A 115,097-nucleotide genomic window follows, 5' to 3' on the forward strand; every position below is an offset into this window, starting at 1 on the left:
GTCAAATAGTAAGACTGAGCCTTGGTCCAGGGATCGCCATCAAACATCTTGTCCCATTCCAGCAGGTCGCGCTGCAGCGGCGATCCGACGCCGCCACTTCGGGTCCAGACCGCCGACACACAGGTCGAAACACGCGCGACGCGCACGATCAACCGCCCATTGAGAAACGCTTTTCCATCAAGCTCCTCGTTGAACATCGTATTGCCGTTGTAAGACTGCTCCTCTAGGGACTCCGGCTTGGCACCCGCGTGTGCAGTGCCGCCGATACAAATGGCACACATCAGGCTCAGGAGAGCACGGATCATCAATATCGTCCTTCCAGCAGAAGCATGGCCTCGTCGTGCCGTCTCCGGACCAGGCCACGCAAGACCTTGCCTTTCGAACGCACCTGCTCCTCAATAATCCTGGCGGCCTTGCGTTTGTCGCCGCTGTTGATAGCAGCACGGACACCCCGCCAACCTCTTCCCGGATTATAGACGAACGAGACGAGGGCGTTGAACTCATTTTGTGTCAGGTAGACATGGATGCCCCGACGAACGATCGCGCATGTCATAACCAGGCCCGAGCGTTACCTCGGACGCCCCGCCCGGCCAGTGCAGACGGTTGCTGACGCCCCTCATCTCTTCGTGGCGTTCGATGAAGTTGCGTCCATGAACCGACGTCCTGATCATGTTGGGAGCACGTGACGATTCTGGCGGCGACGGAGTGTGAGACGGATTATAGGAACGGTTTGATCCAGACATGCTTCCTCATTCCCTGTGGCTTGAGGCCACAGATAAGCTAAAAAGTTAATCAGCACGTAGCCAGAGAGAGATGCCGTGGCCCTGGTCATTTCCGCAGCCCCGAAGCCGATCGTAGCCAGACCTTCAGCTCAGTTAAGGGTTTTCTGGCTTGGCAGATAGAGTCTGACAACGCTGATAAGTTGGTGTTCGCTCATGACATCAGACACAAAAAAGCCCGCCGGGTCAGGGTGGGCTTTGTGTGTCGCTCGAGTGATCCGTGCCGTGGCCTATGCCATAGAGCTTTTTGGGAGGATCATGATTTTATGGGAAAATCCGGGTCAGTGAATATCACTATCCGAACTATATTTGATATGCAGTAAAGACTGCGCGTGGATGCCAGATGGAAATAGGCTGGTCCGAACTCCACCAATGTCCGGTTTTGCGAAATTTTTAGCCATCCGCAAATGTCCGACATGAGGGCGTAAGCGACCACTATCTTTTTGTTTCTATTGAATATTTTCAAGGAAAATGGTGGAGGGAGTTGGATTCGAACCAACGTAGGCGTACGCCAGCGGATTTACAGTCCGCCCCCTTTAGCCACTCGGGCATCCCTCCGATGTGTTGAGCCGTGATCTAAAGGGTTGGAGATGTGTTGTCAATGCTTTGAAAGGCATTCTTTTTCTTTTTGTGGTTTTGCTTTGTTTCTGGCCGTGGCAGGGCTGGACAGCCGGGAGGGATGCAGGAAAGCTGCCTCCACTTTTTGATCCATGATGCAGAACTGAAACAAGGAGAGTATGTGCATGAGCAGGCATCAAACAGTCAGGCGGCACACACCGCGGTCTTTGGCGGCGCTGGATGCTCCTATTGTGTCTCTTACTGCCTATACGGCTCCTATGGCCCGCTTGCTGGATGCCCATTGTGATCTGCTGCTGGTAGGAGATTCTTTGGGCATGGTGGTGTACGGCATGGATTCCACCTTGGCTGTTACGCCAGAAATGATGATAGCGCATGGCCAGGCCGTTGTGCGTGGCAGCCAGCGGGCCTGTGTGGCGGTGGATATGCCTTTTGGCAGTTATCAGGAAAGCCCACAGCAGGCGTTTCGCGTTGCTGCGCACATTATGGCGCAAACAGGGGCTGGATGCGTAAAGCTGGAAGGTGGGCAGGAAATGGCCGAGACCATTCAGTTTTTGGTGCAGCGGGGCATTCCGGTTGTGGGGCATATCGGGCTTAAGCCGCAGGCAGTGCACGCGCATGGAGGCTTCCGCACCGTTGGCCGGGGGGAAGAAGCCGAACAGATTTTGGTGGATGCACGGGCTGTGCAGGATGCAGGCGCATGGGCGGTTGTGATTGAAAGCACAATGGAGCCGCTTTCCCGCAAGATCAGCGAGATCCTGCATATTCCCACCATTGGCATTGGCGCTTCCCCTGCATGTGGTGGGCAGGTTTTGGTAACAGAAGATATGCTTGGGCTGTTTCCAGACTTCACACCCAAGTTTGTGAGAAAATTTGCTGATCTGGGCAAGGAGGTTGAACAGGCCGCCGCCGCTTATGCGCAGGCTGTACGTAACCGCAGTTTTCCCGGCCCGGCAGAGTGTGTGGGCATGCCAGAGAAGAAATAGGCACGTAAATAATATGTTCCGGGCACCTGTTGATCGGGCCCGGAACGGCAAAAATACTGTTTACTTTACTGATAACGTGCCAGCCACCAGCCGTAAGAAGGCGGCAGAACTTTTCCTGCATCTTTAATGTGCAAAGCACGCGCGGCTTCATAGGGCCAATGCGGGTTAGCAAGAAAAGGCCGCCCAAGCGTTGCCAGATCCAGCGCACCTGTGCGGATAAGCGCATCGGCCTGCCGCCCTTCGCTGATATACCATGAGGTTGTGACAGGCAGCCCGGCTTCCTGTTTTACGCGCTGCGCATACGGTGCCATAAATCCGGCACCCCAAGGAATATTGGCTGCAGGTGTGGAAAACCCAATACTGACATCCAGAAAATCCAAACCAGCCCCTTTCATTTTTTGAACAAGGACAATGGATTCCGCTAATGTTTTCTCATCCTGCCCATCAAATTCAATCACACCAAAGCGGGCGGAAAGAGGCAGGTTTTCGGGCCATACAGCGCGCACGGCTTCCAGCGTTTCCAACAGAAAACGCCCACGGCTTTCAGCAGATCCCCCATATTGATCTGTGCGTTTGTTGGAGTGTGTGGACCAGAAACTTTGTGCCAAATAACCGTGGGCAAAATGCAGCATCAGCCATTTAAACCCGGCATCTCGCGCACGTTCTGCGGCGCGTACAAAATCGGCTTTTACACGGGCAATGTCATCCAGTGTCATTTCCGTGGGCACGCGGGGCAGATTGGCCCCAAATGCTACGGGAGAGGGCGCAATAGGTTGCCAGCCTGCGGGGTCTGATTCCGGAATATGATCATCACCTTCCCACGGCACATGTGCGCTGGCTTTGCGCCCAGCATGTGCAAGCTGGATACCCGGCACGGCTCCAGCCTTGCTAATAGCCGCTGTAATAGGGGCAAAGGCTGCGGCTTGCTCATCATTCCATAAGCCAAGGCAGTTAGGGGTAATACGCCCTTCGGGGGAAACGGCTGTGGCTTCCACCACAACAAGAGCCGCACCGCCGCGTGCCAGTGTGGGGTAGTGTACGGTATGCCAATCATTGGGTATGCCATCGCGCGCGGTATATTGGCACATGGGGCCCACCACAATGCGGTTGCGTAAGGTAATATCTTTCAGGGTATAGGTATCAAACAATGTCGGCATGCGTAGTCTCCATGACGGATCTGGTCTGCACGATCCATAGTTCGAATATAATCGAACTAATTCCGAGGGCAAGAGACAAGGGCACAAGCGTTATCCATGAAGCAGTATGATCATCCTGCCCCTGAAGACTTTACGCTGGCGGGTATTCTGCACGCCTTGGCAGACCCTTTTCGGCTTTCTGTTGTACGTAAACTCATGCAGCATCAGCCGCAGGCCTGTACGCCATTGCAGGGTGGGCGGCCAAAATCTTCCATTTCCCACCATTTTATGGTGTTGCGTAAATCTGGCCTTCTCCGCACAGAAGTTGTGGGCGTTACCCATATGAACAGCCTGCGTTTGCAGGATATGGAAGCGCGCTTTCCCGGTTTGTTGGCCGCTGTTCTGGCCGCTGCGGAGCAGGAGGAAATGCCTGCTCCGCAACCCGTTGCATAAGGTGGAGAGGTGTTAGGGCACCAGCACGGCGGCACCATCAAACCGGCCATGCCGTAAATCATCCAGCGCCTTGTTGGCGTCTTTCAGCGCATATGTGGTTGTGGTGGTGTGGATACCAATTTTGGGCGCGATGGACAGAAAATCCAACCCATCCTGCCGTGTGAGATTGGCAACGGAAACAATTTCACGCTCTTCCCACAAAATATCGTAGGAAAAGGCAGGTATTTCACTCATATGAATACCAGCACACACCACGCGGCCGCCTTTACGCAGGGTTTTAAGGGCTGCTGGCACCAAGGCTCCTACAGGTGCAAAAATAATGGCGGCATCTAGCTGCTCTGGTGGCAGTTCATCAGATCCCCCAGCCCATGTTGCCCCCAGTTCGCGCGCAAAAGCCTGAGTTTTGACATCACCGGGGCGAGTGAAGGCGTAAACCTGCTTTTTCTGCCATACCAGCACCTGTGCAATAATGTGGGCCGCCGCGCCAAATCCATACAACCCAACTTTTTGCGCATTGCCTGTTTTTACAAGGGAGCGCCAGCCAATAAGCCCGGCACATAAAAGAGGTGCCACTTCCACGGCAGAGCCTTCTTCCCCCAGTGGAAAGGCAAAGCGGGCATCTGCCACGGCCATTGTGGCGTAACCGCCATCTCGCGTGTATCCGGTAAATACGGGATGATCACACAGGTTTTCATGATGATCACTGCAATAAAAACAGTGGCCGCATGTATGCCCCAGCCACGGAATACCCACCCGTTGCCCAACAGACAGAGAGGATACGCCTGAGCCCACCATATCAATGCGTCCGACAATTTCATGGCCGGGAATAATGGGCAGTTTGGGGTGCGTAAGGTCTCCATCCACCACATGCAAATCTGTGCGGCAGACACCACAGGCCAGCACTTTGACCCGAATTTCACCGGGGCCGGGCATTGGGTCTGGCACTTCCTCCCATTGCAGGGGTGTTTTAGGTTGGTGCAGACGCATGGCAAACATGGGGGTTTCCTTCCTGCGGTATCAAACCTTGGTCATTCTACCAGAAAGAAGCCACCCTGCGCAGACTGGAGTGGGATGTCTTTGATCTGCCGCAGTTTATGGCAGGGTTTTTATGGATTTTGGCTTAAAAGTGGCACAGCGCGTCCGCCAGCCCCTTTGGTGAAGGCCTGTACCTGCACACCAATAACATGCCATCCGGCCTGATTATGAAACAAGAGAGGTGCACCACTGCTGCCATGTGTGCCTGCACAATCATGCACCAAAAGGGGGTTTCCGCCTTCATCTTGCGTAATATTTAAAAAATGGCAGTTCTGATCGGCTGTAATAATATCCGGTTGGTTTTGTTCATACCCGCCCAATACAACAGACATGCCCGGCGTAAGGGCCTGTATGGGGGTATCAATATGGAAAACCTCATCCGGTTTGGCGATGGCATGGTCCAGAATAAGCGTGGCATGGTCCAACCCACCACTATTGCTTTCCTGATCCGTTCTGTAACCGGGGGGCACAATAATCTGCACGGCACGGGCATGGGCCATATAGTGGTCACCCGTATAGGCACGTAAAAAATGCACGCTCTGGGGTTGTATAAACCCACGCACATGGCTGAGCCACAGGCAATGCCCTGCGGTTTCCACCACGTTAGGCGCAATTAAAAAACCTGTACATCTGCTACCCAGCTCTGTTTGCACGCGCCCTATGGCAGACCACGGAGGCTGCGTGGCATCTACTCTCTGGCGCGGATCATCTTGGCCCACGCCAGCCAGATGCGAGAGATAGGCCGGGCCTTCCGCCAGAGCGGGGTGGACCATAAAAGTGGCCTGCATGGCGGCAGCCAGGGCCACCATGCAGGAAAAAAGAAGATTACGCGCCATAACCCTGCGGATGGTTTTTGCGCCAGTTGAAGGCGGTTTCCACAATCCGGTCAATATCCGTAAATTCTGGCGCCCAGCCTGTTGCTTCCATCAGGCGGGCAGGGCTGGCAACCAGGCTTGCCGGATCTCCTGCACGGCGTGGGCCGGCCTTCCAAGGCACTTCCAGATTGCTAACACGCCCAACGGCATCAATAATTTCGCGGTTGGAATTACCGCGGCCCGTGCCCACGTTAAACACCACGCTTTTGTCATTCAGCAGCGGTAATACGGCCAGATGAGCCCGTGCCAGATCTGTAACGTGCACATAGTCACGAATACAGGTGCCATCTGGTGTGGGGTAATCCTCACCAAACAGGGTAAGAGCCGGGCGGCGCTTGAGGGCAGCATCAATCACCAACGGGATCAGATGCGTTTCTGGGCGATGATCTTCCCCCGCACGGCCAGCCGGATCAGCCCCGGCAGCATTGAAGTAGCGCAGGCATGCGCTTTTCAGGCCATGAATTTTATCCGCCCAGTAAAGGGCACGTTCCACCATATATTTGCTCTCGCCGTAAGGAGAGCCGGGGTTGATGGGGGCATCCTCATTGATCGGGCCTTCCCCCGCAGAACCAAACAGGTTTGCGGTGGAGGAAAACACAAAACGCTTTACCCCGTGGCGTACGCAGGCATCAATCAGCCCAAAGCCGTAGCCTGCGTTTGCTGTCATGTACATCATGGGGTTTTGCATGCTTTCCCCCACAAGGGAGAGTGCTGCAAAATGCAGGATGCCATCCCACGGGCCGGAAGAAAGCACCTTATCCAGGCAAGCAGTATCTGAAATATCACCCTGCACGAAGGTTGCCTGTTCTGGCACGGCGGCACGGTGGCCTGTACGCAGGTTGTCCAACACAACAACATCATGCCCATCATCTAGCAGGGCGAGAACAACGTGGCTGCCAACATATCCGGCACCACCGGTTACCAAAAAACGTGCCATACTCTCTTTTCGCTTTGTGTTAGGTGAACAGAATGTTCGATGATCAGTTTATAAACCAGTTGTAATGTTTTGCTCAAATGACGTTTCAAAACGGTTTGAGCAAACGGTCAAGGTAATCCAGTTCCTGCTGTGGGCGCGTGCGGTCTGAATCGCGCCGCCTGAGTTCTTGCTCAATTTCTCTGGCACGCTGGCGGGCCACATTATCTGGAATATGGGTAGAATCATCCTCGGCCTGATCCTTGCCTTCGCCCAGCTTACGCCCAAGCGGATCACGCTTGCCGCCCTGTTTGTCTTCCTCCTCCTGATTTTCCGAGGAATCAGAGGGGGTGCCAGAGCCGTTCTGGCCATCTGATGCACTGCCAGACCCGGAGGACCCATCAGACGGGCTGCCAAGGGCCGGCAAAAAGCTGGGGATACTGTTTTTGCCGTTGCCTTTGGTGGCATCCTGCATTTGCTGGCGGGTTTTGCGCAGGGCTTCCAGCGTTTTTTCCTCCGCATTGGCGGCGGCGGCATCATCTCCATCGGCCAGCGCCTTGCGGGCATCCTGCATGCTTTTGCGTGCTTCATCAAAAGCGCCGGGAGTTTTGCCGGTCAGGTCTTTAAATTCGTCTTTCAGTTCATCCAGCGCATGTTCCAGTGCGTGCTGCATGGCGCGTTCACTGCGGCGGGCAGCAGCCTGAGCCTCGGCTTTGGCCGGATCAGGCATGGCGGGCGGGGCTTCGGGGTGCGCGGGCGGAGGGGGGGGAGGTGATGTGCCTTCCGAACCCGGAGGCATGGGCAGGCCAAGGCGGCGCAACAGTTCGGCTGTAGGCATGTTGGCGTAATCGGCCTCACCATCGCCATCATCTGCCAGATCACTTTGTTTCTGAGCCTGTGCCTTCAGGTTTTCATCAAGGCGAGATTGCGCATGGTCTAGCAAGGTGGTCTGTTTGCTGGTGAGATCATGCAGGGCGGCCACCTGTTCACGCATTTTCTGCTGCGCCATCATCTGCTGGGCAAGATTGGCCATATCCTGCGGCGTGGCGTTGCGCATGCGCTCGGTGGCGTTTTCCATATCCTGCAAACGCTTGAGCGCTTCATCCGCATGGCCATTGCTGGCATCGGACTGAAGTTGACGCATCAGGCGAGAAAAAGCCTGATTGCCCGCACTGGTAAAGCCCGGAAGATCGGGAATAACCGTGTGGTCCTTCATGGCCTGATCAGCCAGTGCCTGCATTTTGCGGCTGATGGCGCTTTGCAGGGTTTTCAGCCTATCTTCCAGCTCCTGCTGGGCCTGTTGCCCCTGCTGCCCATCCTGGCGCATGTGCTGGAGCTGCTGGGCCACAGCAGCCTGCGCAGCCCGCACATCAATAGAGGCCTGCGCACTGGCATCATCCCCCTTGCGGCGGTCTTCTATATCCAATGCCAGATCCCACAGCAGATTGGTGGCGCCTGCGCGGGCCGTGGCTGTATCTGTCAGGTTGTTTTCCAGCATGGCCACCACGCTGCTGAGTGCCAGCAGCATGCTGGTATGTTCACGCACAGGGCCGGGCGCATCGGCCAGAGCTTCCAGATCTGCGGCGGTATCCTGCCGGCTTTCCTGCCCCAGCGCAAAGCGCTTACGCACATCCAAAAGGGCACGGGCAATGGGGGAATGAAAAGTGCGTGCCCCCATACGGAATGTGGCCGGTGCGCTTTTGCCCTCATGCCCGCTGACAGATGTTGCAATTACCCGGCCGGTTACGGTTTCACCCGCCCATGGGTCTTCTGACAGATCGGGGCTGATAGCGCCTTTTATAGATTTGGGATGGCCGACAAGCGGGAGGGGAATGCTCAGCGTGCGTTCCGGCCCCCGTTTGGCGTGCGCCAGATGCAGTTCCACCTTAAGGGATGCCAAACCGTAAGCGTGGCTGGCCTCATACGGCAAAAGTGTGCGCCATTCTTCCTTGCGGGGAGAGCCGGGGTTTGGGCCCCATTGCACGGTCGGGTCTGCATCTGGCAGCACGGTTACGGGCCATTGCGCCAATGTGCGGCCGCGGCCCGTCAGGCGCACGGTGCCGGAATGATCAAGCACCACATCCAGTTTCCAGCTATGGGCATCCAGCTTGTGGCGTGCGGCATCATGCAGCACCATGCCGCCCTGTTCCCGCAAGGTGGGGTGGGATGCCAGACCGGTGACAATAACGGTAAGGTGTGCCCCTTGTGGTGTTTGGGGCGGTGTTTTGAGATTGCCCAGAAAAACTGGGACATCTGGCGCATAAGTGGGCGGGGTTATCCATGCCTCTACATGCGGGAAGGGCACATCGGGGTCATCCCGCCCCGGAATAAATCCGGCAAGGATACGCCCCGGCGCGGAGGACCCTGCAATCCCGGCTGTGCTAGCAAGGGCCGCCACCAGCACCCATGTTCCAATCTGCCGCATGCGGCCTTTGGGCCAAAGGTGCGGAAGCCCCACCCGCAATGTGCCAAGTGAGGCCAGAATGCGCTGCTGGTGCGCCTGCCATAAGGTGGTGGAGCTTTGTGAGGCTGCGCCCGCAGGGTGATCTGTCAGCGTAGCAAGGGGGCGATTATGCAGGCCAGATGCCTGTTCAATCCGCCGGTCCACCTCGTTTGGGGTGGGGGGTGCAAGGGTTTCAATATCTTTGTGCAGCCGCCAGCCACATAGGCTCAGCCACCCGGCTACCAGTAGCAGCCGAACGCCATCTGGCAAATGCTGGGGAATACGCAGCAATGCGGCTACACAGTAAATACCCAGCAGGGCAAGAGTGGGCTGAAGCGCAGGCCACAGCCGTTCTATCCGCAAAACAATGGCGGCGTGGCGGCGTGCGGTGGCAAGGCGTTCCGCCAGCGCTCCATCCTCAGCGGTGGAGGCGGTCAGGGATTGGTGCAGACCGCCTTTGTTCATGTGGCTTTGGCAAGGTGGAGGGGCACAGTTTCATCCTGCCACAGTTCTTCAACACTCTGTCTTTGGCGTATCACCTGCCACTGGCCATCTTCAACCAGAACTTCTGCTGCCAGTGGGCGACTATTGTAAGTGGAGCTCATAACCGCACCATACGCGCCTGTGTCCAGCAGGGCTATACGTGCATTGCGTGCCAAGGGGGGTAAAAGCCTGTCCCGCGCAAATGTATCTCCACTTTCGCACACTGGGCCAACCACATGAGTTAGAGAAACAGGTTGGCTGAACGCCTGCGGTGCCAGCGGCAGAATACCATGCCATGCATCATACATGCTGGGGCGCAGTAGTTCGTTCATGGCCGTATCCAGCACAAGGAAAGGCACATCCATACCCTGTGCCTTGCGCAGGATCACGCTGCTGAGCAGTACGCCCGCCGGTCCAATGGGCCAACGCCCAGGCTCAATGGCCAGCTTTACGCCCAGATTACCCAGTTCTGCCTTAATGGCGCCAGCAAGGGCTTCGGGCTGGCCTTCTGTTTCATTGCGGTAGCAAATGCCAAGGCCACCACCACAATCCACCACACTTACGGCATTGCCCGCAGCACGCACAGTACGCACCAACTCCGCCACGCGGGCATAGGCCGCACGATAAGGGGCAGTGGTTAAAATCTGGCTGCCAATATGGGTGGCAAACCCAACAGGCTGCACACCGGGGAGGGTGAATGCATGAGCATACAGCGCTGCGGCATCCTGAAACGGAATGCCAAATTTGTTGGCTGCCAAACCGGTTGTAATTTTGGCGTGAGTTTTGGCATCCACATCTGGGTTTACGCGCAGGGTGATGGTGGCCTGCTTGCCCAACCTGGTGGCAATGGCGGAAATGGCTTCCAGCTCTTCCGCGCTTTCCACGTTAATCTGGCCAATGCCGTGGCTAATGGCCTGTTGCAGTTCGGCATCTGTTTTGCCAACGCCAGAAAACACAATGCGCTTGGCCGGAATGCCGGCCTTTAACGCCCGTGCCAGTTCACCACCGCTGACAATATCGGCCCCAAACCCTTCCTGACCAATCAGGGTCAGGATCGCCAGATGGTCATTGGCTTTCACGGCATAGTGGATGGAAACATCCAGCCCGGCATTGCGCATGGCTGTGTGCATACGCCGCATACGCGCGCGCAAGGTGCCAGCACCCAACACCCAGCAAGGCGTGCCAACAGAATCTGCTATGGCGTTCAGGGCCACGCCTTCCAGCATCAGCCCGCAGGTAGGGTCAACCGTAAGCTGTGGGTGTGTTTGTAACAGTTCTGCCAGTGTGGGGTCGGCATCAGTATAAACAGGTGTTTCGGCCATGAGGCGTAAGGGCTCTGATTGCAAAGGAGGAGCAGGAGACCATACCGGCAAAGCTGCAGGTATGGTTGGTTACGCGGTGCAGTCTTAAACCAATAAAGTGTGCACTCTGGTTTTATTCATCCGGTGGATACATGCGCGGATAGGTGATCTTGTTTTGTGGGCCGGGTTGGTGCGGTGTGCCTTTTTTGCCGCAGGCCGCTAGCGGCAAAAACAGAACAGTGGCCAGTGCAAGGCCAAAAATCAGGCGGTAATTCATGGCTTTACTGCCCCGCTGCGGTGGGTTCTGCGCCCAGAACTTTCAGCCAGCGCTGAGCCTGTGCGCTCACGTTGCCCGGTGCGGTGCCGCCTTCGCTGGTGCGTGAGGCGATGGAGGCATCTACGCTGAGAACAGAGTAAATGTCATCCGTAATGCCCGGTTCTTCAGCCTGCATGTCCTGCAATGTCAGATCTGCCAGCCCCACGCCTTTTTCCTCGGCCTTGGCAACCAGACGACCAGTGACGTGGTGGGCAGTGCGGAAGGGCACTTTCAGCACCCGTACCAGCCAATCCGCAATATCTGTTGCGGTGGAATAGCCGGAACCTGCCAGTGCGCGCATCTGGGCGGTGTTGGCCGTCATGTCCCGCACCATGCCATCACACGCAGCAAGGGAGAGGGCGGCAGCATCCGTGGCTTCAAACACGGGTTCCTTATCTTCCTGCATATCCTTGGCATAGGCCAAAGGCAGGCCCTTCATCACCGTTAGCAGGCTGACAAGGCTGCCGGTAATGCGGCCAGTTTTGGCGCGTACCAGTTCCGCAGCATCCGGGTTGCGCTTTTGCGGCATGATGGAGGAGCCAGTGGTGAACGCATCTGAAAGCCGGATGAAAGAGAAAGGTGAGGAACACCAGATCACAATTTCTTCCGCCATGCGGGAGAGGTGCATGGCCATGATGGACAGCGCAGACAGATATTCCAGCGCAAAATCACGGTCGGAGACAGAATCCAGAGAATTGGCGGTGGGGCGGTCAAAATGCAGCAGTTCAGCGGTCATCTTCCGGTCAATGGGGAAGGATGTCCCCGCCAACGCGGCAGAGCCCAGCGGGCATTCGTTCAGGCGTTTGCGTGTGTCTGCCAAACGGCCCCGGTCACGTGCCAGCATTTCCACATATGCCATCAGGTGGTGGCCGAATGTTACGGGCTGTGCGGTTTGCAGATGGGTAAAGCCGGGCATGGGGGTGGCGGCGTGTTCCTCTGCCCGGCGGGCGAGGGAGCGCATAAGGGCGGCAACCTGCTGGTTCAGCCCATCAATGGCATCACGCACCCACAGGCGGAAATCTGTTGCCACCTGATCATTGCGGGAGCGGGCGGTGTGCAGGCGCTTGCCAGGCTCACCAATCCGGTCAGACAGACGGGCCTCGATATTCATGTGAATATCTTCCAGTGCTTCGGAAAAGGGGAAGTTGCCAGCCGCAATTTCCTGCCCGATTTCTGTCAGCCCCTTGCGGATGGTGGCTTCATCCTCCTTGGAGATAATGCCCACATGCGCCAGCATGGCAGCATGGGCCAAGGATCCGGCAATATCCTGCTTCCACATCACCTTATCAAAGCTGATGGAGGCATTAATGGCCTGCATGATCTCAGAAGGGCCACCGGCAAACCGCCCGCCCCACTGGACATTGGCGTTTTTTGGGTTTTCCGTTTCCGTGCTGTTCTGGCTGTTCAGAGACATGTTAGGCCCTAATTCCGTCCTGCTGCGTAAAATGTGCTCAGGCGTTGGCTTATACTGCCGCGGCGCGGATGCAAAGATGCCACAGTAATGGCGCGCGCCTTGTGGCGCAAATGCCGGTTTTGGCAACAGGCACGGCAGGGCCGAGCGTGTGGCGGGGCTGTTCTGTGTATTGTGGTGCGGGAAAGGGCTGTGCCCCGCAGCATTTCTCTGCTTAAAAGCAAGTGAATTTCAGGGAGTTCATGAACATGACAACACCACATAAGCTGACAACCTTTGCCGTGATCGACCCCGGCCCGAATGTGCTTTTGGAAGTTATTCGCGCAGAAAGCCCCGTTGTGGCAGTTGAGCGTCTGGAAGGTAAAATGCGTGGGCCGGAATACGTGGCCACCCGCAGCTACGATGTTGGCGGTGAAGAATCGCTCGATGGCGCAGACCCGGCCTATCTGGTATACGAACTGGACGATAGCGGGCTGGACGCAGAAGGTCTGACCGGGGAAGATGCAGGGCAGGTGCGCGCGCAGGCCGATCTGGCTGCGGTTGTGGTATCTTCCGCCAAATAAGTTTTCAAAACCCGAACGAGAGTGTTCTGCGGCATGGCGGAAAAGGGTGCTGATACGCGCATTTTTTCCGCCAACGCTGTACAATATCAGGAGGTGGAAAGGCATGTCTGTTGATCAGGTGCTGATGGCAGAAAGTTTTGTGGTGCATGGCCGGGATGAAGGTGGCCCCTTTGTACTGGTAAGTGACCATGCAGGCCGTGCCATTCCGCCTGAACTGGGTGATCTGGGGCTAAGTGCGCAGGAACGCGCGCGCCATATCGGCTGGGATATCGGCATAGATGGCGTGGGCCGCAAACTGGCAGACCTGCTGCCTGCTGTGTTGATTGAGCAGGTCTATTCCCGCTTGGTCATAGATTGTAACCGTGCCCCCGGCCACCCAACCTCCATCGTGCAGGTAAGTGATGGCACAACAGTGCCGCGTAACCAGAATATCTCGGCGCAGGATCGGGCATGGCGGGAGCAGACAATTCTGCACCCCTATCACGCCCGTATTCGGCAGGAACTGGATGCCCATGTGGCCGCTGGCCGCCAGACAGTGGTTGTGGCGCTACACAGTTTTACGCCATTCATGCACGGTAAACAGCGCCCGTGGCATGCCGGACTTTTGCATAATCATGATTCCCGGCTGGCCCGTATCATGATCGCTCTTTTGCAAAAGGATGGCTTGGTGGTGGGGGATAACGAACCCTACGCCCTTACAGATACATCATACTACACTATTCCCCAGCATGGTGAGCAGCGTGAACTGCCACATATTGAAATTGAAATCCGGCAGGATCTGATAGCCGATGATGCCGGGCAGACCGAATGGGCAAACCGTCTGGCCCGTTTGCTGCCACAGGCATGGCAGCAGTTTTGTGAACAGTATGGAGAAAACGCATGACCGCCACAGGTATAGCCAAGCCACAGGTTATTACGGGCAAGGCCAAGCTGGCGGGTGTTCTGGGCTGGCCTGTTGCCCATTCGCGCTCTCCCGTGCTGCACAATTACTGGTTGCGGCGGTACGGTGTGGATGGTGCTTATGTGCCGCTGCCGGTTGAGCCAGATGCGTTTGTGGCAGCTGTTCTGGGCTTACAGGCTGCGGGTTTTCGGGGCGCGAATGTGACCATTCCGCACAAGGAAGCTGCTTTTAAAATTGCGGATATGCTGGACCATTCCGCCCAGCGTGCAGGGGCCGTGAACACGCTTGTGTTTGAAGATGACGGCAAAATCCACGGTTACTCCACCGATGGCGCAGGGTTTGTGGCCAGCATGGAAGCCGCAGGCTTAAACCCACCAAAGCAGGCGCAGGCACTGCTACTGGGTGCGGGCGGTGCTGCGCGATCCGTGGCTGCTGCTTTGCAGGATTGTGGCCTGCGTGTTGCCGTGACCAACCGCACCCAAGGGCGCGCAGAAGAACTGGCAAAAGCCCTGCCGGGGCTGGATGTGGTGCCGTGGAATGCGTGGGAAGAACGCCTTGGTGCGTTCAGTCTGCTGGTCAACACCACCTCTTTGGGAATGGAAGGTGGGCCGGATGCCAGTTTTCGGCCATCCTTGGCGCATGCGGCCAAGGAACTGGTGGTGGCAGATATTGTATATGTGCCCCGCGTAACACCTTTGTTGGCCGAGGCTCAGTCCGCTGGTCTGCGCACTTTGGGTGGGCTTGGCATGCTATTGCATCAGGCACGGCTGGGTTTTCAAAAATGGTATGGCGTAAACCCGGAAGTGGATGCCGCAACGGAAGCTTTTGTGCAGGAAAGTTTCTAAGGGTTACAGCAAGGGCATGAAAATTCTGGGCCTTACCGGTGGTATGGGCATGGGCAAAAGCACCGTGGCCACTCTATTGCAGCGTGCGGGCTTACCGGTGTTTGATGCCGATGCCGAAGTGCGCCGCCTGCAGGCAGATCATGGGGCCGCTTTGCCCGCCATAGCCCAACTGGTGCCGCATGCGGTGCAAAACGGGCATTTGGATAGAGCCGTATTGCGGCAGGCTGTGATAAAACAACCGGCGTTGCTGAAAAAACTGGAACACATTATTCACCCCATGGTGCGGGCTGCGCGTACACGGTTTTTACGCACGCAACGCTTGCAGGGCGCACAATGCGTAGTGCTGGATATTCCACTGCTGTATGAAACAGGCGCCCAGCGTGAATGTGATGATGTGCTGGTGGTGTCTGCTCCACATTGGGTGCAGGCGCGACGCGTAGCCAAAAGGCGGGGCATGCCACCGGCGGAGGCGCGCAAGCTGATAGCCCGGCAAATGCCAGATGCCCAACGCGTGCGTCAGGCTAGCAAGGTTATCCGCACCGGCGGCAGTATGCGAGAAACAGAGCGGCAGGTGCGCCAGTTCATCAGGAGCCTGAGGGCATGAAAAGATCCATTCTGTTTGATACGGAAACCACGGGGCTGGACCCGGCAACGGGGGACCGCGTGATTGAAATTGCAGCCCTTGAACTGGTGGGAGATCTGCCAACAGGGCGAAGCTTTCACACGTTGATAGACCCGGAGCGCGATGTGCCAGAGGAAGCATCTCGCGTACATGGCTTCACGCGGGCGGATCTGGAAGGCAAACCCAAATTTGCCGAAATTGCAGATGAGTTTCTGGCCTTTGTGGGGGATGACCCACTTATTGCGCACAATGCCCGGTTTGACTTTGGCTTTATGAATGCGGAGCTGAAACGCGCAGGCAAAGAAACGCTGGATATGGAGCGTATGGTGGATACGCTGGATATGGCGCGCGAGCGCTTTCCCGGTATGCCTAACAGTCTGGATGCCTTGTGCCGCCGCTTTGGCGTGGATCTTTCTGCCCGAACCACCCATAACGCGCTGCTGGACTGCAAGCTTTTGGCCGATGTGTATGTGGAGCTGATGGGCGGCCGCCAGCACGGTCTTGGGCTGATGGCGGAAGATGGGCAACTGTCCTCTGTAATGTATGAAGGCCCCGTGAACCGTAAGGTTGTGCGCGTGCAGCCAACACCACAGGAACTGGCTGCCCATGCGGCTTTTGTTGCAGGTTTAAAGGAGCCTGTCTGGGAGCACTGACCGCACATTCAAACCGTGTCGTGAATTCTTGCGAAAAGGGCTTTGCAGGGGCGGGTGGGTATGCCATCCTTGATTCTATAAAAACGTGACAGAATTTACAAAAATGTTTTGTCAGCCGTTTCCACCGTATTTTACGCTACGGAAAAGGTAAGTTGTTTCAATGAATTCAGGGAGCCCTTTGATGCGTTCTGCATCCCGCCATTTTGCTGCTGCGCTGGCGCTATGCGGGGCATGGTTTATGCCTGCGGGCGCTGAAACCATGCTTGGCCCGGTTACGGCAACAGTTACATTCAATACCCATTCGGCGGATCTGGGCGTGGGATATACGTGGGGCCGTGGTGTGCTCACTTATGGAGACCGCCAGTATCCGTTTGAAATCAAGGGAGCCTCTGCAATCGCTGTTGGGTATTCTTCGGGCCATAGTGTCGGCAAGGTGTACAATCTTCAGCGGATTGAAGATTTTGAAGGCACATTCTGGGCCCTTTCAGGCGAGGCCACGGTGGGGCGCGGCATTGGCGGCCTGCTGATGGAAAATAATGATGGTGTGCGTATCCGTTTGGATCAAAGCCGAGCAGGTGGACGTTTTGCGGCGTCTCCTTCCCGTTTGACCATCCATTTGCTGGATAAAACAGGCACGCCCGTGCCAACGGCATCTGCGGCTTCAAACACAACGCATTAAGCTGCTTACATCCGGCCTGATACGCTTATTGTGTCAGCAGGCGGGTGGTGATTTGTAGAATTGTTTTTTCATCAAAAAGGCGCAGGGCGCGTTTTCGTCCTGCCTCTCCCATACGCTGGCGTAATACGGGGTTTTGAACCAGCGTTGTAAGGGCTTCTGCCAGTTCTGCTGTGGTACCGGGTGGCACAAGCAACCCGGTTTCATGCGGTACAACTTGTTCACGCGGGCCACGGATATTGGTGGCCACCACCGGCAACCCACATAACATGGCCTCAATAATGGACATGGGCAGACCTTCAAAATGGCTGGGCAGAACAAAAATATCTGCTGCTGCCAGTAAAGCCGGAATATCTGCCCGATAGCCAAGGCACTTCAGGCGTGGGCCAAGGGCCTCGCGGGCGTGTGCAAGGTATGCCTCCATATTGGCACCGTGATCTGATGCCAGCCTTTCCCCCACAATCCATAATTCTGCATCTGGCACATACTGCATGGCGGCCAGAAGCTCCGGATGCCCTTTGTGGCGCACAAGGCGGGAGACAACAATAATCACCGGTGTGTGTGCAGAGGTGCCCAGTTCTGCCCGAATACGCGTTCTGGCCTGTGCATCGGGGTGAAAGCGGGCTGGATTGCGGCCATTGCCAATGGCAATGGGGTGAGGGTGAATGTGCAGGCGTTTGGCATCCTGCGCTTCTTCCCGGCTAACGGTGAGATAAATATTCGTTATGTGGCCACAAAGCACTTCCAGCACCAAGGCCAATCCACGGCGCAGGCGGGATCCGGGTTGATTGAACAAAAAGCCATGGCACGTATAGGCAATGCGCGGCACACCACATAGCTTGGCCGCCACACGTGCCAGAATACCGCTAATGGGCATGTGCGCGTGCACCAGATCTGGCTTTTCTCGCTTTATCAGCCGCACCAGCGCCCAAAAGGCCCGCAGTTGCGCCGGCACGGAAAAAGAACGTGCAAAGGGCAGTGTTTCAACCCGAAACCCCGCGTTTCTGGGGTGTTGCAGCAAAGGGCCATCTGCACAAACGCCCACCACTTCGTGCCCTTCTGCCCGTAATTCCTGCATAAGGGGCAGTAGAAAATGGGTGAGTGAAAAATCGACGTTTGTGATTTCCAGAATTTTCACGTCAGCCCATCATGCGCTTTTAAGGGAAAGCGACCAGCGAATAGGGGGCTTACTTGGGGCCTGAGGCACTGGCGGCGGCGGCAACAGCGTGTTTTCCGTACTGCCAATATGTGGGGCGGAAGGATCTGTTAACAGGCCAGAACCCACTTCTGGCACTTCAGGGGTAAGAGCTTCTGCTGGTGGGTCAGCTTCCTGTGGTTGTTCTGTTTCTTCTGCGGGATGTACGTGTGCGGCAGCAGGAGATGGATCTTCTGCCGTTTGTTCCGTGGTGGCCGGGGTTAGCACCAACTGCCGTGTGGCCTCACGCTTTCCTTGCCCCAGATAAACGCTTTCTTCTATTTCGATATGCCCGTCAGACCAGAAAAACCATGTTTCTTCCGGTGTGTGCAGCAGGTAGCCATCCTCTTCCTGCTCTATGCTGACATCAGGATGCAGATGAAAGCGGATGCAAAGGGGTACAGGAATACTGACATCTTCCAGTTTCTCAATACCCTGCAATACGATGCCATCTTTATCCAGATAGATTTTGCGGGAATACACGCCTCCGCCCTGGGGCTTGTAGCCATCATGCGTCATGCTCAGGCAATGTACGCCATCTTGCACGGAGATCTGGCGTGTAACCTGTGGTTTTTGAGAAACGCCGCCATCGGCATCAAAGCGCATGGGGCTGAGGTCTGCCAGTTCCAGCACAGAATGTGCAGCCGGATAACGCAAGGCATCTGCCCAGACATGTAGGGAACTGGTGCCACAGTTAACAATCAGCCGTTGCCTGCCAGATGAAAATTCAAACGACAACATACCCGCATGGGCGCTGCCATCATACCCGGCAGGCGCGGCGGATGCGGCATCGGCAATCAGCAGGGCGCGGCCATTGTTCAGGCGCGCAAAACCAGAGTCCGGCAGGCCCGCTGCGACAACCCGTGTGCGGGATGCGCGGTTGAGCACCTGCTCAATAAACTGGGGATTTTGTTCACTGCTGCCATTAAACAGTGCCAGCCCGCCATCTCCATGCCGCATGGCGCGAAGGGCCGGGGCACTGCGGTTGGCGGCATCTAGCACACTGGTGGGGAGCGGCACGCGGGCAACCTGTAGAATATACAGCATTTCCGCCAGTTCGCGCACACATTGCAGCAAATCTTCCGGGCAGCGGGTAATATGGCCCCCATCGGGCAGAATCTGCTGGCTTATGGCCGTATCAATCAGGCGCAGATAGCGGGTAAGGAACTCGGGATAATCAGGCAGGGAAACAGCAACAGCCAATAATCCCTTAAGGGCCGTGAGCGCATGCCAGCCTTTGGCTTCCTCTGGCATCAGCGCCATTATGGAGCGGGCTTCCATAATCAGCGATGCCATAAGCTGCTGGCGGAAGGAATCATCTGCCGATGCCGCAAAAAACTCGTAACACCCCAGCCACGCCGCCAGACGGGCCCCAGTTATGGACGGGGCTGAAATAGGCCGCTCAGCCGGGGTTTGCTCCATCCACTGCGCTACCAGTGTGCGGGCCTTGATCCGTGCGGATTCTGCTCCAAGCTCTCGCAGGTCCTGCAACCATGTAAACCCCTGCAACCAGCGGCGATAGGCTTCCGGCCATTGGGGGTTATCCCATTCCCCTTCATGCAGGGGGCGTTGTGTGCCTTCAAAAAGTGTCTGGTTACGTACAAGTTGTTCACCGCCAGCGGCATTTCCAGACCACAGATCCCGCAAGGCAACAGCAGGGGCAGCCGGCACGCGGGCAAACCCTCCCAAAGGGTTGCGCATGGCATAGGCAAGACGGGCTCCGCGAGTCCAGCGACGCAGGGGCATTAGAAGTTCAAAACTCCATCAAGGCAGGTGCTAAAAGGATAATGGTCGGATTGTGATAGACTACGCATCTGAGACAAGGGCTTATTTGCCTGATGTGGCTTTATTTTGACTAGGCAATAGTCCCGCGCAATGCGGCAATGGCGGCAGCATAATCTGTTTTGCCATATACAGCGCTGCCGGCAATGAGCACATCGGCCCCGGCCTCTATGGCCAGAGGCGCGGTTGAGGCATCTATGCCACCATCAACAGCCAGCCGAATATCCCGTCCGCTTTGGGCGATCATGTCCCGAATACGCCGAATTTTTGGAAGTTGGCTGGACAGAAACTTCTGCCCCCCAAAGCCGGGGTTGACTGTCATGACCAGAATAATATCCACCAGATCCAGCACTTCACTAATGGCTTCCGGTGGCGTTGCGGGGCACAGCACAATACCCGGCTTGGCGCCCAGGTCCCGAATGCGCTGTAGGGAGCGGTGCGTATGCGGACCGGCTTCAATGTGGATCAGAATCTGATCAGCCCCGGCTTGTGCAAAGGCTTCCAGATACGGATCGACCGGTGCAATCATCAGGTGCACATCAAATGGCAGGTCAGAGCACGGGCGCAGCGCCTTGACCACCGCAGGCCCGAACGAAATGTTGGGCACAAAATGCCCATCCATGACATCCAGATGCACCCAGTCTGCCCCAGCCTGTTTGAGTGCTGAAACTTCCTCTCCCAACCGTGTAAAATCGGCAGCGAGAACACTTGGGGCGATAAGGGGATAAGATACAGGGTGCATACCCTGTTTATCGGCAATCCTACGCTTGTGCGCAACCGTATGTTTGGTCTTTTTTCAAACAGTTTTGCAAATGTTATGGGCGGATAAAGCGGGCGGCAAAAAATCCATCCATACCGCCTTTGTCTGCCCACATTCCGGGGTGGGTGCGCAGCCAGCCCTCGGCGGTTCTGGCTTCTGGCAGAAAGGCCAGTTCTTCTGGCGTAAACGGGTCTGGCACCAGCCCCATGGCCTCTGCGGCACGGGCGCGGTCTGGCCCTTCTTCCTGCTGCAAGGAGCATACGGCGTAAACCAGCCGACCACTGGGGCGCAGCATGTTTTTAGCAGCTTCCAGCAAACGGTCCTGCCCGGCGGTGAGTGCCGTCAGATCTCGCGGGCGTTTGACCCACAAAACATCGGGGTGGCGGCGTGCCGTGCCCGTGGCGGAGCAGGGGGCATCCAGCAAAATGGCATCAAGCGGGGTTTCCGGCTGCCATGTGCCCGCATCGGCTTGCAGGGTGGTGACATTGGCAAGGCCTAAACGTGCCAGATTTTCCTTCAGCCGTGCCATGCGGTTGGGGTTATTCTCAATAGCGGTGACATGGGCGCCAGTTACAGCAAGCTGCGCCGTTTTGCCGCCGGGTGCCGCGCACAGATCTGCCACTTTTTCTGTTGCCTGCACATTTAACAGCCGTGCAGGCAATGTGGCTGCAGCATCCTGCACCCAGAAGGCACCTTCTGCATATCCCGCCAGTTCGGCAACGCGGGTACCTGCCGGGTAACGTACAGACCCGTTGGGAAGCACAACGCCATCCTCCGGCGCTGTGGCACCGGGGCGCAGGGTAATATCCAAAGGGGCTTCATGGCTGATACCCACAGCTATGGCACGCGGCACGCCCCGGCCCAGCGCGCTCCATGAACTCCAAAGCCACGCGGGAATGTTCAGCCGTGCCTGATCCAGCCCTTCCAGCACGTTTTGTCCTTCTGCTGCTACCTTGCGCAGCACGGCATTGGCCAGCCCGGCAAACGGCGCCAGCTTGCGCCGCCGCAGGAGGGAAACCGTGGTGCCAACAGCAGCATGCGGAGGTGTTTCTAAAAACAAAAGCTGCGCGCAGCCGATCACTAGCGCCACACGTACGGGTTCTGGTGGTTCCTTGCGTAAAAACGGTTCCAGTACAGTGCGCAGCGTGCCCATGTGGCGCAATGTGGCTGCGGCCAGACGATGTGCTGCAGCTTTGTCCCGCGGTTCGGCCTTATGCGTTTGAGCAGAGCGGGAAAGGCTGTTTTCTAGCATACGCCGGTGTTCCACCACGCCGCACAGAATATCAAAGGCGATATCGCGCGTAGGATCAGGCTGCGGAGGGGCAGGGCGGCCTTTTCCACGTTTTGGGGAACGGGGGGCGCGTGCTGGTGTGTTCATAAGACTGTCAGAACCGTTCAGGAAAACAGAAAAGAAAAAGCGCCTTACCCAACAAGCAGGGCGCACTCTGCCGGAGCAGAAACAGGGCGTTGAAGCAGAAAGTGGCGGAGCACTTGTGGGTAAAGCTGGTGCTCCTGCTTGAGCACGCGTGCGCCAAGTATATCTGCTGTATCATCGGGTAAAACAGGCACGGCGGCCTGGCCCAGAATAGGCCCTTCATCCATGCCTTCTGTTACCAGATGCACAGTGCATCCATGCACGCGCACGCCAGCTTGCAACGCGCGTTCATGCGTATGCAGGCCGGGGAACACAGGCAGCAGGCTGGGGTGGATGTTGAGCATCCGGCCAGCCCATGCGCCGGTTAAAAACGGGGTCAGCAGGCGCATGTAGCCCGCAAGGCAGATAGCCTGAGCGCCAGCTTCCGTAAGGGCAGTGTGTACAGCGCGTTCATGCGCCTCACGGTTTTTGCCAAAATCACGATGGTTGATGGCCAGCGTGCGCAGGCCCGCTTTTTTAGCCATTTCCAGCCCCGGTGCATCCGGGTTGTTGCTTAAAACAAGACAGATGCGGGCAGGAAAGGACGGATCTTCACACGCGCGGATCAAGGCCGTGGCATTGCTGCCCCGGCCACTGATCAAAATGGCAATGGGTGTTTTTTCCACGCTCATGCTGCGCGAAAATCCGGGGCGGCCTGCATTTTCAAATCAGGCTTGGCGGTGGGGGAAGCAGCCTTGGCAATATGGCCGATACGCACGGCCTGTTCCCCCATATCATGCAGGCGGGCCAGAACGGCATCGGGTTCTGGCGTAATCAGAATCATGCCGATACCGCAGTTGAATACACGCAGCATTTCCTCGGTATCCACATTGCCGGTGCGGGCTAGCCATTTAAACACAGGCAGTACGGGCCATGTCTGATCAATCACTGCATCCAGCCCATCTGGTAGCACGCGGGGCAGGTTGCCGGGTAGGCCGCCCCCGGTAATGTGGGCAGCGCCGTGCAGCAGCCTGGCTTTGTGCAAGGCCAGAACGGGGCGCACATACAGGCGTGTGGGTTCCAAAAAGGCTTCACCAAGGTTTTTGCCCGGCGCAAAGGCTGCGGGGTCTGTCCATGCCAGATGGGCATCTGCCACAATGCGCCGCACTAAAGAGAAGCCGTTGGAATGCACGCCAGAGGAAGGTAGTGCAATAAGGGCATCACCTTCTGCAATGCCGGAGGGCAGGAGCGCGCCACGTTCTGCCGCACCAACAGAAAAACCTGCCAGATCATAGTGTCCATCGGCATACATGCCGGGCATTTCTGCTGTTTCACCGCCCACAAGAGCGCAGCCGGACTGCTCACACCCGGTGGCAATGCCGCGCACAACCTTGGCTGCACTGTTTACAGACAGACGGCCCGTGGCGAAGTAATCCAGAAAAAACAGAGGCTCTGCGCCCTGCACAATCAGATCATTCACGCACATGGCAACCAGATCTATGCCCACTGTTTCGTGCAGGTCATTATCAATAGCCAGTGTCAGCTTGGTGCCCACGCCATCTGTGCAGGAAACAAGCACGGGGTCTTTAAAGCCGGCGGCCTTCAGGTCAAACAATGCGCCAAATCCGCCAAGGCCCCCCATTGTGCCGGGGCGGTCTGTGGCTTTGGCCGCCGGGCGAATGGCGTCAACAAGGGCTTCGCCTGCTTCAATGTCCACGCCGGAATCACGGTAAGTGAGGCCGGAGGAAGGGGTGCTAGGTGAAGACGTCATGCGCGTGCTCTTGGTCCGAATGAGAATAAAGGTCGATGTGCGAGGCAGGGTGGGTTAGGATTCCCGCTTCAGGACAGTCTTTACGGCAGGAGAAGCGGCGCGCAAAGCGGCATGACACGGATTGATGACACAAAAAACGCCCTAAACGCGCCTTCGGGCGGGCAAAAGCGCCAAAATGAGAGCAGTGAGGCAGAACAGATTGCCTTGCCCTTTGCGCATCGCCCCCGATTCGGAAGGTCAGATTTTGTGGCGGCACCTTCCAATGCGGCCGCACGGGCATGGGTGCTGGATGCAGAAGCCGCTGCGCGTTGGCCGGAAGGCCGCATGGCCCTGTGGGGGGAAAGTGGTACAGGCAAAACGCACCTGCTCTCCATTTGGGCGGGGCGTTATGGTGCGCCCATTATGGAAGGCAGCCGCCTGAACACGCATGAAGCCGCAATGCTGTTTGAAGATGGCGGGTTCCGTGCTGCTGCGCTGGATAATGCTGATAAAGTGCCCAATGAGCGCGATCTGCTGCATCTTATCAATCTGGCGCGGGAGCGGCGCGTGGCCTTGTTAATGGTAGCCCGCAGGCCCCCCGCACGTTGGCCGGTAGTGTTGCCAGATCTGGCCAGCCGCCTGCGGGCCACGGCTTCTGTGCCAGTAGGTCCGGCAGAGGAAGGGCTTTTGCACCGCCTTTTGTTGCGATTGCTGGCCGAGCGCCAGATTGTGGTGGGCGCACAGGTTACAGAATGGTTGTTGCGCCGCCTGCCACGCCGGGCAAGTGCCATGCGGGATTGCGTGGCTATGTTGGACCAGGCGGCATTGGAATCGGGCGGCCCTATTACACGCGCCTTGGCAGCCAATGTGCTGGAAAGCCTGCTGACGCGTGAAGAATAATGAATATATTCATCTCAAACCGGTTGTGATGTTTCAGTTTTATGACATCATCATCAAGTTGATGAGCTGAACTTTTCGCGCTGCCTACGTTTGCGTAAAGCTTTGCTTGCCCCAAGGCGGGAAACGGGGCGCATGATGCAGCATAAGGAAAGGAAGAAACGTGACGGCGCAGGATAAAAAAGAGCAGGCCCCTGTAAAAGCTCGTTCACCAGCCCGGAAAGCAGCGCCCAGAAAACCTTCTACCCGCCAACCCAGGCAGAGCAGAAAAACGGCAGAGCGGCAGATCACGCTGGAAACGCCCGAACGGTTTATTAACCGCGAGCTTTCGTGGCTGGATTTCAACCAGCGTGTGGTGGAGGAGGCAGATAACGCCCGCAACCCACTTTTGGAACGCCTGCGCTTTTTATCTATCAGCGCCAGTAATCTGGATGAATTCTATTCCGTGCGTGTGGCGGGGCTTGTCGGACAGGTGCGTGAGGGGCTGACCAAACTCTCCCCCGATGGCCGCACACCAGCACAGCAGCTTGAGGCTGTGCGTGAACGTTGCGCCCGCCTGCTGCGTGAACAGCAGCGGATATGGACAGAACTGCGCGGCCTGCTGGCAGAAGCCGGTGTGGAACTGTGTGAGCCAGATGCGCTGACAGATGCGGATAAGGACTGGCTGGGCAAAACCTTTATGGACAGGGTTTTCCCTGTTCTCACCCCTCTGGCGGTGGACCCGGCACACCCGCTGCCGTTTATCCCCAATATGGGGTTGGCACTGGGCTTGCGCCTGCTTTATGCAGATACCGGCCTGTTTGCCATGAACGCCCTTATTCTGCTGCCGGCACAGATAGAGCGTTTTATCCGCCTGCCATCTCCTGCCCCCGCAGATGCCACAACACCCCCAAAGGTGCGCTTCTTCCGTCTGGAAGATCTGATCACCCTGTTTATTGATCGTCTGTTTGATGGTCTGGAGGTGGGGGAAAGCGTCGTGTTGCGCGTGGTGCGCGATACCGATGTAGAGTTTGAGGATGAGGCGGAAGATCTTGTCCGCTCCTATGAAACAGCCTTGAAGCGCCGCCGCCGTGGGGTGGTCATCCATCTGGATATGGAAAAGCGGGTGCCCACGGAACTGGCGGAAGCCATTGCCTCGGACCTTGATCTGCCGCCCGATGAAATTGCCGTGCATTCCGGCATGATCGGCGTGGTGGACCTGAAACAGATGATTGTGGATGACAGGCCGGATTTGCTGTTTCCGCCCTACACCCCGCGCTTTCCCGAACGTATTCGGGATTTCAACGGGGATTGCTTTGCCGCCATCCGCGCCAAGGATCTGCTGGTGCATCACCCATTTGAAAGCTTTGATGTGGTGGTGCAGTTTTTGCGGCAGGCCGCGCTGGACCCGAACGTGATTGCTATTAAGCAAACGCTGTATCGCACATCGCGCGATTCACCCATTGTGAAAGCGCTGATTGAGGCCGCAGAAGCCGGTAAATCCGTTACCGCCATGGTGGAACTGCGCGCGCGTTTTGATGAGGAAGCCAATATTCGCCTCTCCCGCGCGTTGGAAGCTGCGGGTGTGCAGGTAGTGTTTGGTTTTGCGGATTTAAAAACCCACGCCAAGCTCAGCCTTGTGGTGCGGCGTGAAGGTGGGCTTGTGCGCTCTTACGCGCATTTTGGCACAGGCAATTATCACCCCATTACCGCCCGTATTTATACAGATCTTTCCTTCTTTACGTGTGATCCGGCATTGGCGCGGGATTCTGCGCGCCTGTTCAATTACGTCACAGGCTACGCCATGCCTGCGCAGATGGAGAAAATTGCCTTTTCTCCCATCACCATCCGCAGCACGTTGAAAGAACTGATTCAGGAAGAAATTGACCACGTTAAGGCAGGTAAACCGGGCAGCATCTGGTTGAAGATGAATGCACTGGTGGACCCGGAACTGATTGATTGCCTGTACAAAGCCTCCTGCGCAGGGGTTAAGATTGTTGGCGTTATCCGCGGCATCTGCTGCCTGCGACCGGGTGTGCCGGGGCTTTCTGAAAATATCCGCATTAAATCCATTGTCGGGCGCTTTTTGGAACATTCGCGCATTTTTGTGTTTGGGAACGAACACCGCCTGCCATCGCGCTATGCCAAGGTCTTTATTTCCTCGGCAGACTGGATGACGCGGAATATGGATTGGCGTGTGGAAAGCATGGTGCCCATTACCAACCCCACCGTGCATGCGCAGGTTTTGGGCCAGATCATGGTGTCCAATATTAGAGATACCTTACAGTCATGGATGTTGGAGCAGAATGGAGAATGGCGGCGCGTCAACCCCGGCAACCGCCCATTTTCCGCACATGAATGGTTTATGACACATCCTTCCCTTTCCGGGCGAGGCTCTGCTGCGCATGACACACCCATCCGGGCCCCGGCATCTTTGACCTCTTCACAGGACTTGCTGATAGATTGATGTCTGAAATCATGAGCTTTTTTCTTGCGTCGGGATTATCTCATCCCCGTTGTTCCAAGCTGCGCGGGCAGTTTCTGCAAACGGGGAGGGGCTTCTGATGGAAGCAGAGCAGCCGTGCCGGTCCGCTGTGGTGGATCTTGGCTCCAATTCCGTAAGGCTTGTGGTTTTTGAAGGACGCTCACGCAATCCGCTTCCCATTTTCAATGAAAAGGCCGTGCTCCGTTTGGGGCGCGGGCTGACGGAAACCGGAAAGCTGAATGAAGAGGGCGTGGAAATGGCAAAGGAAGTGCTCAGCCGCTTCCATGCCATTGCCCGCGCCATGAAGGCTGATCCGTTTGAAATCCTGGCAACCGCCGCTGTGCGGGATGCCAGCAATGGTCCGGCTTTTGTACAAACCCTGCGTGAGAGCATGCCCGGTGTGCCCATCCGTATTCTTTCCGGCAAGGAGGAGGCCGATCATTCCGCCATTGGCGTTATGTGCGGTATTCCCGGTGCATCCGGCTTGGTGGCGGATGTGGGCGGTGGGTCACTGGAGCTTATTCATCTTACACCGCAGGGGCGGCATGATGCCACAACCCTGCCTCTGGGGATGATCCGACTGGCCGATCGCTCTGGCCGGGATCTGGATAAAGCCAAAACCTTGGCAGACAAGGATATTGGCGGTGTGGAATGGTTGCCCAAGGTTAAGGGTAGCACGCTTTATCTTGTAGGTGGGGCGTTCCGTGCGCTGGCGCGGCTCCAGATTGCGCGCACGCAATATCCGCTCAACATCGTGCACTATTATACAATGGATGTGCAGGAAGCGCGGGAGATGACGGGCTGGCTGCAAAACAGCTCGCGCCGCAGTTTGGAGCGTCTGCCCGGTGCACCACGCAAGCGGCTGGATGATACACCTTTTGCTGCCATGGTGCTGCGGCGCCTGATGAAAAAGGTGCAGCCAGACAAAATTGTATTTTGCGTGGATGGCCTGCGCGAGGGCTGGTACATGCTCAAGGTGGCGCCGGATATTCTGGCCCAGAACCCGATGGATGTGGTGGCGCGTGAAATGTGTGCCCGTTTCGGGCGTAGCAATTCATTACCGTATGCCTTGATGAAGTGGACAGATTTTTTGCGGCCAGAGGAAACGGCGGAAGAAAAATACCTGCGCCATCTGGCCTGCTATCTGTCTGATATCGGGAGCCATGATCACCCGGAATATCGGGCGGAACAAACCTATTGGCGTATTTTGCGGGTGCAAAGTGGCGGGTTTGACCATCCTTCCCGCGCATGGCTGGCGCTGGCGCTGGCTGTTCGTTACGCGGCAGATCAGCAGGCTCCCTTTCTGGCAACGTCTCGCGCCCTGTTGAGTGAGGCAGACTGGAAAAGTGCCGTGGTGCTGGGGCTGGCCTTACGGTTGGCCTATTCTCTTTCCGGTGGGGCTGGGCAGTTGCTGGAAGGCACCTCTCTTGAATGGGAAGGGAATGCGCTGGTGCTGATCCTGACATCTGCCCGTGTGGCCGTGAAAGGCGAGAGCGTGCGCCGTGGATTGGAGCGTCTGGGCCAGGCCCTGGATGTTGCAACACGTTTCGAGATTGAACTGGTTGGTTGATATGCCTTAAACAGGATACAGGTGCGGGGTGGACAACCCCCATCTATCGGGGCACATTACGGTTTATACATCCTGATATGGGGCAGTGGCGCGGTGGATAAGTCTGGCCGGGTGCACCTGTCTGTCAAATTTCAGGTTCTGAATAACCGGTAAAGCAGCGGAACCTTATCTCGTGTCTTCTGAAGAGATCATAGATCCCACAGTCCAGCACGATGCTTCTGTCCGAAGGGTTCTGCTGCATCTTGTCCTGCCATTTGTTGTTACGGTTATGGCTGTGTTGGCCATTGCGTTGGTGGGCATCAATTCCTACCGCACCACAAAGGAAGGTGTTTCCACCCTTACGCACCAGCTTATGGGTGCCGTACAACAATATATTGTGCAGCAGGTTACGGATTACATCCTGCCAGCCGCCACAGGTAACCTGATTGCCTCTGGCATGATCGAGCATGCCCCTGCACAGGTAGAAGATAAGGTTTTCTATTCCTACGGCAGCACCATGTTGCGCAAGATTCCACAGCTTCAGTCCTTTTATCTGGCGGATGATGAAGGGCATTTCATGCTCATCGCCCGTGCAGCGCAACAGGGCGTGCAGGAACATGTGCGTCTGATTGAAAAAAACGGCCACACATATTTTCATCATGCGTTCTGGGATGAGAGCGGGCAGAAAATTTCTGAAACGGAAGAAGACGCCAAAGGCTATGATCCACGCACGCGGGACTGGTACAAGAATACCGCCGGTACAGACAAGGTAACCTGGACAAAGCCGCACCTTTTCCCCACCACCAGCCAGTTTGTTATGACCAGTTCCTTACGGTTCAAGACCGATGCTGGCCATACAATGGTGTTTGCCACCAATATTTCGCTTAATGAGCTCAGCTCCTATCTGGATCAGATCAAGGTTGGCAAAACCGGTTCTGCCATGATTGTGGATAGTCATGGCCTGCTGATTGCCGGAAAAAATCTGACTCAGCAGGCCAAGGCAGCTGGCTGGGACCCCGATAAAATGGTGCTGGACCGGAACGCCTATCCGGTTTTTGCGCTGGGGTATGATCATTACCGGGTGCGCGGTGTTGGCCCGCGGCATGTTACGTGGGATGGCAAAGATTACATTACCATTGCCGCATCCTTGCCGCGCTATTCCGATAGCTGGGTCTTGCTGATGGCCGCGCCCGAAAGTGATTTCGGCTCCTTCGCGCGCCAGAGCAGCCATCAGAGCTTGCAGTTTTTGGCCATTATCACAGTTTTCTCGCTTGTGTTGGCCGGTTTGCTGGTGCGTCAGGTTCGGCGGACAGAAGCCGGCACACGTCTGCTGGAAAAACAGAAGGCGCAGATCCAGCGTGAAAGCTCTGCCGTGCAGGTGGTGGCTGTTGCACCTCGTCTGTTTGACCCCACAGTGGAACCGCTTAGCCTGACAGAGCAGCTTACGCTTGTAACGGGTGCGCGCCGTGCCACGCTGTGGCGCTTTTTGCATGATGGCGCCGCGATGGTGTGTGAAGATGCGTATGATCAAACGCAGAACACGCATTCTGGTGGATTTGAAATGGCCCGCACGGAACTGGGACCATTTTTTGCCGCGATAGAAGAGGGCAACGCGTTTTCAGTTGAAAATGCGGCGGTGGATCCGCGCACCACACGGTTTGAGCGCCTTATCATGCGTGAGCTGGGCACCAAGGCGCTGACTGTTTGCCCTGTGCACGGCCCACACGGTGTGGAAGGCGCGATTATGCTGGAAGATCCGCACCTGCAACCGCACCTGCTTTACTTCCTGGATCTTATGGCAGGGGTGGCGGCTTTGCGTTTTGCAGCGCAGGCCCAACTGTTGGATAGTCAGGCAGGTAAAATTGTGGATGCCGGGCAGCAGGTTGCCGCGCTGGATGTGCCGCCGCCGCAATCCGATAATATGCTGATGATGGCGCCCGAAGCAGCCGCTGTAAATTCTGCCAGCATTTATCCCTCAGTGGCTGTGCTGGTCATTACGTTCTCCGACCCTGTTGTAGAAGGTGAGAAAGAAACCGAGGCGTTGATTGCGCTGATCAACCAGCTGGCGGCGGATGTGCAGTCTGTTGCGCAGGAAGAAAAACTGTTTGCCGTGGAAGTGGCCGGCCACCGTATGATCTGCACGGCAGGGTGTCTGCCCCAGCCGGATGTTACAGCCATTGTGCGTGTTGCAGATGCCGCGCTTAAAATGCGTGAAATCTTTATGGCATCCTTGGCTGCGGCAGATCTGGAACCTGTGTTTACCATGGGTATTGATTACGGCCCGGCATTTGGTGGCGCGGTGGGTAACTCCCCCAAAGTGTTCAACCTGTGGGGGCAGACAGTTTCCTTGGCCGAGCTGATGGCTGCAGGGGCAGCAGATCCTGGCACCATTCAGGTTACAGAACGTGTGTACGCTGTGCTGCGTGACAGATACCTGTTCCGTAGCCGGGGCACCTTCTTTGCGCCACATCTGGGTCTGGGGCGTGCTTATACATTGGCGGCAAGGCGATGAGCGGTAGCCAGCAAACGGGCGGCCCACCACATATGCCGTCGGATGATGAACCGGATCTGGTTCTGCAAACAGATGCCCACAAGCCGGCCCAGCGTGTTCCCCTGCATGAATGGATACGCAGGAAGCTGGCGTGGGTTGGCCGGCTTGTGCGCAAACAGGCACGGTTTTTTCTGATTGTGCTGGGGGCAGGCTGGGGCGTTATTTTTGAAAGCTTCCGCTCCCACGCATGGCGCCGCACAGTGCGGTACGAATTTGTAACCACCATGAACAACATTATCGGCGGCGGTGTGAGCGCATCTCTGTTTGCCGGTATGCTGACAGGTGTGGCTGCTGTTTCGCAGGTGATTTACTGGCTGGGTCTGACCGGACTTGCCAAAATGACCGGCTCCATTCTGGTGAATGTGGTGATCCGTGAAATTGCACCCATTCTGGTAGGTATTCTGCTGCTGGGGCGTAATGGCATGTTGTCCGCCACGGAACTGGGGCTGCTTACTATTGGTGGGCAGGTGCGCTCCATGCAGTCCGTGGGTATGGACCCGTTTCTGATGCTGGTTTTGCCCCGCACGCTGGCGTTTACTGTTGCCGGGTTTACGCTGGGTATTCTGTTTTCCATGTCATCGCTGATAACAGGGTATGTTATCAGCCGTATTTCTGGCGTGATCACCAACCCGATCTGGACTTTTCTAGATGATGTGGCAGCGGCCATGTCGGTTACGGATTATGCCGTTATTCCGCTTAAATTCATCATGGTTGGTTTTGTGGTGGGGCTTGGCGGCTGTCTGACAGGCCTGACCGCCACGAACGAGGATTCACTGCGCACGCTGCTGCCACGCGGCTTTTCCCGCGGGATGCTGATTGTGATGATGGTGAGCGTTCTGTTCAGTCTGGATCTGTAAGATGGAGACATATGCAGCAGGCCCACTTCTGGAATTGAACAAGGCAGTACCCTCCTTTGAGGATAGTGGGCTGCCCCCAATCCCTTTCAACATGAAGCTGATGCCCGGTGAATGTATGATAGTGGAAGCGCGGGACCCAAGCCGCGCCACCATGTTTGCCGATATGTGTAGCGGCATGGTGGAGCTGGAAAGTGGGCAGGTCAGCTTTATGGGGCTGGACTGGGCAAACCTGCAGGATCGGGAACTTAATGCCCTACGTGGGCGCATAGGGCGTATTACACGCCGCGCCAGCTGGGCGGAGTTTATGCCCACGCATCTGGGTATTATTTTGCAGCAGTTGCACCATACCACCCGCACGCTGGATGATCTGGTGGCAGAAGCGGTGCGGCGGTCAGAAGATTTTGGGCTGCCGGGAGTGCCAACTGTTAGCCCCTCCCTGCTTTCAGATACAGATCTTACGCGTGTTTCATGCGTGCGGGCTTTTATGGGGCAGCCACATCTGCTGCTTTTGGAAGACCCGCTGGAGGGTGGCCCGCCCGAAATGTATAATTCTTTCCTTTCTTCGGTAACAGAGGCGCGGGACAGAGGGGCAGGCGTAATCTGGCTGGTGCGCAGCAATGCCGTTTGGCAAAGTTACCGGCAGGGTATTACCTCCACATGGCGTCTTGCTGATGATGGCCTAGTAGCAGTACGGATGGCATAATGTTCCAGCTCCGCTTAAGACAGAAAGTAAAACCTCTTATTTCCCTGCGTTATGCAGATGAATGGGTTGGTTTTCTTGTTCTTCTCAGCCTCGTTATTTTTGCAGGCGCGGTGATTGAAGCCGGTGTGCTGCGAGACTGGCTCACCCCACCTGCGCGCCTGCGTGTGGTGTTACCTGCTTCTGGCGTGGGTGGTCTTACTGTTGGGGGGGATGTGCAGCTTATGGGGGCCCATGCGGGCACCATCCGTTCCATCAAACTTAATCCATCGGGCAATATGTACGCATTGGTGGATCTGGATCCGCAGGCCAAGCCATTTATCCGGCGTGACAGTTCGGCCATTATTCGCAAGCAGTTGATTGTAACAGGTGCCGCCTATCTGGATCTGAGCCGTGGGCATGGTGAGCCTATGGACTGGAGCTACGCAGTTGTAAGCGCCACACCAGCCCCTAACCCGGCAGACCAGATTACGGCCACACTTAACAGCATTCAGGCCCAGATCATGCCAGCTCTGGCAAGTGCACGCCACATGATGGCACAGCTTGATGGCACCATTAGCGATATGCATGCCGGCAAGGGCACAGTGGGCCAGTTGATGACGAATGATCAGCTTATCAAACAGGCGGAAGCTACCATTGTTTCGCTCAATGGGGTGATTAATCGCCTGAAGCCGATTGAAAACCAGATTTCCGGTATCATGAACAAAACCGATGCCACGGTAGCGAACCTGAAAGGGGCCTCGCATGATCTGAAAGGCGCCACACCGCATCTGCCGGGCATTGCCGCTAATCTGGATGCCAGCACCGCAGATCTGCCAGCACTTCTGGCACAGGCACAAACAACACTTTACGGGCTGGAAAAACTGACAGATCAGCTGCGCGGCATGTGGCTGCTGGGAGGACAAAAAGTGGTAAGGCATAACCGTCTGTCACCCAAGCAGGTGCGGCCATGAGGTATTTTTCCCCCGCTGCGGCTGTTTTGTGTCTGCCTCTTTTACTGGTCGGGTGTGGCGGTGCTGCGCAGGATAAGCCAACCGCACAGGATGATGCCGCGTGGGATCAGGCCATGACAGCAGGGCGGGATTCCTTTGAGCTGGGGCGGTATAGTGTGGCGGTGACCCAGTATCGCAAGGCAGCAGATTTGGCTTTGTTGCGTGATGATGTGAGTGCGATAACCGAGGCCGGGTATGATCTGGCTGTGGCGCAACTGGCGGCAAACGCGCCAGATAAAGCCCTGCAAACAACACAGGCCACGCGGCAAGCCGCAGCTGCGCGGGGGCAAACTCAGCTTTACGCTCTTGATCTGGTAGAAGCCGCAGCCCATTACAGGTTGGGCCATTACAGTTCTGCCATTTCCTCTGCCACGCAGGCCATGCAGTCATCCGATACGGCATTGGCGGGCCGCGCAGCCCTGGTGCTGGGGCTTGCGGCAGATGCACAGTCCGATAGTGCGAATCTGCAAAAAGCAGCAGCGTATCTTGCCAGCCTTAAAAAGCCGCTTTCTTCTACTCAACAGGCTGACCAGGCGGAAATTCAGGCACGGGTGCTGCGTCAATCCGCACCCCAGCAGGCAGAAACTCTTGCCATGCAGGCGGCAGACTTGCGGCGTGCGGATGGGGCCTATCGGGATATGGCACGCGCACTGGCGCTGGCAGCACGTATTGCCTCCGCACAGGGGGATCAGCAAAAAGCTCGTGCATTGTGGGAACGCGCCGCACAAAGTGCCGCAGCACAGTCTAGCAGCCTGAACCGGATGGATGCCCAAACACTGGCGCATGGGTCCATCACCAAGGGGAATTACGTGCCGCCTGAAGATGATGCCGCAGCATGGGCGCGTGATGCCGGTGGTGTTGCCCTTCGGCCTTTTGAGGAAAAAGACGCGCAGCAATAACGTATCAGGCGCGTATGGCTGGGGTTATGCAACGGAATTTAATTATTGCACGTTGTGGTGCGCAGTCCCTGCATCCAGAATGGCGTAAAGGCGGCGCACCAGACTGGGATCTGGTTTTGTGCCCGTTTCAGCCTATAGAGATGCAAGGCCTACCCGGCCAGATGGTGGTGGGCCATAAATGGGATGGTCTCTACCGTTTTCTGACAGAATGGGATGGCTGGCAGCAGTATGACTATATCTGCTTGCCAGATGATGATCTGTTTGCCACAGCAGAGACGTGGAACCGCTTTTTTGCCGCGTGTGGGCAGTATAAGGCCAAGCTGGCCGCTCCGGCACTTACGCCGGGTTCTTTCTGTAGCCACCTTTCCACTTTGCAGAATAAAAACTTTGTTGCGCGGGCCTCTACGTTTGCAGAAATCATGGCACCCTGCATGCATCGTGACTTTTTGCAGCAGGTGTTGCCAACACTCCGTTTTTCACGCGCGGGCACAGGGTTTGGGTTGGATCTGCTTTGGCCCATGATGCTGGGCTGGCGCGATATATGGATTATGGATGCAACGCCAGTGGAACACACGCGCCCCGTAGGGCAACAGCGTTCTTCCGCCTTGGGGGAAATGAGCGAGTACGATTTTCGCTTTATTGCAGGCTTAGGCGTAGTGGGGGCAACGTGGCCTTATGGCGGCTATACGCCGCAAGGCACCTATTTGGATTATCAGGACAAGCGCTTTGCAGAGGTTTATCGGCAAGGCTATGCCTATGTGCAGCAGCAGTATCCACAATACTGGGCGGAGGTTTGTGCGTTTCAGGCCAGTGCGCCACCGCAGGTTAGTGCGCAAGCTCTGCGCAAGCTGGAGCACGCTCTGTTTCATCTTAATAAAGATACGGGAACGCTTCTTTCGCGCCATCGGCCGGCCAGAGTTTCTTCCGTGTCGCAATGGTCATGGTCGCAAGATGCGGTGCGTGAGGCCTCTGGCGGAAATGATGGGCTGATTAACGGCGGATACGGGTTTCATACAGATTTTGAGGATAATCCGTGGTGGCAGGTTGATCTGGGACAGATGTGTGCGGTGCATGAAGTTGTGCTGTATAATCGGCTGGATCAGAAGGAATGCTGCGTGCAGCTGAATATTCTGGTGTCAGAGGCCGGCACATATTGGCAGACAGTGTTTGCCAAACAGGATGAAGCTTTTTTTGGTGGGGCGGATTCTGAGCCTTTGCAGGTGATGTTGCCTACTCCGGTTATGGCGCGCTTTGTGCGTGTGCAGGCCGTTGGGCACACAGTGCTGCATCTGGATCAGGTAGAAGTGATGGGGAGCCCCGCTGGCGCAGCAGCGCAAAAAGGGGTTTTTCAAAAGGCCATCTATAAAACGGCACGTTTTCTAAACGCATTGCGCGGTTAATGGCGTAGTGACGTGTTTATGTGTTTTTTGCAGGAATTTGCAGGGGTTCTATGCAGAATTGTTGAGGCACGCTTATGCTGTGCCGTGTATCACCGCAGCATAGGCGTATCCCCATACCGGGCAGGTGCGTGGAGCGGTGATGATGAAAAGACTGTTGCGACGGTATCGGAAGAAAAATCAGCTTGATAAGGAAATTCGCCACACACCGCTGGAGGATGTTGGCGGAACCACCAAAGCGCAGAAAAAGAAAGACGCAAAACATTTTCATTTAAGCGCGCGTGAGGCTGCCAAGCGGTTTAGCGCACATGCGTTGGTGGAAGAAAAAGGCCACCATGATGTTGTGCGTGTGGGGCTGAAGGATAGCGTATGGACAGATTTGTACCATCACGCCCTTACAGCAAGTTGGCCCGCGTTTACGGCGGTTGCGGTTTTTTCCTACCTGCTGATCAATTTCATATTTGCGCTGCTGTATATGGTCGCCCCTGAGCAGATCACAAGCGACAGCCAGCATACTCTGCTTTCACTGTTCTTTTTTAGTGTGCAAACACTGTCCACCGTAGGCTACGGGGGCATGACACCCGTTGGCATTTATGCAAATGCCATAGTCTCGCTGGAAGTGTTTATCGGCATGATGCTGACAGCCGTGGCTACGGGCCTGTTATTTGCGCGTTTTGCCCGCCCGCGTGCGCGTATCATGTTCAGTAATACTGCAGTTGTCAGTAATGAAAGCGGGATTCCCGCACTCTGCATCCGCATTGCCAACTTGCGTGTCAGCGTTATCCTTTCAGTGGATGTAGAGGTTGCGCTCTCGCGTTTGGTTATGGGGGAAAACGGGCATCTGGTACGCAAGTTTGACCAGTTATTGCTTGTGCAATCCCATGTGCCGGTGCTGCGTTTTGCGTTTGTTATGGCGCATGTGATCGGGCCGGATAGCCCATTGCATGGCAAGACAATGGCGGAACTGGAAGCAGAAGAAGCCGAAATTATTGTAACGGTTACTGGCACGGATGAAGCCTTGGGCCAAACAGTGTTTGCCAGAACAGCCTATCGGTTTGACCGGGTGCGCAATAACCATCGGTTTGTCGATATTGTGGTGTCTCGCCCAGATGGACGCATTGCGGTTGACTATACCCGCTTCCATGATGTGGAGCAGCACTAACCCTTTCTAGGCTGCCAGTTGATCTGGCATGCCAGAAAGATGAAAGCGCCGCGTTACATCCATAAATGTGGCATGGGTTGTAAACTCATGCCGCAAAACCTCCAGCGCACCTATGGCCCGTATAAGGTCTATTTGCTGAGATAGATTTTTCTCTCCCATAGCGGCTGGCAAGAGCGCGTGCAGCGCTTGTGCGGCAGCCAGAGCAGGGGCCTGTGTATAGCCTTTTATCTGGCTGATTGTTGCCAGTACATGCGTAATTTGCTGCATCTGTGCAGCTGATAAAAGCTGGTGGGACATAACATTGCGCAGCCGTAAAATAAGCAGGCCAATAGTCATCGCGCTCATGGCGCCAGCAAGATAGGCTTCCACCAGCGCGTTGGGGTGCGTGCCCGCATGGCGAATAATTTGTGCAAGCCTATTGCCAGAATGTGCAATCCATTGCGCGGATGTATATGTCAGCCGACCTTTGGCCATCTGCCGCAAATCATGCACCACTTTTTGGCGTAGCCTCCATCGTTCGCCTGCGGCATCAAACGGCAGCACAAGCCGAAAAACCCATATACCCAGCCCAATACCCAACACCACGGCGGGTGTGGTGTTCAACCACGTTATCTCATCCATGCGGCTCTGGTTGGCTGGCCCCACCATAAAGGGCAGAAAGTTGTTATAGGCCGCAGCTGTGCCCGCAATGCTGCCGGGCGCACGCAAGGCCAACCCACCCACCAGCATGGGGAAGAAAAGCGATGCCAGCAGCGTTTCCACAGCAGCTTGCTGCGGCAACACAACAAAACTGAGAATAAAGGACACAACAGCTGCCCACACAGCACCACGAAAGAAGCCGCTGGCCGCATGTACCGGATCTTCAAACGAAGAAAAGCGCGTGGTGGTCACAGCTACAAACATGGCAAGGGTAGAGCCATCGGGCCATGCTGTAACTTCCCATAACAGTCCACCTGCGCAAATGGCCGCAGCAGAGCGCAGGCCATTGTTGGCAGCCAGGAACACATCCTTTTCCGGGTGCCGATCAAACCGGAAGTGGTCAGATCGGTTGGGTTCCTGGGTGGCAATATAGTGTTTGAGAACCAGATCCAACGCCATCAGTAGTTTGGCCAGAGCAGATTCCAGAATGCGCCCTTCCAACAGGTTATGCCGTTCCTGCTGCGTGGTGGGCTGGTTTTGTTGCTGCAAAAGCTGAAAACGTATGAGCCGATCTATGCCGCGTTGCTGGCTATGGGTGCGGTAATGCTGGATTTGGGCGCATGCCCGCATGGCAGCGGTTACGGTGCTATCCTGTTGCAGTTCTGCCGGAAGCGTGGTGAGGAGCTGGCAAATATCATCTATGGCCTGTTGAAAATCTGGAGGCACAGGTGCGGCTGCCTGCATATGAATACGAAGCGTTATGCCACGGGCCAGAAAGGCGGCAATGGCGTTCAGGCTGGCACGTGCGTGATCTCCTGCATGGTTGTGCGGGCCCATTTCAATTTCGCTGAACTCTGTCTGATCTGCCAGAGAGGGAATACTGCCTAGCAAGGCGCGGGAGCGTAAAAGCCCATCTGGCTGGTTGCGCAACAGCCCCTGCACACCCGCACACGCACCCTGTAGGGCGCTGAGCAGGCGCTCGCGCATTTTCTGTTCGGCAACATCTTCAAGGTTGGGGGCAAACAGGGCTGCCAAAAGGCTTTCACACACAATGCCCAGTGTAATGTAGGTGGTGCGCGAAAGCGCGATCATAAACACATTATCGGGCTGATTGGCCGCATTCAGCACAATAATGGTGGTGGTGAAGGAAATAAGAACCAGCGCGTAAGAACGAAAATTACGCAAAAATGTTGCAATGGCGCAACATCCACCTGCCCATATGGCCAAAAAAGGAAACACAAGCCCCGGCTCCTGCGGAAAAGCCGCCAGAAATGTAACGCCAGCCACAGCGCCAATGCAGGTGCCAATTAACCGCCATTTGGCTTTGGAAAGACTTTGCCCGCGTGAATTCTGCGCCACAATCCACGTGGTCATGGCGGCCCATTGGGGGCTGTCCATTTCCATCCATAGGGCAAGGCTTAGGGCAATAAAGGCTGCAACTGTTGTGCGCAGGGCAAACCCCAGATTTTCCGGAGCAGGGGCAATAAGCCATGCAAGCGGAAAGGCCGGGCTGCGCTGCATTTTGGCATACAGGCTACGATACCATTGGAATGGAAATAGAAACGAAACCACGCAGCCAGATGCCTTAGATTGAAGGGTTGTTATAACAATCCCTTGAGCATCTGACAAAAAAAGAGCCGGAGTAAAACCCCGGCTCTTCAATGGTTTGATTAAAAAAGTATTTATGCAGCCCGATAAGGCTTGGAAGCATCCAGAAACACAGCGTTGGCATCCAATTCGTGCGAAACCACAATCAGATAGGCAATGGCGCGTGTCAGTTCGATACGGGTGGAAATATTGGGCTCCATTGCTTCCATCCGGCGCAGGGCAGATGTGGCAACGCGTGCGGCATGGGCTGTATGGCCATATTTACCGGTAAAGCGGCTCATCCGTTTCATAACAATTTCAATAGCGCGTTTGGCTGGTGGCGGAATCTGGTTACGTTTCAACAGCGTGCGCAGGCGGATAATGTTCAGCCCGATGGTCATGGCGGCCAATGTGCCATGCAAACAACCTTCAATAGTGGGGGAAGGCGTTGGGCCGGCATGGCGGATCAGGCGTGCAAACCGGTCAATATTACGGCCAATCCAGTCTCGCGTCTGGGGCATGGGGTCTGCGGCAGCCAATGCACGTAGATCATGCAGCATGGCACGGCGCATACGCCAGCGTTCCGCATTATTGTTGAACGGCAGCACGGCCCGGAAAATCAGCACAGCAAAAAACACGCCCAACAGCACGGCTGATGTGGAATTGAACCACGCGACCTCGTTCTGTCGGCCTTGGTTGAGCGGATGCACAAAGTTGGGCAACAACAACGTATAGGCGGCAGAATGCAAGGCCGTGCCCGCGTTACGGGCTGCCAGTCCGCCGGCAATCATGGGCAGGGCAAGGGTGCCCACCAGCATTTCGTAATCTGCTTCTGTTGGCAGGACAAGAAACACCAGAAAGAACGAGACAACAGCCGCCCATATGCCGCCAATCATGAATTGGGCAGAGGCCACAACGGGGTTTTCACGCGTTGCAAACAGCCCGCATACAATGGCAACAAAGGTAATAAAGCCCAAGCCAGCGGGCCATGCCGTACATTCCCATACCAGCCCGGCAGCCGTAATGGCCACCATGGCGCGCACACCATTATAAACGGCCTCGCGCTTATCTACATGGGCTTGCAGGCGGAAATGGAAGTGATCCCCACGGATAAAGTGCTGGCTGGCATCATATTCCCGAATGGCCTGTTCCAGCTCACCCAGCAGTTCGTCCAGCGCGTTGTGCAGAATACGGCCATCCAGCAGGGCGGGAATGTTTGCATCGTTTGCGGGGTTATCATCAAACGCTGTGTCAATTTCCTGCGAAAGCGCATCGACCACACGTTGATGACATTCAGCGCGCAGTAATTGCAGGTCATGCAACAGTTCCTGCACACTTTCATCTGAATCCAGACGGTTGGGAACAGTGGTCAGAAACTCGCTGACATGGGCTGCCGTTTCACGGAAAGTAGGCTGGTCTGTCTGCACATATTGCAGGCGCACGGCCATGCCCAACCCGCGTGACAGCAGCACGGAAACAGCCGCCAGAGCAGCGCGTGCGTGGTCCCCTTCATGCCCGTGTGGGCCCATTTCCACTTCAGAAAATTCAATCTGGTCATTGATCGAAATTAGGGGGCCAAACATGGCGCGGGAGCGCACCAGTGCTTCCTCATCCCCCGCCAGCAGGCTGGAAACAGAGGTGGAAACATTGGAAAGGGCCGTGCGCAGTTTATCACGCATATTGCGGCGGGCTGTTTCGGCCAGATTATGGGCAAACAGGCCTGCCAGCGTGCCCTCGCACACAATGCCCAGCACAATGTAGGATGCGCGGGACATGGCCGTCATAAACACGTTTTCGGGGTGCGGAATGGCGCCAATGGCAATAATGGCTGTGGTGTAACCGGCCAGCACAAGCGCGTAGGAGCGGAAGTTGCGCACCAATGTGGCCATGGTGCAGCATGTTCCCACCCAAATGGACAGAATGGGGAAGAACAGCCACGCATTCTGGTTAAACGCAGAAATCAGGGTAATGGACATCACTACCCCTATGGCCGTGCCTACCAGACGCCATCGGGCCTTGGAAAGACTTTCCCCGCGTGAGCCTTGGGCCACAATCCATACGGTCATGGCGGCCCATTGCGGGTCATCCAGTTCCATCCACAGGGCAATAACCAGGGCCAGAAGGGCCGCTGCGGTGGTGCGCACAGCAAAGCCAATGGCGGCCGGGGTGGGGGAGAGCAGCCAAGCAAAGGGCATCTTTCCGCGTTCACCCGGCCGGTGCAGGGGGCGGAAATTGCGCAGGGGGCCGATCCGGTCAAGGATAAACATAGGGAGACTGGGCACGGCGACTATTTTATCCTGACAACGAAAAACAGGGAGTAACGCCACATAGAGTAGCCTGATTCCCTGCTTTTTCCTTGTGGGTTCAGACGCATATCAGCTATCAATCTTCCAGCGATGAAAGCGCGAGGGGATGGAAATTTATTTATAAATCTTGCGCATATAAGCTATCATGTTCCCAGATAGAAAAATACTGCGAATAGACTATGCTCGCAGGTCGGGTAAGATAAACGAAAGTAGGCGCAATGTCCGATTTCCTTCAAAATATTCTTGGTAAGGTAGAAAGCGCCTTAGGCGTTGATGTGCAGAGCGCCTTGCAGCAGCAGTTACAGTCTCTGCTTCAGCCGCAGAATTTGGAGGCTTTGTTGACACGGGCAGATCAGGCCGGGTTGGGTGACAAAGTGCGTTCATGGGTGAGCCAGGGTGGCAATGTACCTGCCACACCAGATGAAATTCGCACCATTCTGGGCAGTGATACCGTACATAATCTGATTGAAAAAACAGGCTTGCCGGCAGATACCGTATTGACGGCACTGACACATTTTTTGCCTGCCGCCGTGGATAAACAAACCCCGCAGGGCGTGGTGCCAGAAACTGAGGCACAAACCAAACAGGCATAATATTTTCTGCACGCCTGCAATGCATATGTGTTGAAGGCGTGCATCCTGCGCATGAATCCGGTAAGAATTACGGCATGGATGTGGGCGAACGTATTAAACGCATGGATAGCTGGCTGCTGGATGATGTCTGCCAGCCTTTGGCAGACAAACTGCCAGAACGTCTGACCGCTTTTGAAGTGGGGATGAGCTGCCAGCTTGGCTCTTTGCTCCTTTCTGCCGTATCCATTATTGCCGTGTTTGTTTTGACAGGCATGAATGATTTTGGAAACATGATCTTCAACGTGCTGGTCTGGGCTTTGTGCGTTACATTTTTTATTGGGTTGGGCCGCTTGCGTGTATTGGTGCAGCCGGGCAAAGCCAACCCCCTGCGTTATATGCTGATAAGCGTGCGCATTATTTCCATTCCCTTTACATTTTACGTTATTTATCAGGCCATTACCTCACCAGCTGCGTTTAGTTCAGTTATGTGGTTTAATGCGTTTTCCAATATTGTTTTTGTTGTGGGGCTGTATTTTATTTCCTGCCAGCCCCGTCCACCCCAGCGCCGGGCGAAGGAAGAAATCTGGGGCCGTGTGGTGGCCCCGGAAGGCAGTGGTTTTTAGCATTTAGAATGTGATGGGAAACGCCGATCAGGGGTTATCCTGATCGTGCTCTCCCTGTGCAATACGTGCCTGCACAGCGCTGCGCCATTTTGCATCCTGCGGGGCGGCATCCAGTGCCTTGCGGAAAAGTGCCAATGCTTGCGGTGTCACTTGATGGTTGGTGCGCGTAATGGCTTCTGCCGTGCGGGCGGCCAGTTCAGCATCAAACCCCATATCCAGCGCATGGTTCCACGCATCGGCGGCTTCGGCATAATGCTCGCGGGAGGCTTCAACCTGTCCAAGCAACAGGTAGCCCTGGCGTAGTGCCGGATCACCCGGCGGCAGAGTAGCGAGTGTCTGTTTCAGGCGGGCAACCAGCACATCATTTTTCTTGTCCTGCATATGCTCGGTTGCAAGGCGCGGGCCAAGTGGTTGTGCGGGCAGGGAAGGCACGCCATTTGTCAGATACAGGCCGACTGCCAGCACAGGGGCAAGGCCAAGGCCAACCCAACCCACGGTGGCAGCGCGGGAGCTATCAGCAGAGGATGGTGCCTTATCAGCTGCCAGAATACGGCGCTGAATTTCCAGCCGTGCAATTTCATGCTCCGCCGGGGCAATCAGCCCGATTGTAAGGTCACGGTCCACTTCCGCCAGCTGGGCTTCGTGCAGGGCAAGGGCAGCGCTGCGTTCATCCCGCACGGTGCGGGTGCGTTTCCATAACGTGGCGCAGGCAGGGGCCAGAGCCAGCAGGCTGAGCAGGGCAATGGAAAGCCAGATCATGGGGCGTTATCCTTATCCTTTGTCAGCTGGTCCAGCCGGGCTTTTTCTTCTTCTGTCAGCGGAGGGGGAGCAGGTGGGGCAGCGGCCCGGCGGCGGTAGAAGATAAAGGCCGAGACAAGCCCCAGCAGCAGGGCCAGAACAGGCATGCTCCACAATAACAAGGTGCTGAACGAAAATGCGGGTTTCAGGCGGATGAAGTTGCCATAGCGGTTCACCATCCAATCCATAATCTGCTGGTTGTTCTCACCCTTGGCAACGTGTTCTCGCACCACGCGGCGTAGGTCTCGCGCCAGCCCTGCGCTGCTGTCCTCAATAGATTCATTCTGGCAGACAAGGCAGCGCAGTTGGGAGCCAATGGCCTCGGCCCGTGCTTCATCCTTGGGGTTGGGCAGCATTTCCATGGGGTCATCCACAGCCAGCACCAATGCAGGTGCCGCGATAAGGGAGAACCCAACGCAGGAGGCAGCCAGAAAACGGCGCATGTTCATGGCGCTTTCAACTTTTCAACCAAAGGCAGCAATGTCTGGCTCAGAATATCATCCGTAAGGGGAGCTGCCGTGTGCCAGCGGATAACGCCACCGGGGCCGATCAGGAATGTTTCCGGCACGCCAGAAATACCCCATTCAATCCCCACACGGCCTTCATGGTCACTCCCAAGGCGGGAGAACGGGTTGCCAGAATGTTTAAGAAAGTTTTCCGCATTTTCTGGCCTGTCCTTGTAGGCAATGCCCCACATGGTCAGCTTGTCTTTCAGCGTCATCAGGGTTGGCATTTCCGCAAGGCAGGGAATGCACCATGAGGCAAAAAAGTTCACCAGAACGGGCTGTGTCAGGTTGCGTAAATCCTGCGTGTTAAAGCCCTGCATGGGGGGCTGATCTGGCAGCGTAAAATCCGGCACAGGGCGGTTCAGCACCGGTGCGTTGATATCATGCGGGTTGAAGGAGCCATGCTCCATGCCAGAAAGCATTTTCCAAAACGCAACGCCAACAACGCCAGCCCCCGCCAATGGCAAAGCCATAAGCAGGCGACGGCGGGATGCATTGGGAGGTGTTTCTGAATTGCTCATGATGCTGCACTCATTTCGGCAGAAGATTTGGCACGCTGCGGCGCACCCACACGCACACGACGGTCAGATAGCGAAAGCGCGCCACCAAATGCCATAACCAGCGCGCCCAGCCACATCCACGGGGCCAGCGGGTTGTAATGTAGGCGTAGCACGTAGGTGGGGTTGCTCTCCGGCCCATGTTTGTCACCCAGCACACCATACAGATCTGCCAGCAGGTTGGTATGGATGGCAACATCGGTTGTGGTCTGGTTTTGCGTATTAAAGCTGCGTTTGGAAGGATGCATAACGGTAATAAGGTGCCCGTTACGCCGCACTTCCAGCGTGCCTACCATAGCGGTGTAGTTTGGCCCTGGTTCCTGCTTTACGTTTGTAAGTGTCCAGTCATACCCGGCTAGATGCTCTGTGGTGCCAATGGGCACTTCCACAATTTTATGCTGGGCCTGAGACATGGCAGAAAGCCCAAGCACCGTAATACCCACGCCAATATGCGCAATGGCGGTGCCAATAATGGCACGCGGCAACATGCGCGCACGCTGCACACTGGTGGCAAACGGCGCACGGAACAGGCGCACACGTTCCACAACATCTGTAATGGTAGACGTAATAATCCAGATAGCGGCCGCTGCGCACAGGATGGGCAGAACGCCAGAAAGCTTAAAGGCCGCAACTGCACAGGCAATGGCGGTGATAACAGCCGCCACCCATAGCTTTTGCAAAATAGGCCAAAGCTGTGCGCGCTTCCACGGGAGCATGGGGCCAAACCCCATGAAGATGAACAGCGGCAATGCCAGTGGAATGGTGGTGGCATCAAAAAACGGCTTGCCCACAGAAATGGTGCGGTCAAACAGCAGGGACATAAACGGCGGATACATGGTGCCCGTTAGCACCACAGCGCAGAGCGAACACAGCAGAATATTGTTCAGCACCAATGCCCCTTCGCGCGAGACTGGAGCAAACAGCCCGCCGGAAGTGAGGGATGGCGCGCGATAGGCAAACAGCGCCAGAGAACCACCAATGACCACCGCCAGAAGGCCCAGAATGAACACGCCACGCGCAGGGTCATTTGCAAAGGCATGCACGGAGTTCAGAATGCCCGAACGCACAAGGAAGGTGCCGGAAAGCGAGAACGAGAACGTGCCAATAGCCAGCAGCACGGTCCAGATTTTAAGGGCTTCGCGCTTTTCCACCACAATGGCGGAATGAATAAGGGCAGTACCCGTGAGCCATGGAATGAGCGAGGCATTTTCCACCGGGTCCCAAAACCAGTAACCACCCCAGCCCAGCACGTAATAGGACCACCAAGAGCCCATGGCGATCCCGCAGGTGAGGAAGCACCAGGCAGCCACAGCCCAAGGGCGCACCCAGCGGCCCCATGCGGCATCCACCCGGCCTTCCAGTAGGGCGGCAATAGCAAAGGCAAACGGCACGGCAAAGCCCACATAACCCGTGTAAAGAATAGGTGGATGAAAAGCCAAGCCGGGGTCTTGCAGCAGGGGGTTCATGCCTTGCCCATCCATGGGGGCAGGCCAGATGCGGGCAAATGGATCAGATGTGGTCAGGCAGAACAGTTCAAACCCGGTCGCCACCAGACCCAACACGCCAATAACGCGGGCACGCAAAGCGGAAGGCAGGTTGCGCCCAAAAGCCGCAACAGCTGCGCCGCACAGGCCCAGAATAAGCGCCCATAAAAGAATAGAGCCTTCGTGGTTTCCCCATACGCCGGTAATTTTATACAGCAGCGGTTTGGAAACTGCGCTGTTGGCCGCAATGTTCTGGACAGAAAAATCATCTGTTACAGCGGCGTAAACCAGGCAAAGGAAGGAAGTTAGCAGCGCAATAAGCTGGCCAATGGCAAGGCCGGGGGCCAGTGCCATCAGCCGCACATCGCGGCGGCGCGCACCCATAAGGGGGAGAATACCTTGTATGGCAGCAAGCACGCAGGCCAGCGCAAGGGCGTAGTGTCCGAGTTCGGGGCTCAGCATGTCAGGGGGTAGGCTCCCGCTTTTTCAGGTCTGTAGAGTTAGTTGGTGGCAGGCTGGGTGGCGGTGTTTTTGCGGGCATCCTGCACCGTCATCTGGTTCCAGCTCTCAGCACTGGGTGGCGGGCCAAAGCGTGGGTCCCACTTTCCGGCCTTTTTCAGGGCCTCGGCCACTTCCTTGGGCATGTAGGTTTCATCATGCTTGGCTAGCACTTCGGTCGCGGCAAAATCATGCGGGGGCTGCACCGTGCCAATGGCCACAACGCTTTGGCCTTCACGGAACAGGTCTGGCAAAATGCCTTCGTAATGCACGGTTACTGCGGCCTGACCATCGGTCACGTTAAACGTGGCAACAGGTGTTTCACCCTTGCGCTCACGGTGTACGGAGCCAGCCACCACCATGCCGCCCAGCTTGACGGTTCTATCCTTGGGTGGAGGGGAGGCGACAACCTGTGAAGGTGTGACAAAAAATACGATATCGGAAGAAAAAGCCCGCAGGATCAAAGCTGCGGCAGTGCCAAGGCACGCCACGCAGGCAATGACAAGCCAAAGGCGACGGGTTTTGCGAGTCATGATTGTGGGGCGGCTCCTGCCTTGCGGGGGGCTTTCTGTTCAAGGGTGGCCAGCCGGATACGGTCGCGCTTTAAGCGCAGGGCAGCGCCAATGGAAAACACAAGCGCCATAATGGCAAACAGGCCGTAGCTGGCGGCAATATAAGGCAGATGGGTCATGCAGCGTTGCCTCTACGGCGGGGGGAGGACAGCAGGGCGCGAATACGGCTTTCCATCACGGCAGCGCGGGTGCGGGCCACAACAATGGCGGCAAACCCAAGCCCCATGCCCAGCGCAGACAAAGCCAGAGGCCACAGCATGGAGGAAGACATAGTGGGCGCGCCCGTAAGGGTAATGCTGTCTGGCTGGTGCAGCGTGTTCCACCACTGCACGCTAAACTTGATAATGGGCAGATCAACCGCGCCGGCAAGGGCCAGAATGGCGGCAGCCTTGTAGCCACGCTGCGGATCATCAAATGCCCGAATAAGCGCAATATGCCCCAGATACAGGAAAAACAGCACTAGAACAGACGTTAGGCGTGCATCCCACACCCACCATGTGCCCCACATGGGCTTGCCCCAAAGGGAACCTGTAGCAAGGCACAATGCGGTAATGGAGGCGCCCACCGGCCCAATTTCCACCGCTGCCAAATCAGCCAGCGGGTGCCGCCAGACAAGGGAGAGCAGGCCACATATGGCTAACCCGGCATATCCGGCAGAAGCCAGTATGGCGGCAGGCACATGCACATACATAATGCGCACGGAATCGCCCTGCTGCCAGTCTGCGGGGGAGAAAAACAACCCCCAGCCCAACCCCGTTAGGGTAAGGAGTATGGCAGGCCATGTAAGCCAGGGCTGAAGGCGTGCCCCCAGCTTGAGAAACTGGCCGGGATTGGCATACCGATGGAAAAAATTGCCGGTACGCGCGACAAAGGTCGGAGAGGCGCTCAAAAGTCAGTCCGTTCCATCTGTATCTGGTTCAATCCTGTGGTCTTCCTCTTTCACATCCGTTGCGGAAGTGGGAAAAGGACTACCTGTGTCCCCTTTTACAACATTCCGTGCCTCTTGACACGATGCAGTTGTTCATGGGCGTCTTGCCCGCACAACACAACGGAGGAAATTATGCTGTTTGCCATTACCTGTACGGATCGCCCCGGCGCGCTGGAACTGCGTAAGGCCACACGGGCGCAGCATCTGGCATTTCTGGAAGCCCATAAGGATGGTATCCTTTTTGCTGGCCCACAGCTGGATGCCAATGGTGCCCCCTGCGGCAGCCTTGTTCTGCTGGAAGCGCCAGACCGCGCCACGGCGGAAGGTTTTGCGGCGGCAGACCCATATGCAAAGGTAAACCTGTTTGAAAGCGTGATTATCCGCCCCCTGCGGACTGTGTTCCGTGATGGCCAGATGGCAGAATAATCATGGCCTATTGGCTGGTGAAAAGTGAGCCGGATGCCTTTAGCTGGGATGAGCAAGTGGCCAATGACGTGGAGCCATGGACGGGTGTACGCAACCATCAGGCCAAAAAAAATCTTGCGGCCATGAAGGTGGGAGACCGCGCCTTTTTCTACCATTCCAACGTGCAGCGCGCCATTGTTGGCGTGGTGGAAGTGGTGCGCGAAGGCTACCCGGACCCAACGGCAGAAACCGATAAATGGGTGTGTGTGGATGTAAAAGCCATAGCCCCCATGCCTAAACCTGTAACGCTGGCGCAGATCAAGGCGGAACCGGCGCTGGAAGATCTGGCATTGGTGCGGCAGTCTCGTTTGTCAGTCTGCCCGGTATCGGCAGAACACTGGCAGATCTTGTGTGACATGGGTGGGTGGCAAAACCCTGCCTAAAACACAGCCTGTGTTCACAATATTTTGTAGTGCCGTGTAAAATGCACCAACAAAAAAGGCCGCCCGTAATGGAGCGGCCTTTTTTGCATATAGCGCAGAGCACAGAATTAGCTCTGTGTTGCAATCGTCCATGCCTGAGCAGAGCGGTTGCCAGAACGGCAATAGGCAAAAATGGGGCCGGGCAGGGTGTTAATAGCTTCCTGCGTTTCAATCACGGCATCGGAAGAAGGCGTGAGCGGTTCGGCAACAGGAATGGCAATAAAGGAAAGCCCCGCCTTGCGTGCGGCTTCACCAATGGTTTCGGCAGAAGGCTGGCCAGCTTCTTCGCCATCGGGGCGATTGCAGATAATGGTTTTGAACCCTGCGCCCTTAATAAGCGGAATATCTTCCACCGTAATCTGGGGGGAAACGGCGAAATCGGGGGAAAGGGAATGATACTGCATGGGAATAGCTATCCTGAAAGCTGAAAAAGAACTGCCGCACAATGCGGCTTTTGGGGCTGAATGCAAGATCAGGGCAGCCAGACCCAAAAGCAGATATGCCGGGGTATGTGTTTAACGGTGAATGAAGTACATGTCTGAATACAGGTTCTTCAGCGCTGCATGGTCTGCCAGACAGTGGCGCACCAGCACAGCGCGCAGGCTGATGGCGGCCTGCTGAACAGAGGGATCTGTGCTATCTGCGTGCAGGGCTGGGTAATGCTGCATACAGGCTTTAAGCGTGGGGTTGTTCATATCCACACCAGAGCGGATCTTTTCTTTCAGATCATTATAGTAATCGGAAACCTCTTTATCAGAATCCCACAGCGGCACGGAGGTATCCACCTTACCGTTGTGCATGAAGTAAGCCACCGTGAAAAAGCCTGTTTCAGCCGCACCCGTGCCGGATTGAACTGTCATGCGGCAAGCGCGTTGTGAATAGGGCGGAAAGCTGACATCCGGCATGGCGGAAGAAGCCTGCACCTGTATGGCTGGCGCAGGTGTGTTGGGGTTGGGGGAGGCATCTTCAACATCTGCACCACCGGCTTCATGTGCCTTTTCCCATGCTTTTGCCACCAGAATATGGAAACGGTCAGACTGGCACAGATCAGGGGCGGTGCGTGCTTCAGCCAGCCGGGTTTCATATGTCTGCTGCTGTGGGGTGGCGCATGCAGCGGTTGCAACGGCAGCAGCCACCGGCGCCAGCCGCAGAAAGCGCCGCACGGAACGCTGGATGGGTGAAGGATGGGTCATGTCAGGATACTCCGCAATAAGATGTGCGCCTGGATGAAGAACAGTGTTTCTGCTTTGGAGTGTGTAAGGGCTTTATGCAAGCCTTACAACGGCGCGGGCCGCGTATGCAGGGTGGATAAGGTGCTGGGTGCTGTTTTTCGTGCCCTGTGCCTGTTATGATTACAACGGAATAGAGAAAAATAAGGCGCCAGAGTGCGTCGCTGCTTCGTTCGCAAATGGGCGTGGCATGCAGCAGGCAGGAGAGGCACGAATGAGCACACAAGAAACAGCAGGCAATGCCCTGGCTCCCATGCTTTTAAATGGAAGTGAGCTGGCAGAACTGGAACAGGCTCTGGCCGATGTAGAATCTGGCCGGGGTGTTTTGGTGCGTTTGGCAGACCTTATGGGGGGCGCTGTTGGGCATGCTGCGCGTTTGGGCCTGCGTGGTTTGGGCATGGCCCCCAATATGGAAGAAAAAATGCGCGGTCTGGCAGAAACAGCCATTACCCGTGCGTTTGATGTAGCCATTGTGGGCATGAAAGGCCCGGCAGATAGCCAGATGGCAGAAGCCCGCTGGCGTGGCCCGGCATTGCAGGCTGCAGTGGCCGTTTCTGGCGCAGTGGGCGGGTTTAGTGGCCTGGCCGGTCTGGCCCCGGATATTGGGTTTACAACGCTGACAATCATGCGTGAAATTGCCCGCATTGCGCGGGAGGAAGGGGAGGATCTTTCTAACCCGGATGCGCGCCGTGCATGTTTGGAAGTGTTTGCGTTAAAAGCCTTCCCCAACAAAAGGGATGGGGATGAAAGTGAGCTGGGGTATTTCTCGGCCCGTGCCGTGCTGCGGGGCCGCCCGGTTGTTATGCTGATTGCCGAGGTTGCTTCCCATTATGGTCTGGCATTGGGGCAAAAGCTTTCCCTCCAGCTTATGCCGGTGGCCGGTGCCTTGTGTGGGGCCTCTTTAAACACGGCGTTTTTCAACCATTATCGTGCGTTGGCCCGTGCGCATTTCACCATTCGGCGTCTGGAGCGTGAACACGGGCCGGTAGTGCGTGATACCGCCATGTCCATGCGGGATGATCTGGCCGAACGCGGGCAGGAAGCCTGATCGGTTTTGCGCACAAACCAAGGTAGATGCAAAAAAGGCCAGCTCCGGAATGGGCTGGCCTTTTTGCTGTTCAGATAGGGGTTTTCTCTCCCTTGCGGGGTGGTTCGCCCTCAATAAAGGTAGTGATCACGGCAAACCCCAGCAGAACAACGCCAATAACCTTGGCGGCCAAATGGTAATGCGGCGCCCAAAACGTGACGCCAAAACAGACCAGAATGCCGATAAGGCAAGACAGGCGCATGTTCATGGTCAAAAATTGCTCCTTACGCCGTCACGGGAGAGGGCATAGGCAGGCCTTTTGCCAACGCCTCAACATTGTCCAGCGCCAGCATGCACATGGCGGTGCGTGTTTCTATGGTGGCGCTGCCTGCGTGAGGTGTCATAAAAATATTGGGCAGGGCTGTCAGTTTTGGGTTGGGGTTGGGTTCCTGCCGGTAAACATCCAGCCCGGCCCCAAACAGATGGCCAGATTCCAGTGCTGCTATCAGCGCGTCTTCATCCACCAAGGACCCGCGAGCAGCATTTACAAACACGCTCCCTTTGGGCAACAGCGAAAATGTCTGAGTGTTCATGATAGGTGGCGCGGAGGGTGAGCCCGGCATGTGCAAGGTGAGCACATCGCAATGGGGCAGCATGTCTTCCAGTTTTTCAAAATAGGTGGCGCCGGCTTCTTCTGCGGCACAAAGACGACTGCGGTTGTGGTAAAGAATGGTCATGTCAAAGCCACGCGCGCGCTTTGCCACGGCCTGCCCAATGCGGCCCATTCCCACAATGCCCAGCCGTTTGCCTGTAACGCGGTGGCCCAGCATGCCGCCCATACCCAAGCCATGATGCCAGCCTTTTTTCATGAGCGTATAGTATTCAGCAGCCCGGCGGCAGGCTGCCAGAATCAGCATCATGCTTAAATCAGCATTGCAGTCTGTCAGCACATTCGGGGTGTTGGAAACCGCAATGCCACGCGCATGCAGGGCCGGAATATCCAGATGATCCAGCCCGACACTTACGGTTGATACCAGTTTGACGCACTCTGGCAGGGCTTCAACATCCTTGCCCTTCAGTGGGGAATTATTGGTCAGCACAATGGCAAAAGGCTGAAATTCCTGAGCCAGTTCCAGCAGCGCAGGTGTTTTCATAGCTTTTTCGGGCGCTGGTGGGGCTGTAAATTCTGTTTTGATACGTTCTTCCGCAGCATCCAACAGGCGGATGGAGCGGATAAGGCGAGGTGCTTCTGTGCTCACAGGCAACTCCGTAGGCTGGTGAGTCGGTGGTTGTCTGGCGCAAGTTTGTGCCCAATGCGGGGTGGCATCAAGCGGGGGCAGACAACATATGGGCTATGACATTCTATAACGGCATACAAAGCCAGAGGTTGCCTAGGCGTATGGGATGGTGGGTTGCACGAAAGGAACGCACAGCACATGACACAGAACCTTACCCCCCAGATCATGCTGGGTGCGTATGCGGCAGGGCTGTTCCCCATGGCGTCCGATGCAGCAGATAAAACCCTGAGGTGGTACGACCCGGACCCACGGGGCATTTTGCCGCTTGATCATTTTCATCTTCCGCGCCGCCTGCGCCGTACAGTGCTCTCTGGCCAGTTTGATGTGTGTGTAGATAAAGACTTTCCCGCTGTTATGCGTGCGTGCGCCGCACCCGCTCCGGGGCGTGAAACCACGTGGATCAATGGAGAAATCTATCGCTTGTTCTGTGCCTTGCATGGCATGGGTTTCAGCCACAGTGTGGAATGCTGGCAGAACGGCAAGCTGGTTGGCGGTTTGTACGGCGTGGCGCTGGGGGGCGCGTTTTTTGGAGAGAGCATGTTCAGCCGCGTAACAGATGCCTCCAAGGTGGCACTGGTGCATCTGGTTGCACGGTTGCGCCTGTGTGGGTTTATTGTGCTGGACACACAGTTTGGCACCGAACACCTTGCCCGCTTTGGAGGGGAGGAAATACCAGCCGCTGCCTATAAGGCCATGCTGGAAAAGGCTGTAAGTATGCAGCCCCGCTGGCAGCAGAATATTCCGGCTGATGTGCTGGAAGCAGAAATCCGAAGCATGTAAGAAGCTGCCATATTCCGGCCCGCGCCTTGCCATAGGGTTGCTCTGTGGTGGTTATGCCCAAAAAGGGCATGCCAAAGGCACGGGCCTGTAAATTGAATGACTGGAATGGATGAGATTATGAGCACACGCCTGTATGGCCGTATGCGTTTTTTTTGCCTGATGGGTGTTCTGGGGGCGGCAATGCCTATGCTTGGCGCAACTTTGCCGGGGCGGGCACAGGCACAGGTTGCGCTGGACCATCCACGTTTAACGCCCGCGCGTGATGCCATTATTGATTACAGCTTTCAGCCCCAGCCGACAGCGCAGGATTTACAGAATGGGGCCAAGCCAGATACCCCTACACCCACGCGCCATGTGCAGGTGATGTTCTCTGGTGATGGCGGGCTGATGCGCATCAACTACATGACCAACATGGAAGGGGATGAAAGCCGTGGTGCCGTAATTATCAACCGTGCCTCTCAGGAAGTTCTGGTGATTCTGAATGACCGGCACATCTACACTCGCCTTGTGCAGCAGGAAGGCATACGCAACCCGTTTCTGCTTGACCTGTCCATGCAGTTTACGCGCAAGGGGAGTGATGTTGTGGCCGGGCAGCCCTGTACCGTCTGGGCTGCGCAATCTGCTCAGGGGCAGGCCACGGCCTGTGTGACGGATGATGGCTTTATTCTTTCCCAGACCGGTATTGATGTGGATGGGCTGAATGGCCGGATCCGCGCCATGAAGGTTTCTTATGAGCCTGTGCCCGATAGCGTGTTTCAGCCCCCCGTAGGTTTTCAGGAAGTTAACCCGCATAGTGGTGCCAAAGGTGGCGGAGGTGCGGCAGATGCATCCCCCGCACAACCCGCTGCACCTGCGGGCGTAGGGCCAATGGTGCCAGCTCCGGCAACAGGTAGCGCGGAAGGAACGCCGTAAGATGGTTGCAAAACATATTCTTGCAGGTATGGGGTTTGTGCTGTTGGGAGCTGCGGCTTCTGGCAGCGTGGCCCACGCCCAGATACAGCCCCAGACACCGCAGCCAACACAGATAGCTCCGGCCGATGCGCCGGTTGTCACGCCATCGGTTGATGCAGATGTGTTGTATGAGCTGAACTCCGCTCAGGGAGATGCCCATACCCAGCAGCGTATGCGCTGGCAGGTCAGTTCTCTGCGCCAGCGGCTGGACCCGCAGAATTCTGATGTGTTCATGATTACATCATGGACAGATCACACCCTTACGGTGGTGGATACTGCACGCAAGCGGGCCAGTGTCATGCCCGTGCCCGGCCCACAGCAGATTACGCCCCCAGGGCAGCCTGCAGCGGCTGGCACCTATGCACGATTGGGGAATTCCGTTGTGGCGGGTGAACAGTGCACATTATGGCGCACAACGGATGCCGATGGGCACCCAACAGATGCATGCTATACGCCAGATGGCCTGCTTTTGCAGGTGGCGCAGCAGGGGCAGGTTACGGTGCGTGCGCTAAGCGTAAGCCGGGCCCCCCAGCCAGATAGCGTGTTTGCCATTCCGTCCGGGCTGAAGCGGGAAGCCCCTGCACACCCATAAGGTTTGATGTTTCGGGCGGCAGAAAACGGAAAAAGAGAACGTCGCCATGAAAATCCGCCCCAGCTTTGCACTTTTTTATCTGTTTCTTGCTGGGGTAAGCCTGCCTGCTCTTGCACAGGCGGATGATGGCAGCTCTGGTACGGTTTCTGTGTGTTTGCGCGCAGATATGGCGCAATCTCCCCAAGCCATGCAGGTGGTGGCCTCTGGCACCGTGTTTACCGCACAAACCAAAGCCAGTGGCCGTAAGGGTGGGGAAGAAAGCGAAGCTTTGGTAACGACCGAAACTGTAACCCTGACCCATATGCAACCTTGTATGGATGCAGATGCATCCTCTGTTATTTCACACACCCGGCATTGGCTGGTTTCGCCCGTGCGCCCGCAGGCCGGCACGGTGTTTCATGCTGTGGGGGAAGTCAGCGGCAACGGTCTGGATACAGCTTTTGATGATGAAGGCACCTCTTTTCGGGATCTGGTGCGGGCAGGGGGCATTACGGCAACCGTGCGCACCCCGCTAACAGATGCTGTCTCCCTTATGGAAGGGGCAGCCGATCTGCCGCCAGATGCCGATGGAGAAGACCCGGCGATTGATGACAAATAACCCTGCCACGGGCTACACGCGGCATTAGAAAATCCGCCGCAGCGCCCCCGGTAGGAAGATGGAATACGGGTTAACGTGCAGGGAAGGGTTGCTCATTTGCCCGGCCACACCAAACGTTATGGCCACAAGCCCACCATCTTTTTCCGGGCTGAACACCCAGCCAATGCCCGGCAGTTTTCCGGGCAGTTTGTTAATGGCAAAAATAGGCACCACAGTGCCGTGTAAATCTATGCTGTTCTTGTTCAGATTAACGTCACCTTCCAGCGTGGCGCCCAAGGCATTGTTGCCTGTTCTGCCATCATGAATATTCAGCACGCCGTCTTTGAATGTTACGGGCAACACAAGATGCGTAACTGTAAATTCGGATGATTTATGTGCGGCCAGCCAGCCGTAAAAGGAAATATTGCGGGCCAGACGTAAAGCCATGGGGGCTTTTTTCAGCACAAATGGCGTAACGGTAATGCGGCCGTTAAAAGGTGCTGTTGCCTGTGTATCATCAAAAGAGCCACTTAAAACAGCGTGTCCGCCTTCTACATCTGGCACAATTTTAAAGTCGGACAAAAACGCGCCCATATCCGGGATGGAAACGCGCAGGTCACGCTCAGCACCTTTGGGGGTGAGTGTCATGCTGACAGGCGTTGGCCCATGCATGGCAAAATACATTTTTTCCAGACGTTGGCCGTTATCCTCAAAATAGGCTTTTACGGCCTTGAGTGAGGGTTTGTCCGGATTATAGCGCAATGTGTTGGCTGTCAGGTCAATGGCCCATGCTGCACCAGGCGGGCCATGCAGTTTGCCAGTGGCGGCCTCTGGCACATGGTAGCCGCTACTGGCTGATTGCGCGGGTTTGGGGTCTGAGGGGTCCCCCATCACCAAGGGAGAGAGATCCAGCATATCGGCATATACGCCAACATGCACGACAGATCCCCCTATGCCCTTTTGTGGCAGTTCCAACATGGCATGGCCGGTGGAATGGGCAACACGAAAGGAAGAAATAATGAGTTGCGGGGCATGGTGTGGGCGCAGGCGGGCCTTGCCGCGTACATCCAGATCTGGCCCTGTGGCCAGAATGCGATCAACCGCAACAATCTGGCCATTCTGCAAGCCCAGCGTGGCGTTGGCTTGTGCCGCCCGCCCCGGCGCCTTATGCCAGAGCGGAATACGGATTTGAGAGTTCCTGAGGTTGAGGTTGATATCCACCAACCCGTGATGATCCCCATACTGGCGGTAATCCACCACGGCATCTGCCGAGCCCCCAAAGTGGTCTCCCGTTGCAAAACCGGCAGCCGCAGCAGTTTGCGGAGTGATGCGGGATGTCAGATGCGCCTGTTCCAAAAGCCCGGTGGGCGGCACGTGCCGGAAATCTGTTGAATAGGAGATATTGGAGGGCAGGCCACCCAATACGCCATGCCCGGCAAGGGAGAGGCCATCTGCCGTGGCATCCAGCTTGATATCAGCGCGCCTTACACCACGCCCGGCCACCACATTGTCAAGCGATGCCTGTGTAATATCGGCATGGCCCTTAATTTCCATGTCATCAATGCTGACGTCATCTTTCAAGGGCAGGCTCAGCATCAACTGGAGTTTGGCGCGCCCGCGCGGGTTGCGAATATCCAGCGGGTGGCGTGCAAGAAGATGCAGGCGCGGCTCTGCCAGAAGGGCCATAACATCCTGCAACTTGCCATCAAGCTGCGTGTTGATAATACCTGTCTGGTCTTTTTTGGTCAGGCCTACAATGTCCATGCTGCCGGGGCCTGCGGCAATGCGGCCGGTGCCATTTTCCCCCACATTCTTTCCGGCACGGTCAACAAGCTGGTAACCGTGGTCAAACGTAATGCTCAGCTTGTCCAGCCCGTCCACGTCCATATGGGCATCCATGCCCCGAAGTGGAGAAATGGGCCGCAGCCAGTAAATGGTCAGCCCCTTGGCATCCAGCCCGCCAGAAATATTGCTGACATCCACACCATTCCAGCCTGTTGTGCTGGATAAGGTAACGGTGGTGTGCAGATTGGTGGCGATGCCATCGGTAATATTTTTGGTCACCCACTTTTTGCCACCCTTGGCAGCCTTATCTGGCCAGTAATAGACCAGATCGGGGAAATAAACCTGCGGAATATCCGTAACAACCTGCCCGGAAACCGTGGTGGGGTTAACCAGATCAGACGCATCAACCTGCCCGGATACCGTCAGATCAAGCCCACGGGCCACATCTTCCGGGTGGTCAGGGTTACGCAGGTTGGCGTTAATGCTGTGGACAATAATATGCGCAGGGGTGCTGCCATTTTTAAGATGGTCAAGCCGCAAGGTAATATTGGCTGTGCCATTGTTCAAAAAGTAACGCGCTCCGGCAGCCGTTACCTTGCCGCTTTGTGCATCTGCATGCAGTTCCATTGCGCCCGGCAAAAGCCAATCTGCATTTGGTGCAGGCAGAAAGCTGACATCTGTGCTGACGGCAATAGGCACCCTGATATGTTGCAGATCATGCGAGATATTGGAAAAGCTGGCGGGCCTAACGGCATTGGTTGCCAGATGCCACACAATGCCCTTGCCATTTGAATCCGGGCGGCCGCTGGCTTTTACTTCTATGTGGCAATCCGGGTTTTCCTGCCCCGTTACGGCAAATTGTACAGCACCCGTTAAGCCTTTTTTGCCTTGGGCGGAGGCCATATGCAGTGTGGCATCTAACGGAGAGGCCACCCAATGTGTGCCGGTAAGCTGGTCATTCATCTGAATAACGGCGTGCGAGATAACGGCGCGGTCCATTCCGGCGGTATCCACACTTGTATTGCTTTGTCCGCCAGAATTGGGGGGTGTTTCAAAATCAAACCCCACCGCGCCGTTTTTGCTACGCCGGAGGGCGAGCTGGACACCTTCTAGCTCCACAGCGCGCAGGGCAATGCCACCGTGTAGCAGGGCAAACGTATCTACCGTAACATGCGCTTCATGCACCGTATCCACAACTGTGCGATCCGGGCCTTTAATGGCGATATCATGCAACGCCAGCATAAGGGGCGATGTCAGCCCGTCACGCAGGCCGTTCCATTCCAGATAGGCGCGGCCCAAGCCCAACGTGGCAACGGGCGGCTGTTTTTTGCCGCCAGAAATAACGGTAACGGGCAGAAAAGGGCGCACCAACGGTGTTACATTTATGGGCCCCAGCGCCATGCGTGCAAACAGCAGAACTGTGCCCACAAGCGGCAGCCCGACCATGGCATACGCCCCATAGACCAGAAAACGCCGGGTTTTTGTGCGCCGCGGGCGCGTGGTGTCTTGACCGTTGGAAGTCAACGCAGCAAGCCTTTATTGTTCACAGCACGGGCCAGATCATGACGCAGGCAGACCATTCCCTTTTTCGAGACGTAAGGCAACCTAGAGGGCAGGGTTCCCGCATGTGGCCAGATGCAGACTGGCCCGCGCCAGCAGATACGCGCACGGCGGAACTGTTTACGCAGGATATGCTGGCCCTGGCGCAGGAAGCGGGTGTTGCGCAATCTGTCATGATACAGCCTGGTGCGCAAAAGCTTCTGGCCTGCCTGGGGGGAAACAGCCCTTATCTGGCTGATCTGGCGCGTGAAGATGTTCTGGCCTTTGCAGCCCTGCTGGAACAGGGGCCGGATGTGTGTGTGCAGGATGCGTTTGCAACATGCGAGAAGTTTGACACAACATCGGGGCGAGAGTGTGTCGCCGCTTTTTTGCGGCACACAAAAAAACGTATAGCTTTTATTTGTGCCGTGGCGGATCTGGGTGGATTCTGGCCCTTGGAGGAAGTGACGCACGCACTCAGCCGGTTGGCTGATACCGCGCTGGATCTGGCTGTCAGGCATTTGCTGTGGTGTGCCTTTCAGGCTGGGCAGCTTGCCTTACCCAACCCGGAGCAGCCAGCACAGGGGTGCGGCTTTGTAATTCTGGCCATGGGCAAACTGGGCGCGCGGGAGCTGAATTTTTCATCCGATATAGACCTGATGGTGCTGTATGATCCCACAGCGTACCCTCAGTCGGACACAGTGCGGCGTGTGTTTGTGCGTATGACTAGCGATCTTGTGAGCCTGATGGAAGCACGAGATGCCAATGGATACGTTTTTCGCACAGATTTAAGATTGCGGCCCGATCCATCTTCCACCCCTCCGGCTGTTACGGTGCAGGCGGCCATCCTGTATTATGAAAGTCTTGGCCAGACATGGGAACGCGCCGCCATGACAAAAGCGCGTCCCGTGGCGGGCGATCTTACGCTGGGGCGGCGTTTTCTGGCGGCCATTCGCCCCTTTATCTGGCGCAGACATCTGGATTTTGCCCTGATTGATGATCTGCACGACATGAAGGCCCGGATCGACCGTTACCGCAAGGCTGGGCGTACAGATTTAAGCACTTTGCCAGATACCGTTCTGGCAGATCCTTCTGCCAGCATAGATTGGCTGCTGGGCCATAACCTCAAACTGGGGCAGGGCGGGATTCGTGAAATTGAATTTATCGCGCAGGCCATGCAGCTTGTCTGGGGTGGGCGCGAGCCCGCTTTGCGGGATAAAACTACCTTTGGCGCCCTTAAAAAACTTGTAGGTTCAGGCCACCTGCCACGGGAAGAAGCAGAAGTACTGGCCCGAACCTACCGTTTTTTGCGAGATGCCGAGCACCGGTTGCAGATGCGCGCGGACCACCAGACGCACAGCCTGCCTGACACGCGCAAAGGGTTTGAGGCTTTTGCCATTTTCATGAACTATTCGGATGCAGAGGTGCTGGCGCTGGATATGTTGCCCCGTATGCGGGAGGCTCGGCGTATTTTTGAACGGCATTTTGTGTTGCCGACAGCGCAGCCTGAAGAAGTGGAAGGCAGCGTGCTGGTGCCGGGGCCGGAAGATGGGCAAACGGCAGAACTGTTGCAAAAACATGGTTTTCCGCCGGAGCAGATAGCGGAAGCCACGCAGGTTCTTACCCGCTGGCGCGGGAACAGCCTACGTGCCCTTCGGTCCGAGCGTGCGCATGCGTTGCTGCGGGTGCTGTTGCCCACGTTGCTGGCTAGTTTTGGTGCACGCAGCAACCCGCTGGCCTGCTTGCGCCGGTTTGATGCGCTGCTGGCCCGCCAGCATGCCGGGGTGCAGCTTCTTTCTCTTTTTGAACGCAACCCTGCGCTGATAGACCGCATTGCCAATATTTTTGATGCCTCGGTCTTTCTGGCTGATTATCTGGCAGACAAACCCTCCGCCTTGGAAGGACTTTTGGAATCCGAGCCAGAGGAAGGAGGCACAGTTATTGCGCGCCTGCACCATCTGGCGGAGGAAATGGCAGATGTTGAAGAGCTGGTAACAGCACTGCGCCCGCTTTTGCGCGGAGAGGAGTTTCGCCTTTCTGTAGCCTTGCTGGAAAGCCGCATAACGGAAAACGAGGCAGAAAAGCAGCGCACGGCGCTGGCGGATAACATTATCACCATTGTCAAACAGGCGGTGGAGGTAGAACACACACGCCGTTACGGGCATGTGCCGGGCGGTGGCATGGCCATTATAGCGCTGGGCAAAGCAGGCTCGCGCGAGATGATGCCGCGGTCAGATCTTGATTTGCTGATGGTGTTTGATCACCCTGAAGATGTGCAGGCCAGCGAGGTGCCACAGGCCGATGCCAAAGCAAAGCGTCCGCTTTTTTCTGCGCCGCGTTCTGTTGGGGTGGCGCAGTATTACACCCGCCTAGCCCATGCCTTTATTGCAGCGCTTACGGCTCCTGGGCCGGAGGGCCCGCTCTATGCGGTGGATATGCGGTTGCGTCCTTCCGGGGCGGCAGGGCCGGTTGCGGTCTCTCGCCCGGCCTTTTTGCGCTACCACACAGAATCCGCATGGACGTGGGAGTGCATGGCCCTGACACGGGCGCGTATTGTTGCCGCTCCCGCAGAGTTGAAGCGTGTTTTAAGGCAGGATCTGGAAGCCATTTTGGATGGGCGCCTGCGGTCACAGCCTCCAGCGCGCGCAACATTGCTGCAAGATGCCGGTGCCATGCGCGCACGGCTGGCGCGGGATTTGCCCGCATCTTCTGTGTGGGATGTCAAACGGCGCTTGGGCGGGCTGATGGATGTGGAGTTTATTGCCCAGATTTATCAGTTGATTGGGGCGCAGGCGGCTGTGCGAGATGTCAGCACGCGTTTGGCATTGGGGCGTCTGGAAAAAGCCGGCCTGCTCAGCGCGGAAGACAGTCAGTTTCTCAAACAGGCCGAGTTGTTCTGGCGTCAGCTTCAGGCCATGCTGCGTTTGCTTTGTGGGTCCACCCCTCCAGTGGATCTGGAGCAGGATCTAGCGCCCGCATCTCTGAACGTGCTGTTAAAGGCCATGAAGCTGGAAACATTGCCGGACCTGATTGAAAAGGCCAACATTCTGGCCCGTGATGTCTCTGCAACTTTTGCCCGTCTGGTTGGCCCGGTGGAATAAGCCTGTTTTTTTAAAGGAACAGCGTGCAAACCCGCCACGTTCAATATGGGTAGGGTGTTTAAAAAGAAGGATACCAAACATGACGGAACAGCACACATTAAAGGTAGGGAATGCAGCCCCGGCATTTGATATGGAAGCAAGCGGGGGCCGCAAGGTGACGCTGGCAGATTTTAAGGGCAAGCCGTTTGTTCTGTATTTTTACCCCAAGGCAGATACACCCGGATGCACCAAGGAAGCCTGTGGGTTTAACGAAGCCCTGAAGGATTTTGAAAAAGCAGGGTTGTCCGTTATTGGCGTCTCGCGTGATCCGGTTAAAAAACTGGATGCCTTTGCTGCCAAATATGATCTGACCTTCCCTCTGGCGTCAGATGAATCTGGCAGCGTGACAGAAGCCTATGGTGTGTGGGTGGAAAAAACCAATTATGGCCGCCAATATATGGGCATTGAGCGCACAACTTTTCTGATTGGGCCAGACGGTAAAATTGCGCATATCTGGCCCAAGGTAAAAGTGCCAGGCCATGTTGAGGCTGTGCTGGAAGCTGCCCGCACATTGGCAACTAGTGCCTGAAGGCGGTTTTTTTTTAAGGCTTACCTCTACCACCCCGTAGCTTACCAGGTCTGATAATATCCGCGTGGGGCGTAATATCCATAACCCGGTCCGGGTATAACGGGCACTGCAGGCACAACATACGCCGGTGGAGGTGGTGGCGGAGGGGGTGCGTAAGCTACAGGTGGGCCACCCGCCATTGTTGCCCCGGCCAAAGCCCCTACGGCCAACCCGCCGATAAGGGCGCCAGCAATAGCACCGCCGCCGGGGCCACGATGATGGTAGTAGCCGCCTCTGGGGCCACCCCAGCCAGGGCCACCCGGACCGCCACGTGGGCCACCGCCCCAACCGGGGCCGCCCATCATATGTGGGCCGGGCTGGGCCTGCGCCATTGGCATGGTTGTCAAGCCAAGGCCCGTAATAATGGGCAGAGCCATCAAAAGTTTGGTAATCTGGCGCATGAAATGAGCCTCCTTGAAACAGGATAAAACCTGTTTTCTTTGTCTCATCTCAAATAATGGCGCGTCTTATGGCAAATTAAAGGCGTATCCGCGGCGTTATTTTGTACCCTGCTTTTATGCAGTACAACGCTCTATAATTAAAAGACTACAGTGCGCTTGCTGCCTTCCTTCACAAAAGATCGCATGGTCAGGGACGTGCAGAAGCGGTAGCGGACGCGGTACTGCTGGCTGCCTGTTTCAGGCGTAAAACCGTAAACAGAGTGATAGCGGCACAAAGGGAAACATATCCCGCAAACCAGTTTTCGTGCCCGATCTGTTTGCACCACAGGGCAATATATTCTGTTGTGCCGCCAAAAATGGAAACCGTGAGCGCGTAAGGCAATGCCACACCCAAAGCACGAATACGGGTTGGAAACAGCTCAGCTTTGACAATGGCGTTAATGGATGTGTAACCCGATGCAATAAACAGTGCTGTCACAATCAGGGCGAATGCTGCCCAGGGGGAGGTTGTGCTGGCCAGCATATGTAGCAACGGAATGGTGCCGAACGTTACGCCAAAACCAAAAAACAGCAGCAGCGGTTTACGTCCAATTTTGTCTGAAACAGCCCCAAAAACAGGCTGCATGGCTGCAAACACAATCAGGCTGGCGGTGGAGATAAGGGTTGCGGTTTCCTTGGGAAAGCCCAGCGTGTTGGCCAGATATTTCTGCATGTAAATGGTGTAGGTATAAAAGGCTACGGTGCCCCCAAGCGTGAGGCCACAAACTGTGCGCACAGCGCGCCAATGGTGCAGAAGAACGCGAATACCCCCTTTTTCTTCTTGCACATGTGCGCTTTTAAAGCTGTCGCTTTCCGTCATCTGGCGGCGCAGCCAGAATACCAGTACAGCGCCCAAAGCTCCTATCAGAAACGGCACGCGCCAACCCCAGCTTGCAATCTGCTGCGGTGTGAGCAGCACGTATTGCATAAGCAGGAGCAGAACAAGCGCAAGCAGTTGGCCCATCACCAGCGTGACATATAAAAAGCCAGACCAGAATCCACGATGCTCCGGTGTGGCTACTTCGGCCAGATAGGTGGCAGATGCCCCATATTCTCCCCCAAGGCTCAGGCCTTGCAGCAGGCGGGCAATAAGCAGCAGAAGCGGGGCCGCAAGGCCGATCTGGTCATATGTTGGGCATACGGCAATGGCCAAAGACCCTAAACACATGGTGAGCACAGAAATGGTGAGCGCGCTGCGGCGGCCGTATCGGTCTGCCGCCATGCCCAAAAGCCACCCGCCAACAGGCCGCATGAAAAAACCCACAGCAAATACTGCAGCGGCGTTCAAAAGTTCTACAGTAGGGTTTCCGTGTGGGAAAAAGGCATGGGCAAAGTAAATGGTAAAAGAGGAATAAACATACCAATCAAAATATTCCAGCAGGTTGCCCGCAGAACCTGCCACAATGCCGCGAATGCGTTGTGCCGTGTTCATTGTAAGTGTTCTCCTGCCTGGATAAAGTAAGAATTATTTCAATATGCAGCAAAAATGATGCATTTTTATTGCAAACACCCATGTCTGCGTTTGGCACACATGGCAGATGAAAGCGCAGGTCATATCATTGCCTGTGCTCTCTTGTCATTACGCTTGCGCGATAAAGCCGCTTTTGAGAGTCATCCCATGCGTTTGTGGCGCTTGCTCTTGCCCCGCACATAAGACAAAACAGGGCATGAGTTCCATAATTGTTCTTTCAGGTATTGCTTTGTGCGCTCTGTTGCTGGGGGCGGGTCTTACTGTTTTGCTGCGCTCCAAATCTGGTGGCGGCACAGATGCAGATTTGCTGGCCCGTCTCTATGTTTTGGTGGAGCGTGAAGCCGCAACAGCACGTTCCGATATTGCAGCGCAACGCAACAGCATGGTGGAAATGGAGCGTGCCATGGGGGGGCGGATTGAGCGCATGCGCACCGAACTGGCAGAACAGCTTGGCGCGCTGGCAGGCGGACTTGGGCGTGAGCAGGCCGAGGCACGCGCCGCACAGGCTGAAGCCCTGCGTAATCTGGCAGATACCTCTGCCCAGCAGCTTGCCTCTATCCGCCGTGCCGTAACAGAGCAACTGCATGAAGCGGTAGAACAGCAGATGCAAACTTCCTTTCAGCGCGTGCTGGAGCAGTTTTCTGCCATGCAGAAAGCCATGGGAGAGGTCAGGGCCATGACAGGCCAGATAGGAGACCTCAAGCGCCTGTTCAGCAATGTAAAAACCCGTGGTGGCTGGGGGGAGGCACAGCTGCGCGCCATTTTGGATGATGTGTTGCCGCCGGGCACCTATGAAAGCAATGTGCGGATTGGCAATGGGAATGATGTGGTGGAATTTGCCATTCGCATGCCCGTTAAATCCAGCTCGCCGCCTTTGCTGCCGGTTGACAGCAAATTTCCCACAGAAGCCTATGAGCGGCTGCTGAATGCTGCAGATGAAGGCGATACGGCAGCAGAAAAAGCGGCACGCAAATCTTTGGAAAACACCATGCGGGTGGAAGCGCGCAAAATTTCCAGCAAATATATTCATCCGCCCAAAACGGTGGAATTTGCCGTACTGTATCTGCCAACAGATGGGTTATATACAGAAGTAGCCCGCATGCCGGGGTTGATTGATGAATTGGGGCGGCAGTTCAGGGTTATGGTGATGGGGCCAGCCCTTATGCCTGCCATGCTGCGCACAATTCATCTGGGGTACGTTACACTTGCGTTGGAAGAACGCACAGAAACCATTGCGCGCCTGCTGGGGGCTACACGGCAGGAAATGATTAAAATGGATGGTGTGCTGGACAAGCTGGCGCGTAATGCGCAGGCCATGTCTTTCTCGATTGAGGAAGCCCGGAGGCGCACACGTTCCGTAAGCCGCAAGCTGCGTGAGCTGGATGAGCCGGAAGAAAATGCCGGCGAAACGGAAGAGTCTGAAATTGAATTTACTGGTGTAGATACAAACGGGACGGCATCAGGGTAACAGATGAATGGAACAGTAGATATGCTTAAGGAAGACGCCGATTTTTTCTCACCCAACGGGAAAACGGTGCTTCTGGTGGAAGATGATGGCGCAATAGCCGAGGAAATTGCAGCTGAACTGACAGCGCGCGGTTTTAAGGTGCAGCATGAGGCCACGGGGGATGCCGGGCTGGAGGCCGCCTTGCGCGCAGAAGCGGACGTTATGGTGGTGGATCGGCTTTTGCCGGGTCTGGATGGCTTGAGCGTGATAGAAACCATGCGCCAGCAGGGTATTCGCCTGCCAGTGCTGGTGCTTTCCGCCCTTTCCGCCGTGGATGACCGGGTGACAGGGCTTAAAGCCGGTGGTGATGATTATCTGACCAAGCCTTTTGCCATAGAGGAACTGGTGGCCCGCATAGAGGCCCTGCTGCGCCGGCCAGATGATACACGCAGCACCAAACTGCATCTGGGCCCGATTGAAATGGACCTGATTGAGCGGCGTGTCTGGCGCAATGGGCGGGAAATAGAGCTGCTACCGCGGGAATTCCGTTTGCTTGAATATCTTATGCGCAGGCCGGGGCAGGTGCTCACCCGCTCCATGCTGCTGGAGGATGTGTGGCAGTATCGGTTCATTCCGCGCACCAATCTGGTGGATGTGCATATCGGCAAGCTGCGCCGCAAAATTGATGGGCCGGGAGAGGAACCGCTGATCGAGAGTATTCGCGGAACGGGATTCCGGCTGCGTGTTCCTGACTGAGCTTTTTCGCACAGCCACATTTCGTATCACCCTTATGGCGCTGGCCGCCATGGCTGGGGTGATGGTCATGCAGTTTGGTCTGGTTTACGCCCAGCTTGAGGCTGTGGAATCGCGCCGCTCCACTGAGTTGCTGAAAGGCGAGGCCGAACTGCTGGCCCAGATGTCTCCTGAGCATCTGGAATATGTTATCCGCCGCCGCGCTACAGATGATCTGCGCCTTATTATTAACAGTGCCGGGCTGTTTGATTCCGGGCATGCACTTATTGCGGGGGATCTGCGCACATGGCCCAAGGGGCTTAAGGCAGATGGCAAACCCCATAATGTGGAAATCTACCCAGAAGAAGGGGATTCGTACCCTTTGCGGGTGCTGGCGGAAAAACTGCCAGATGGCACCATTCTGGTTCTGGGGCGCAGTTTCCACCTTCTGTCCGAACAAAAGCTCATGCTGCGCCACACCATGCTGGTGGCGGCTGTTCCCACATTTGTGTTTGCGCTGTTTCTGGGCATCGTGCTTAGCCACCGTGCACTTTCCCGCGTGAAGGAAATGCACGAGGCCATAGACCGCATTATGGCCGGTGATATCCATGAACGTCTGCCTGCCGCCAAGGAGCGGGATGATCTGGAACGTCTGGCTGGCAGCGTAAACCGTATGTTGGACCGGCTAGAACGGCTGATGGATGACATGCGCGAAGTGGGAAATGATATTGCGCATGATCTGCGCACGCCACTTTCTCGCGTGCGGGCCCGGCTGGAGCGCGCTCTTTCCACCCCTGCCGGGTCGCAGGCTCTGGAAGCAGCGGTCGGCCGCGCGGTGGATGATCTGGACCAGTGTTTAGGCATTATTACGGCGTTGCTACGCATTGCGGAAATTGAAAATAGCCGCAGGCAGGCAGGCTTTGGGCAGGTGCTTTTGGCCGATCTGGTGACAGACGTATTTGATTTGTATGAACCCATAGCTGAAATGGAAGATAAAGTGCTGGTGGCAAAGGAGGGCGAGGCCCCTTGCTTTGTATGGGGGGACCGGCACTTGTTGATCGAGCTTCTGGCCAATCTGGTTGATAACGCAATTAAGTTTACACCACAGGGCGGTCGTATTATTTTGGGATCGCAACGAATCAACGGTGCAGCGTCTCTGTTTGTCATGGATACGGGCGTGGGTATTGCACCGGCAGAAAGAAAAGCCGTGCTTTCGCGCTTTTATCGGTCAGACAAAAGCCGTCATGTGCCTGGTAGCGGGCTGGGGCTGAGCCTGGTGTGCGCTATAGCGCATTTGCACGAAGCCCATGTCACGATCGAGACAGGCCCCGAAGGTACGGGCACCTGTTTTAGAATTACCTTTCCATCCGCTTTTTTACAAAAGGTTGAAGATTGCACGTAATGATGTTGGCGGGCAGCAGATATGTATGTAACCATAAAACCATGCCAAATCTGCTTGTCTGCAATGCAGCGTCTCTAACTGTGCAAGGTTGGAGCGCATGAACGAAATTGTCGTTACCGCGCTTAAAAAGCCGTATACGTTTGTGGTGCTTTCCATCCTGATTCTGGTGTTCGGAATCAGGGGGATATTCAATACCCCCACAGACGTTTTTCCCAGTATCCGTATCCCAGTTGTGGCAGTGGTCTGGACCTATACGGGCCTGATGCCAGAGGATATGTCTGGCCGCGTGGTGTATTATTACGAGCGCGCCCTGACCGCGACCGTGAATAATATCGAGCATATCGAGAGCCAGTCGTATTACGGCCGTGGGATTGTGAAGATCTACTTCCAGCCCGGTACGGATACATCTGTGGCGCAAACCCAGATTACCTCGGTATCGCAGACAGTTATCAAGCAGATGCCCACAGGCTCTACGCCACCGCTGGTGCTGGCTTATAATGCGTCTTCTGTGCCGGTTGTCACGTTGCAGGTGTCTTCCACCTCCATGACAGCCTCACAGATTTACGACATGTCCTCCAACCTCATCCGCCCGGCGCTTGTTTCCGTGGCGGGGGCTGCCATTCCCAATCCTTATGGGGGGCAGCCGGGTAATATCATGGTGGATCTGGACCCGGTTAAGCTGCTGGCGCATCGGCTTTCTCCGGTAGATGTCTCGCGCGCGCTGAATAGCCAGAACATTGTGCTGCCAGCGGGTGACCAGCGCATTGGCCCGTTTGACTGGATGGTTCAGACCAACGCCTCTCCCAAGAATATGGAAGAGCTGAACATGATCCCCATCAAACAGGTGGGGGATGCGGTGGTGCGCTTGCAGGATGTGGCGTGGGTGCATGCAGGTGGCCCACCACAAACCAACCTTGTGCTGGTTAAAGGGCAGCAGGGTGTTCTGATCGTCATTATGAAAAGCGGCGATGCCTCTACGCTGGATGTTGTGGCGGGGGTTAAAAAGCTGCTGCCGGGCATTGTGAAAACTCTGCCCGAAGGTGTGAGCATCAAGATTTTGAATGATGCCTCCACCTTCGTGAAGGAATCCGTGCAGGACGTGGTGCGTGAAATGCTGACGGCCGCGTGCCTGACCGGGCTTGTGGTGTTGCTGTTTCTGGGCTCCTGGCGTTCCACTGTTATTATTGCCACATCCATTCCACTGGCCATGCTGTGTTCCGTTATCGGGCTGGGCTGGGCTGGGCAGACCATTAACGTCATGACACTGGGTGGCTTGGCGCTGGCCGTGGGGATTCTGGTGGATGACGCCACGGTGATGATCGAGAATATTGATGCGCATCTTGAGATGGAGAAGGATCTGGAAACGGCCATTATTGATGCCGCCAACCAGATTGTTATTCCCACCTTTGTCTCCACCATGTGCATCTGTATTGTGTGGATGCCGCTGTTCCAGCTGACAGGTGTTGCGGGCTGGCTGTTTATGCCAATGGCAGAAGCCATCATTTTCGCCATGATTGCCTCTTTCATCCTGTCCCGAACACTGGTGCCCACCATGGCTAAATACATGCTGGCGGCACAGGTGGCGGCGCATGCGCATGGCTCGCAGGAACCCAAAACTATTTTTGGCCGCTTTCAGCGTGGGTTTGAGCATAAGTTTGAGCAGTTCCGGCACCGTTATCATGAGTTGCTGTCTCATCTGGTGGCAACGCGCGGCACTTTTGTGCCAGTGTTTGTGTTGTGCTCGCTTGGTTCCTTGGGGCTACTGTTCTTTGTGGGGCAGGATTTCTTTCCTGAAGTGAACTCGGATGCCATTGCCCTGCATATGCGTGCACCCATTGGCACAAGGCTGGAGGAATCCGGCAAGATTTCTCAGCTTGTGAATGATGAGATTGAACGCACACTGCCGGGGCAGGTGGAAGGGCTGGTTGATAACTGCGGCCTGCCATTCAGTCCGCTGAATCAGGCTTATATTCCAACGCCCACAGTGGGTACGCAGGATTGCGATATTACGGTTTCGCTTAAAAATCCGGCATCCCCTGTGGCGGAATATCGGCGGCTTTTGCGCCATAACCTCAACATGAAGTTTCCCGGCACGCAGTTCTCCTTCCTGCCGGGGGATCTGACAGCCAAAATCCTGAACTTTGGTTTGCCATCTCCCATTGATGTGCAGGTGATCGGGCGCAACCTTTCGGAAAACTTCCGTTTTGCAAACCGGCTGGCGGAACGTCTGCGTCATGTTACGGGCCTGACAGACGTGTTTGTGCAACAGCCCATGACAACGCCAACCCTGATGGTGAATACCCGGCGTACCTACGCGCTGGGTACCGGTATTACAGAAGCCGATGTTGCCAATAACGCACTGGTTTCTCTGTCTGGCAGTTCTCAGGTGGGGCAGGTGTACTGGCTGGATACCAAAACCGGCGTTTCGCATCTGATTGATATCCAAACGCCAGCGCCATTCCTCCAGACCATGAATGATCTGGAAATCACGCCTGTTGATAAAGGAGATGGCAACCCATCGGGGCAGGACCCGCAGATTCTGGGGGGGCTGAGCAAGATTGATCAGATCGGCACCCCGGCGGAGGTGGCGCATTACAACATCATGCCGGTGTTTGATATTTACGCCACAAATGAGGGGATAGACCTCGGCACCGTCTCACGCGAGGTATCGCGGATTGTTGAGGAAGTGCAGGGTGATCTGCCGCATGGTTCCTCCCTCAGTGTGTTGGGGCAGGCGGTCACCATGAACAGTGCCTATGTTCAGTTGCTGGGTGGTTTGGCCATGTCTGTGCTGTTGGTTTACCTGCTGATTGTGGTGAACTTTCAGTCTTGGTTGGACCCGTTCATTATCATCACCGCGTTGCCCGGTGCGCTGGCAGGTATTTCATGGAGCCTGTTTCTTACGCACACCACGCTTTCCGTGCCAGCACTTACGGGGGCCATTATGTGCATGGGCACGGCCACGGCCAACGCCATTCTGGTGGTGGCTTTTGCGCGTGAACGGCTGGAAGAACATGGAGATGCCATTCAGGCTGCGCTGGAAGCCGGATTTGAGCGGATTCGCCCCGTGCTGATGACAGCTTCTGCCATGATTATCGGCATGTTGCCCATGTCTTTAAGCAATTCGCAAAATGCACCGTTGGGTAAGGCTGTTATGGGGGGGCTGATGGTGGCAACGGTTGCCACCCTGCTGTTTGTGCCCTGCGTATTTGCCATGCTGCACACACGTAAAAAACCGCATGAAACCGAACAAGAGGAAGCTGCCGCATGACCCAAGAGCATCCAGACGCTTCAGGGCCTCACTCCGCCAAGCCGGCTGGCAGCGCACGTAAACGCAAGATCGGGTTTGTGGCTGTTGGCGGTGTTGCCATTCTGCTGGCCGTGGTGGGTATTGTGCAACGCCATACGCAATACGTTAATCTGGCGCATGAAACGGCACATAACGCTATTCCTTCCGTGCAGATTATTTACCCGCAGCCGGGGCCAGATGAGCGCACGCTTTCTCTGCCAGCCAATATAGCGGCGTGGTATCAGGCCCCTATTTATGCGCAGGTCTCTGGCTACGTGAAAATGTGGTACAAGGATTTTGGCGCAAAGGTAAAAGCGGGTGATGTGCTGGCGGAAATTGATACGCCAGGGCTGGATGCCCAATATGCCGCTGCCAAAGCCAATTTGAATGTGGCGCTGGCACGGTACAAGCTGGCCCAGATTACAGCAAAACGCTGGAAGGCCCTGCAAGGCACACAGGCTGTTTCTCAACAGGAAGTGGATGTGCAGGCCGCCAATGCCGAAGCCCAGAAGGCCGAGGTGGAAGCCGCCCAGCATGAGGTAGAGCGTTACGCAGCCCTTGAAGCCTTTAAGAAAATTGTGGCGCCATTTGATGGCGTTGTGACATCACGTTTCGCAGATGTGGGGGACTACGTTAACGCCGGGCGAGGGGATGTAGATGCCCACGGTAATGCCACCGAACTGTTTAGTGTGGCAGATGTACATGCCATGCGTGTGTTTGTGGCCGTGCCGCAGGATTATGCCGATATCATTTCCCCGCGGCTGGAGGCGGATCTCAGTATTCCGCAATATCCTGAACGCACATTCCGGGCGCATTTTCTGGCTACGGCATCGGCCTTTAATGCGTCCACCCGCACTGTTACAACGGAACTGACGCTGGATAACAAATCTGGAGAGCTCTGGCCCAATTCTTACGCCACGGCCACGTTTCATGCACCGGGTGATACGGATGAGCTGATTCTGCCTCTTGGCGCCATTGTGTTCAGGGCGGAGGGCACGCAGGTTGCCGTGGTGGATGATACCAACCACGTGCATCTGGTGGGTGTTACACTTGGCACCAATTTTGGCACAACGGTGCAGATTCTGCGTGGCGTGAAAAAAACGGATCGTGTGATTAACAACCCGTCTGCTGGCCTGCTGGATGGGCAGGAAGTGCGCATTGTTAAAGGCACACCCGGCTATAACATGCCCAGCATGCCGCCTGCTGCCCAAAAGCTGGAACCCAAAAAGCCAGTCCCTCCAGTCAAATCATCCGAGGTGGAGGATGATGATACCCGTGCCATGCCTGATGATACAGCAGATATGTCTGAAGCCGGGGCTCGTCCATGAGGAAGGGATATGTTCTGCCCCGTAAAGCCACACATATTCTGCTGGTAGGGATGGCTGTATCCGGCCTAGTAGGCTGTGATATGGCGCCGCGCTATAAGCCCGCAAAATTTGTGCTGCCAGATAACTGGAGTGGGCAGGGGGTGATGAAGCCCGCACGCCCATCGGATGACGCCATTCGGGCTGATTGGTGGACCATGCTGGGAGACCCGGAACTCAACCAGCTGGAAGATCAGGCCATGCGCCTGAACCCGGATTTGCAGGCGCAGGCTGAGGTGTTCATGCAATCGCGCGATATGGCGGCGGAAGCCAAATCCCACCTTTATCCGCAGTTGAACGGGGCGGCGAGTGGGGCAAAATACAAAGGCTCCCAACACAGGCTATGGCGCGGGGCCGGGGCAACCGGGCCCATGTATATGTCTTCCGAGCAGTATTCCGCGACCGCCACGTGGGAGCCGGATTTCTGGTCTGCCATCCGTAACCGTATTCGTATGGCTAAGCAGGGCGTGCAGGAAGATGCTGCAAATTATGCTTCTGCCCGCTTGAGCTTACAGGCCGAACTGGCATCGGATTACGTTATTCTGCGTGGGCTGGATGCGCAGGATGCCGTGTATAAGGATTCCATCCGGTATTATCAGACAGCCGTGCAGGTTACGCGCATGCGTCTGGCAGGGGCAATTGCACCAGGCATGGATGTATCGCGTGCAGAAGCTCAGCTTTATACCACGCAGGCGCAGGAAACAGACATTCGCACCCAGCGTGATGTCATGGAACATGCCATTGCCGTGCTGGTCAATCAGGCGCCAGCCACGTTCCATATAGCACCGGTAACAAAGCTGACGTTTGAGGAAAAAGATCCACCCGTAGCGCTGCCGTCTACCTTGCTGGAACGCAGGCCGGATATTGCTGCGGCAGAGCGGCGCATGGCACAGGCCAACCGAGCCATTGGCGTATCACGCGCAGCCTTTTACCCGCATGTTACATTTAATGCCATGACAGGCTTTATGGATAACGGGTTTGATCTGGCCTCGCTTTACAATGCCATGTACCAGTTTGGCGCGCAGGCGGTGCTTCCGTTGTTTCAGGGTGGTTTGCGGCGTGCGGAATTGCAGCGCACATGGTCAAGTTACCGGCAAACAGAAGATCTTTACCGCAGCACGGTGTTAGATGCTTTTCAGGAAGTGGAAGACAATCTGACACGCACCAATCGTTTGAAAACCGAGGTCAAGCAGGAAAGCAGCGCCGTGGATGCCGCTTTGCGCACGCAGGGCATGACAATGGCGCTGTATACCGGCGGCCTGACCAATTATCTGGATGTTGTGGTGGCACAGGTGGCCGCACTGAATGCCCGCATTGCGCTGGTGCAGGCGCAAACCCGGCAGGTAGATGCGCGCGTGCAGCTTGTGCGTGCCCTTGGGGGTGGCTGGTCCCGCGCGCAGTTGCCGCATGGTGAGGAAACCATTATGCCGTTCAAGCCCTTGCAGTATGAAAACCTGCGCCATGCAGCACCCTTGGGTGGGATCAGCACGCAGGTGGATCCGGTTTCCAATGATCTGACAGGCGGCATGAAAAACACACAACCTCTTGACACGCAGCCAACACCCCGGTAAGCGCGGCACTTCTGATCGGAACGCGGGAGATTCTTGTCTGCGCCCTGTGCGTGGTGTGGAATCGGGAGAACCGCGGTCCGGGTTCATTTTGAGGAGTCCCGGATATGGCCAAAAAAGTTGTTGGCTACATCAAACTTCAGATCCCCGCTGGTAAGGCTAATCCTTCCCCGCCGGTTGGTCCGGCACTGGGTCAGCGCGGTCTGAACATCATGGAATTCTGTAAGGCATTTAATGCTAAGACCCAGGGTCTTGAGCCAGGTATGCCGATTCCGGTAGTTATCACCGCATATGCAGACCGTACATTCAGCTTCATCACCAAAACCCCGCCGAACACCTATTTCCTGCTGAAGGCCGCCAAGATTTCCAAGGGCAGCCAGACAGTTGGTAAGGGTGGAAGCGTTGGTAAGGTGACCATGAGCCAGCTTCGTGAAATTGCTGAACAGAAGCAGCAGGACATGAATGCAAACGATCTGGATGGCGCAGTGCGCATGCTGATCGGCTCTGCCCGCTCCATGGGCATTGATGTGGTGGAGGGCTAATATCATGGCAAAGAACAAGCGTATTGCTGCTGCACGTGCCAAGATTGAAGCTGGCAAAGCTTACGGTGTTGATGAAGCTGTTGCGCTGGTAAAAAGCAACGCAACGGCCAAGTTTGATGAAACCGTTGAAATTGCACTGAACCTGGGTATTGACCCGCGTCATGCAGACCAGATGGTGCGTGGTTTTGTTTCCCTGCCGAACGGCACGGGCAAAACCCTGCGCGTTGCCGTGTTTGCGCGTGGCCCGAAAGCTGAAGAAGCTCAGGCTGCTGGTGCGGACATTGTGGGCGCAGAAGACCTGATGGAAAAAGTGCAGGCTGGCGAAATCAACTTCGACCGCTGCATTGCAACGCCTGACATGATGGCTCTGGTTGGTCGTCTGGGTAAGATCCTCGGCCCACGCGGGCTGATGCCGAACCCCAAGCTGGGCACCGTGACCATGAACGTAAAGGGCGCTGTTGAAGCGGCTAAGTCTGGTCAGGTTGAATATCGCGCTGAAAAGAGCGGTATCGTGCATGCAGGCGTTGGCAAGGCTTCTTTCAGCGAAGACAAGCTGATTGAAAACGTGCGTGCATTTATTGATGCCGTGCAGAAGGCCCGTCCGTCTGGTGCAAAGGGTGCTTACATGAAGAAGGGCGCTCTGTCCTCCACCATGGGCCCCGGCGTTCAGCTGGATCTCTCTGCCTTCGCTGGCTGAGAAAGAAATGACACTGCGCTAGCTCTCGGGGTGGCGTGGTGACTGAAGGAGTGGTTTTGCTGCTCCTTCTTCCTGTCCGAGACCGTGCGTAATTTCGGTTTTAAACAACCTTCGGGTTGGCGAACGGTAAGACGGGGATGCTGGTTACAGGTCGTATTTGCGGCACGCCAGATATTCCGTTTCAAGGACAGGCGAGCGGGTTCCGCTATGTATGGCGGAACCTAAAGGGCAACCCGTTCTGTTGGGCGCAAGCTTGATGGAACAAGACGGAGACGGGATTTGAACCGTACGGAAAAGAAGGCCTTTATCGCCTCCCTGGCCGCCGTTTTCGCCCAGACGTCCATGGTTGTGGTCACCCGTAATGACGGGCTGACTGTGGCTGCTGTGACGGAACTGCGGCGTAAGGTGCGTGCAGCGGGTGCGAACTATAAGGTCGCTAAAAACCGGCTGGCAACTCTCGCCCTGGATGGGACCCAGTTCAACGGCATCGCGCCGCTGCTGAAGGGGCCGACTGCGCTTGCGTGGTCTGAAGACCCTGTGGCTGTGGCTAAGGCTGTCGTTGAGTTCGCCAAAACAAATGACAAGCTTGTGCTGCTTGGTGGTTCTCTTGGTTCTCAGGTGCTTGACGCCGAAGGAATCAAGGCTCTGGCCGAGCTGCCGTCTCTTGATGCGCTGCGCGCGCAGCTCGTGGGTCTTATCTCCACGCCAGCTACGCGTATTGCCAGCATTACTCAGGCGCCGGCAGGCCAGCTTGCACGTGTTTTTGGGGCCTATGCCAAAACGGGTGAAGCTGCCTGATTTCATTCCTTCGTATGAGGGAATGTTCAAGAATTTTGCGCTGCCTTCGTGCTTGAAGGTTGCGTTCTGCTAACCAGTATCTATATTAGGAAGTCAAACTATGGCTGATCTTGCTAAGCTTGTTGACGAACTGTCCGCTCTGACCGTTCTTGAAGCTGCTGAACTTTCCAAGCTGCTCGAAGAAAAATGGGGCGTTTCCGCTGCTGCTCCTGTAGCAGTTGCTGCTGCTGCACCTGGTGCTGCTGCTGCTCCGGCTGAAGAAAAGACCGAATTCACGGTTGTTCTGGCCAGCGCTGGCGACAAGAAGATCAACGTGATTAAGGAAATCCGCGGCATCACCGGTCTGGGCCTGAAAGAAGCTAAGGACCTGGTTGAAGGTGCGCCGAAGACCGTTAAGGAAGGCGTCAGCAAGGACGAAGCTGACAAGATCAAAAAGGCTCTTGAAGGCGCCGGGGCAACCGTCGAAGTCAAGTAAGCTTGCCAAATTTCTGATGCATGGCATCAGGGAAATGGAAAAAGGTTTTCGGGTAGGGGCATTGTGCCTCTGCCCGTTTGCCTGTTTCAGGTTGATCTGAAACAGGAGCCGGGTAAAAACCGGTATGGGCTTGAGACCAAGATTAGGTCGGACCATCAGGCTCGCGGGATGACCACGGGCATGATGGTCCGAGATAAATGGGCGGGGCAGGAGCGACGATGAACGCAATCACTAAATCGTTCACAGGACGGAAGCGGATTCGCAAAAGTTTCGGGCGGATTCCCGAAATCGCCCCGATGCCGAACCTGATTGACGTGCAGCGTGCGTCTTACGAGACATTTCTTCAGGCAAATGTATCGCCTGATGCGCGTACTCCAACAGGTTTGCAGGAGGTATTCCGTTCCGTTTTCCCCATCAATGATTTTGCGGGGCGGGGGCGTCTGGAATTCGTCAGTTACGAATTTGAAGAGCCAAAATACGATGTGGAAGAATGCATTCAGCGTGGCCTGACATATGCTGCGCCGCTGAAGGTTATTTTGCGCCTGATCGTGTGGGATGTGGATGAGGATACAGGGTCCCGTTCCATTCGCGATATTAAGGAACAGCCGGTTTATATGGGCGATATGCCGCTCATGACAGATAACGGCACCTTTATCGTAAACGGTACGGAGCGTGTTATTGTCAGCCAGATGCACCGTTCACCCGGTGTGTTCTTTGACCATGATAAGGGTAAAACGCATTCTTCAGGCAAGTATCTGTTTGCCGCGCGTGTCATTCCTTATCGTGGTTCCTGGCTGGACTTTGAGTTTGATGCCAAGGACCTGCTTTACGTTCGTATCGACCGTAAACGTAAGCTGCCTGTTACCACGCTGTTGTATGCGCTTGAAGGTGCTGCATCTGAAGCTGCGCGCAAAGCGAAGGCAGCGGAAGGTGGTGATGTTGATTCCATGGAAATCAAGGGGATGGATGCCAATGAAATCCTCGCCTATTTCTATAAGTCAGTCACCTTTGTAAAAACGCCCAAAGGCTGGGCGCGTCCGTTTGATGCGGATTCCTTCCGTGGTCTTAAATTGCTGGCCCCGCTGGTAGATGCAGAAACCGGTGAAGTGGTGGCGGAAGCTGAAACCAAGCTGACGGCCCGTATGGTGCGCAAGATCGCGGAAAAGACGCGTGAAGTGCTTGTGGGCGAGATTGACCTGCTTGGCCGTTACATTGCTCATGATATCGTCAATATGCAGACTGGCGAAATCTATGGTGAAGCTGGCGAAGAAATTACGGAAGCGCGCCTTGCTGCCTTGGAAGAGGCTGGCATTAAGGAGCTTCCGCTGCTGGCGATTGATGCCGCAAACGGCCCGTGGATCCGTGATACCCTCACAGTAGATAAAAACAGCACGCGTGATGAAGCGCTGATTGATATCTACCGTGTGATGCGCCCTGGTGAGCCGCCAACGGCTGAAACCGCCGAAGCCATGCTGAATGGCCTGTTCTTTGATCCAGACCGTTATGATCTTTCCGCCGTTGGTCGCGTGAAGATGAACATGCGTCTGGATATGGATGTGCCAGACACAGTGCGTGTGCTGCGTAAGGAAGATATTCTGCGCACCATCAAAACGCTGTGTGACCTGAAAGACGGTCGTGGCCAGATTGATGATATTGATAACCTTGGTAACCGCCGTGTTCGCTCGGTTGGTGAGCTGATGGAAAATCAGTATCGCATCGGTCTGCTGCGTATGGAACGTGCCATTCGTGAGCGTATGGGGTCTGTGGATATTGATACGGTCATGCCGCATGATCTGATTAATGCCAAACCTGCTGCCGCTGCTGTGCGTGAGTTCTTCGGGTCTTCCCAGCTCAGCCAGTTTATGGATCAGACCAACCCGCTTTCTGAAGTGACGCATAAGCGTCGTCTGTCAGCGCTTGGCCCGGGTGGTTTGACCCGTGAGCGCGCAGGCTTTGAAGTGCGTGACGTTCACCCAACACATTATGGTCGTATCTGCCCAATTGAAACGCCGGAAGGCCCGAACATCGGTCTGATCAACTCTCTGGCCACTTATGCCAAAGTGAACAAATACGGCTTTATTGAAACACCTTACCGCCTGGTGAAGGATGGTGTGCTGCAGGATGGCTGGAAATACCTCTCCGCTATGGAAGAGGAAAAGCTGGTTGTTGCGCAGGCTGATGCCAAGGTGAATGATCAGGGTGCGCTGACAAGTGATCTGATCTCTGTGCGCCGTAACGGTGATTTCCGTCTGGTGCCCCCAACGGAAGTGACAGCGTGTGACGTTTCTCCCAAGCAGTTGGTGTCTGTTGCTGCGGCTCTTATTCCGTTCCTGGAAAACGATGACGCGAACCGTGCACTGATGGGTTCCAACATGCAGCGTCAGGCTGTGCCGCTGGTGCGTTCCGATGCGCCGTTGGTTGGCACAGGTATGGAAGCTGCTGTGGCGCGTGATTCCGGTGCAACAATTGTTGCCAAGCGCGATGGTATTGTGGACCAGATTGACGGGGCCCGTATTGTGGTGCGTGCCACCAATGCGGCTGGTTCTACGCAGGGTGTGGATATTTACCGTCTGCGTAAATATTCCCGTTCCAACCAGTCCACCTGTATCAACCAGCGTCCGTTGGTGCATGTTGGTGACAACGTGCGGGCAGGCGATATTATTGCCGATGGTCCTTCCACAGAGCTGGGTGAACTGGCGCTGGGCCGTAACGTGCTGGTCGCGTTTATGCCTTGGAATGGCTACAACTTTGAAGACTCCATCCTGATTTCCGAACGGATTGCCAAGGATGACGTTTTCACCTCGATCCATATCGAGGAATTCGAAGTTATGGCCCGTGATACCAAGCTGGGTCAGGAAGAAATCACGCGTGATATTCCGAATGTGGGTGAAGAAGCCCTGCGGAACTTGGATGAAGCTGGCATTGTTTATGTAGGTGCCGAAGTTAATCCGGGTGATATTCTGATCGGTAAGGTGACGCCAAAGGGTGAAAGCCCGATGACACCGGAAGAAAAACTTCTGCGTGCCATCTTTGGTGAAAAAGCCTCCGATGTGCGTGATACGTCCCTGCGTCTGCCGCCTGGCACATCTGGCACTATTGTGGATGTGCGTGTGTTCTCCCGCCGCGGTGTGGATAAAGATGAACGCGCCATGGCGATTGAACGCGCGGAAATCGAACGGCTTGCCAAAGACCGTGACGATGAACGCGCCATTCAGGAACGTTCTTTCTACAGCCGTCTGCGTGAAAAACTGCTGGGGCAGGTTGCTGGTGCCGGGTTCAAGGGGATCCGTTCTGGAACCGAGATCACCGATGCTGTTCTGGATGAACACCCACGGGCTACGTGGCGCCAGATTGTTGTCACTTCTGACAGCGTGATGGCGGAGCTTGAAACCCTGCGGCGTGAATTTGATGCGGCTATTGCACGCATTCAGGCACGTTTTGAAAGCAAGGTTGAAAAGCTGCAGCGTGGTGATGAACTGCCGCCTGGTGTGATGAAGATGGTCAAGGTCTTTGTGGCTGTTAAGCGTAAGCTACAGCCGGGGGATAAAATGGCCGGTCGTCATGGTAACAAGGGTGTGGTGTCTCGCGTTGTTCCCGTGGAAGACATGCCATTTTTGGAAGATGGCACGGCTGTTGATCTGGTGCTGAACCCGCTGGGTGTGCCTTCACGTATGAACGTGGGGCAGATTCTGGAAACCCATCTGGGCTGGGCTTGCGCCAAAATTGGCCGTGGCATTGGCGATATGGTGGATGAATACCAGCGGAATGGCGAAAAACGTCAGGAACTGCTGGACCGCCTGAAAGATGTGTACGGGGATAAGGTTTACAGCGAAGACATTGCGAACATGAGCAATGATGAGCTGGTTGAACTGGCCAATAACCTGCGCAAAGGCGTGCCGATTGCAACGCCGGTGTTCGATGGTGCTTCCATTCCGGATATTGAAGCCATGCTTGAAAAAGCGGGTGTGGATAAATCCGGTCAGTCTCAGTTGATTGACGGGCGCACGGGTGAACCGTTCGAACGTAAAACAACGGTCGGCTACATCTATATGCTCAAGCTGCACCATCTTGTTGATGATAAGATCCATGCACGCTCTATTGGCCCATACTCGCTGGTTACACAGCAGCCTCTGGGTGGTAAGGCGCAGTTTGGTGGTCAGCGCTTTGGGGAAATGGAAGTGTGGGCGCTGGAAGCATACGGTGCAGCTTACACTCTGCAGGAAATGCTGACTGTGAAGTCGGATGACGTTTCTGGCCGAACCAAAGTTTATGAATCCATCGTGCGTGAGCAGGATGATTTTGAGGCCGGTATTCCGGAAAGCTTTAACGTTCTGATCAAGGAGCTGAAGTCTCTGGGTCTGAACGTAGAACTGGAGCAGGGGGCCGAGTGACGGTGAATTTCGCCACCACTATCCGTTCTTATTTCAAAGGGGAGGCCGGGGTAGAAACCTCGGCTCCCCGTTTCCCGCTGGGGGCTTCGGCACATGAATGAGCTCATGAAAATTCTTGGCCAGACCGGCCAGGCGATGACGTTTGACCAGATCAAAATTCAGCTGGCATCGCCCGAACAAATCCGTTCCTGGTCTTATGGCGAAATCAAGAAGCCCGAGACCATCAACTACCGTACATTCAAGCCAGAACGGGATGGCCTGTTCTGCGCGCGTATCTTTGGTCCGATCAAGGACTATGAGTGCCTGTGCGGTAAATACAAGCGGATGAAATTCCGCGGCATTATTTGCGAAAAGTGCGGTGTTGAAGTTACGCTGGCCAAGGTGCGTCGTGAACGCATGGGCCATATTCAGCTTGCCAGCCCGGTTGCCCATATCTGGTTCCTGAAGTCTCTTCCCAGCCGTATCGGCCTGATGGTTGATATGACGCTGAAAGATCTGGAAAAGGTGCTTTACTTTGAAAGCTACCTGGTTCTGGAACCCGGCACATCTCCGCTGAAGCAGTATTCCTTGCTGACAGAAGAACAGTACCTTGATGCCATGGATGAATATGGCGATGAGGGTGTTGAAGTCGGCATTGGTGCAGAAGCTATTAAAAAGGTTCTGGAACGCATTGATTGCGATGCCGAAAAGGTAGAACTGCGCCAGGAACTTAAGGAAACAACTTCAGAAGCCAAGCGCAAAAAGCTTGTTAAGCGCCTGAAGCTGATTGAAGCGTTTGCAGAAAGTGGTTCCCGCCCAGAATGGATGATTCTGGATCTGGTTCCGGTTATTCCACCAGATCTGCGTCCGCTGGTGCCGCTGGATGGTGGTCGTTTTGCAACGTCTGATCTGAACGATCTGTATCGTCGCGTTATCAACCGTAATAACCGTCTGAAGCGCCTGATGGAGCTGCGTGCGCCCGATATTATCGTGCGTAACGAAAAGCGTATGCTTCAGGAAGCTGTGGATGCGCTGTTCGATAACGGGCGTCGTGGCCGGGCTATCACGGGTGCTAACAAGCGTCCGCTGAAATCCCTGTCCGATATGCTCAAGGGTAAGCAGGGTCGTTTCCGTCAGAACCTGCTGGGTAAGCGCGTCGATTACTCTGGCCGTTCCGTTATTGTGGTGGGCCCCGAACTTAAGCTGCATCAGTGCGGTCTTCCCAAGAAGATGGCGCTGGAGCTGTTCAAGCCATTCATCTACGCTAAGCTGGAAAAATACGGCCACGCTACCACCATTAAAGCTGCAAAGCGGATGGTGGAAAAAGAACGTCCCGAAGTTTGGGATATTCTTGAAGAAGTTATCCGCGAACATCCCGTTATGCTCAACCGTGCGCCTACGCTGCACCGTTTGGGTATTCAGGCGTTTGAACCGGTGCTGGTTGAAGGTAAGGCCATTCAGCTGCATCCGCTGGTCTGCACTGCCTTTAACGCAGACTTTGACGGTGACCAGATGGCCGTGCACGTGCCACTGAGCCTTGAGGCCCAGCTTGAAGCGCGCGTGCTGATGATGTCCACCAACAACATCCTCAGCCCGGCAAATGGTAAGCCGATTATCGTGCCTTCTCAGGATATCGTTCTGGGGCTGTATTATCTCAGCCTTGAAACGCCTGAATTCAAGGTAACACCGGATCGTTGCGAATATGACGAGAAAACGGGTGAGCTGACCAAGGAAGGTGCACCTTCTTTCTCTTCCATTGGTGAAGTGGAGTATGCGCTCAGTGCGGGTGCGTTGAAGCTGCATGATAAAATTCGTGCGCGTTTCCAGAAAATCGGCGCTGATGGCAAGGTCACCTATGAAACAGCCGTGACCACACCCGGTCGTGTGCTGATTGCGCAGATTCTGCCGCAGGATGAAGCTGTACCGTTCTCTCTCATCAACCGTCAGCTGACCAAAAAAGCTGTGTCTGATGTGATTGATACGGTGTACCGTCACTGTGGTCAGAAAGAAGCCGTGATTTTCTGTGACCGTCTGATGGCTCTGGGTTTCCGCCACGCTGCAAAAGCCGGTATTTCCTTCGGTAAGGATGACATGATCATCCCGCCCGAAAAGAAAGAACTGGTTGATCGCACAGCCGCCGAAGTGAAAGAGTTTGAGCAGCAGTATCAGGATGGTCTGATTACCGCTGGTGAACGCTACAATAAGGTGGTGGATGCGTGGTCACGTTGCACGGATGAAGTGCAAGCGGCCATGACCAAGGAAATTTCGCATCAGGAAGTTGGTAAGCCCATCAACTCTGTATGGATGATGAGCCACTCCGGGGCACGTGGGTCGCCGGCTCAGATGAAACAGCTGGCCGGGATGCGTGGTCTGATGGCCAAGCCATCTGGTGAAATTATTGAACAGCCGATTATCGCCAACTTTAAAGAAGGCCTGTCGGTTCTCGATTACTTCACCTCCACCCATGGTGCGCGTAAAGGTCTGGCTGATACCGCACTGAAAACCGCTAACTCCGGGTATCTTACCCGTCGTCTGGTGGATGTGGCGCAGGACAGCATCATTATCGAAGAAGATTGCGGTAGTGAACGTGGTCTGACCGTACGCGCAGTTATGGATGGTGGGGAAGTTGTTGCTTCTCTGTCCGAACGTATTCTGGGTCGTACTGTTGCTTCTGATATTGTAGCGCCCGGCACCACTGATGTGATTGTTCCGCGTAATCATCTGATTGATGAAGCAGATGCGGAACGTATTGAAAAATCGGGTGTGGAAACGGTTCATATCCGTTCGGTGCTGACCTGTGATAGCCGCGTTGGTGTGTGTGCCCGCTGCTATGGGCGTGATCTTGCACGTGGCACGCCGGTAAACATTGGTGAAGCTGTAGGTGTTATTGCAGCGCAGTCCATTGGTGAGCCCGGCACACAGCTGACAATGCGTACCTTCCATATTGGTGGCGCAGCGCAGCGTGGTGCGGAACAGTCCATGATCGAAGCCTTGCGTGATGGTAAGGTTGTGATCCGTAACCGTAACGTGGTGCATAACAGCCAGAACGTGCCGATTGTTATGGCACGTAACTGCGAAATTCTTCTGTCTGATGAAAACGGTGTGGAAAAAGCCCGTTATCGTGTGCCGTATGGTGCACGCCTGCTGACAGAAGAAGGTGCAACGGTTGTGCGCGGTCAGAAGCTGGCCGAGTGGGATCCGTACACACTGCCGATCATCACGGAAAAAGCCGGTAAGGTTGAATACCTTGATCTGATTGATTCCATCACGCTTGTTGAGCGTATGGATGAAGTGACCGGCCTGACCTCCAAAGTGGTGGTTGACTATAAGCAGGCAGGCAAGGGGGTAGATCTGCGTCCGCGTCTGCAGCTTAAAGATGCCAACGGCGATGTGGTGAAGCTGGATAACGGTGCAGATGCCCGTTACTTCCTCTCTCCTGAAACGCTTCTGTCTGTTGAAAACGGCACGGAAGTGAACGCGGGTGACGTTTTGGCTCGTCTGCCGCGAGAAGGGTCCAAGACCCGTGATATTACGGGTGGTCTGCCACGTGTGGCTGAACTGTTTGAAGCACGTCGGCCCAAAGATCACGCCATTATCGCGGAAATGGAAGGTCGCGTTGAGTTCGGGAAGGATTACAAATCCAAGCGCCGTGTTATCGTGAAAAACGATGAAACGGGCGAGGAGCAGGAATACCTGATCCCGAAAGGCAAGCACATTTCCGTTCAGGAAGGTGACTTTGTGGAAAAAGGTGATCCGTTGGTCGATGGCCCACGGGTGCCCCACGATATCCTGAAGGTAATGGGTGTTGAGGCACTGTCTGATTATCTGATTAACGAAATTCAGGATGTGTATCGTCTTCAGGGTGTGAAGATTAACGATAAACATATTGAGGTTATCGTGCGTCAGATGCTTCAGAAGGTTGAAATTCTGGAGCCGGGTGACACGACATATCTGATTGGTGAAACTGTTGACCGCATTGAGTTCGAGGCTGAAAATGCCAAGTGCCTCAAGGCGGGTGAACGGCCAGCTCAGGGTATGCCAGTGCTGCAGGGGATTACCAAGGCCTCTCTGCAGACACAGTCCTTTATCTCTGCCGCATCGTTCCAGGAAACCACACGTGTGCTCACGGAAGCTGCTACGGCAGGGAAAGTGGACAAGCTGATGGGCCTGAAGGAAAACGTGATTGTTGGGCGTCTGATCCCGGCAGGTACGGGCAGTGTGATGAAGCGTCTGCGTGCCATTGCTGCAGAGCAGGATCGTCAACGTGTTGGGCGTTCCGCTGCCGAATAAGCGTTACAAATATGCTGCACGAAGGAAGGATCAGGGGAAACTCTGATCCTTTTTTCATGTACAGGCATGCAATCCCCTGAGAATCGCCTGGTAAAACTTGACTTCCCGCAGGGGGAAGGTTAGTTAGCAGCCCTCAGCTCTGGATATCCTTGTGGATAGAAAGAGCAATTAGGTTTTCTGTGTGAGTCTAGCATGCGGTTGGCTTCCGGGGTGGAAGCGGGGCCGGATGCCAATATAGCCCCATACAGGCAAATGCCTGATGGGATCTTTTTTAATGAAAGTCGGCAGTCAGAAATAATGGCTGGCCGGCCGAACTGTGTAAGGATCGGGAAAGGCGCATGCCGACCATCAACCAGCTCATTGCCAAGGGGCGCAAGCCTGCGGTCAAGCGCAACAAGGTGCCCGCGCTGCAAGGATGCCCCCAAAAGCGCGGTGTTTGCACCCGCGTTTATACCACGACGCCAAAAAAGCCGAACTCCGCACTGCGTAAAGTCGCTAAGGTGCGTCTGACGAACGGCTATGAGGTGGTCAGCTATATTCCGGGTGAAGGTCATAACCTTCAGGAACATAGTGTTGTGCTGATCCGCGGCGGTCGTGTGAAGGATTTGCCGGGTGTGCGCTATCACATCCTTCGTGGTGTTCTGGATACGCAGGGTATTGCCAAGCGGCGTCAGCGTCGTTCGCTGTATGGCGCCAAGCGTCCGAAATAAGAGGAAGAACAGGTATGAGTCGCCGTCATCGCGCAGTAAAGCGCGAGATCCTTCCCGATCCGAAATTCGGAGATATCGTTGTCACGCGTTTCATGAATGCGCTGATGTACGATGGTAAGAAGTCTGCTGCAGAAAGAATCGTATACGGTGCGCTGGATGCCATGGTGCGTCGTAGCGGTAACGGTGCAGATGCAGTGGTGCTGTTCCACAGTGCGCTGGATAACGTAAAGCCGGCTGTTGAGGTGCGTTCTCGCCGTGTTGGTGGGGCAACCTACCAGGTGCCGGTTGAAGTTCGCGCAGACCGCCGTCAGGCGTTGGCGATCCGTTGGGTGATTGATGCTGCACGCAAGCGTGGCGAAAACACCATGCAGGATCGGCTTTCCAATGAACTTCTGGATGCTGTCAACAACCGTGGCGCAGCCGTGAAGAAGCGGGAAGATACCCATCGTATGGCGGAAGCTAACAAAGCATTCAGCCACTATCGCTGGTAATGAAAGAAGCTGCTGCATTTCCTCTTGCAGTGAGTTTGCAGGGCTTATAACAACTGCATCCCGAATGGTTTTTGGGGCATGGAGTAAAAAATGGCTAAGGCTAAATTTGAGCGGAATAAACCGCACTGCAACATCGGCACCATTGGTCACGTTGACCATGGTAAGACCTCTCTGACAGCTGCGATCACCAAGACGCTTGCTAAGAAGGGTGGCGCTGAATTTAAGGCGTATGACCAGATCGACGCTGCTCCGGAAGAACGCGCTCGCGGCATCACCATTTCCACAGCTCACGTGGAATATGAAACCGACAAGCGTCACTACGCGCACGTTGACTGCCCCGGACATGCTGACTACGTGAAAAACATGATCACGGGTGCAGCGCAGATGGACGGCGCTATCCTGGTTGTGTCCGCAGCTGACGGTCCGATGCCGCAGACCCGTGAACACATCCTGCTTGCACGTCAGGTTGGTGTGCCGGCTCTGGTTGTCTTCCTGAACAAGGTTGACCAGGTTGACGATCCGGAACTGCTTGAGCTGGTTGAAATGGAAGTTCGTGAACTTCTGTCTTCCTATCAGTTCCCTGGCGACGATGTGCCGATCATCAAGGGGTCCGCTCTGGTAACTCTGGAAGATGGTGATCCGGAAATCGGTGAAAACCGCGTTCGCGATCTGATGGACGCAGTTGATTCCTACATCCCGCAGCCGGAACGTCCGGTTGACCGTCCGTTTCTGATGCCGATTGAAGATGTGTTCTCCATCTCTGGTCGTGGCACCGTGGTGACGGGTCGTGTGGAACGCGGCGTGATCAATGTTGGTGACGAAATTGAAATCGTTGGTCTGAAGCCGACCACGAAGACAACCGTAACCGGTGTTGAAATGTTCCGTAAGCTGCTGGATCGCGGTGAAGCTGGTGACAACATCGGCGCTCTGCTGCGTGGCACGAAGCGTGAAGATGTGGAACGTGGTCAGGTGCTGGCAAAGCCCGGTTCCATCACGCCGCATAAGAAGTTCAAGGCAGAAGCTTACATCCTGACGAAGGAAGAAGGTGGCCGTCATACGCCATTCTTCACCAACTATCGTCCGCAGTTCTACTTCCGTACGACTGACGTGACGGGTGTTGTGCACCTGCCAGAAGGCACCGAAATGGTGATGCCTGGTGATAACTGTGCCATGGAAGTTGAGCTGATTGCTCCAATCGCCATGGATGAAGGTCTGCGTTTCGCTATTCGCGAAGGTGGCCGCACGGTTGGTGCTGGCGTTGTTTCCTCCATCATCGAGTAATCGATAGAGGATCTGAGCCTAAGTGGCCCCGACTGATTGATTTCGGTCGGGGTCTTACTTGGCGGCCGGGAGTTCCCCGGATAAGTAAAGTGTTGGACTAAAAAACAAATGGACAACCAGAACATCCGCATTCGCCTGAAAGCGTACGATCATCGGGTGCTGGATAACAGCACGAAAGAGATCGTGAATACGGCGAAGCGTACGGGTGCGCGGGTTCGGGGTCCTATCCCGCTGCCTACGCATATTGAACGGTTTACGGTTAACCGTTCTCCTCACGTTGATAAGAAGAGCCGCGAGCAGTTCGAAATTCGAACTCATCGCCGTCTGCTCGACATTGTTGAGCCCACTCCGCAGACCGTGGACGCTCTCATGAAGCTCGACCTCGCCGCTGGCGTTGATGTCGAGATCAAACTCTAAGGTCCAGACGATGCGCACCGGATTGATCGCAAAGAAGTTGGGCATGTCCCGACTGTTCAAGGAAGATGGCACGCATGTGCCTGTTACCGTCCTGCATGTTGATGATGTGCAGGTGGTTGATGTCCGTAACCAGGAACGGGATGGCTACGTAGCTGTTCAGCTGGGTATGGGTAAAGCCAAGGTGAAAAACGTAACCAAGCCGAATCGTGGGCATTTTGCACGCACGAAAGTGGAGCCCAAGCAGGCGCTTCGCGAATTTCGTGTAGCTGATGATGCCGCTCTTGAGGTTGGTGCTACCCTTTCAGCTTCGCACTTTGTTGTTGGCCAGAAGGTTGACGTAACGGGTGTAAGCAAAGGTAAGGGATTTGCTGGCGCAATGAAGCGCTGGAATTTTGCTGGTCTTGAAGCCACGCATGGTGTGTCTATTTCGCACCGTTCACATGGTTCGACCGGTAATCGCCAGGATCCCGGCAAGACCTTTAAGAACAAGAAGATGGCTGGTCATCTCGGTGATGAACGCGTGACCACCTTGAATCTGGAAATCGCAGCGGTCGATCCGGAAAAGAACCTGATCATGGTTCGTGGCTCTGTGCCAGGAGCGAAGAACGGTGTTGTTCTGATCCGTGACGCCATTAAAAAAGCCCGCCATGGTGACGCGCCTTATCCGGCCGGCCTCGTGAAGGCGGAGGGCTGAGGTCATGGAAATCGAAATCAAGACGCTAGACAATAGCAGCGCTGGTTCTGCAACGCTTCCGGACGAAATTTTCGCCGTAGCACCGCGTGCAGATATCATGGCTCGCGTTGTGCACTGGCAGCTGGCAAAGCGCCGCGCCGGCACGCACAAGGTGAAGGGCATGGGCGAAGTGTCCGGCACCACCAAGAAGCCGTACCGCCAGAAAGGCACAGGTAGCGCCCGTCAGGGTTCACTGCGTGCACCTCAGTATCGTACTGGTGGCGCCGTGCATGGTCCGGTTGTGCGTGACCATGGTTACGACCTGCCGAAAAAAGTGCGTCGCCTTGGCCTGATCTCTGCGCTTTCTCAGAAGGCAAAAGACGGCAAGCTGATTGTGCTGCAGTCTGCTTCTGGCGTTGATAAAACCAGCGAACTGGCAAAGAAGCTGAAGTCTCTGGGTTGGACATCCGCACTGATCGTGGATGCTGCCGTGGATGAGAACTTCGGTCGTGCCGCCCGTAACCTGCCCAAGATCGACATTCTGCCGACCATTGGTGCGAATGTTTACGACATTCTGAACCACGAGGTGCTTGCTATTACGCAGGCCGGCCTTGAAGGACTGAAGGAGCGCCTGGCATGACGAATATTCTTGCCATTCGCAAGAAAGCCGAGCGTCTTTCCCGTGAAGCGATGTACGACATTGTGCGTACACCTGTGATCACGGAAAAAGCGACGGCGCTTTCTGAAAAGAACCAGGTTGTTTTCAAAGTGGCAATGTCCGCTACGAAGCCTGAAATCAAGGTTGCGGTGGAAACGCTGTTCGGGGTCAAGGTTGTTGGTGTCAACACCTTGGTTCAGAAGGGGAAAACCAAGCGCTTTAAAGGGCGTGTTGGGCAGCGTTCTGACGTGAAGAAGGCGTTCGTTCAGCTTGCGGAAGGTCAGTCCATTGATCTTACCGCCAAGCTGGCGTGACCGAAGGTAGAAATTCATGGCTCTGAAGCACTTTAATCCTGTCACGCCAAGCTTGCGTGGTACGGTGCTGGTTGATCGTGCTGACCTTTGGAAAGGTAAGCCGGTCAAACAGTTGACCGAAGGTAAAAACAAGACAGGTGGCCGTAATAACAACGGTCGCATCACTTCCCGTTTCCGTGGGGGTGGTCATAAGCAGTCTTACCGTTATGTAGACTTCAAACGTCGTAAGTTTGATGTTCTGGGCACGGTAGAACGTCTGGAGTATGACCCGAACCGCACCGCGTTTATTGCGCTGGTGAAGTACGAAGATGGTGAGCTGGCCTATATCCTGGCTCCGCAGCGTCTGAAGGTTGGTGACAATGTCATCGCTGGTGCACGCGTGGATATTAAGCCTGGTAATGCTATGCCACTGGCTTCCATCCCGGTGGGAACGATTATCCATAACATCGAACTGAAGCAGGGTGCAGGCGGTAAGCTGGCACGTTCTGCTGGCACATATGCCCAGCTCGTTGGTAAGGATTCCGGCTACGCCCAGATCAAGCTGCAGTCTGGTGAGCTGCGCGTTGTTCGTGGTGAATGCATGGCAACTGTAGGTGCTGTGTCCAACCCGGATAACATGAACCAGCATATGGGTAAGGCAGGGCGTTCCCGCTGGTTGGGGCGTCGTCCTCACAACCGTGGTGTGGTGATGAACCCTGTTGATCACCCGCATGGTGGTGGTGAAGGCCGTACGTCTGGTGGCCGTCATCCGGTTACGCCGTGGGGCAAGCCAACCAAAGGGTACAAAACTCGGGTCAACAAGCGGACGGACAGTCTGATTATCCGTCGTCGAAAGACCGGCAAGTAAGGGGCAATAGAAGATGGCACGTTCCGTCTGGAAAGGCCCGTTCGTCGACGGGTATCTGCTGAATAAAGCTGAGGTATCCCGCGCGTCGGGTCGTAACGAAGTGATCAAGATCTGGTCACGTCGTTCTACAATTCTTCCGCAGTTCGTCGGTCTGACGTTCGGTGTTTATAACGGTCAGAAGTTCCTGCCCGTACAGGTTACGGAAAACATGGTCGGACATAAGTTCGGCGAATTTTCCCCGACCCGTACGTTCCACGGGCACGGTGCTGACAAGAAGTCTAAGCGGGGCTAAGCAGAGATGAGCAAGCCGAAGCATCCGCGCACACTCGCGGAAACAGAAGCGCAGGCAGTAACGCGCAACATCCGGGTTAGCCCCCGCAAGCTCAACCTTGTGGCCGGCCTGATCCGCAACAAGCCTGCTTCTCAGGCCGTTGCAACGTTGACGTTCTCTAAGCGCCGTATCGCTCAGGAAGTGAAAAAGACGCTGGAAAGCGCAATCGCTAACGCTGAAAACAATCACCAGCTGGACGTTGACCAGCTGGTGGTGAAGACAGCTGAAGTTGGGAAATCCATTGTCATGCGGCGTTTCCATGCCCGTGGCCGTGGGCGTTCTGCTCGCGTTGAAAAGTTTTTCAGTCACCTGAAGATTGTTGTAGCTGAACGGGCTGCTGAGCCTGAAGCAGCTTCTTCCGAACAGAAGGCGGCCTGAGGTATGGGACATAAAGTCAATCCAATCGGGCTGCGGCTCGGTATCAACCGCACTTGGGATAGCCGGTGGTATGCCGATGCCGACTATTCAAAGCTGCTTCATGAAGATCTGAAGCTACGTGCTTTCCTGCGTCGCAAGCTGGCTGGCGCTGGTGTGTCTCGTGTTGTGATCGAACGTCCGGCTAAAAAGCCCCGCGTTACCATTTACGCTGCCCGTCCGGGTGTTGTGATTGGTAAGAAGGGTCAGGACATTGATGCGCTCCGTAAAGAGCTGACACGTATGGCTGGCACGGAAGTTGCGCTGAACATTGTTGAAATCCGCAAGCCGGAAATTGATGCAACCTTGGTTGCAGAAAACATTGCTCAGCAGCTGGAACGCCGCGTGGCTTTCCGTCGTGCCATGAAGCGTGCCGTGCAGTCTGCAATGCGTCTGGGCGCACAGGGTATTCGTATTAACTGCTCTGGTCGTCTTGGTGGTGCAGAAATCGCACGTATCGAATGGTATCGTGAAGGTCGTGTGCCTCTGCACACCCTGCGTGCCGATATCGATTATGGCACAGCCACAGCAAAGACCACCTATGGCACTTGCGGTGTAAAAGTCTGGATCTTCAAGGGCGAAATTCTTGCTCATGATCCGATGGCTCAGGATCGCCGGGCGGCCGAACAGGCTCCTCAGCGCTGAGGAGAGGGATAAAACAACATGCTTTCCCCGAAGCGGACAAAATTCCGTAAAGCCCACAAAGGCCGTATCCACGGCCTTGCAAAAAGTGGCACCACGTTGAACTTCGGTACGTTTGGACTGAAGGCTCTTCAGCCGGAACGTATTACGGCACGCCAGATCGAAGCCTCTCGTCGGGCTATCACACGTGCCATGAAACGTGCAGGTCGCGTCTGGATTCGTATTTTTCCTGACCTTCCGGTCTCGACAAAACCTGCAGAAGTGCGTATGGGCTCCGGTAAGGGTTCCCCTGAATACTGGGTGGCCCGTGTGAAGCCAGGTCGCATTCTGTTCGAGATCGAAGGTGTACCCCCTGAACTGGCGCGTGAAGCGTTGGCTCTCGGTGCAGCAAAACTGCCGATCAAGACCAAGTTTGTGACCCGAATTGGAGATGCGTGAGATGGTAAAGGCAACTAAGCCAGCCGATTTGCGCGCCAAGACTCCAGACGAGCTCGAAGCTCGTCTGGTTGAATTGAAGCGTGAGCAGCTTAATCTGCGTTTCCAGCAGGCCACGGGTCAGACTGAAGCGCAGAGCCGTATGCGTGCGGTGCGTCGTGAGATTGCACGGATCAAGACGATTGCGGTGCAAAATGCAAAGACTGCAGCAGGTGCAAAAACATCTGCTGCCAATGCCTGAGGAGAGTTAGCCGATGCCAAGGCGCGTCCTGACCGGGCGTGTGACCAGCGATAAGATGGACAAGACCGTTACGGTTCTTGTCGATCGTCGCGTCATGCATCCGCTCTATAAGAAGTTCATTCGTCGCTCTAAAAAATATGCGGCGCATGATGAAGAAAATATCTGCAAGGTTGGTGACTCCGTGCTGATTGTTGAATGTCCGCCTATTTCACGCCGCAAGACGTGGACTGTGATTTCCCGCAACGGCGAAGTCGTTGGTGCGGAAGCCGGTGCATCGGCTTAACGTAAGGATATTTAGGTTATGATCCATCCCGAGACCAACCTTGACGTGGCCGATAATTCCGGCGCGCGTCAGGTGCAGTGCATCAAGGTACTGGGCGGCTCCAAGCGGAAGTCTGCCTCGGTCGGCGACGTGATCGTCGTTTCCGTTAAAGAAGCTATCCCCCGTGGGAAAGTGAAGAAGGGCGACGTTCACCAGGCTGTTATTGTACGGACTTCCTATCCTGTCCGTCGGCCTGATGGTAGCGCTATCCGTTTCGATAAAAACGCAGCTGTGCTGATCAACAAGCAGCAGGAACCAATTGGTACGCGTATTTTTGGGCCGGTTGTGCGTGAATTGCGTGCGAAGAAGTTCATGAAGATCATCTCTCTCGCGCCGGAGGTGTTGTAATGGCTGCCCGTATTAAAAAAGGCGATACGGTTGTCGTCATCAGCGGTTCCTCCAAGGGGACGCAGGGAGAAGTTCTGGAGGTTCGTCCTTCTGAAAACCGTGCCGTTGTGCGTGGCGTGGCGCTGATCAAGCGCCATCAGCGTGCGCGCCGCATGGGTGAAGAAAGCGGGATTATTACCCGTGAAGCGCCCATTCACCTTTCTAACCTGAAGCTGATTGATCCAGCCTCCAAAAAGCCGACACGTGTTGGCTTCCGAGTGCTGGAAAACGGCAAAAAAGTTCGCATCGCCAAGGCGACCGGCGAAGCTATTGAAGGTTGAGGGGCTACGAATGAGTGCGAAACAGGAAGGTCGTTCCCTGCCGCGCCTTCAGCAGCGGTATGAAAGCGAACTACGTGCTAACCTGCGTAAGCAGTTTGGTTACAAAAATGAAATGCAGGTGCCTCACCTTGAGAAAATCGTCCTGAATATGGGCGTGGGTGAAGCTGCTGGTGATCAGAAAAAGCTGGATTCTGCGGTTGCAGAAATGGCACTGATTGCTGGTCAGAAGCCTGTTAAGACTGTGGCGAAAAAAGCTATCGCGGGTTTCAAAATTCGTGAAGGTCTGCCGATTGGCTGTAAGGTCACTCTGCGCCGTGCACGGATGTATGAATTCCTTGATCGTCTGGTAACCATTGCAATGCCTCGCATCCGTGACTTTCGCGGTTTGCCGGCTACCAAGGGTTTTGATGGTCGTGGTAACTTTGCTCTGGGTTTGAAAGAACAGATCATCTTTCCGGAAATCGAATACGACAAGGTGGATGAAATCCGCGGTATGGACGTTGTGTTTGTAACCAGTGCAAAGACAGATGCAGAAGCCAAGGCCCTGTTGAAGGCGTTTGATCTTCCCTTCCTGGGATGATACAGACCCTTCTGGGTGTTTTAATGTGTGATCTTGGAAAACCGTCGAAGGTTTTCGAAGGGTTCCGGAGGTAATGTTGTATGGCTAAGACTTCTGCCATTCTGCGTAACGCAAAGCGCGCGCGCATGGCGGCACGGGATAAAGAGAAGCGGATAGCTCTCAAAAATATCGTTATGGATCGTTCTCTTCCCGTGGAGGATCGGTTTGATGCGTCTTTGAAGTTGGCTGAACTGCCGCGCAATGGTTCACGCGTGCGCGTTCGTCTGCGTTGCAAGCTGACAGGTCGTTCTCGCGGTAACTACCGCAAGTTTGAGCTGTGCCGTATTGCTTTCCGTGATCTGGCATCTGAAGGCCAGATTCCGGGCGTGGTTAAAGCAAGCTGGTAAGGGCGCAAGATGTCACTTTCTGATCCTTTGGGTGATATGCTCACCCGTATTCGTAATGCTCAGCGTGCGCGCCACAATGCCTGTGTTGCGCCAGCTTCTAAGCTGCGTGTGAGTGTTCTGGAAGCTCTGCAGCGTGAAGGCTACATTCGTGGCTATAAGCGTGAAGATGTCCGTAAAGGTATTGCTCAGCTGCATATCGAGCTGAAATATACGGATGGTGAGCCGGTTATCCGCGAAATCCAGCGTGTTTCACGTCCTGGTCGCCGCGTATATTCCAAAATTAAAGAACTTCCTCGTGTTTGCGCGGGTCTGGGTGTTTCCATCCTTTCTACGCCGCGTGGTGTTCTTTCCGATGTTGAGGCTCGTGCTGCCAATGTTGGCGGTGAAGTCCTCTGCCGTGTTTTCTAAGGAGGGGTAAATGTCACGCGTAGGCAAGTATCCTGTTGAAGTGCCGGCAGGGGTGACCGTTGCTATTGCAGATGGTGTTCTGAAGGCCAAAGGGAAGTTGGGGGAGTTGGCTCTGCCACTTTCTTCACATGTTTCCGTTGATGTGCAGGATGGTAAGGTTGTTGTGCAGCCAGTGGGCACTGCTGCCCAGGCGCGCATGATGTGGGGCACAACACGTGCTCTGATCGCAACGGCTGTTAAAGGGGTTTCGGAAGGTTTTTCCAAAGCTCTTGAAATTAACGGCACTGGTTACCGTGCAGCTGTGCAGGGTTCCAACCTGGTGATGAACCTTGGGTTCTCCCATGATGTTGTGTATCCAATTCCTGCAGGTATCAAGATTTCTACGCCGCGTCCGACGGCTATTGTGGTGGAAGGGATCGATAAGCAGCGGGTAGGGCAGGTTGCCCTTGATATCCGCAGCTTCCGTAAGCCTGAACCTTACAAGGGCAAAGGTGTTCGGTACGAAACGGAAACCATTCGTCGTAAGGAAGGCAAGAAGAAATAATGAGCACTCAGCAGGAATTGCGGAACCGCCGTCGGGCGCGTCTCCGTTTTCAGCTGCGCCGCAAGGCGGGTGGACGTCCGCGTCTGTCTGTTTTCCGGTCTGGCAAGAACATTTATGCTCAGGTCATCGACGATGCGCAGGGCCGTACTTTGGCTTCAGCATCCTCCTTGGATAAGGAGCTGCGGACAGACCTGAAAAAAGGTTCTACGCAGGAAAGCGCTGGCGCTGTCGGTAAGCTGGTTGCGCAACGCGCCGTTGCAGCAGGTGTATCTCAGGTCGTGTTCGACAGGGGGTCTTATCTTTATCACGGGCGCGTTAAGGCCCTGGCAGAGGCAGCCCGTGAGGGCGGTCTCTCCTTCTGAGGAAAGGATCACGGAATGGCTCGTGAACCAAGAGAAGGCGGTCGAGGCGGCCGTGAGCGTGAGCGCGAAGGGGATGAACTGGTTGACAAACTGGTAACCATTAATCGCGTTGCGAAAGTGGTTAAGGGTGGTCGTCGGTTTGCTTTTGCTGCTCTGGTTGTTGTTGGTGACCAGAAAGGGCGTGTGGGCTACGGTGCTGGTAAGGCACGTGAAGTTCCTGAAGCAATTCGTAAGGCTACGGAACGCGCCAAGCGTGGCATGATCCGTGTCCCGATGAAGGAAGGTCGTACGCTGCATCATGATGTTGCCGGTCACTTCGGTGCTGGTAAGGTTGTGTTGCGTTCGGCCGAAGCAGGGACGGGGATCATCGCTGGTGGTCCGATGCGTGCTGTGTTTGAAAGCCTTGGCATTAACGATGTGGTTGCGAAGTCTCTGGGAACCCGGAATCCGCATAACATGGTTAAGGCAACTTTTGATGCGCTGGCACGTTGTGCAAGCCCGCGTTCTGTAGCTAGCCGTCGCGGTAAGAAGGTTGCTGAAATCTTCGGTAAGCGCGATCAGGCTCCTGCTGCGGAGGCCGCTGATGTCTGATAAGAAAACCTTCAAAGTTGTGCAGATTGCGTCCGGCAACGGACGTAAGCCTGGGCAGCAGGCAACTCTGATCGGTCTGGGTCTGAACAAGATTGGCCGTGAACGCGTTCTGGAAGATACTCCCTCTACGCGGGGTATGGTACGCAAAGTGGCCCACCTGGTGAAGGTGGAGGATTGAAATGAAGCTGAACGAACTTCGTGATAACGAAGGTTCCCGTTACCGGAAGAAGCGCCTGGGGCGCGGTATTGGTTCTGGTAAGGGCAAGACGTCTGGTAGGGGTGTAAAAGGCCAGAAAGCACGTGAAGGGGTTTCTCTGAACGGGTTTGAAGGTGGTCAGCTTCCTATCTATCGTCGTCTGCCGAAGCGTGGTTTCAAAAACATCTTCCGCAAGGTTTACGCTCCAGTAAATCTTGGCGCGGTGGAAAAAGCCTTGGCTGATGGCAAACTGGCAGCATGTGCACCTGTAACTGAAGAAGCTTTGAAAAAAGCTGGTCTGGTTGGCACGGGCAAGTATGCTGGTGTGCGCATTCTGGGCGAAGGTGAGCTGACAAAAGCTGTTACGTTTGAAGTCTCTGGTGCATCGGCTTCTGCTGTTGCAGCAGTAGAAAAAGCCGGAGGCAGCGTTAAGCTGTTGCAGCCTAAAGCTGCTGAAGCCAGCGCTTCCTGATGTTGCAAAAAGGAGAGCAGTGTTCGCGCTGTTCTCCTTTCTTGTTCCTTCTCAGAATGTTGTCTGAATTTTTCAGGCGATTGTGCCAGCGTCTCCACAGCCGTGGTGGCGCTGTTTGTATGAAAGGACGGATGCATGGCTTCCGCGGCCGAACAACTGGCTGCCAACTTTAACGTAGGCTCTTTTGCCAAAGCGACCGAACTTAAAAAGCGAATCTGGTTTACGCTAGGAGCGCTGATTGTTTACCGCTTGGGCACGTATATCCCGGTTCCGGGAGTGGATGCCACTGTTATGTGGCAGCTTCTGGCGCAGCATCAGGGTGGCATTCTGGGCATGTTCAATATGTTCACGGGGGGTGCGCTTGGGCGTATGACCGTGTTCGCACTGAACATCATGCCATACATCTCTGCGTCTATTATTGTGCAACTTATGTCTACTGCAGTGCCTTCTCTTGAAGCTCTCAAGAAGGAAGGTGAACAGGGACGTAAGAAGCTTAATCAGTATACACGTTACCTTACTGTTCTTATTGCGCTGTTTCAGGCGTATGGGATTGCGGTTGGGTTGGAGAATGTGCACAGCGCTGCTGGCGCTGCTGTTGTTCATCCTGGCATGTTCTTTTTGCTTTCATGCGTGACTACGCTTGTTGGCGGAACCATGTTTCTGATGTGGCTGGGTGAGCAGATTACCGCGCGCGGCGTGGGGAACGGAATCTCGCTCATTATTTTTGCCGGTATTGTGGCCAACTTGCCGCATGCATTGGCCAGTCTCTTTCAGTTAGGGTATACGGGAGCACTTTCACCTTTCTTTGTGTTGCTTTTCCTAGTTCTTGCTGCTCTGACCATTATGTTCATTGTGTTTATGGAACAGGCGCAGCGTCGGGTTGTTATCCAATATCCAAAGCGCCAGATGGGGCAGCGGATGTTTGGCGGAGATACAACCCATATGCCTTTGAAAGTGAACACAGCTGGCGTTATTCCACCAATTTTTGCCTCTTCAGTGCTACTGATTCCGGTCACGATTGCTGGTTTTATGAATGGTAAGTCCTTGCCGGGCTGGCTTTCATTCCTGGGGCAGGAACTTGGGCAGGGGCAGCCGCTGTATATGCTGTTCTATGCTGCCATGATTGTGTTTTTCTCATATTTTTATGCGGCGGTTACGTTTAATCCGACGGAAACAGCTGATAATTTGAGAAAACAGGGTGGGTTTATTCCGGGTGTGCGCCCCGGAGCTGCGACAGCATCGTATTTTGATAAGATTCTCACCCGTCTGACCACAATAGGTGCGGCGTATATGGTGGCTGTCTGTCTGTTGCCACAGATCCTGATCAGCCATTACAACGTTCCTTTCTATTTTGGCGGAACGAGTCTGATTATTATTGTGTCTGTAACCATAGATACGGTGACACAGATTCAGTCTCATCTGGTGGCACATCAATATCAGGGGCTGATGCGTAAATCGCGCGGCGGCAGGAAGCAGAGGATCATCAGACGATGAATATTATTTTTCTGGGCCCTCCCGGCGCGGGAAAAGGTACGCAGTCCAAACTTCTTGAAGAACGGTATGGGCTGATTCAGATTTCTACGGGTGACATGCTGCGTGCAGAAGTCGCTAAGGGGTCTGAAACAGGGAAGCAGGCAAAGGCGCTGATGGATGCTGGGAAACTGGTGCCAGATGAGCTGATTATTGCAATGCTGAAAAGCCGGATTGCGCAGGCTGACTGCCAGAACGGTTTTATTCTGGATGGCTTTCCGCGCACACTGGCGCAGGCGGAAGAACTGGACAGCATGCTTTCTTCTGACGGGAAGAAGATTGATATCGTTCTCTTCCTGGATGTGGATGAAGAAATTCTGGCAGATCGGATTTCCGGTCGCTTTACATGTGGCAACTGCGGCAAGACGTACAATGATGTTTCCAATCCACCCAAGGTGGATGGAGTTTGTGATTCTTGCGGCAGCCATGAGTTCAAGCGTCGGGCGGACGATAAGCGGGAAACTGTTGTTGAACGGTTGAAAGAGTATCGGAAACTGACGGCACCGATTCTGCCGTTTTATGAAAAAGCCGGGCGGCTGCACAAAATTAACGGCATGCTACCGGCCCCTGAAGTGACAAGTGAAATCGAAGATGCGCTTGCCAGTGAAGGGTTGATCACGAAAAAGTGATCCGTTTTCGTTGACTTGTGGCGGTGGCCGGTATATTTCGCGGCCACCAAGTGAAATCTGCCCCAAGGGCTATGAGCGTTCGTGGTTAAGGCGGGCGAACAGGAGTATAAGGCGTGGCACGTATTGCCGGCGTGAATGTCCCGACCAACAAACGGGTTGTTATCGGGCTTCAGTATATTTACGGGATTGGCGCAACTAAGGCTGCTGAAATCTGCAAGGCACTGGATATTCCAGAAGCAAAGCGGGTGAACGAGCTGAGCGATGACGAAATCCTGAAGGTGCGTGAACTCATCGACAGCAAGTATCGCGTTGAAGGCGATCTGCGTCGTGAAATCGCAATGAACATCAAGCGTCTGATGGATCTGGGCTGCTACCGCGGTCTGCGTCATCGTCGTGGTCTGCCTGTGCATGGTCAGCGCACACACACCAATGCCCGTACGCGCAAGGGTAAGGCTGTGGCCATTGCAGGCAAGAAAAAAGCAACGCGCTAATCCAACTGGTTAGGATGTCCAACCCTGCTGCGGCAGGCTCTGGGCAGGGACTGAGGTAGAAAAGACATGGCGAAAGCCGCAACTCCGCGTATTCGCAAAAAAGAGCGTAAGAACATTATTTCTGGCGTGGCGCATGTGCTCTCCACGTTCAACAACACCATGATCACCATCTCTGATGCACAGGGGAATGCCATTTCCTGGTCTTCCGCTGGCGCACAGGGTTTTAAGGGGTCTCGGAAATCTACGCCTTATGCGGCGCAGGTTGCGGCGGAAGACGCAGGTCGCAAGGCTCGCGAACATGGTATGGAAACCCTGGAAATTGAAGTTTCCGGTCCTGGTTCGGGGCGTGAAAGCGCATTGCGCGCCCTGCAGGCTGTTGGTTTCACCATCACTTCTATCCGTGATATGACGCCGGTTCCGCACAATGGCTGCCGCCCGCGCAAGCGTCGCCGCGTCTAAGTCCTGAGCAGGAAGGCAGCTTATGCATTGAGCTGCCTTCCGGTTGTTGTGTCCACTTCAGAGAAATCGCTGCGATTGCAGTGGTTTTTCGTATTGAAAGGCCGGTACCTTGGTCCTTCAGAAAAACTGGCAATCTCTGATCAAGCCCGAAAAGCTTGAGGTCGAATCCGGTGTGGAGCCAGCACGCATTGCAACCGTGGTTGCAGAGCCTCTGGAACGCGGGTTTGGGATGACACTGGGGAATGCGCTGCGGCGTGTTCTGCTGTCCTCGCTTCAGGGTGCGGCTGTGACTGCTGTGCAGATTGACGGCGTGCTGCATGAGTTCTCGTCTGTCGCGGGTGTGCGGGAAGATGTCACGGACATCGTGCTCAACATCAAGCAGCTGGCACTGCGTATGCATGGCGAAGGGCCAAAGCGTATGATGCTGACGGCCACAGGCCCCGGTGAAGTGCGCGCCAGCCAGATTCAGACCGGGCATGATATTGAGATCATGAACCCCGATCTTGTTATCTGCACGCTGGATGATGGCGTTAAGCTGGGTATGGAATTTATTGTAAACATGGGTAAAGGCTATGTGCCTGCCGCGGCAAACCGCCCGGAAGATGCACCTATTGGCCTGATTCCGGTGGATGCAATTTATTCTCCCGTAAAGCGCGTATCTTATAAAGTTGAGCCTACCCGCGTAGGGCAGGTGACTGACTATGATAAGCTGCTGCTGACGGTTGAAACCAATGGTGCTGTAACCCCTGAAGATGCTGTGGCTTTGGCTGCACGTATTCTGCAGGATCAGCTCCAGCTGTTCATCAACTTTGATGAGCCGCGCCCTGTGCAGGCTGAAGAGCCTGAAGATGATCTGCCGTTCAACCGTAATCTGCTGCGTAAGGTGGATGAGCTTGAACTGTCTGTTCGTAGTGCAAACTGCCTGAAGAACGACAACATCATCTACATTGGGGATCTGGTGCAGAAGAGCGAGCAGGAAATGCTCCGTACTCCGAACTTTGGCCGGAAATCCCTGAACGAAATCAAGGAAGTCCTTACCTCCATGGGGCTTTCCTTGGGTATGAATGTGCCGGCTTGGCCGCCGGAAAATATCGAAGAGCTGGCAAAACTGCTTGATGAGCCATTTTGATCTGACTTTTCACACGATACGTAGGAACTGAACTATGCGTCACGGGATTGCCGGCAGAAAGCTCGGCGTTACTTCTTCTCATCGCGCAGCCATGTTTCGCAATATGGCTGTTGCACTGATCAAACATGAACAGATCACCACCACGCTGCCGAAAGCCAAGGAACTGCGCCCGGTTGTGGAAAAGCTGATTACGCTGGGCAAGCGGGGTGACCTGCATGCACGCCGTCAGGCTTTTGCCATGCTGCGTGATGATGTGATTGTGAAAAAGCTGTTTGCTGCTATTGCAGAACGCTACAAGGCACGTAACGGCGGTTATACGCGCGTTCTGCGTGCTGGCGTGCGTTATGGCGATGCCGCACCTATGGCTGTTATCGAACTGGTTGATCGCGATGTGTCTGCCAAAGGGCAGGACAGCGGCCCACGTCCGGAAGCAGAAGAAAAGCAGGATCTGGCTGCATAAGCCACTCATCCGGTTTTTAGAGAAGAGGCTGGCTCAGAAATGGGCTGGCCTTTTTTTTATGCTTTCCTGCCTCTGTGAGTGATGCGATTTTGTATCGTGGAATTGGTTGGAAAAATCTCCCTATTTCTACTTGGTATATTGACAATATATCCTTCCAGAACGTTAGTAATTGCAGAATGAATGGCGCAAACAGATACGGTGGCATTATGAGGCGAGTTTTTCTGCGGATTATGCTGGTGATCAGCCTGTTTTTTGTAGGGCTGACACAGCAGGCACGGGCCGGAACCCCGGTGCGCATTGGGTATATTCCTGTTTTGGGGTCATCTGCCCTGTTTGTTCTGGATGGTGAAGGTTGGGCCAAGCAGGCTGGGCTGGATTTGCAGCTTGTGCGTTTTGGCTCTGGTCCGCAGGCTATTCAGGCTTTGGTATCTGGGCGGATTGATGCCTACGTGGCTGGGGTGCTCCCCTTGTTGCAGGCGCGCGCGCATGGCGTGGATGTGAAGGTTGTGGCCTCTGGCTCGGTTGAAGAGCTGGAACTGGTTGCTCGTGGCCCCTTGGCGCAAATTGTGCCGGAAGGGCAGGAGGGCGGTCTGTCTGCTCAGGCTATCAAGGATGGGCTTGCCAAGTTTAATCAGGAACAGGGGCATCTGCCACGTGTTGCCGTACAGCCTGCCGGTTCTGTGCCAGATATTATGCTGCGTTACTGGTTTGAAAAGCGTCTTGATATTGCGCAGCCTGCGTCAGTCGTAAACATTGCTGGCGTAGATATTGATGCTGCACAGCAGGCTTTTCTGGCGGGTGCGGTAGATGCGGCTGTGCTGCGTGAACCTTCCTTAACCGTAGCAAAAATGCGCGTGCCAGATGCCAGAATTCTGGCGACGGGCCATGATATGATGCCTGATCAGCCTGGCTCTGTTCTAGCTATTGTAAAACCGGCGGAAGTTCCGTGGGCAAAAGCGCTGACAGGTCTGTTTGTTAAAGCCAATACCTTGGTTGCCGAACATCCGGATGAAGCTGCACCTTTTGTGCGTACGGCGCTGGGCGGTGGTATGTTGAAGGAAGAAGTATTGCAAAAGGCGCTTGCGCGTTCGGCCAAACGCTTTGTAAGCGATCCGGCACGTATTGTAGAAGGCGTGCGCCAGTTGCAGGATTTTGAGGTGAAGCAGGGGCTTTTGCGCAAGGCTGAACCTGTGGATGGTCTGTTTGACCTGGAGATGTGGAAGCAGAGCCAGCAGTGAGGGATAAAGTTTCGTTTTCTACAAAATGGGCATTGGGCCTTACTGGGCTTATTGTCTTTTTTGGAGGGTGGGAGGCAGCAGTCCGCACAGGGTTGCTGCCTTCTGGCATGGTGCCTGCCCCCAGTTCGCTTGGGCCAGCCTGGCTGGATGAAGTGCGTGGAGGCTTTTGGCAGCAGGCTATTCTGGATAGTCTGCATCATTATCTATTGGGCCTGCTTATTGGTTCTGTGCTGGGTGCCGGTTTGGGTATTCTGTGCGGCATGGTGGCCGTTGTGGATGGCTTGCTGGAAGGTATTGTCCGGTTGCTGCGGCCTGTTCCGGGCTTGGCGTGGGTGCCTTTTGCCATTTTGTGGTTTGGCCTGAACACATCGGGCGCAACCTTTGTGATTGCCATTTCTGTTTTCTGGATCAATTTTTACGCGGCCCATAGTGCTGTACGTGGGGTGGACCCGGAATTATATGAACTGGCAGCCGCTTTTGGGCATGGCAGCTTTTTTGGGCGTTTGTTCAAGGTGGTACTACCAGCCGCGTCTCCGGGGCTTATGTCGGGCCTGCGCACCGGTTTGGGGCAGGGCTGGATGTCTGTTGTGGCAGCAGAGCTGTTTGGCGTGCCGGGTATTGGCGCGCGAATGATGCAGGCTTCCAGCTTGCTGGCTACCGATGTGGTGGTGGTGTACATGCTCACCATGGCGTTGCTTTATGCTGTTACGGATTTTCTGTTCGGGTTTGTGAGAACACGCGTGCTGAGGTGGCAACCATGAGTGAGAAACACTGCGTTGCCAGCTTGGACAATGTTGGGCTCTCGCATGATGGCGGTGCCAATTTTGTGCTGCGGAATGTGAGCCTCACATTGGAGCAGGGTGAATTTGTTGCGCTTTTAGGTCCATCCGGCGTGGGTAAATCCACACTGTTGCGTGTGTTTATGGGGCTTATGCAGCCTACAGAAGGCACGGTAGGCGGTTCGGCCTGCACAACAGATGCAGAGGAAACAGGCACCAAGCGGCGCAGGCGCGCCTTGGTGTTTCAGGATGCGCGGCTTATGCCGTGGCGGTCTGTGTTGAAAAATGTTGAGTTCGGTTTGGAAGGCTTGGGCCTGACGTGTGAAGAAAAGCGCGCACGCGCCATGGATGCGCTAAAACTGGTTGGGCTGGAGGAAGCCGCAGACCGCTGGCCACGCCGTATGTCTGGCGGACAACGCCAGCGCGTAGGTGTGGCGCGTGCCTTTACTGTTAACCCAGATCTGCTGTTGATGGATGAACCGTTTGGCGCATTAGATCCTATTACACGCAGCAGCTTGCAGGAAGAACTCCAGCGTATCTGGCAGCAAACGCATAAAACCGTGCTGTTTGTAACGCATGATATAGAAGAAGCCTTGCGCCTAGCCACCCGTGTGGTGGTGTTGGCAGGTGGCCCACCAGCGGGCATTACGGGTGAAATTGCCATTACAATGGATGAACGCAACCCCGAAAGCACGGTTTTTAGAACTTATGCGGCCCGGTTGCGCGCCATGATTGCAGGGGAAAAAGACCCCGGTGGCGCTCCGTACTGGCGTTCTGCTGAAATTTAGTTGAAAAGCATATAAATAAAATCATGCTGGCATCCTTTGCGGGGTGTCGTGCGTTCACTTGCAACAAAATGGGGAGACATCGCATGAGCGATGACAACACGAAGGATTACGCGCTGGAAGAAGGCATTGGCCGTGTTCAGGATGGTGCGGAAGGCTTGTTCAGCCAGCTCCCCAGTTATGATGAAATGAACCCGGATAAACGTTGTGCTGCAACAGAAGCCGTGCGGGATGTGGTGATTGATCAGCCCTTCCTGATTCTGCCAATTGCGGGAATTTTCAGCTTTATTGTTGGCGGCTTGCTGCGGCGGCGACGTTAAATTTTTAAGGTCCTTTGGTCAGCACATTCTGCCTGAAGGCGTGAAGGAGATGATTATATGCTAAAGCTGGCACTGTTTTTTCTGGTTATTTCCCTTATTGCGGGGCTGTTCGGTTTTGGCGGCATTTCCTCCGCTGCTGCGGGAATGGCAAAAATCCTGTTCTTTATTGCCATTGTTCTTTTTGTTGTTTTTCTGGTGGTGGCCTTGCTGGCAGGGCGTGCCATTACAAAATAACGGCTTTTAAATAATCAGACACAAAAAAACCCCCGGTCTGGAAAGGCCGGGGGTTTTTGCTTTCTGGAGCAAAAAGGAAAACGCTAGTTTTTGTCTTTCTGGATAAAGGAAGGCAAAAACGGGTTGTCCTTTTGCATGGAATTCTTGCTGGGGAGGGAGGATGCATCCCACCCTCCGCCAAGGGCTTCGATAAGAGTGACGGAATCCAGAATACGGTTTTGCTGAATTTGCAGTGCTGTTTCAGCGTTGGAGAGGGCCGTGACTTCTGCCGTAATCACTGTGGTGTAAATCTGGGTGCCAGCCATGTACTGGTTGAAGGAAATTTGCACAGCCTTGTTGGCGGCTTCCACGGCAACAGCCTGCTGGCTTGCCTGGTCAGCCAGTACGCGCAGGTTGGCAAGCTGATCTTCCACCTGTTGCAGGGCTGTTAATACCGTCTGGCGGTAGGCTGCCACGTAGTAATCATAATTGGTGTTGGCTTCACGCACGGCGGCGGTGCGTGCGCCCCCTTCAAACAGGGTTTCCGTGGCAGAAGCACCCAACGCCCAAATACGGTTGGCAACCTGCACCAGTGCGCCTACCGGGTCACCACTGTAGGAGTAACTGGCCGTCAGTTTTACGTCCGGGTAAAAAGCCGCAAGGGCTGCGCCAATCTGGGCATTATATTCTTCCATCCGGCGTTCAGCGGCAGAAACATCTGGCCGGCGTTGCAGAAGTTCTGCGGGCACGGCTACAGGAATGGCCGGAATATCTCGCGTAAGTGCACCGTGGGGGATGGAAAGATCTGCCGGGGCCTTACCCATTAAAATGGCAATGGCGTGTTCATACCCTGCGCGGGCGGCATCTGTTGCCGTGGCCTGGGCGCGTGTTTGCTCAAGCTGGGTTTGCGCCTGCATCAGGGTGGTGGGGTCTGCCGTGCCCGCATCGTACTGGTTTTTGGTAATCTGGTAAGAACGTTCGTAAAACGTGACGTTCTTTTCCAGCAGATCATGCAGGCTGTCCTGATATCGCAGGTTGAAATAGGCTGTAGCCAGCTGCGCCTGGTAGGACAATTTGGCATTTGCCAGATCAGCGGCAGAGGCCTGAGCTTCTGTCACCTGTGCCTGAATCTGGCGGCGGATGCGTCCCCACAAATCCAGATCCCACGAGGCAGTCAGCCCCATGCCATAAGTGTTTTCCGTGGTGTTGGAGGCGAGGGAAGAAGTTGTATCTCCATAATTGATGATGGTGCCCGATGAGCGCGAACCACGGCCGGAACTCTGCCGGTTGAAGGAAAGCGCACCGCTGAGCGTTGGATACAGCTCTGCCCGAATGGCGTTAATGGCGGCGCGGGCATTGCGGTATCTGGCCTCATACTGCGCCACGTTCTGGTTGTTGATTTCAACCTGAGATTCAAGCTGGTTCAGCAGCGGGTCATTATAAAGTGTCCACCACGTTCCTTTGGGAATAGTCGCCAGATTGGGCTGCGCATAGTTCCACCCAGCAGCAGGCCGCAGCTCCTTAAACTGCGGAGAGATAATGGCCGAGGGGCGCTTGTAATTAGGGCCAACCATGCAGCCCATAAGCACCAATGGCGCCATAAGGCTGGCAGCACGGCGGGACAGTTTTTTGTGTTTAAGCATTGTGCTGGAAAAAGAAGGCGAAACCATCAGCTATCCTGCCGGGAGGTGCGAGAAAAGAAAGAGCGCAAGCGTATTTTCTGAACACGCAGCCGCCACGTATCAAGCGTAAGATAAATAACAGGCGTGGTATAAAGCGTAAGTGCTTGGCTGACGAGCAAGCCACCCACAATGGCAATGCCCAATGGGTGGCGCAGTTCTGCCCCATAGCCATTGGTGGTAATCAGCGGGGCAGCCCCCAGTGCAGCGGCAGCCGATGTCATGATAATGGGGCGAAAGCGCAGCAGGCAGGCGGTGCGGATGGCTTCCAGCGGGGCCATGCCGTGTTCGCGCTCTGCCACAAGGGCAAAGTCCACCAGCATGATGGCATTTTTCTTTACAATGCCAATCAGCAGGATCACCCCAATCATGGCAATAAGCGAGAACTCCTCTCCCGCCAGTTGCAGTGCCAACAGCGCCCCCACACCCGCAGATGGCAGGGTGGAGAGAATGGTAAGCGGATGCAGATAGCTTTCGTACAGAATACCCAGAACAATATAGACGGCACATAGGGCAGCCAGTATCAGCAGGGGCTCATCATTCACGGCTTTCTGAAATTGTGCGGCATTTCCCGCAAAGCTGCCGTGAATAGTGGAAGGCATATGCAACGTGACCTGTGCGGCGTTGATAATCTGTGTGGCCGCGCTGAGCGAAACCCCTTTGGCCAGATTGAAGGAAACAGTGGAAGCTACAGCCATGCCCTGATGGTTGACGGAAAGGGGGGTGCGTGTCTGCACAATCTGCGAAACCAGCGTAAGCGGCACCATGTTTTCAGAGGAGGTGCTGACGGCAGAACCGCTGGAAGCTCCAGCACCACCTGCCAGCGCGTTGGCAATCTGGTTTTTGAAAGATTGGGAACTTAATGAGGATTCCGAGCTGTTTCCTGCCGCATCCAGCCCGCTGGTATTGCGCACACGTATGGTGTTGGACTGTGTGCCACCCCCAGCTGTACCCCCTGCCACACTGATCCATACCTGCATCAGGCTATGGGGGTTAGACCACAATACCGGATCCGCCTCCATAACCACACGATACTGGTTTAACCTGTTATAGATAACAGAGGCCGCACGTTGCCCAAAAGCATCATACAGCGTGTTGGACAGAAGCTGAGGCGTGATGCTGACACGTGCGGAGGTATCGCGGTCTATATCCACGCTCATGGCGGAACCGCCCTGTTGTACGTCGGATGAAAGGTCCGTCAGTTCCGGGTGGTGCCGCAATTCGTTCAGCAGCTTTTCTGTCCATGAATAAAGCTCGGCGGCGTTTTCACCTTCCAATGTGTATTGATAGGAGGCATTGCTCTGCCGCGCACCCGCCCGCACAGCACCGGGCTCCATCAAAAAGAAATCGGCCCCAACCAGTTTACGCAGCCGATTGCTGATACGGTTGATAAGGTCAGTCGGTGTATCCGAACGCGTGCTTTTATCCTGCAACTGCAAGAACAGATTGGCCTGGTTGGAAGAGCCGCGCCCCCCGATAAAGGAGGAAACACTTTTAACTTCCGGTTCTGCCAGAATGGCCTTTTGCACATCTGCCAGCTTTTTGCTGAGGGCGCCAAAGGAGATGGACTGATCCCCCTGCAAATGGCCCATCAGCAAGCCTGTATCTTCGACCGGAAAGAAGCCCTTGGGCATAAGGATGAACAGCGCCACAATAAGCACCAGCGTAAAGGGCAGGCTAAGCAGCACCAATTTATTGTGCCGGAGTGCAACATCCAATGAATGGGCATACCCGGCCTGAAGTTTATCCAACGCAAGGGTAATGTGTGCAGCCACGCGGGCAGAAAGCGACGGATGTGCGTTGTTTTCTGGCTCATGGGCGCGTGGTGCCAACAGGTAAGCGGCCATCATGGGGGTAAGGGATAGGGACAGCACCATGGAGATAATAATGGTGATGCTGACCGTCATGGCGAATTCATGGAACAGCCGGCCCGCAAGCCCGCCCATCAGCAGAATGGGCAGAAAGACCGCAATCAGCGAAATGGAAATGGAAAAAACGGTAAAGGCTACCTCGCTACTGCCTTTTATGGCGGCATCTCGCGGGGCAAGGCCCTGTTCTATGTAGCGGGCAATATTTTCCACCACCACAATGGCATCATCCACCACAAAGCCGGTGGAAACCGTAAGCGCCATAAGGGACATATTATCCAGCGAATAGCCAAACAATGCCATGACCCCAAACGTGGCCACAATGGAGGTGGGCACCACAACGGCGGGAATAAGCGTCATTCTGACAGAGTGCAGAAATAGCAGCACCATCAGCACCACAAGCACCACGGAAATTACCAGCGTAAGCTGTGTATCGGCCAAAGAGGCACGAATGGTCAGAGAGCGATCAAGCCCCACATGCAAATCCACCCCACCGGGCAAGGCGGCCTTGAGCATGGGTAGTTTGGCGTTGATCTGATCCACCGTGTGGATCACGTTGGCGCCGGCCTGCGGAAACACCACGGCAATAACCGAGGGCTGGCCGTTGTAATACCCGGCGTTCCGCAGGTCTTCCACGCTGTCACGCACCTGCGCAATATCGGCAAGGCGGACAGGCCGGTTATTGCGCCATGCAATAATCAGGTCCCGATAATCCTGCGCCTTGCTAACCTGATCATTGGTATCCAGCGTAAAGCGCATGCCGCCTTGGTCAATAATACCTTTGGGGGTATGGGCATTGGCGGAGGCCAGAGCCGCGCGTACGTCTTCAAAGCTGATCCCGTAGCGGTAAAGGGGGAGAGGATTGATTTCCGCACGAATGGCGGGCAGCGCGCTCCCGCTGATTTCCACCTGACCCACACCTTCTACGGAAGACAGATGCTGCACCAATACGTTGGTGGCGTAATCGTAAAGCTGTGGGCGCGTATGGGTATCTGAGGTGAGGGTGAGAATCAGGATAGGCGCGCCATTGGGGTTGGCTTTGCGGTAGGTGGGGTTTTGCCGCAGGGTGGAGGGCATATCTGCATGGGCGGCCTGTAGGGCGGCTTCCACATCCCGCGCAGCGCCGTTGATATCGCGCGAGAGGGAAAATTGCAGCATGATGCGCGTGGTGTTCTGCGAGGATTGTGACGTCATTTCCGTCACATCCGCAATCTGGCCCAAATGGCGCTCCAGCGGTGCGGCCACAGATCCGGCAATTTCTTCCGGGCTGCCACCGGCCTGCGTGGCTTGCACCATAATAACCGGAAAATCCACATTCGGCAGATCGGATACCGGCAGGGTGCGGTAGCCTAAAATCCCGCCCAGCAACATGGCCACCGTAAGCAGAATGGTGGCCACGGGCCGGTCAATAAACAGCCGGCTTATGCTCATGGCGCAGACTGTCCATCTGCCGGAGGGGAACCGGAAGGCTGGCTTTGCCGATGCCGCATGGCATCCCATTTATGGGCCATTGTATCCAGCGCCAGATAGATAACGGGCGTGGTGAACAACGTAAGAAGTTGGGAAAGGGCCAGCCCGCCAATAATGCTCAGCCCCAGCGGGTAACGCAGTTCCGAGCCGGTGCCATGAGAGATAACCATGGGCACTGCCCCCAACATGGCGGCAAGGGTTGTCATTAAAATAGGGCGAAAACGCAATGTGGCGGCTGTGCGGATGGATTGCAGGGAATCCATGCCATGCACACGTTCTGCCTCCAGTGCGAAGTCGATCATCATGATGGCGTTTTTCTTGACAATACCAATCAGCAGCACAATGCCGATAATGCCCATGATATCCAGATCCACGCCTGCAATCATCAGTGTCAGCAACGCGCCAATGGCGGCGGATGGCAGGGTGGACAAAATGGTAACCGGGTGCACAAAACTTTCGTAAAGAATGCCCAGCACAATATACACGGCAATCAGGGCGGCAATAACAAGAAACATCTCGTTGCTGAGAGAGCCCTCAAACGCTGCCGCCGTGCCCTGAAATGATGTCTGGAAGGTGGAGGGCAGGCCAATGTCCTTTTCCGCCTTGCGGATGGCGGCGGTGGCATCTCCCAGCGCGTAACCATCACTCAGGTTGAAGGAAATGGTGGCGGCGGGGAACTGCCCAAAATGTGTGAGCAGCAGCGGAGCTGTTTCCTGCGTAACGGTGGTAACGGCCGCCAGCGGCACCAGCCCGGAGGTGGGCGAACGTGTGGGGCCGGAAACACTTTCCCCCGAATTGCCACTGATACCGGGCAGATAAAGTTGGGAGAGCGCGGTAAGATTGGTTTGAAACCGTGGGTCTGCTTCCAGAATAACCCGATACTGGTTGGACTGCGTGTAGATGGTGGAAATCTGCCGCTGGCCAAAGCTGTCATACAACACGTTATCAACGGTTTGGGGCGTGATGGAATAGCGCGCACCTGTGGCTCTATCCAGCGTAACCCGCGCCACCAGCCCGGAGGCCTGCAAATCCGATGTGACATCAGACAGGGAAGGTTCCTGCTTCAGCCGGTCCAGCAGCTTTGGCACCCATGTCTTGAAGGCATTATATTCCGGGTTTTCCAGCAAAAACTGATATTGCGTGGCCGTAACCGTTGTATCCAGGGAAAGATCCTGAATGGGCTGCATATACAGTTTAATGCCTGCCACCTGCGCGGTTTCATCCGCCAGCCGCCGGGCAATTTCTGCCGCAGTGCTTGTACGGTCATCATGCGGTTTGAGGTTGATTAGAAACCGGCCCTGATTAAGCGTGGCATTCTGCCCATCCACCCCGACAAAGGAAGAAAGCGAGACCACATCCGGGTCTTTCAGCAGCACTTTGGCAAGTTCCTGCTGGTGCTGCTTCATGCTTTCGAAAGAGATGGTTTGCGAGGCTACGGAAATTCCCTGAATGACCCCTGTATCCTGTGCGGGAAAGAACCCTTTGGGAATCACCCATGCCAGCACACCCGTAAGCACCAAGGTCCCCACGGCCACGCACAGTGTCAGCACACGGTGGGCCAGCACCACATCCAGTATGCGGTCATACCCGGCAATCAGCTTTTCCGTATAGTCTTCCATCCGGGCGGACCAGCGCTGGAACGCCGTGGTGGCAGATCCTGCATCATGCACACGTTCGGAAAGAATGCGCGCACACATCATGGGTACCAGTGTAAGCGAAACCACGGCAGACAGAATGATGGTCACCGCCAGCGTAAGCGCAAATTCATGAAACAGGCGGCCCACAACATCGCCCATGAACAACAGCGGAATAAGCACCGCAATGAGCGAGATGGTAAGCGAGATAATGGTAAAGCCAATTTCCCCAGCGCCTTTCAGGGCGGCGGTCATCCGGTCTTCCCCCGCTTCCACATAGCGGGAGATGTTCTCGATCATGACAATGGCATCATCCACCACAAAGCCGGTGGCGATGGTGAGCGACATGAGAGACAGATTATCCAGCGAGAAACCCAGCAGATACATAACCGCCAGCGTGCCGATAATGGAAAGCGGCACAGACAGGCTGGGGATAATGGTGGCGGGCACATTGCGCAGAAATACAAAAATAACCCCGACCACCAGCACAAGGGAAAGAAACAGATCGCTCTGCACATCAGCCACAGAAGCGCGGATGGTGGTGGTGCGGTCTGTTAGCGGGGTAATATCAATGCCGGGGGGCAGTGTTTCGCGCAGGCCGGGCAATGTGGCTTTGACGTTGTCCACCACAGAAATAACATTGGCGCCGGGCTGGCGCTGCACGTTCATAATCAGCGCGGGTGTCAGGTTGGACCATGCCGCAAGCTGCGTGTTTTCCGCACCCACAACCACAGTTGCCACATCACGCAGGCGGATGGGGCCGTTGTTCTGATAGGCAATAATCTGGTTAAGCAGCACATCGGGGCTGGTAATCTGCCCATCCACCTGCAACGTGGCAGCCTTTTGGGGGCCATCAAATGTCCCGGTGGGGGAATTAACGTTTACGTTGCCAATGGTGGTGCGCAGCGTGTCCAGGTCCATACCGTAGGACGTCAGCTTGGGTATGTTCACCCGTACCCGGATGGCCTTGCGGTTGCCGCCAGAGAGTGTCACCAGCCCCACGCCGGAAATCTGGCTGATTTTTTGTGCCAGACGGGTGTCCACATAGTCTTCCACTTCTGGTAGCGGAATGGTGGAGGATGTAATGCCCAGCGTAAGCACGGGCGTATCTGCCGGGTTGACCTTGGCGTAAACGGGGGGAGCAGGCAGATCTGTTGGCAGCAGGGAGTTGGCCTGGTTAATGGCGGCCTGCACTTCCTGCTCCGCCACGTCTATGGAGGTATCCAGCGCAAAACGCAGGGTAATAACGGATGCGCCGCCAGATGAGCGGGATGTCATCTGGTCCAGCCCCGGCATCTGGCCAAACTGGGTTTCCAGCGGTGCGGTAACGGAGGTGGACATCACATCCGGCCCGGCGCCGGGGTAGAATGTTTCAACCGTAATGGTTGGGTAATCTACCTGCGGCAGGGCGGAAACGGGCAGAAAATGGTAGCCCAGCAGGCCAGCCATAAAAATGGCCAGCATAAGCAGAGTAGTGGCAACCGGCCTGCGAATAAAAAGGGCTGATGGGTTCACTTTGCCGCGTGATCCGATGCTGGAGTGGTTTGTGCAGGAATGGTGACCTTGATGCCAGCGCGCAGGTGGTCTGTGCCATCTGTCACCACTTTGTCTCCATCTTTCAGGCCGGTGGTAACAACAATATTGTTGCCATCTGATGTGCCGGTGGTCACGGGCCGGACTTCAACGGTGTTATCGGCCTTTACAACGTAAACAAACAGGCCGGTAGGGACAGTTTGCACGGCGGTTGTGGGCAGCAGCAGCACATTGTTGAGTGTTTTGACCAACAGACGGGCATTTACAAACTGGTTGGGAAACAAATGCTCATCCGTATTGGGGAAGATGGCGCGTAAGCGCACGGTGCCGGTGGAGGTGTCTATCTGGCTATCCAGCGTGCTGACAGTGCCATCTGCAATTTTTTGCGTGTTGGCACTGTTCCACGCTTCAACCGGCAGGGATTTCTGGGTGCGCAATTCTTCCGCCACTTCCGGGAGCTGATTCTGCGGCAGCGTGAAGATAACGGAAATGGGCTGCATCTGGGTAAGAATGGCCAACCCACCAGATTGACCCGCCGTAACATAATTGCCCTTATCCACCGCACGTATGCCAATGCGGCCATCCACAGGGGCAATAATGTGGCAGTAGGTGATCTGGAGTTTCTGGTTGTCCACCAATGCCTGATCAGCTTTTACCGTGCCTTCCAGCTGCTGCACAATAAATTGCTGATCCTTGGCGGTTTTGGCATCAATACTGTCCTGGCGGATCAGGCGTTGATAACGCGCACTGTCCACCCGTGCCTGTGCAAGCTGGGCCTTGTCTGCCGCAAGTTGCCCTTCGTACTGGGCCAGCAATACCTCATAGGGGCGGGTATCTATCAGTGCCAGCAAGTCACCCTTGTGTACGTGCTGTCCTTCCGTAAACAGCACATTCATCAGATAGCCTTCCACACGTGTCTGCACGGTGACGTTGGTAATGGGGATCACCGTTCCCAACTCGGTAAACACCACGGGCATGGTGCCATTATGCACGGTTTGCACGGCAACAGGCTGTGCTTGCGATGCATCTGCTGTGTGGTGTCTGCCCTTTTTATGCGTGCCGCTGCTGGTATCTCCATGCGGGCGCAGGAAGGCAAAAGCCAGTACACACACACCTGCCAGAGCTATGCCTGCAAGTAACAGCCGTTTTTTACGGGGAGGGCGCGGAGATGGTGAAGGTGGAGAAGGGGGAGAGTCTGGCTGATGTTCATCCATGTGGCGCGCTGCGTATTACCTGAAAAAAGAATGTTGGTTCAGACAGGAGAATAAAGGCCAGAATAAGGTTTTATAATCC

112 protein-coding genes and 1 tRNA gene are annotated in these 115,097 nt (G+C 55.3%); 76 read left to right on the plus strand and 37 right to left on the minus strand.

What is annotated here, in order from left to right:
- From CSR02_RS10170 to CSR02_RS10180, 3 genes are all read right to left on the minus strand, one after another.
- The coding region (locus CSR02_RS10170; protein ID WP_099541568.1) for a hypothetical protein at positions 1-305 on the minus strand (305 nt) is incomplete at its 3' end.
- The gene (locus CSR02_RS10175) at positions 305-553 is read right to left on the minus strand and encodes a glycoside hydrolase family protein (protein WP_099541569.1); all 249 of its coding nucleotides are present in this window, start codon (positions 551-553) and stop codon (positions 305-307) included. The genes CSR02_RS10170 and CSR02_RS10175, both read right to left, overlap by 1 nt.
- Positions 554-1,251: 698 nt before the next feature.
- Positions 1,252-1,337: transfer RNA gene (locus tag CSR02_RS10180), tRNA-Tyr, on the minus strand.
- Positions 1,338-1,522: 185 nt separating this feature from the next.
- Between CSR02_RS10180 and panB the strand changes: the two genes are divergently transcribed.
- Entirely contained in the window at positions 1,523-2,341 is an 819-nt protein-coding gene (gene panB / locus CSR02_RS10185; protein ID WP_099541570.1) for a 3-methyl-2-oxobutanoate hydroxymethyltransferase, read from the plus strand.
- A gap of 65 nt (positions 2,342-2,406) precedes the next feature.
- On the opposite strand, the gene CSR02_RS10190 is transcribed toward panB, so the two are convergent.
- Entirely contained in the window at positions 2,407-3,498 is a 1,092-nt protein-coding gene (locus tag CSR02_RS10190; RefSeq protein WP_099541571.1) for an NADH:flavin oxidoreductase/NADH oxidase, read from the minus strand.
- Positions 3,499-3,594: 96 nt separating this feature from the next.
- Here CSR02_RS10190 and CSR02_RS10195 point away from each other — a divergent pair, with 96 nt between their 5' ends.
- Entirely contained in the window at positions 3,595-3,930 is a 336-nt protein-coding gene (locus CSR02_RS10195) for an ArsR/SmtB family transcription factor (RefSeq protein WP_099541572.1), read from the plus strand.
- Positions 3,931-3,942: 12 nt separating this feature from the next.
- Here CSR02_RS10195 and CSR02_RS10200 read toward each other — a convergent pair whose 3' ends face one another.
- From CSR02_RS10200 to argH, 7 genes are all read right to left on the minus strand, one after another.
- The gene (locus tag CSR02_RS10200; RefSeq protein ID WP_099541573.1) at positions 3,943-4,926 is read right to left on the minus strand and encodes a zinc-dependent alcohol dehydrogenase family protein; all 984 of its coding nucleotides are present in this window, start codon (positions 4,924-4,926) and stop codon (positions 3,943-3,945) included.
- 110 nt (positions 4,927-5,036) lie between these two features.
- A complete protein-coding gene (locus tag CSR02_RS10205; RefSeq protein WP_183172590.1) occupies positions 5,037-5,774 on the minus strand; it encodes a trypsin-like serine peptidase in 738 nt (245 codons plus the stop codon).
- 16 nt (positions 5,775-5,790) lie between these two features.
- Complete coding sequence (gene galE / locus CSR02_RS10210; protein WP_099541575.1) at positions 5,791-6,777, minus strand: UDP-glucose 4-epimerase GalE; 987 nt, start codon at positions 6,775-6,777, stop codon at positions 5,791-5,793.
- Positions 6,778-6,862: 85 nt separating this feature from the next.
- Positions 6,863-9,661, minus strand: a complete 2,799-nt coding sequence (locus CSR02_RS10215) for a DUF4175 domain-containing protein (protein ID WP_099541576.1) — start codon at positions 9,659-9,661, stop codon at positions 6,863-6,865.
- Positions 9,658-11,001 (minus strand): diaminopimelate decarboxylase, encoded by a 1,344-nt coding sequence (lysA, locus tag CSR02_RS10220; RefSeq protein WP_099541577.1) that lies wholly within the window; start codon positions 10,999-11,001, stop codon positions 9,658-9,660. Before lysA ends, CSR02_RS10215 begins: the two co-directional genes overlap by 4 nt.
- Positions 11,002-11,113: 112 nt before the next feature.
- A complete protein-coding gene (locus tag CSR02_RS16630) occupies positions 11,114-11,257 on the minus strand; it encodes a hypothetical protein (RefSeq protein WP_167384130.1) in 144 nt (47 codons plus the stop codon).
- Positions 11,258-11,261: 4 nt separating this feature from the next.
- On the minus strand, positions 11,262-12,710 hold the full coding sequence (argH, locus tag CSR02_RS10225) for an argininosuccinate lyase (RefSeq protein WP_099541578.1): 1,449 nt from the start codon (positions 12,708-12,710) through the stop codon (positions 11,262-11,264).
- 239 nt (positions 12,711-12,949) lie between these two features.
- Between argH and CSR02_RS10235 the strand changes: the two genes are divergently transcribed.
- The 6 genes from CSR02_RS10235 (at position 12,950) to CSR02_RS10260 (ending at position 16,970) form a co-directional block, all read left to right on the plus strand.
- Positions 12,950-13,270 (plus strand): hypothetical protein, encoded by a 321-nt coding sequence (locus tag CSR02_RS10235; RefSeq protein ID WP_042786801.1) that lies wholly within the window; start codon positions 12,950-12,952, stop codon positions 13,268-13,270.
- Between the two features lie 103 nt (positions 13,271-13,373).
- Complete coding sequence (locus CSR02_RS10240; protein ID WP_099541580.1) at positions 13,374-14,153, plus strand: N-formylglutamate amidohydrolase; 780 nt, start codon at positions 13,374-13,376, stop codon at positions 14,151-14,153.
- Complete coding sequence (locus CSR02_RS10245; RefSeq protein ID WP_099541581.1) at positions 14,150-15,016, plus strand: shikimate dehydrogenase; 867 nt, start codon at positions 14,150-14,152, stop codon at positions 15,014-15,016. Before CSR02_RS10240 ends, CSR02_RS10245 begins: the two co-directional genes overlap by 4 nt.
- 16 nt (positions 15,017-15,032) lie before the next feature.
- Entirely contained in the window at positions 15,033-15,620 is a 588-nt protein-coding gene (gene coaE / locus CSR02_RS10250) for a dephospho-CoA kinase (protein WP_099541582.1), read from the plus strand.
- A complete protein-coding gene (dnaQ, locus tag CSR02_RS10255; RefSeq protein ID WP_099541583.1) occupies positions 15,617-16,291 on the plus strand; it encodes a DNA polymerase III subunit epsilon in 675 nt (224 codons plus the stop codon). Before coaE ends, dnaQ begins: the two co-directional genes overlap by 4 nt.
- A gap of 160 nt (positions 16,292-16,451) precedes the next feature.
- A complete protein-coding gene (locus tag CSR02_RS10260; RefSeq protein WP_183172567.1) occupies positions 16,452-16,970 on the plus strand; it encodes a hypothetical protein in 519 nt (172 codons plus the stop codon).
- A 25-nt stretch (positions 16,971-16,995) separates the two neighbouring features.
- Here the strand turns inward: CSR02_RS10260 and CSR02_RS10265 are convergent, their stop codons facing one another.
- From CSR02_RS10265 to purM, 6 genes are all read right to left on the minus strand, one after another.
- Positions 16,996-18,105, minus strand: a complete 1,110-nt coding sequence (locus tag CSR02_RS10265) for a glycosyltransferase family 4 protein (protein WP_099541584.1) — start codon at positions 18,103-18,105, stop codon at positions 16,996-16,998.
- 9 nt (positions 18,106-18,114) lie between these two features.
- Entirely contained in the window at positions 18,115-19,908 is a 1,794-nt protein-coding gene (locus CSR02_RS10270; RefSeq protein ID WP_099541585.1) for a heparinase II/III family protein, read from the minus strand.
- A gap of 109 nt (positions 19,909-20,017) precedes the next feature.
- Entirely contained in the window at positions 20,018-20,686 is a 669-nt protein-coding gene (gene rpe, locus CSR02_RS10275) for a ribulose-phosphate 3-epimerase (RefSeq protein WP_099541586.1), read from the minus strand.
- A 73-nt stretch (positions 20,687-20,759) separates the two neighbouring features.
- Entirely contained in the window at positions 20,760-22,082 is a 1,323-nt protein-coding gene (locus CSR02_RS10280; RefSeq protein ID WP_099541587.1) for an RsmB/NOP family class I SAM-dependent RNA methyltransferase, read from the minus strand.
- Positions 22,083-22,126: 44 nt separating this feature from the next.
- A complete protein-coding gene (purN, locus tag CSR02_RS10285; protein ID WP_042786791.1) occupies positions 22,127-22,750 on the minus strand; it encodes a phosphoribosylglycinamide formyltransferase in 624 nt (207 codons plus the stop codon).
- Positions 22,747-23,829 carry a phosphoribosylformylglycinamidine cyclo-ligase gene (gene purM, locus CSR02_RS10290; protein ID WP_099541588.1) on the minus strand — a complete coding sequence of 361 codons (1,083 nt, stop codon included), beginning with the start codon at positions 23,827-23,829 and terminating at the stop codon, positions 22,747-22,749. Before purM ends, purN begins: the two co-directional genes overlap by 4 nt.
- A 111-nt stretch (positions 23,830-23,940) precedes the next feature.
- On the opposite strand from purM, the gene CSR02_RS10295 reads away from it, so the two are divergent.
- From CSR02_RS10295 to CSR02_RS10340, 10 genes are all read left to right on the plus strand, one after another.
- Positions 23,941-24,708 carry a P-loop NTPase family protein gene (locus CSR02_RS10295; RefSeq protein ID WP_042786789.1) on the plus strand — a complete coding sequence of 256 codons (768 nt, stop codon included), beginning with the start codon at positions 23,941-23,943 and terminating at the stop codon, positions 24,706-24,708.
- A gap of 160 nt (positions 24,709-24,868) precedes the next feature.
- The gene (locus tag CSR02_RS10300) at positions 24,869-27,151 is read left to right on the plus strand and encodes an RNA degradosome polyphosphate kinase (protein ID WP_099541589.1); all 2,283 of its coding nucleotides are present in this window, start codon (positions 24,869-24,871) and stop codon (positions 27,149-27,151) included.
- 97 nt (positions 27,152-27,248) lie between these two features.
- A complete protein-coding gene (locus CSR02_RS10305; protein ID WP_099541590.1) occupies positions 27,249-28,739 on the plus strand; it encodes a Ppx/GppA family phosphatase in 1,491 nt (496 codons plus the stop codon).
- A 172-nt stretch (positions 28,740-28,911) separates the two neighbouring features.
- A complete protein-coding gene (locus CSR02_RS10310; RefSeq protein WP_099541591.1) occupies positions 28,912-31,230 on the plus strand; it encodes an adenylate/guanylate cyclase domain-containing protein in 2,319 nt (772 codons plus the stop codon).
- Positions 31,227-32,126 (plus strand): MlaE family ABC transporter permease, encoded by a 900-nt coding sequence (locus CSR02_RS10315; protein ID WP_042786787.1) that lies wholly within the window; start codon positions 31,227-31,229, stop codon positions 32,124-32,126. Before CSR02_RS10310 ends, CSR02_RS10315 begins: the two co-directional genes overlap by 4 nt.
- A 1-nt stretch (position 32,127) precedes the next feature.
- The gene (locus CSR02_RS10320; protein ID WP_042786786.1) at positions 32,128-32,829 is read left to right on the plus strand and encodes an ABC transporter ATP-binding protein; all 702 of its coding nucleotides are present in this window, start codon (positions 32,128-32,130) and stop codon (positions 32,827-32,829) included.
- Complete coding sequence (locus CSR02_RS10325; protein WP_042786785.1) at positions 32,829-33,779, plus strand: MlaD family protein; 951 nt, start codon at positions 32,829-32,831, stop codon at positions 33,777-33,779. Before CSR02_RS10320 ends, CSR02_RS10325 begins: the two co-directional genes overlap by 1 nt.
- A complete protein-coding gene (locus CSR02_RS10330; protein WP_099541592.1) occupies positions 33,776-34,717 on the plus strand; it encodes a hypothetical protein in 942 nt (313 codons plus the stop codon). The genes CSR02_RS10325 and CSR02_RS10330 overlap by 4 nt, the downstream gene beginning before the upstream one ends.
- Before the next feature lie 26 nt (positions 34,718-34,743).
- The gene (locus CSR02_RS10335; RefSeq protein ID WP_099541769.1) at positions 34,744-36,117 is read left to right on the plus strand and encodes a discoidin domain-containing protein; all 1,374 of its coding nucleotides are present in this window, start codon (positions 34,744-34,746) and stop codon (positions 36,115-36,117) included.
- A gap of 124 nt (positions 36,118-36,241) precedes the next feature.
- On the plus strand, positions 36,242-37,276 hold the full coding sequence (locus tag CSR02_RS10340; RefSeq protein WP_183172566.1) for an ion channel: 1,035 nt from the start codon (positions 36,242-36,244) through the stop codon (positions 37,274-37,276).
- A 6-nt stretch (positions 37,277-37,282) separates the two neighbouring features.
- On the opposite strand, the gene CSR02_RS10345 is transcribed toward CSR02_RS10340, so the two are convergent.
- A complete protein-coding gene (locus CSR02_RS10345) occupies positions 37,283-39,487 on the minus strand; it encodes an FUSC family protein (RefSeq protein ID WP_099541770.1) in 2,205 nt (734 codons plus the stop codon).
- A gap of 110 nt (positions 39,488-39,597) precedes the next feature.
- Positions 39,598-41,784: an FUSC family protein gene (locus CSR02_RS10350; RefSeq protein WP_183172565.1), complete on the minus strand. Its 2,187-nt coding sequence runs from the start codon at positions 41,782-41,784 to the stop codon at positions 39,598-39,600.
- Between the two features lie 242 nt (positions 41,785-42,026).
- Here CSR02_RS10350 and CSR02_RS10355 point away from each other — a divergent pair, with 242 nt between their 5' ends.
- Both CSR02_RS10355 and CSR02_RS10360 read left to right on the plus strand, forming a co-directional pair.
- Positions 42,027-42,401, plus strand: coding sequence for a YidB family protein (locus CSR02_RS10355; RefSeq protein ID WP_042786782.1), 375 nt, complete (start codon positions 42,027-42,029; stop codon positions 42,399-42,401).
- Positions 42,402-42,475: 74 nt separating this feature from the next.
- A complete protein-coding gene (locus CSR02_RS10360) occupies positions 42,476-43,003 on the plus strand; it encodes a hypothetical protein (protein ID WP_099541595.1) in 528 nt (175 codons plus the stop codon).
- A gap of 27 nt (positions 43,004-43,030) precedes the next feature.
- On the opposite strand, the gene ccmI is transcribed toward CSR02_RS10360, so the two are convergent.
- From ccmI to CSR02_RS10390, 7 genes are read right to left on the minus strand one after another with little or no spacing between them, the layout of a single operon-like run.
- Complete coding sequence (gene ccmI, locus CSR02_RS10365; RefSeq protein WP_099541596.1) at positions 43,031-43,762, minus strand: c-type cytochrome biogenesis protein CcmI; 732 nt, start codon at positions 43,760-43,762, stop codon at positions 43,031-43,033.
- Positions 43,759-44,250, minus strand: coding sequence for a cytochrome c-type biogenesis protein (locus CSR02_RS10370; RefSeq protein WP_042786779.1), 492 nt, complete (start codon positions 44,248-44,250; stop codon positions 43,759-43,761). Before CSR02_RS10370 ends, ccmI begins: the two co-directional genes overlap by 4 nt.
- Positions 44,247-44,828 carry a DsbE family thiol:disulfide interchange protein gene (locus CSR02_RS10375; RefSeq protein ID WP_006116088.1) on the minus strand — a complete coding sequence of 194 codons (582 nt, stop codon included), beginning with the start codon at positions 44,826-44,828 and terminating at the stop codon, positions 44,247-44,249. Before CSR02_RS10375 ends, CSR02_RS10370 begins: the two co-directional genes overlap by 4 nt.
- Positions 44,825-46,810, minus strand: coding sequence for a heme lyase CcmF/NrfE family subunit (locus CSR02_RS10380; protein WP_099541597.1), 1,986 nt, complete (start codon positions 46,808-46,810; stop codon positions 44,825-44,827). The genes CSR02_RS10375 and CSR02_RS10380 overlap by 4 nt, the downstream gene beginning before the upstream one ends.
- 38 nt (positions 46,811-46,848) lie before the next feature.
- On the minus strand, positions 46,849-47,379 hold the full coding sequence (ccmE, locus tag CSR02_RS10385; protein ID WP_042786777.1) for a cytochrome c maturation protein CcmE: 531 nt from the start codon (positions 47,377-47,379) through the stop codon (positions 46,849-46,851).
- Entirely contained in the window at positions 47,376-47,537 is a 162-nt protein-coding gene (locus CSR02_RS16635) for a hypothetical protein (protein WP_162853386.1), read from the minus strand. The genes ccmE and CSR02_RS16635 overlap by 4 nt, the downstream gene beginning before the upstream one ends.
- Positions 47,534-48,307: a heme ABC transporter permease gene (locus tag CSR02_RS10390; protein ID WP_042786776.1), complete on the minus strand. Its 774-nt coding sequence runs from the start codon at positions 48,305-48,307 to the stop codon at positions 47,534-47,536. Before CSR02_RS10390 ends, CSR02_RS16635 begins: the two co-directional genes overlap by 4 nt.
- Positions 48,308-48,478: 171 nt before the next feature.
- On the opposite strand from CSR02_RS10390, the gene CSR02_RS10395 reads away from it, so the two are divergent.
- Complete coding sequence (locus tag CSR02_RS10395) at positions 48,479-48,772, plus strand: YciI family protein (RefSeq protein ID WP_042786775.1); 294 nt, start codon at positions 48,479-48,481, stop codon at positions 48,770-48,772.
- Positions 48,773-48,774: 2 nt separating this feature from the next.
- Positions 48,775-49,194: an EVE domain-containing protein gene (locus CSR02_RS10400; RefSeq protein WP_099541598.1), complete on the plus strand. Its 420-nt coding sequence runs from the start codon at positions 48,775-48,777 to the stop codon at positions 49,192-49,194.
- Positions 49,195-49,301: 107 nt separating this feature from the next.
- On the opposite strand, the gene CSR02_RS10405 is transcribed toward CSR02_RS10400, so the two are convergent.
- Positions 49,302-49,637, minus strand: a complete 336-nt coding sequence (locus CSR02_RS10405; protein ID WP_042786773.1) for a TIGR01244 family sulfur transferase — start codon at positions 49,635-49,637, stop codon at positions 49,302-49,304.
- A gap of 111 nt (positions 49,638-49,748) precedes the next feature.
- A complete protein-coding gene (locus tag CSR02_RS10410; RefSeq protein WP_042786772.1) occupies positions 49,749-50,426 on the minus strand; it encodes a hypothetical protein in 678 nt (225 codons plus the stop codon).
- A gap of 226 nt (positions 50,427-50,652) precedes the next feature.
- Between CSR02_RS10410 and CSR02_RS10415 the strand changes: the two genes are divergently transcribed.
- Positions 50,653-51,510, plus strand: a complete 858-nt coding sequence (locus CSR02_RS10415) for an EcsC family protein (protein ID WP_099541599.1) — start codon at positions 50,653-50,655, stop codon at positions 51,508-51,510.
- A gap of 70 nt (positions 51,511-51,580) precedes the next feature.
- On the opposite strand, the gene CSR02_RS16640 is transcribed toward CSR02_RS10415, so the two are convergent.
- Positions 51,581-51,757, minus strand: a complete 177-nt coding sequence (locus CSR02_RS16640; RefSeq protein ID WP_167384131.1) for a hypothetical protein — start codon at positions 51,755-51,757, stop codon at positions 51,581-51,583.
- Positions 51,758-51,773: 16 nt separating this feature from the next.
- Entirely contained in the window at positions 51,774-52,748 is a 975-nt protein-coding gene (locus tag CSR02_RS10420; protein ID WP_042786771.1) for a 2-hydroxyacid dehydrogenase, read from the minus strand.
- A 177-nt stretch (positions 52,749-52,925) separates the two neighbouring features.
- On the opposite strand from CSR02_RS10420, the gene aat reads away from it, so the two are divergent.
- The 4 genes from aat to CSR02_RS10445 all read left to right on the plus strand — a co-directional run bounded on the left by aat (position 52,926) and on the right by CSR02_RS10445 (position 55,708).
- Positions 52,926-53,567, plus strand: a complete 642-nt coding sequence (aat, locus tag CSR02_RS10430) for a leucyl/phenylalanyl-tRNA--protein transferase (RefSeq protein ID WP_099541601.1) — start codon at positions 52,926-52,928, stop codon at positions 53,565-53,567.
- A 96-nt stretch (positions 53,568-53,663) separates the two neighbouring features.
- Complete coding sequence (locus CSR02_RS10435) at positions 53,664-54,479, plus strand: DUF4412 domain-containing protein (protein WP_183172564.1); 816 nt, start codon at positions 53,664-53,666, stop codon at positions 54,477-54,479.
- A 1-nt stretch (position 54,480) separates the two neighbouring features.
- Positions 54,481-55,110, plus strand: coding sequence for a hypothetical protein (locus CSR02_RS10440; protein WP_099541602.1), 630 nt, complete (start codon positions 54,481-54,483; stop codon positions 55,108-55,110).
- 46 nt (positions 55,111-55,156) lie between these two features.
- Positions 55,157-55,708 (plus strand): hypothetical protein, encoded by a 552-nt coding sequence (locus CSR02_RS10445; RefSeq protein ID WP_099541603.1) that lies wholly within the window; start codon positions 55,157-55,159, stop codon positions 55,706-55,708.
- A gap of 24 nt (positions 55,709-55,732) precedes the next feature.
- On the opposite strand, the gene CSR02_RS10450 is transcribed toward CSR02_RS10445, so the two are convergent.
- Positions 55,733-58,918: an AsmA-like C-terminal region-containing protein gene (locus CSR02_RS10450; RefSeq protein WP_183172589.1), complete on the minus strand. Its 3,186-nt coding sequence runs from the start codon at positions 58,916-58,918 to the stop codon at positions 55,733-55,735.
- Between the two features lie 116 nt (positions 58,919-59,034).
- On the opposite strand from CSR02_RS10450, the gene CSR02_RS10455 reads away from it, so the two are divergent.
- Positions 59,035-62,112, plus strand: a complete 3,078-nt coding sequence (locus CSR02_RS10455; protein WP_183172563.1) for a bifunctional [glutamine synthetase] adenylyltransferase/[glutamine synthetase]-adenylyl-L-tyrosine phosphorylase — start codon at positions 59,035-59,037, stop codon at positions 62,110-62,112.
- 79 nt (positions 62,113-62,191) lie between these two features.
- A complete protein-coding gene (gene bcp, locus CSR02_RS10460; RefSeq protein ID WP_099541606.1) occupies positions 62,192-62,680 on the plus strand; it encodes a thioredoxin-dependent thiol peroxidase in 489 nt (162 codons plus the stop codon).
- Positions 62,681-62,721: 41 nt separating this feature from the next.
- On the opposite strand, the gene CSR02_RS10465 is transcribed toward bcp, so the two are convergent.
- Entirely contained in the window at positions 62,722-63,120 is a 399-nt protein-coding gene (locus tag CSR02_RS10465) for a hypothetical protein (RefSeq protein WP_099541607.1), read from the minus strand.
- A gap of 187 nt (positions 63,121-63,307) precedes the next feature.
- Positions 63,308-64,591: an MFS transporter gene (locus CSR02_RS10470; protein ID WP_099541608.1), complete on the minus strand. Its 1,284-nt coding sequence runs from the start codon at positions 64,589-64,591 to the stop codon at positions 63,308-63,310.
- A 235-nt stretch (positions 64,592-64,826) separates the two neighbouring features.
- On the opposite strand from CSR02_RS10470, the gene CSR02_RS10475 reads away from it, so the two are divergent.
- From CSR02_RS10475 to CSR02_RS10705, 47 genes are all read left to right on the plus strand, one after another.
- Positions 64,827-66,098: a DNA recombination protein RmuC gene (locus tag CSR02_RS10475; RefSeq protein WP_042786760.1), complete on the plus strand. Its 1,272-nt coding sequence runs from the start codon at positions 64,827-64,829 to the stop codon at positions 66,096-66,098.
- A 3-nt stretch (positions 66,099-66,101) separates the two neighbouring features.
- Complete coding sequence (locus CSR02_RS10480; protein ID WP_042786759.1) at positions 66,102-66,833, plus strand: response regulator transcription factor; 732 nt, start codon at positions 66,102-66,104, stop codon at positions 66,831-66,833.
- The gene (locus CSR02_RS10485; protein WP_099541609.1) at positions 66,820-68,211 is read left to right on the plus strand and encodes a sensor histidine kinase; all 1,392 of its coding nucleotides are present in this window, start codon (positions 66,820-66,822) and stop codon (positions 68,209-68,211) included. Before CSR02_RS10480 ends, CSR02_RS10485 begins: the two co-directional genes overlap by 14 nt.
- A 97-nt stretch (positions 68,212-68,308) precedes the next feature.
- A complete protein-coding gene (locus tag CSR02_RS10490; RefSeq protein WP_042786757.1) occupies positions 68,309-71,482 on the plus strand; it encodes an efflux RND transporter permease subunit in 3,174 nt (1,057 codons plus the stop codon).
- Positions 71,479-72,828 (plus strand): efflux RND transporter periplasmic adaptor subunit, encoded by a 1,350-nt coding sequence (locus CSR02_RS10495; protein ID WP_099541610.1) that lies wholly within the window; start codon positions 71,479-71,481, stop codon positions 72,826-72,828. Before CSR02_RS10490 ends, CSR02_RS10495 begins: the two co-directional genes overlap by 4 nt.
- On the plus strand, positions 72,825-74,435 hold the full coding sequence (locus CSR02_RS10500; protein ID WP_099541611.1) for an efflux transporter outer membrane subunit: 1,611 nt from the start codon (positions 72,825-72,827) through the stop codon (positions 74,433-74,435). Before CSR02_RS10495 ends, CSR02_RS10500 begins: the two co-directional genes overlap by 4 nt.
- 104 nt (positions 74,436-74,539) lie before the next feature.
- Complete coding sequence (gene rplK / locus CSR02_RS10505; RefSeq protein ID WP_003622680.1) at positions 74,540-74,974, plus strand: 50S ribosomal protein L11; 435 nt, start codon at positions 74,540-74,542, stop codon at positions 74,972-74,974.
- A gap of 4 nt (positions 74,975-74,978) precedes the next feature.
- Positions 74,979-75,671: a 50S ribosomal protein L1 gene (gene rplA, locus CSR02_RS10510; protein WP_042786754.1), complete on the plus strand. Its 693-nt coding sequence runs from the start codon at positions 74,979-74,981 to the stop codon at positions 75,669-75,671.
- A 279-nt stretch (positions 75,672-75,950) separates the two neighbouring features.
- Complete coding sequence (gene rplJ, locus CSR02_RS10515; protein WP_042786753.1) at positions 75,951-76,469, plus strand: 50S ribosomal protein L10; 519 nt, start codon at positions 75,951-75,953, stop codon at positions 76,467-76,469.
- Between the two features lie 100 nt (positions 76,470-76,569).
- A complete protein-coding gene (gene rplL / locus CSR02_RS10520; RefSeq protein WP_003622688.1) occupies positions 76,570-76,944 on the plus strand; it encodes a 50S ribosomal protein L7/L12 in 375 nt (124 codons plus the stop codon).
- Between the two features lie 218 nt (positions 76,945-77,162).
- Positions 77,163-81,335 carry a DNA-directed RNA polymerase subunit beta gene (gene rpoB, locus CSR02_RS10525; RefSeq protein WP_042786752.1) on the plus strand — a complete coding sequence of 1,391 codons (4,173 nt, stop codon included), beginning with the start codon at positions 77,163-77,165 and terminating at the stop codon, positions 81,333-81,335.
- Between the two features lie 93 nt (positions 81,336-81,428).
- Entirely contained in the window at positions 81,429-85,604 is a 4,176-nt protein-coding gene (gene rpoC / locus CSR02_RS10530; protein WP_042786751.1) for a DNA-directed RNA polymerase subunit beta', read from the plus strand.
- Between the two features lie 338 nt (positions 85,605-85,942).
- Positions 85,943-86,314 carry a 30S ribosomal protein S12 gene (gene rpsL, locus CSR02_RS10535; RefSeq protein ID WP_003622698.1) on the plus strand — a complete coding sequence of 124 codons (372 nt, stop codon included), beginning with the start codon at positions 85,943-85,945 and terminating at the stop codon, positions 86,312-86,314.
- Positions 86,315-86,328: 14 nt separating this feature from the next.
- A complete protein-coding gene (rpsG, locus tag CSR02_RS10540) occupies positions 86,329-86,805 on the plus strand; it encodes a 30S ribosomal protein S7 (RefSeq protein ID WP_006116053.1) in 477 nt (158 codons plus the stop codon).
- A gap of 90 nt (positions 86,806-86,895) precedes the next feature.
- Entirely contained in the window at positions 86,896-88,086 is a 1,191-nt protein-coding gene (gene tuf, locus CSR02_RS10545) for an elongation factor Tu (protein WP_042786750.1), read from the plus strand.
- Positions 88,087-88,194: 108 nt separating this feature from the next.
- Positions 88,195-88,503, plus strand: a complete 309-nt coding sequence (gene rpsJ / locus CSR02_RS10550; RefSeq protein ID WP_007282720.1) for a 30S ribosomal protein S10 — start codon at positions 88,195-88,197, stop codon at positions 88,501-88,503.
- A gap of 10 nt (positions 88,504-88,513) precedes the next feature.
- Positions 88,514-89,197 (plus strand): 50S ribosomal protein L3, encoded by a 684-nt coding sequence (rplC, locus tag CSR02_RS10555; protein WP_003622704.1) that lies wholly within the window; start codon positions 88,514-88,516, stop codon positions 89,195-89,197.
- A gap of 4 nt (positions 89,198-89,201) precedes the next feature.
- Positions 89,202-89,816, plus strand: a complete 615-nt coding sequence (gene rplD, locus CSR02_RS10560; RefSeq protein WP_003622706.1) for a 50S ribosomal protein L4 — start codon at positions 89,202-89,204, stop codon at positions 89,814-89,816.
- Positions 89,813-90,148, plus strand: coding sequence for a 50S ribosomal protein L23 (locus CSR02_RS10565; RefSeq protein ID WP_003622708.1), 336 nt, complete (start codon positions 89,813-89,815; stop codon positions 90,146-90,148). Before rplD ends, CSR02_RS10565 begins: the two co-directional genes overlap by 4 nt.
- Before the next feature lie 16 nt (positions 90,149-90,164).
- Positions 90,165-90,995: a 50S ribosomal protein L2 gene (rplB, locus tag CSR02_RS10570; RefSeq protein WP_003628218.1), complete on the plus strand. Its 831-nt coding sequence runs from the start codon at positions 90,165-90,167 to the stop codon at positions 90,993-90,995.
- A 13-nt stretch (positions 90,996-91,008) separates the two neighbouring features.
- Entirely contained in the window at positions 91,009-91,287 is a 279-nt protein-coding gene (gene rpsS / locus CSR02_RS10575; RefSeq protein WP_012812769.1) for a 30S ribosomal protein S19, read from the plus strand.
- Positions 91,288-91,293: 6 nt separating this feature from the next.
- Positions 91,294-91,704, plus strand: coding sequence for a 50S ribosomal protein L22 (gene rplV / locus CSR02_RS10580; protein WP_003622713.1), 411 nt, complete (start codon positions 91,294-91,296; stop codon positions 91,702-91,704).
- Positions 91,705-91,707: 3 nt separating this feature from the next.
- Complete coding sequence (gene rpsC / locus CSR02_RS10585; protein ID WP_042786749.1) at positions 91,708-92,385, plus strand: 30S ribosomal protein S3; 678 nt, start codon at positions 91,708-91,710, stop codon at positions 92,383-92,385.
- A gap of 18 nt (positions 92,386-92,403) precedes the next feature.
- On the plus strand, positions 92,404-92,820 hold the full coding sequence (rplP, locus tag CSR02_RS10590; RefSeq protein WP_035351612.1) for a 50S ribosomal protein L16: 417 nt from the start codon (positions 92,404-92,406) through the stop codon (positions 92,818-92,820).
- A gap of 1 nt (position 92,821) precedes the next feature.
- Entirely contained in the window at positions 92,822-93,058 is a 237-nt protein-coding gene (rpmC, locus tag CSR02_RS10595; RefSeq protein ID WP_003622719.1) for a 50S ribosomal protein L29, read from the plus strand.
- Positions 93,059-93,071: 13 nt separating this feature from the next.
- On the plus strand, positions 93,072-93,341 hold the full coding sequence (gene rpsQ, locus CSR02_RS10600; protein ID WP_099541612.1) for a 30S ribosomal protein S17: 270 nt from the start codon (positions 93,072-93,074) through the stop codon (positions 93,339-93,341).
- An 18-nt stretch (positions 93,342-93,359) separates the two neighbouring features.
- Positions 93,360-93,728, plus strand: coding sequence for a 50S ribosomal protein L14 (rplN, locus tag CSR02_RS10605; RefSeq protein WP_012812770.1), 369 nt, complete (start codon positions 93,360-93,362; stop codon positions 93,726-93,728).
- Complete coding sequence (gene rplX / locus CSR02_RS10610) at positions 93,728-94,048, plus strand: 50S ribosomal protein L24 (protein WP_003622726.1); 321 nt, start codon at positions 93,728-93,730, stop codon at positions 94,046-94,048. Before rplN ends, rplX begins: the two co-directional genes overlap by 1 nt.
- Before the next feature lie 10 nt (positions 94,049-94,058).
- Entirely contained in the window at positions 94,059-94,628 is a 570-nt protein-coding gene (rplE, locus tag CSR02_RS10615) for a 50S ribosomal protein L5 (protein ID WP_042786747.1), read from the plus strand.
- An 80-nt stretch (positions 94,629-94,708) separates the two neighbouring features.
- A complete protein-coding gene (gene rpsN / locus CSR02_RS10620) occupies positions 94,709-95,014 on the plus strand; it encodes a 30S ribosomal protein S14 (protein WP_042786746.1) in 306 nt (101 codons plus the stop codon).
- 9 nt (positions 95,015-95,023) lie between these two features.
- Positions 95,024-95,422, plus strand: a complete 399-nt coding sequence (gene rpsH / locus CSR02_RS10625; RefSeq protein WP_003622730.1) for a 30S ribosomal protein S8 — start codon at positions 95,024-95,026, stop codon at positions 95,420-95,422.
- A 10-nt stretch (positions 95,423-95,432) separates the two neighbouring features.
- Positions 95,433-95,966: a 50S ribosomal protein L6 gene (gene rplF, locus CSR02_RS10630; protein WP_042786745.1), complete on the plus strand. Its 534-nt coding sequence runs from the start codon at positions 95,433-95,435 to the stop codon at positions 95,964-95,966.
- Positions 95,966-96,328 (plus strand): 50S ribosomal protein L18, encoded by a 363-nt coding sequence (gene rplR / locus CSR02_RS10635; RefSeq protein ID WP_042786744.1) that lies wholly within the window; start codon positions 95,966-95,968, stop codon positions 96,326-96,328. Before rplF ends, rplR begins: the two co-directional genes overlap by 1 nt.
- Before the next feature lie 15 nt (positions 96,329-96,343).
- The gene (rpsE, locus tag CSR02_RS10640; protein WP_099541613.1) at positions 96,344-96,919 is read left to right on the plus strand and encodes a 30S ribosomal protein S5; all 576 of its coding nucleotides are present in this window, start codon (positions 96,344-96,346) and stop codon (positions 96,917-96,919) included.
- Positions 96,912-97,097 (plus strand): 50S ribosomal protein L30, encoded by a 186-nt coding sequence (gene rpmD, locus CSR02_RS10645; protein ID WP_042786742.1) that lies wholly within the window; start codon positions 96,912-96,914, stop codon positions 97,095-97,097. Before rpsE ends, rpmD begins: the two co-directional genes overlap by 8 nt.
- A gap of 1 nt (position 97,098) precedes the next feature.
- A complete protein-coding gene (gene rplO / locus CSR02_RS10650) occupies positions 97,099-97,587 on the plus strand; it encodes a 50S ribosomal protein L15 (protein ID WP_099541614.1) in 489 nt (162 codons plus the stop codon).
- Positions 97,588-97,722: 135 nt separating this feature from the next.
- Positions 97,723-99,081: a preprotein translocase subunit SecY gene (secY, locus tag CSR02_RS10655; protein WP_099541615.1), complete on the plus strand. Its 1,359-nt coding sequence runs from the start codon at positions 97,723-97,725 to the stop codon at positions 99,079-99,081.
- On the plus strand, positions 99,078-99,746 hold the full coding sequence (locus CSR02_RS10660; protein WP_099541616.1) for an adenylate kinase: 669 nt from the start codon (positions 99,078-99,080) through the stop codon (positions 99,744-99,746). Before secY ends, CSR02_RS10660 begins: the two co-directional genes overlap by 4 nt.
- Before the next feature lie 113 nt (positions 99,747-99,859).
- The gene (gene rpsM / locus CSR02_RS10665) at positions 99,860-100,237 is read left to right on the plus strand and encodes a 30S ribosomal protein S13 (protein ID WP_042786738.1); all 378 of its coding nucleotides are present in this window, start codon (positions 99,860-99,862) and stop codon (positions 100,235-100,237) included.
- Positions 100,238-100,303: 66 nt separating this feature from the next.
- The gene (gene rpsK, locus CSR02_RS10670; protein WP_003622750.1) at positions 100,304-100,696 is read left to right on the plus strand and encodes a 30S ribosomal protein S11; all 393 of its coding nucleotides are present in this window, start codon (positions 100,304-100,306) and stop codon (positions 100,694-100,696) included.
- A 109-nt stretch (positions 100,697-100,805) separates the two neighbouring features.
- Positions 100,806-101,825 carry a DNA-directed RNA polymerase subunit alpha gene (locus CSR02_RS10675; protein ID WP_099541617.1) on the plus strand — a complete coding sequence of 340 codons (1,020 nt, stop codon included), beginning with the start codon at positions 100,806-100,808 and terminating at the stop codon, positions 101,823-101,825.
- Between the two features lie 34 nt (positions 101,826-101,859).
- Positions 101,860-102,285: a 50S ribosomal protein L17 gene (gene rplQ, locus CSR02_RS10680; RefSeq protein ID WP_006116036.1), complete on the plus strand. Its 426-nt coding sequence runs from the start codon at positions 101,860-101,862 to the stop codon at positions 102,283-102,285.
- Positions 102,286-102,461: 176 nt separating this feature from the next.
- A complete protein-coding gene (locus CSR02_RS10685; protein ID WP_099541618.1) occupies positions 102,462-103,523 on the plus strand; it encodes an ABC transporter substrate-binding protein in 1,062 nt (353 codons plus the stop codon).
- A complete protein-coding gene (locus tag CSR02_RS10690; RefSeq protein ID WP_042786850.1) occupies positions 103,520-104,284 on the plus strand; it encodes an ABC transporter permease in 765 nt (254 codons plus the stop codon). Before CSR02_RS10685 ends, CSR02_RS10690 begins: the two co-directional genes overlap by 4 nt.
- Positions 104,272-105,090, plus strand: a complete 819-nt coding sequence (locus CSR02_RS10695; protein WP_099541619.1) for an ABC transporter ATP-binding protein — start codon at positions 104,272-104,274, stop codon at positions 105,088-105,090. Before CSR02_RS10690 ends, CSR02_RS10695 begins: the two co-directional genes overlap by 13 nt.
- An 83-nt stretch (positions 105,091-105,173) precedes the next feature.
- Positions 105,174-105,407 (plus strand): hypothetical protein, encoded by a 234-nt coding sequence (locus CSR02_RS10700; protein WP_042786733.1) that lies wholly within the window; start codon positions 105,174-105,176, stop codon positions 105,405-105,407.
- A 57-nt stretch (positions 105,408-105,464) separates the two neighbouring features.
- The gene (locus CSR02_RS10705; protein ID WP_042786732.1) at positions 105,465-105,641 is read left to right on the plus strand and encodes a DUF1328 domain-containing protein; all 177 of its coding nucleotides are present in this window, start codon (positions 105,465-105,467) and stop codon (positions 105,639-105,641) included.
- 83 nt (positions 105,642-105,724) lie between these two features.
- Here the strand turns inward: CSR02_RS10705 and CSR02_RS10710 are convergent, their stop codons facing one another.
- Genes CSR02_RS10710 through CSR02_RS10725 form a run of 4 tightly spaced genes read right to left on the minus strand, consistent with a single transcriptional unit; the run spans position 105,725 to position 115,018 of the window.
- Complete coding sequence (locus tag CSR02_RS10710; RefSeq protein ID WP_099541620.1) at positions 105,725-107,290, minus strand: efflux transporter outer membrane subunit; 1,566 nt, start codon at positions 107,288-107,290, stop codon at positions 105,725-105,727.
- A complete protein-coding gene (locus CSR02_RS10715; RefSeq protein ID WP_042786730.1) occupies positions 107,290-110,598 on the minus strand; it encodes an efflux RND transporter permease subunit in 3,309 nt (1,102 codons plus the stop codon). Before CSR02_RS10715 ends, CSR02_RS10710 begins: the two co-directional genes overlap by 1 nt.
- Positions 110,595-113,786 (minus strand): efflux RND transporter permease subunit, encoded by a 3,192-nt coding sequence (locus tag CSR02_RS10720; protein WP_042786729.1) that lies wholly within the window; start codon positions 113,784-113,786, stop codon positions 110,595-110,597. Before CSR02_RS10720 ends, CSR02_RS10715 begins: the two co-directional genes overlap by 4 nt.
- On the minus strand, positions 113,783-115,018 hold the full coding sequence (locus CSR02_RS10725; RefSeq protein WP_099541621.1) for an efflux RND transporter periplasmic adaptor subunit: 1,236 nt from the start codon (positions 115,016-115,018) through the stop codon (positions 113,783-113,785). The genes CSR02_RS10720 and CSR02_RS10725 overlap by 4 nt, the downstream gene beginning before the upstream one ends.
- Positions 115,019-115,097 lie beyond the last annotated feature (79 nt).

The organism is Acetobacter pomorum (assembly GCF_002738225.1).
Classification (GTDB): domain Bacteria; phylum Pseudomonadota; class Alphaproteobacteria; order Acetobacterales; family Acetobacteraceae; genus Acetobacter; species Acetobacter pomorum.

Bases quoted from the DNA above. Each gene is read 5' to 3' on its own strand.
- CSR02_RS10175 (WP_099541569.1), bottom strand. From the start codon at position 553: ATGACATGCGCGATCGTTCGTCGGGGCATCCATGTCTACCTGACACAA.
- panB (WP_099541570.1), top strand. From the start codon at position 1,523: ATGAGCAGGCATCAAACAGTCAGGCGGCACACACCGCGGTCTTTGGCG.
- CSR02_RS10190 (WP_099541571.1), bottom strand. From the start codon at position 3,498: ATGCCGACATTGTTTGATACCTATACCCTGAAAGATATTACCTTACGC.
- CSR02_RS10195 (WP_099541572.1), top strand. From the start codon at position 3,595: ATGAAGCAGTATGATCATCCTGCCCCTGAAGACTTTACGCTGGCGGGT.
- CSR02_RS10200 (WP_099541573.1), bottom strand. From the start codon at position 4,926: ATGTTTGCCATGCGTCTGCACCAACCTAAAACACCCCTGCAATGGGAG.
- CSR02_RS10205 (WP_183172590.1), bottom strand. From the start codon at position 5,774: ATGGTGGCCCTGGCTGCCGCCATGCAGGCCACTTTTATGGTCCACCCC.
- galE (WP_099541575.1), bottom strand. From the start codon at position 6,777: ATGGCACGTTTTTTGGTAACCGGTGGTGCCGGATATGTTGGCAGCCAC.
- CSR02_RS10215 (WP_099541576.1), bottom strand. From the start codon at position 9,661: ATGAACAAAGGCGGTCTGCACCAATCCCTGACCGCCTCCACCGCTGAG.
- lysA (WP_099541577.1), bottom strand. From the start codon at position 11,001: ATGGCCGAAACACCTGTTTATACTGATGCCGACCCCACACTGGCAGAA.
- CSR02_RS16630 (WP_167384130.1), bottom strand. From the start codon at position 11,257: ATGAATTACCGCCTGATTTTTGGCCTTGCACTGGCCACTGTTCTGTTT.
- argH (WP_099541578.1), bottom strand. From the start codon at position 12,710: ATGTCTCTGAACAGCCAGAACAGCACGGAAACGGAAAACCCAAAAAAC.
- CSR02_RS10235 (WP_042786801.1), top strand. From the start codon at position 12,950: ATGAACATGACAACACCACATAAGCTGACAACCTTTGCCGTGATCGAC.
- CSR02_RS10240 (WP_099541580.1), top strand. From the start codon at position 13,374: ATGTCTGTTGATCAGGTGCTGATGGCAGAAAGTTTTGTGGTGCATGGC.
- CSR02_RS10245 (WP_099541581.1), top strand. From the start codon at position 14,150: ATGACCGCCACAGGTATAGCCAAGCCACAGGTTATTACGGGCAAGGCC.
- coaE (WP_099541582.1), top strand. From the start codon at position 15,033: ATGAAAATTCTGGGCCTTACCGGTGGTATGGGCATGGGCAAAAGCACC.
- dnaQ (WP_099541583.1), top strand. From the start codon at position 15,617: ATGAAAAGATCCATTCTGTTTGATACGGAAACCACGGGGCTGGACCCG.
- CSR02_RS10260 (WP_183172567.1), top strand. From the start codon at position 16,452: ATGAATTCAGGGAGCCCTTTGATGCGTTCTGCATCCCGCCATTTTGCT.
- CSR02_RS10270 (WP_099541585.1), bottom strand. From the start codon at position 19,908: ATGCCCCTGCGTCGCTGGACTCGCGGAGCCCGTCTTGCCTATGCCATG.
- rpe (WP_099541586.1), bottom strand. From the start codon at position 20,686: ATGCACCCTGTATCTTATCCCCTTATCGCCCCAAGTGTTCTCGCTGCC.
- CSR02_RS10280 (WP_099541587.1), bottom strand. From the start codon at position 22,082: ATGAACACACCAGCACGCGCCCCCCGTTCCCCAAAACGTGGAAAAGGC.
- purN (WP_042786791.1), bottom strand. From the start codon at position 22,750: ATGAGCGTGGAAAAAACACCCATTGCCATTTTGATCAGTGGCCGGGGC.
- purM (WP_099541588.1), bottom strand. From the start codon at position 23,829: ATGACGTCTTCACCTAGCACCCCTTCCTCCGGCCTCACTTACCGTGAT.
- CSR02_RS10295 (WP_042786789.1), top strand. From the start codon at position 23,941: ATGACACGGATTGATGACACAAAAAACGCCCTAAACGCGCCTTCGGGC.
- CSR02_RS10305 (WP_099541590.1), top strand. From the start codon at position 27,249: ATGGAAGCAGAGCAGCCGTGCCGGTCCGCTGTGGTGGATCTTGGCTCC.
- CSR02_RS10315 (WP_042786787.1), top strand. From the start codon at position 31,227: ATGAGCGGTAGCCAGCAAACGGGCGGCCCACCACATATGCCGTCGGAT.
- CSR02_RS10320 (WP_042786786.1), top strand. From the start codon at position 32,128: ATGGAGACATATGCAGCAGGCCCACTTCTGGAATTGAACAAGGCAGTA.
- CSR02_RS10325 (WP_042786785.1), top strand. From the start codon at position 32,829: ATGTTCCAGCTCCGCTTAAGACAGAAAGTAAAACCTCTTATTTCCCTG.
- CSR02_RS10330 (WP_099541592.1), top strand. From the start codon at position 33,776: ATGAGGTATTTTTCCCCCGCTGCGGCTGTTTTGTGTCTGCCTCTTTTA.
- CSR02_RS10335 (WP_099541769.1), top strand. From the start codon at position 34,744: ATGCAACGGAATTTAATTATTGCACGTTGTGGTGCGCAGTCCCTGCAT.
- CSR02_RS10355 (WP_042786782.1), top strand. From the start codon at position 42,027: ATGTCCGATTTCCTTCAAAATATTCTTGGTAAGGTAGAAAGCGCCTTA.
- CSR02_RS10360 (WP_099541595.1), top strand. From the start codon at position 42,476: ATGGATGTGGGCGAACGTATTAAACGCATGGATAGCTGGCTGCTGGAT.
- ccmI (WP_099541596.1), bottom strand. From the start codon at position 43,762: ATGATCTGGCTTTCCATTGCCCTGCTCAGCCTGCTGGCTCTGGCCCCT.
- CSR02_RS10370 (WP_042786779.1), bottom strand. From the start codon at position 44,250: ATGAACATGCGCCGTTTTCTGGCTGCCTCCTGCGTTGGGTTCTCCCTT.
- CSR02_RS10375 (WP_006116088.1), bottom strand. From the start codon at position 44,828: ATGAGCAATTCAGAAACACCTCCCAATGCATCCCGCCGTCGCCTGCTT.
- CSR02_RS10380 (WP_099541597.1), bottom strand. From the start codon at position 46,810: ATGCTGAGCCCCGAACTCGGACACTACGCCCTTGCGCTGGCCTGCGTG.
- ccmE (WP_042786777.1), bottom strand. From the start codon at position 47,379: ATGACTCGCAAAACCCGTCGCCTTTGGCTTGTCATTGCCTGCGTGGCG.
- CSR02_RS16635 (WP_162853386.1), bottom strand. From the start codon at position 47,537: ATGACCCATCTGCCTTATATTGCCGCCAGCTACGGCCTGTTTGCCATT.
- CSR02_RS10395 (WP_042786775.1), top strand. From the start codon at position 48,479: ATGCTGTTTGCCATTACCTGTACGGATCGCCCCGGCGCGCTGGAACTG.
- CSR02_RS10400 (WP_099541598.1), top strand. From the start codon at position 48,775: ATGGCCTATTGGCTGGTGAAAAGTGAGCCGGATGCCTTTAGCTGGGAT.
- CSR02_RS10405 (WP_042786773.1), bottom strand. From the start codon at position 49,637: ATGCAGTATCATTCCCTTTCCCCCGATTTCGCCGTTTCCCCCCAGATT.
- CSR02_RS10410 (WP_042786772.1), bottom strand. From the start codon at position 50,426: ATGACCCATCCTTCACCCATCCAGCGTTCCGTGCGGCGCTTTCTGCGG.
- CSR02_RS10415 (WP_099541599.1), top strand. From the start codon at position 50,653: ATGCAGCAGGCAGGAGAGGCACGAATGAGCACACAAGAAACAGCAGGC.
- CSR02_RS16640 (WP_167384131.1), bottom strand. From the start codon at position 51,757: ATGAACATGCGCCTGTCTTGCCTTATCGGCATTCTGGTCTGTTTTGGC.
- aat (WP_099541601.1), top strand. From the start codon at position 52,926: ATGACACAGAACCTTACCCCCCAGATCATGCTGGGTGCGTATGCGGCA.
- CSR02_RS10435 (WP_183172564.1), top strand. From the start codon at position 53,664: ATGACTGGAATGGATGAGATTATGAGCACACGCCTGTATGGCCGTATG.
- CSR02_RS10440 (WP_099541602.1), top strand. From the start codon at position 54,481: ATGGTTGCAAAACATATTCTTGCAGGTATGGGGTTTGTGCTGTTGGGA.
- CSR02_RS10445 (WP_099541603.1), top strand. From the start codon at position 55,157: ATGAAAATCCGCCCCAGCTTTGCACTTTTTTATCTGTTTCTTGCTGGG.
- CSR02_RS10450 (WP_183172589.1), bottom strand. From the start codon at position 58,918: ATGGTCGGGCTGCCGCTTGTGGGCACAGTTCTGCTGTTTGCACGCATG.
- CSR02_RS10455 (WP_183172563.1), top strand. From the start codon at position 59,035: ATGACGCAGGCAGACCATTCCCTTTTTCGAGACGTAAGGCAACCTAGA.
- bcp (WP_099541606.1), top strand. From the start codon at position 62,192: ATGACGGAACAGCACACATTAAAGGTAGGGAATGCAGCCCCGGCATTT.
- CSR02_RS10465 (WP_099541607.1), bottom strand. From the start codon at position 63,120: ATGCGCCAGATTACCAAACTTTTGATGGCTCTGCCCATTATTACGGGC.
- CSR02_RS10470 (WP_099541608.1), bottom strand. From the start codon at position 64,591: ATGAACACGGCACAACGCATTCGCGGCATTGTGGCAGGTTCTGCGGGC.
- CSR02_RS10475 (WP_042786760.1), top strand. From the start codon at position 64,827: ATGAGTTCCATAATTGTTCTTTCAGGTATTGCTTTGTGCGCTCTGTTG.
- CSR02_RS10480 (WP_042786759.1), top strand. From the start codon at position 66,102: ATGAATGGAACAGTAGATATGCTTAAGGAAGACGCCGATTTTTTCTCA.
- CSR02_RS10490 (WP_042786757.1), top strand. From the start codon at position 68,309: ATGAACGAAATTGTCGTTACCGCGCTTAAAAAGCCGTATACGTTTGTG.
- CSR02_RS10495 (WP_099541610.1), top strand. From the start codon at position 71,479: ATGACCCAAGAGCATCCAGACGCTTCAGGGCCTCACTCCGCCAAGCCG.
- CSR02_RS10500 (WP_099541611.1), top strand. From the start codon at position 72,825: ATGAGGAAGGGATATGTTCTGCCCCGTAAAGCCACACATATTCTGCTG.
- rplK (WP_003622680.1), top strand. From the start codon at position 74,540: ATGGCCAAAAAAGTTGTTGGCTACATCAAACTTCAGATCCCCGCTGGT.
- rplA (WP_042786754.1), top strand. From the start codon at position 74,979: ATGGCAAAGAACAAGCGTATTGCTGCTGCACGTGCCAAGATTGAAGCT.
- rplL (WP_003622688.1), top strand. From the start codon at position 76,570: ATGGCTGATCTTGCTAAGCTTGTTGACGAACTGTCCGCTCTGACCGTT.
- rpoB (WP_042786752.1), top strand. From the start codon at position 77,163: ATGAACGCAATCACTAAATCGTTCACAGGACGGAAGCGGATTCGCAAA.
- rpoC (WP_042786751.1), top strand. From the start codon at position 81,429: ATGAATGAGCTCATGAAAATTCTTGGCCAGACCGGCCAGGCGATGACG.
- rpsL (WP_003622698.1), top strand. From the start codon at position 85,943: ATGCCGACCATCAACCAGCTCATTGCCAAGGGGCGCAAGCCTGCGGTC.
- rpsG (WP_006116053.1), top strand. From the start codon at position 86,329: ATGAGTCGCCGTCATCGCGCAGTAAAGCGCGAGATCCTTCCCGATCCG.
- tuf (WP_042786750.1), top strand. From the start codon at position 86,896: ATGGCTAAGGCTAAATTTGAGCGGAATAAACCGCACTGCAACATCGGC.
- rpsJ (WP_007282720.1), top strand. From the start codon at position 88,195: ATGGACAACCAGAACATCCGCATTCGCCTGAAAGCGTACGATCATCGG.
- rplC (WP_003622704.1), top strand. From the start codon at position 88,514: ATGCGCACCGGATTGATCGCAAAGAAGTTGGGCATGTCCCGACTGTTC.
- rplD (WP_003622706.1), top strand. From the start codon at position 89,202: ATGGAAATCGAAATCAAGACGCTAGACAATAGCAGCGCTGGTTCTGCA.
- CSR02_RS10565 (WP_003622708.1), top strand. From the start codon at position 89,813: ATGACGAATATTCTTGCCATTCGCAAGAAAGCCGAGCGTCTTTCCCGT.
- rplB (WP_003628218.1), top strand. From the start codon at position 90,165: ATGGCTCTGAAGCACTTTAATCCTGTCACGCCAAGCTTGCGTGGTACG.
- rpsS (WP_012812769.1), top strand. From the start codon at position 91,009: ATGGCACGTTCCGTCTGGAAAGGCCCGTTCGTCGACGGGTATCTGCTG.
- rplV (WP_003622713.1), top strand. From the start codon at position 91,294: ATGAGCAAGCCGAAGCATCCGCGCACACTCGCGGAAACAGAAGCGCAG.
- rpsC (WP_042786749.1), top strand. From the start codon at position 91,708: ATGGGACATAAAGTCAATCCAATCGGGCTGCGGCTCGGTATCAACCGC.
- rplP (WP_035351612.1), top strand. From the start codon at position 92,404: ATGCTTTCCCCGAAGCGGACAAAATTCCGTAAAGCCCACAAAGGCCGT.
- rpmC (WP_003622719.1), top strand. From the start codon at position 92,822: ATGGTAAAGGCAACTAAGCCAGCCGATTTGCGCGCCAAGACTCCAGAC.
- rpsQ (WP_099541612.1), top strand. From the start codon at position 93,072: ATGCCAAGGCGCGTCCTGACCGGGCGTGTGACCAGCGATAAGATGGAC.
- rplN (WP_012812770.1), top strand. From the start codon at position 93,360: ATGATCCATCCCGAGACCAACCTTGACGTGGCCGATAATTCCGGCGCG.
- rplX (WP_003622726.1), top strand. From the start codon at position 93,728: ATGGCTGCCCGTATTAAAAAAGGCGATACGGTTGTCGTCATCAGCGGT.
- rplE (WP_042786747.1), top strand. From the start codon at position 94,059: ATGAGTGCGAAACAGGAAGGTCGTTCCCTGCCGCGCCTTCAGCAGCGG.
- rpsN (WP_042786746.1), top strand. From the start codon at position 94,709: ATGGCTAAGACTTCTGCCATTCTGCGTAACGCAAAGCGCGCGCGCATG.
- rpsH (WP_003622730.1), top strand. From the start codon at position 95,024: ATGTCACTTTCTGATCCTTTGGGTGATATGCTCACCCGTATTCGTAAT.
- rplF (WP_042786745.1), top strand. From the start codon at position 95,433: ATGTCACGCGTAGGCAAGTATCCTGTTGAAGTGCCGGCAGGGGTGACC.
- rplR (WP_042786744.1), top strand. From the start codon at position 95,966: ATGAGCACTCAGCAGGAATTGCGGAACCGCCGTCGGGCGCGTCTCCGT.
- rpsE (WP_099541613.1), top strand. From the start codon at position 96,344: ATGGCTCGTGAACCAAGAGAAGGCGGTCGAGGCGGCCGTGAGCGTGAG.
- rpmD (WP_042786742.1), top strand. From the start codon at position 96,912: ATGTCTGATAAGAAAACCTTCAAAGTTGTGCAGATTGCGTCCGGCAAC.
- rplO (WP_099541614.1), top strand. From the start codon at position 97,099: ATGAAGCTGAACGAACTTCGTGATAACGAAGGTTCCCGTTACCGGAAG.
- secY (WP_099541615.1), top strand. From the start codon at position 97,723: ATGGCTTCCGCGGCCGAACAACTGGCTGCCAACTTTAACGTAGGCTCT.
- CSR02_RS10660 (WP_099541616.1), top strand. From the start codon at position 99,078: ATGAATATTATTTTTCTGGGCCCTCCCGGCGCGGGAAAAGGTACGCAG.
- rpsK (WP_003622750.1), top strand. From the start codon at position 100,304: ATGGCGAAAGCCGCAACTCCGCGTATTCGCAAAAAAGAGCGTAAGAAC.
- rplQ (WP_006116036.1), top strand. From the start codon at position 101,860: ATGCGTCACGGGATTGCCGGCAGAAAGCTCGGCGTTACTTCTTCTCAT.
- CSR02_RS10685 (WP_099541618.1), top strand. From the start codon at position 102,462: ATGAATGGCGCAAACAGATACGGTGGCATTATGAGGCGAGTTTTTCTG.
- CSR02_RS10700 (WP_042786733.1), top strand. From the start codon at position 105,174: ATGAGCGATGACAACACGAAGGATTACGCGCTGGAAGAAGGCATTGGC.
- CSR02_RS10705 (WP_042786732.1), top strand. From the start codon at position 105,465: ATGCTAAAGCTGGCACTGTTTTTTCTGGTTATTTCCCTTATTGCGGGG.
- CSR02_RS10710 (WP_099541620.1), bottom strand. From the start codon at position 107,290: ATGGTTTCGCCTTCTTTTTCCAGCACAATGCTTAAACACAAAAAACTG.
- CSR02_RS10715 (WP_042786730.1), bottom strand. From the start codon at position 110,598: ATGAGCATAAGCCGGCTGTTTATTGACCGGCCCGTGGCCACCATTCTG.
- CSR02_RS10725 (WP_099541621.1), bottom strand. From the start codon at position 115,018: ATGGATGAACATCAGCCAGACTCTCCCCCTTCTCCACCTTCACCATCT.